Annotated in this window: 115 protein-coding genes (2 of these 115 only partly in view); 46 read left to right on the top strand and 69 right to left on the bottom strand. The window is 34.1% G+C overall.

Annotated features, from left to right (window positions below; genetic code table 11):
• The 8 genes from QY331_01540 to QY331_01505 form a co-directional block, all read right to left on the bottom strand.
• Positions 1-1,641: the 5' portion of a T9SS type A sorting domain-containing protein gene (locus QY331_01540; GenBank protein ID WKZ69935.1), read on the bottom strand. It extends 9 nt beyond the left edge of the window; only the first 1,641 of its 1,650 coding nucleotides appear in the window; it begins with the start codon at positions 1,639-1,641; its stop codon lies beyond the left edge, outside the window.
• Positions 1,642-1,753: 112 nt separating this feature from the next.
• Entirely contained in the window at positions 1,754-2,425 is a 672-nt protein-coding gene (locus QY331_01535) for a Crp/Fnr family transcriptional regulator (protein WKZ69934.1), read from the bottom strand.
• Between the two features lie 136 nt (positions 2,426-2,561).
• A complete protein-coding gene (locus QY331_01530) occupies positions 2,562-3,521 on the bottom strand; it encodes an AEC family transporter (GenBank protein ID WKZ69933.1) in 960 nt (319 codons plus the stop codon).
• Positions 3,522-3,617: 96 nt separating this feature from the next.
• Entirely contained in the window at positions 3,618-4,145 is a 528-nt protein-coding gene (locus tag QY331_01525; GenBank protein WKZ69932.1) for a hypothetical protein, read from the bottom strand.
• A 128-nt stretch (positions 4,146-4,273) separates the two neighbouring features.
• Positions 4,274-5,548, bottom strand: coding sequence for an ankyrin repeat domain-containing protein (locus QY331_01520; protein WKZ69931.1), 1,275 nt, complete (start codon positions 5,546-5,548; stop codon positions 4,274-4,276).
• Between the two features lie 29 nt (positions 5,549-5,577).
• Positions 5,578-6,648 (bottom strand): hypothetical protein, encoded by a 1,071-nt coding sequence (locus QY331_01515; protein WKZ69930.1) that lies wholly within the window; start codon positions 6,646-6,648, stop codon positions 5,578-5,580.
• A 123-nt stretch (positions 6,649-6,771) separates the two neighbouring features.
• Positions 6,772-8,877 carry a CFI-box-CTERM domain-containing protein gene (locus QY331_01510; protein ID WKZ69929.1) on the bottom strand — a complete coding sequence of 702 codons (2,106 nt, stop codon included), beginning with the start codon at positions 8,875-8,877 and terminating at the stop codon, positions 6,772-6,774.
• Between the two features lie 184 nt (positions 8,878-9,061).
• On the bottom strand, positions 9,062-9,466 hold the full coding sequence (locus QY331_01505; GenBank protein WKZ69928.1) for a hypothetical protein: 405 nt from the start codon (positions 9,464-9,466) through the stop codon (positions 9,062-9,064).
• Between the two features lie 298 nt (positions 9,467-9,764).
• Between QY331_01505 and QY331_01500 the strand changes: the two genes are divergently transcribed.
• Positions 9,765-10,538, top strand: coding sequence for an exodeoxyribonuclease III (locus QY331_01500; GenBank protein ID WKZ69927.1), 774 nt, complete (start codon positions 9,765-9,767; stop codon positions 10,536-10,538).
• Between the two features lie 79 nt (positions 10,539-10,617).
• Here QY331_01500 and QY331_01495 read toward each other — a convergent pair whose 3' ends face one another.
• The 5 genes from QY331_01495 to QY331_01475 all read right to left on the bottom strand — a co-directional run bounded on the left by QY331_01495 (position 10,618) and on the right by QY331_01475 (position 17,776).
• Positions 10,618-12,717, bottom strand: a complete 2,100-nt coding sequence (locus QY331_01495; protein ID WKZ69926.1) for a methyl-accepting chemotaxis protein — start codon at positions 12,715-12,717, stop codon at positions 10,618-10,620.
• A 25-nt stretch (positions 12,718-12,742) separates the two neighbouring features.
• On the bottom strand, positions 12,743-13,228 hold the full coding sequence (locus QY331_01490; protein ID WKZ69925.1) for a chemotaxis protein CheW: 486 nt from the start codon (positions 13,226-13,228) through the stop codon (positions 12,743-12,745).
• Between the two features lie 182 nt (positions 13,229-13,410).
• Positions 13,411-14,481, bottom strand: a complete 1,071-nt coding sequence (locus QY331_01485; GenBank protein ID WKZ69924.1) for a response regulator — start codon at positions 14,479-14,481, stop codon at positions 13,411-13,413.
• A 110-nt stretch (positions 14,482-14,591) separates the two neighbouring features.
• Positions 14,592-15,356 (bottom strand): response regulator, encoded by a 765-nt coding sequence (locus QY331_01480; protein ID WKZ69923.1) that lies wholly within the window; start codon positions 15,354-15,356, stop codon positions 14,592-14,594.
• Complete coding sequence (locus tag QY331_01475; GenBank protein WKZ69922.1) at positions 15,356-17,776, bottom strand: PAS domain S-box protein; 2,421 nt, start codon at positions 17,774-17,776, stop codon at positions 15,356-15,358. Before QY331_01475 ends, QY331_01480 begins: the two co-directional genes overlap by 1 nt.
• Positions 17,777-18,054: 278 nt before the next feature.
• On the opposite strand from QY331_01475, the gene QY331_01470 reads away from it, so the two are divergent.
• Positions 18,055-19,176 carry a serine hydrolase domain-containing protein gene (locus tag QY331_01470; protein ID WKZ69921.1) on the top strand — a complete coding sequence of 374 codons (1,122 nt, stop codon included), beginning with the start codon at positions 18,055-18,057 and terminating at the stop codon, positions 19,174-19,176.
• Between the two features lie 11 nt (positions 19,177-19,187).
• On the opposite strand, the gene QY331_01465 is transcribed toward QY331_01470, so the two are convergent.
• Entirely contained in the window at positions 19,188-21,704 is a 2,517-nt protein-coding gene (locus QY331_01465; GenBank protein WKZ69920.1) for a PAS domain S-box protein, read from the bottom strand.
• Positions 21,705-22,561: 857 nt separating this feature from the next.
• Positions 22,562-22,690, bottom strand: coding sequence for a hypothetical protein (locus QY331_01460; GenBank protein ID WKZ69919.1), 129 nt, complete (start codon positions 22,688-22,690; stop codon positions 22,562-22,564).
• Between the two features lie 79 nt (positions 22,691-22,769).
• Here QY331_01460 and QY331_01455 point away from each other — a divergent pair, with 79 nt between their 5' ends.
• The 5 genes from QY331_01455 (at position 22,770) to QY331_01435 (ending at position 27,807) form a co-directional block, all read left to right on the top strand.
• Positions 22,770-23,594 carry a transglutaminase-like domain-containing protein gene (locus QY331_01455; GenBank protein ID WKZ69918.1) on the top strand — a complete coding sequence of 275 codons (825 nt, stop codon included), beginning with the start codon at positions 22,770-22,772 and terminating at the stop codon, positions 23,592-23,594.
• A 7-nt stretch (positions 23,595-23,601) separates the two neighbouring features.
• Positions 23,602-24,408 (top strand): SDR family oxidoreductase, encoded by an 807-nt coding sequence (locus tag QY331_01450; protein WKZ69917.1) that lies wholly within the window; start codon positions 23,602-23,604, stop codon positions 24,406-24,408.
• A gap of 69 nt (positions 24,409-24,477) precedes the next feature.
• Complete coding sequence (locus tag QY331_01445) at positions 24,478-25,320, top strand: hypothetical protein (GenBank protein WKZ69916.1); 843 nt, start codon at positions 24,478-24,480, stop codon at positions 25,318-25,320.
• Between the two features lie 67 nt (positions 25,321-25,387).
• Positions 25,388-25,669: a hypothetical protein gene (locus tag QY331_01440; protein WKZ69915.1), complete on the top strand. Its 282-nt coding sequence runs from the start codon at positions 25,388-25,390 to the stop codon at positions 25,667-25,669.
• 65 nt (positions 25,670-25,734) lie between these two features.
• Positions 25,735-27,807, top strand: coding sequence for a thioredoxin domain-containing protein (locus QY331_01435; protein ID WKZ69914.1), 2,073 nt, complete (start codon positions 25,735-25,737; stop codon positions 27,805-27,807).
• A gap of 46 nt (positions 27,808-27,853) precedes the next feature.
• On the opposite strand, the gene QY331_01430 is transcribed toward QY331_01435, so the two are convergent.
• The gene (locus QY331_01430; GenBank protein ID WKZ69913.1) at positions 27,854-29,926 is read right to left on the bottom strand and encodes a carboxy terminal-processing peptidase; all 2,073 of its coding nucleotides are present in this window, start codon (positions 29,924-29,926) and stop codon (positions 27,854-27,856) included.
• A 130-nt stretch (positions 29,927-30,056) separates the two neighbouring features.
• Between QY331_01430 and QY331_01425 the strand changes: the two genes are divergently transcribed.
• Complete coding sequence (locus QY331_01425; GenBank protein WKZ69912.1) at positions 30,057-30,410, top strand: MmcQ/YjbR family DNA-binding protein; 354 nt, start codon at positions 30,057-30,059, stop codon at positions 30,408-30,410.
• Positions 30,411-30,412: 2 nt separating this feature from the next.
• Here QY331_01425 and QY331_01420 read toward each other — a convergent pair whose 3' ends face one another.
• From QY331_01420 to pepT, 4 genes are all read right to left on the bottom strand, one after another.
• Positions 30,413-31,024, bottom strand: coding sequence for an OmpW family outer membrane protein (locus QY331_01420; GenBank protein ID WKZ69911.1), 612 nt, complete (start codon positions 31,022-31,024; stop codon positions 30,413-30,415).
• Positions 31,024-32,715, bottom strand: coding sequence for an AMP-binding protein (locus QY331_01415; protein WKZ69910.1), 1,692 nt, complete (start codon positions 32,713-32,715; stop codon positions 31,024-31,026). The genes QY331_01420 and QY331_01415 overlap by 1 nt, the downstream gene beginning before the upstream one ends.
• A 12-nt stretch (positions 32,716-32,727) precedes the next feature.
• Positions 32,728-33,579, bottom strand: coding sequence for a cation diffusion facilitator family transporter (locus QY331_01410; GenBank protein ID WKZ69909.1), 852 nt, complete (start codon positions 33,577-33,579; stop codon positions 32,728-32,730).
• Positions 33,580-33,645: 66 nt separating this feature from the next.
• Positions 33,646-34,896, bottom strand: a complete 1,251-nt coding sequence (pepT, locus tag QY331_01405) for a peptidase T (protein ID WKZ69908.1) — start codon at positions 34,894-34,896, stop codon at positions 33,646-33,648.
• Positions 34,897-35,003: 107 nt separating this feature from the next.
• Between pepT and QY331_01400 the strand changes: the two genes are divergently transcribed.
• From QY331_01400 to QY331_01390, 3 genes are read left to right on the top strand one after another with little or no spacing between them, the layout of a single operon-like run.
• Positions 35,004-36,308, top strand: a complete 1,305-nt coding sequence (locus tag QY331_01400) for a thymidine phosphorylase (protein ID WKZ69907.1) — start codon at positions 35,004-35,006, stop codon at positions 36,306-36,308.
• 45 nt (positions 36,309-36,353) lie between these two features.
• Positions 36,354-37,226 carry a prohibitin family protein gene (locus tag QY331_01395; GenBank protein WKZ69906.1) on the top strand — a complete coding sequence of 291 codons (873 nt, stop codon included), beginning with the start codon at positions 36,354-36,356 and terminating at the stop codon, positions 37,224-37,226.
• A 53-nt stretch (positions 37,227-37,279) separates the two neighbouring features.
• The gene (locus tag QY331_01390) at positions 37,280-37,639 is read left to right on the top strand and encodes a DUF971 domain-containing protein (protein ID WKZ69905.1); all 360 of its coding nucleotides are present in this window, start codon (positions 37,280-37,282) and stop codon (positions 37,637-37,639) included.
• Between the two features lie 9 nt (positions 37,640-37,648).
• Here QY331_01390 and QY331_01385 read toward each other — a convergent pair whose 3' ends face one another.
• From QY331_01385 to QY331_01375, 3 genes are read right to left on the bottom strand one after another with little or no spacing between them, the layout of a single operon-like run.
• Positions 37,649-38,530: a GNAT family N-acetyltransferase gene (locus tag QY331_01385; protein ID WKZ69904.1), complete on the bottom strand. Its 882-nt coding sequence runs from the start codon at positions 38,528-38,530 to the stop codon at positions 37,649-37,651.
• Between the two features lie 21 nt (positions 38,531-38,551).
• Positions 38,552-38,980, bottom strand: a complete 429-nt coding sequence (locus QY331_01380) for a hypothetical protein (GenBank protein ID WKZ69903.1) — start codon at positions 38,978-38,980, stop codon at positions 38,552-38,554.
• Positions 38,981-39,001: 21 nt separating this feature from the next.
• The gene (locus tag QY331_01375) at positions 39,002-39,502 is read right to left on the bottom strand and encodes a hypothetical protein (GenBank protein ID WKZ69902.1); all 501 of its coding nucleotides are present in this window, start codon (positions 39,500-39,502) and stop codon (positions 39,002-39,004) included.
• A 101-nt stretch (positions 39,503-39,603) separates the two neighbouring features.
• Here QY331_01375 and QY331_01370 point away from each other — a divergent pair, with 101 nt between their 5' ends.
• The gene (locus QY331_01370; GenBank protein WKZ69901.1) at positions 39,604-40,527 is read left to right on the top strand and encodes a DUF362 domain-containing protein; all 924 of its coding nucleotides are present in this window, start codon (positions 39,604-39,606) and stop codon (positions 40,525-40,527) included.
• Positions 40,528-40,562: 35 nt separating this feature from the next.
• Positions 40,563-42,092, top strand: coding sequence for a 4Fe-4S binding protein (locus QY331_01365; protein ID WKZ69900.1), 1,530 nt, complete (start codon positions 40,563-40,565; stop codon positions 42,090-42,092).
• A 60-nt stretch (positions 42,093-42,152) separates the two neighbouring features.
• On the opposite strand, the gene QY331_01360 is transcribed toward QY331_01365, so the two are convergent.
• Together QY331_01360 and metK are read right to left on the bottom strand one after the other, a co-directional pair.
• A complete protein-coding gene (locus QY331_01360) occupies positions 42,153-43,430 on the bottom strand; it encodes an adenosylhomocysteinase (protein ID WKZ69899.1) in 1,278 nt (425 codons plus the stop codon).
• Between the two features lie 17 nt (positions 43,431-43,447).
• The gene (gene metK / locus QY331_01355; GenBank protein ID WKZ69898.1) at positions 43,448-44,599 is read right to left on the bottom strand and encodes a methionine adenosyltransferase; all 1,152 of its coding nucleotides are present in this window, start codon (positions 44,597-44,599) and stop codon (positions 43,448-43,450) included.
• A 168-nt stretch (positions 44,600-44,767) separates the two neighbouring features.
• On the opposite strand from metK, the gene QY331_01350 reads away from it, so the two are divergent.
• From QY331_01350 to rseP, 5 genes are all read left to right on the top strand, one after another.
• Positions 44,768-45,712, top strand: a complete 945-nt coding sequence (locus QY331_01350; protein WKZ69897.1) for a DUF561 domain-containing protein — start codon at positions 44,768-44,770, stop codon at positions 45,710-45,712.
• 1 nt (position 45,713) lies between these two features.
• Complete coding sequence (locus QY331_01345) at positions 45,714-46,421, top strand: hypothetical protein (GenBank protein ID WKZ69896.1); 708 nt, start codon at positions 45,714-45,716, stop codon at positions 46,419-46,421.
• Positions 46,422-46,505: 84 nt separating this feature from the next.
• Positions 46,506-46,991 (top strand): hypothetical protein, encoded by a 486-nt coding sequence (locus QY331_01340; GenBank protein ID WKZ69895.1) that lies wholly within the window; start codon positions 46,506-46,508, stop codon positions 46,989-46,991.
• Complete coding sequence (locus QY331_01335; GenBank protein WKZ69894.1) at positions 46,991-48,148, top strand: 1-deoxy-D-xylulose-5-phosphate reductoisomerase; 1,158 nt, start codon at positions 46,991-46,993, stop codon at positions 48,146-48,148. Before QY331_01340 ends, QY331_01335 begins: the two co-directional genes overlap by 1 nt.
• An 11-nt stretch (positions 48,149-48,159) precedes the next feature.
• Positions 48,160-49,515: an RIP metalloprotease RseP gene (gene rseP, locus QY331_01330; GenBank protein ID WKZ69893.1), complete on the top strand. Its 1,356-nt coding sequence runs from the start codon at positions 48,160-48,162 to the stop codon at positions 49,513-49,515.
• Positions 49,516-49,577: 62 nt separating this feature from the next.
• Here the strand turns inward: rseP and QY331_01325 are convergent, their stop codons facing one another.
• The 9 genes from QY331_01325 to gpmA all read right to left on the bottom strand — a co-directional run bounded on the left by QY331_01325 (position 49,578) and on the right by gpmA (position 55,286).
• The gene (locus QY331_01325) at positions 49,578-49,865 is read right to left on the bottom strand and encodes a helix-turn-helix transcriptional regulator (protein WKZ69892.1); all 288 of its coding nucleotides are present in this window, start codon (positions 49,863-49,865) and stop codon (positions 49,578-49,580) included.
• Complete coding sequence (locus QY331_01320; GenBank protein ID WKZ69891.1) at positions 49,840-50,187, bottom strand: type II toxin-antitoxin system RelE/ParE family toxin; 348 nt, start codon at positions 50,185-50,187, stop codon at positions 49,840-49,842. The genes QY331_01325 and QY331_01320 overlap by 26 nt, the downstream gene beginning before the upstream one ends.
• A 211-nt stretch (positions 50,188-50,398) precedes the next feature.
• On the bottom strand, positions 50,399-50,788 hold the full coding sequence (locus QY331_01315) for an energy transducer TonB (protein ID WKZ69890.1): 390 nt from the start codon (positions 50,786-50,788) through the stop codon (positions 50,399-50,401).
• Positions 50,789-50,798: 10 nt separating this feature from the next.
• Positions 50,799-51,632, bottom strand: coding sequence for an energy transducer TonB (locus QY331_01310; protein ID WKZ69889.1), 834 nt, complete (start codon positions 51,630-51,632; stop codon positions 50,799-50,801).
• A gap of 7 nt (positions 51,633-51,639) precedes the next feature.
• Positions 51,640-52,110: a hypothetical protein gene (locus QY331_01305; GenBank protein ID WKZ69888.1), complete on the bottom strand. Its 471-nt coding sequence runs from the start codon at positions 52,108-52,110 to the stop codon at positions 51,640-51,642.
• Between the two features lie 9 nt (positions 52,111-52,119).
• Positions 52,120-52,641, bottom strand: coding sequence for a sigma-70 family RNA polymerase sigma factor (locus tag QY331_01300; protein ID WKZ69887.1), 522 nt, complete (start codon positions 52,639-52,641; stop codon positions 52,120-52,122).
• 53 nt (positions 52,642-52,694) lie between these two features.
• Complete coding sequence (locus tag QY331_01295) at positions 52,695-53,252, bottom strand: hypothetical protein (protein WKZ69886.1); 558 nt, start codon at positions 53,250-53,252, stop codon at positions 52,695-52,697.
• A gap of 93 nt (positions 53,253-53,345) precedes the next feature.
• A complete protein-coding gene (locus QY331_01290) occupies positions 53,346-54,380 on the bottom strand; it encodes a PorV/PorQ family protein (protein WKZ69885.1) in 1,035 nt (344 codons plus the stop codon).
• 159 nt (positions 54,381-54,539) lie between these two features.
• The gene (gpmA, locus tag QY331_01285; GenBank protein WKZ69884.1) at positions 54,540-55,286 is read right to left on the bottom strand and encodes a 2,3-diphosphoglycerate-dependent phosphoglycerate mutase; all 747 of its coding nucleotides are present in this window, start codon (positions 55,284-55,286) and stop codon (positions 54,540-54,542) included.
• A 264-nt stretch (positions 55,287-55,550) separates the two neighbouring features.
• Here gpmA and QY331_01280 point away from each other — a divergent pair, with 264 nt between their 5' ends.
• Genes QY331_01280 through QY331_01270 form a run of 3 tightly spaced genes read left to right on the top strand, consistent with a single transcriptional unit; the run spans position 55,551 to position 57,499 of the window.
• On the top strand, positions 55,551-56,003 hold the full coding sequence (locus QY331_01280) for a TPM domain-containing protein (protein ID WKZ69883.1): 453 nt from the start codon (positions 55,551-55,553) through the stop codon (positions 56,001-56,003).
• Positions 56,004-56,046: 43 nt separating this feature from the next.
• The gene (locus tag QY331_01275) at positions 56,047-56,994 is read left to right on the top strand and encodes an MBL fold metallo-hydrolase (GenBank protein WKZ69882.1); all 948 of its coding nucleotides are present in this window, start codon (positions 56,047-56,049) and stop codon (positions 56,992-56,994) included.
• Between the two features lie 25 nt (positions 56,995-57,019).
• The gene (locus QY331_01270) at positions 57,020-57,499 is read left to right on the top strand and encodes a hypothetical protein (GenBank protein WKZ69881.1); all 480 of its coding nucleotides are present in this window, start codon (positions 57,020-57,022) and stop codon (positions 57,497-57,499) included.
• Between the two features lie 30 nt (positions 57,500-57,529).
• On the opposite strand, the gene QY331_01265 is transcribed toward QY331_01270, so the two are convergent.
• Positions 57,530-58,516, bottom strand: a complete 987-nt coding sequence (locus tag QY331_01265) for an aldo/keto reductase (GenBank protein ID WKZ69880.1) — start codon at positions 58,514-58,516, stop codon at positions 57,530-57,532.
• A gap of 11 nt (positions 58,517-58,527) precedes the next feature.
• The gene (locus tag QY331_01260; protein ID WKZ69879.1) at positions 58,528-59,433 is read right to left on the bottom strand and encodes a DMT family transporter; all 906 of its coding nucleotides are present in this window, start codon (positions 59,431-59,433) and stop codon (positions 58,528-58,530) included.
• 52 nt (positions 59,434-59,485) lie between these two features.
• On the opposite strand from QY331_01260, the gene QY331_01255 reads away from it, so the two are divergent.
• The 7 genes from QY331_01255 to QY331_01225 all read left to right on the top strand — a co-directional run bounded on the left by QY331_01255 (position 59,486) and on the right by QY331_01225 (position 64,559).
• Positions 59,486-60,208 carry a tetratricopeptide repeat protein gene (locus tag QY331_01255; GenBank protein ID WKZ69878.1) on the top strand — a complete coding sequence of 241 codons (723 nt, stop codon included), beginning with the start codon at positions 59,486-59,488 and terminating at the stop codon, positions 60,206-60,208.
• Between the two features lie 13 nt (positions 60,209-60,221).
• Positions 60,222-60,713, top strand: a complete 492-nt coding sequence (locus QY331_01250; GenBank protein ID WKZ69877.1) for a DUF2721 domain-containing protein — start codon at positions 60,222-60,224, stop codon at positions 60,711-60,713.
• The gene (gene aat, locus QY331_01245; GenBank protein ID WKZ69876.1) at positions 60,706-61,302 is read left to right on the top strand and encodes a leucyl/phenylalanyl-tRNA--protein transferase; all 597 of its coding nucleotides are present in this window, start codon (positions 60,706-60,708) and stop codon (positions 61,300-61,302) included. The genes QY331_01250 and aat overlap by 8 nt, the downstream gene beginning before the upstream one ends.
• A gap of 100 nt (positions 61,303-61,402) precedes the next feature.
• Positions 61,403-62,095, top strand: coding sequence for a hypothetical protein (locus QY331_01240; protein WKZ69875.1), 693 nt, complete (start codon positions 61,403-61,405; stop codon positions 62,093-62,095).
• Between the two features lie 62 nt (positions 62,096-62,157).
• Entirely contained in the window at positions 62,158-63,204 is a 1,047-nt protein-coding gene (locus QY331_01235; protein ID WKZ69874.1) for a class I fructose-bisphosphate aldolase, read from the top strand.
• Between the two features lie 139 nt (positions 63,205-63,343).
• Positions 63,344-63,874: a hypothetical protein gene (locus tag QY331_01230; GenBank protein WKZ69873.1), complete on the top strand. Its 531-nt coding sequence runs from the start codon at positions 63,344-63,346 to the stop codon at positions 63,872-63,874.
• A gap of 133 nt (positions 63,875-64,007) precedes the next feature.
• The gene (locus QY331_01225) at positions 64,008-64,559 is read left to right on the top strand and encodes a hypothetical protein (protein ID WKZ69872.1); all 552 of its coding nucleotides are present in this window, start codon (positions 64,008-64,010) and stop codon (positions 64,557-64,559) included.
• Positions 64,560-64,631: 72 nt separating this feature from the next.
• On the opposite strand, the gene QY331_01220 is transcribed toward QY331_01225, so the two are convergent.
• The 7 genes from QY331_01220 to QY331_01190 all read right to left on the bottom strand — a co-directional run bounded on the left by QY331_01220 (position 64,632) and on the right by QY331_01190 (position 71,626).
• Complete coding sequence (locus QY331_01220; protein WKZ69871.1) at positions 64,632-66,029, bottom strand: lysine 2,3-aminomutase; 1,398 nt, start codon at positions 66,027-66,029, stop codon at positions 64,632-64,634.
• A 212-nt stretch (positions 66,030-66,241) separates the two neighbouring features.
• Positions 66,242-66,406, bottom strand: coding sequence for a hypothetical protein (locus QY331_01215; GenBank protein ID WKZ69870.1), 165 nt, complete (start codon positions 66,404-66,406; stop codon positions 66,242-66,244).
• Between the two features lie 99 nt (positions 66,407-66,505).
• Positions 66,506-66,973, bottom strand: a complete 468-nt coding sequence (ybaK, locus tag QY331_01210; GenBank protein WKZ69869.1) for a Cys-tRNA(Pro) deacylase — start codon at positions 66,971-66,973, stop codon at positions 66,506-66,508.
• Positions 66,974-67,070: 97 nt separating this feature from the next.
• Positions 67,071-67,808, bottom strand: a complete 738-nt coding sequence (locus QY331_01205; GenBank protein WKZ69868.1) for a C4-type zinc ribbon domain-containing protein — start codon at positions 67,806-67,808, stop codon at positions 67,071-67,073.
• Positions 67,809-67,819: 11 nt separating this feature from the next.
• Entirely contained in the window at positions 67,820-68,935 is a 1,116-nt protein-coding gene (locus tag QY331_01200) for a Nif3-like dinuclear metal center hexameric protein (GenBank protein WKZ69867.1), read from the bottom strand.
• A gap of 167 nt (positions 68,936-69,102) precedes the next feature.
• Positions 69,103-71,073, bottom strand: a complete 1,971-nt coding sequence (gene ispG / locus QY331_01195) for a (E)-4-hydroxy-3-methylbut-2-enyl-diphosphate synthase (GenBank protein WKZ69866.1) — start codon at positions 71,071-71,073, stop codon at positions 69,103-69,105.
• A gap of 40 nt (positions 71,074-71,113) precedes the next feature.
• Entirely contained in the window at positions 71,114-71,626 is a 513-nt protein-coding gene (locus QY331_01190; GenBank protein WKZ69865.1) for a DJ-1/PfpI family protein, read from the bottom strand.
• Between the two features lie 127 nt (positions 71,627-71,753).
• Here QY331_01190 and dnaG point away from each other — a divergent pair, with 127 nt between their 5' ends.
• Both dnaG and QY331_01180 read left to right on the top strand, forming a co-directional pair.
• Positions 71,754-73,607 (top strand): DNA primase, encoded by a 1,854-nt coding sequence (dnaG, locus tag QY331_01185; protein WKZ69864.1) that lies wholly within the window; start codon positions 71,754-71,756, stop codon positions 73,605-73,607.
• Positions 73,600-75,069, top strand: a complete 1,470-nt coding sequence (locus tag QY331_01180) for an alpha-amylase family glycosyl hydrolase (protein WKZ69863.1) — start codon at positions 73,600-73,602, stop codon at positions 75,067-75,069. The genes dnaG and QY331_01180 overlap by 8 nt, the downstream gene beginning before the upstream one ends.
• 32 nt (positions 75,070-75,101) lie before the next feature.
• Here QY331_01180 and QY331_01175 read toward each other — a convergent pair whose 3' ends face one another.
• From QY331_01175 to QY331_01165, 3 genes are all read right to left on the bottom strand, one after another.
• Positions 75,102-76,013, bottom strand: coding sequence for a hypothetical protein (locus tag QY331_01175; protein ID WKZ69862.1), 912 nt, complete (start codon positions 76,011-76,013; stop codon positions 75,102-75,104).
• 54 nt (positions 76,014-76,067) lie between these two features.
• Positions 76,068-76,463: a response regulator gene (locus tag QY331_01170; protein WKZ69861.1), complete on the bottom strand. Its 396-nt coding sequence runs from the start codon at positions 76,461-76,463 to the stop codon at positions 76,068-76,070.
• A gap of 92 nt (positions 76,464-76,555) precedes the next feature.
• The gene (locus QY331_01165) at positions 76,556-77,950 is read right to left on the bottom strand and encodes an AbgT family transporter (protein ID WKZ69860.1); all 1,395 of its coding nucleotides are present in this window, start codon (positions 77,948-77,950) and stop codon (positions 76,556-76,558) included.
• A 134-nt stretch (positions 77,951-78,084) separates the two neighbouring features.
• Here QY331_01165 and QY331_01160 point away from each other — a divergent pair, with 134 nt between their 5' ends.
• Positions 78,085-78,591: a septal ring lytic transglycosylase RlpA family protein gene (locus QY331_01160; protein ID WKZ69859.1), complete on the top strand. Its 507-nt coding sequence runs from the start codon at positions 78,085-78,087 to the stop codon at positions 78,589-78,591.
• 41 nt (positions 78,592-78,632) lie between these two features.
• Here QY331_01160 and QY331_01155 read toward each other — a convergent pair whose 3' ends face one another.
• Positions 78,633-79,424 (bottom strand): hypothetical protein, encoded by a 792-nt coding sequence (locus QY331_01155; GenBank protein WKZ69858.1) that lies wholly within the window; start codon positions 79,422-79,424, stop codon positions 78,633-78,635.
• Positions 79,425-79,571: 147 nt separating this feature from the next.
• Between QY331_01155 and QY331_01150 the strand changes: the two genes are divergently transcribed.
• From QY331_01150 to QY331_01120, 7 genes are all read left to right on the top strand, one after another.
• The gene (locus QY331_01150; protein WKZ69857.1) at positions 79,572-79,793 is read left to right on the top strand and encodes a DUF6132 family protein; all 222 of its coding nucleotides are present in this window, start codon (positions 79,572-79,574) and stop codon (positions 79,791-79,793) included.
• Entirely contained in the window at positions 79,777-79,986 is a 210-nt protein-coding gene (locus QY331_01145; GenBank protein WKZ69856.1) for a DUF1858 domain-containing protein, read from the top strand. The genes QY331_01150 and QY331_01145 overlap by 17 nt, the downstream gene beginning before the upstream one ends.
• A gap of 51 nt (positions 79,987-80,037) precedes the next feature.
• Positions 80,038-80,634, top strand: coding sequence for a TlpA disulfide reductase family protein (locus tag QY331_01140; protein ID WKZ69855.1), 597 nt, complete (start codon positions 80,038-80,040; stop codon positions 80,632-80,634).
• A complete protein-coding gene (locus QY331_01135; GenBank protein WKZ69854.1) occupies positions 80,635-81,171 on the top strand; it encodes a TlpA disulfide reductase family protein in 537 nt (178 codons plus the stop codon).
• A gap of 44 nt (positions 81,172-81,215) precedes the next feature.
• Positions 81,216-81,788 carry a DUF3365 domain-containing protein gene (locus QY331_01130; protein WKZ69853.1) on the top strand — a complete coding sequence of 191 codons (573 nt, stop codon included), beginning with the start codon at positions 81,216-81,218 and terminating at the stop codon, positions 81,786-81,788.
• Between the two features lie 168 nt (positions 81,789-81,956).
• Positions 81,957-82,271, top strand: a complete 315-nt coding sequence (locus tag QY331_01125; protein WKZ69852.1) for a BrnT family toxin — start codon at positions 81,957-81,959, stop codon at positions 82,269-82,271.
• Positions 82,240-82,518, top strand: coding sequence for a BrnA antitoxin family protein (locus QY331_01120; GenBank protein WKZ69851.1), 279 nt, complete (start codon positions 82,240-82,242; stop codon positions 82,516-82,518). The genes QY331_01125 and QY331_01120 overlap by 32 nt, the downstream gene beginning before the upstream one ends.
• Before the next feature lie 112 nt (positions 82,519-82,630).
• Here the strand turns inward: QY331_01120 and radA are convergent, their stop codons facing one another.
• Entirely contained in the window at positions 82,631-83,980 is a 1,350-nt protein-coding gene (radA, locus tag QY331_01115) for a DNA repair protein RadA (GenBank protein WKZ69850.1), read from the bottom strand.
• The gene (locus QY331_01110) at positions 83,980-84,711 is read right to left on the bottom strand and encodes an ABC transporter ATP-binding protein (GenBank protein WKZ69849.1); all 732 of its coding nucleotides are present in this window, start codon (positions 84,709-84,711) and stop codon (positions 83,980-83,982) included. Before QY331_01110 ends, radA begins: the two co-directional genes overlap by 1 nt.
• Positions 84,712-84,874: 163 nt before the next feature.
• Between QY331_01110 and QY331_01105 the strand changes: the two genes are divergently transcribed.
• Positions 84,875-85,195, top strand: coding sequence for a hypothetical protein (locus QY331_01105; GenBank protein WKZ69848.1), 321 nt, complete (start codon positions 84,875-84,877; stop codon positions 85,193-85,195).
• Here QY331_01105 and hisN read toward each other — a convergent pair.
• On the bottom strand, positions 85,192-85,956 hold the full coding sequence (gene hisN, locus QY331_01100; GenBank protein WKZ69847.1) for a histidinol-phosphatase: 765 nt from the start codon (positions 85,954-85,956) through the stop codon (positions 85,192-85,194). The two genes, QY331_01105 and hisN, sit on opposite strands and share 4 nt — an antisense overlap.
• A 94-nt stretch (positions 85,957-86,050) precedes the next feature.
• On the opposite strand from hisN, the gene QY331_01095 reads away from it, so the two are divergent.
• The gene (locus QY331_01095) at positions 86,051-87,019 is read left to right on the top strand and encodes an L-threonylcarbamoyladenylate synthase (GenBank protein WKZ69846.1); all 969 of its coding nucleotides are present in this window, start codon (positions 86,051-86,053) and stop codon (positions 87,017-87,019) included.
• Here QY331_01095 and QY331_01090 read toward each other — a convergent pair.
• Positions 87,016-87,765, bottom strand: a complete 750-nt coding sequence (locus QY331_01090) for a sulfite exporter TauE/SafE family protein (GenBank protein WKZ69845.1) — start codon at positions 87,763-87,765, stop codon at positions 87,016-87,018. The two genes, QY331_01095 and QY331_01090, sit on opposite strands and share 4 nt — an antisense overlap.
• Positions 87,766-87,874: 109 nt before the next feature.
• On the opposite strand from QY331_01090, the gene QY331_01085 reads away from it, so the two are divergent.
• Complete coding sequence (locus QY331_01085) at positions 87,875-89,383, top strand: PAS domain-containing sensor histidine kinase (protein ID WKZ69844.1); 1,509 nt, start codon at positions 87,875-87,877, stop codon at positions 89,381-89,383.
• On the opposite strand, the gene QY331_01080 is transcribed toward QY331_01085, so the two are convergent.
• A complete protein-coding gene (locus QY331_01080; protein WKZ69843.1) occupies positions 89,380-90,213 on the bottom strand; it encodes a hypothetical protein in 834 nt (277 codons plus the stop codon). The two genes, QY331_01085 and QY331_01080, sit on opposite strands and share 4 nt — an antisense overlap.
• A 74-nt stretch (positions 90,214-90,287) precedes the next feature.
• Between QY331_01080 and QY331_01075 the strand changes: the two genes are divergently transcribed.
• Positions 90,288-90,779 carry a hypothetical protein gene (locus QY331_01075; protein ID WKZ69842.1) on the top strand — a complete coding sequence of 164 codons (492 nt, stop codon included), beginning with the start codon at positions 90,288-90,290 and terminating at the stop codon, positions 90,777-90,779.
• Positions 90,780-91,307: a hypothetical protein gene (locus QY331_01070; protein WKZ69841.1), complete on the top strand. Its 528-nt coding sequence runs from the start codon at positions 90,780-90,782 to the stop codon at positions 91,305-91,307.
• Here the strand turns inward: QY331_01070 and QY331_01065 are convergent, their stop codons facing one another.
• From QY331_01065 to QY331_00990, 16 genes are all read right to left on the bottom strand, one after another.
• On the bottom strand, positions 91,308-94,001 hold the full coding sequence (locus tag QY331_01065) for a BamA/TamA family outer membrane protein (GenBank protein WKZ69840.1): 2,694 nt from the start codon (positions 93,999-94,001) through the stop codon (positions 91,308-91,310).
• A gap of 31 nt (positions 94,002-94,032) precedes the next feature.
• Entirely contained in the window at positions 94,033-95,889 is a 1,857-nt protein-coding gene (gene yidC / locus QY331_01060; GenBank protein WKZ69839.1) for a membrane protein insertase YidC, read from the bottom strand.
• 14 nt (positions 95,890-95,903) lie between these two features.
• Positions 95,904-96,113: a membrane protein insertion efficiency factor YidD gene (gene yidD, locus QY331_01055; protein ID WKZ69838.1), complete on the bottom strand. Its 210-nt coding sequence runs from the start codon at positions 96,111-96,113 to the stop codon at positions 95,904-95,906.
• A gap of 6 nt (positions 96,114-96,119) precedes the next feature.
• Positions 96,120-96,515 carry a ribonuclease P protein component gene (gene rnpA / locus QY331_01050; GenBank protein WKZ69837.1) on the bottom strand — a complete coding sequence of 132 codons (396 nt, stop codon included), beginning with the start codon at positions 96,513-96,515 and terminating at the stop codon, positions 96,120-96,122.
• A gap of 4 nt (positions 96,516-96,519) precedes the next feature.
• A complete protein-coding gene (gene rpmH / locus QY331_01045; GenBank protein WKZ69836.1) occupies positions 96,520-96,663 on the bottom strand; it encodes a 50S ribosomal protein L34 in 144 nt (47 codons plus the stop codon).
• A gap of 406 nt (positions 96,664-97,069) precedes the next feature.
• A complete protein-coding gene (locus QY331_01040; GenBank protein ID WKZ69835.1) occupies positions 97,070-97,765 on the bottom strand; it encodes a nucleotidyltransferase family protein in 696 nt (231 codons plus the stop codon).
• Positions 97,762-99,192, bottom strand: a complete 1,431-nt coding sequence (locus tag QY331_01035; GenBank protein WKZ69834.1) for an RNase adapter RapZ — start codon at positions 99,190-99,192, stop codon at positions 97,762-97,764. The genes QY331_01040 and QY331_01035 overlap by 4 nt, the downstream gene beginning before the upstream one ends.
• 111 nt (positions 99,193-99,303) lie before the next feature.
• Entirely contained in the window at positions 99,304-100,575 is a 1,272-nt protein-coding gene (locus tag QY331_01030; GenBank protein ID WKZ69833.1) for a T9SS type A sorting domain-containing protein, read from the bottom strand.
• 284 nt (positions 100,576-100,859) lie between these two features.
• Positions 100,860-101,813 (bottom strand): aldo/keto reductase, encoded by a 954-nt coding sequence (locus QY331_01025; protein WKZ69832.1) that lies wholly within the window; start codon positions 101,811-101,813, stop codon positions 100,860-100,862.
• Positions 101,814-101,836: 23 nt separating this feature from the next.
• Positions 101,837-103,393 carry a histidine ammonia-lyase gene (gene hutH, locus QY331_01020; GenBank protein ID WKZ69831.1) on the bottom strand — a complete coding sequence of 519 codons (1,557 nt, stop codon included), beginning with the start codon at positions 103,391-103,393 and terminating at the stop codon, positions 101,837-101,839.
• A gap of 132 nt (positions 103,394-103,525) precedes the next feature.
• Positions 103,526-104,335 carry an MOSC domain-containing protein gene (locus QY331_01015; GenBank protein WKZ69830.1) on the bottom strand — a complete coding sequence of 270 codons (810 nt, stop codon included), beginning with the start codon at positions 104,333-104,335 and terminating at the stop codon, positions 103,526-103,528.
• A 1-nt stretch (position 104,336) separates the two neighbouring features.
• Positions 104,337-105,605, bottom strand: a complete 1,269-nt coding sequence (gene hflX / locus QY331_01010; GenBank protein WKZ69829.1) for a GTPase HflX — start codon at positions 105,603-105,605, stop codon at positions 104,337-104,339.
• A 119-nt stretch (positions 105,606-105,724) separates the two neighbouring features.
• Positions 105,725-107,818, bottom strand: a complete 2,094-nt coding sequence (locus QY331_01005) for a BatA domain-containing protein (protein WKZ69828.1) — start codon at positions 107,816-107,818, stop codon at positions 105,725-105,727.
• A gap of 39 nt (positions 107,819-107,857) precedes the next feature.
• Positions 107,858-108,964 carry a glycosyltransferase family 4 protein gene (locus tag QY331_01000; protein ID WKZ69827.1) on the bottom strand — a complete coding sequence of 369 codons (1,107 nt, stop codon included), beginning with the start codon at positions 108,962-108,964 and terminating at the stop codon, positions 107,858-107,860.
• Complete coding sequence (locus QY331_00995; protein WKZ69826.1) at positions 108,961-110,301, bottom strand: SpoIID/LytB domain-containing protein; 1,341 nt, start codon at positions 110,299-110,301, stop codon at positions 108,961-108,963. The genes QY331_01000 and QY331_00995 overlap by 4 nt, the downstream gene beginning before the upstream one ends.
• 48 nt (positions 110,302-110,349) lie before the next feature.
• Positions 110,350-110,646, bottom strand: coding sequence for a YciI family protein (locus tag QY331_00990; GenBank protein WKZ69825.1), 297 nt, complete (start codon positions 110,644-110,646; stop codon positions 110,350-110,352).
• 93 nt (positions 110,647-110,739) lie between these two features.
• On the opposite strand from QY331_00990, the gene QY331_00985 reads away from it, so the two are divergent.
• Both QY331_00985 and QY331_00980 read left to right on the top strand, forming a co-directional pair.
• A complete protein-coding gene (locus QY331_00985; protein WKZ69824.1) occupies positions 110,740-111,639 on the top strand; it encodes a rhodanese-related sulfurtransferase in 900 nt (299 codons plus the stop codon).
• Positions 111,640-111,747: 108 nt separating this feature from the next.
• Positions 111,748-112,668 (top strand): DMT family transporter, encoded by a 921-nt coding sequence (locus tag QY331_00980; GenBank protein WKZ69823.1) that lies wholly within the window; start codon positions 111,748-111,750, stop codon positions 112,666-112,668.
• Between the two features lie 20 nt (positions 112,669-112,688).
• Here QY331_00980 and QY331_00975 read toward each other — a convergent pair whose 3' ends face one another.
• Positions 112,689-114,128, bottom strand: coding sequence for an NADP-dependent isocitrate dehydrogenase (locus QY331_00975; GenBank protein ID WKZ69822.1), 1,440 nt, complete (start codon positions 114,126-114,128; stop codon positions 112,689-112,691).
• A 181-nt stretch (positions 114,129-114,309) separates the two neighbouring features.
• Between QY331_00975 and QY331_00970 the strand changes: the two genes are divergently transcribed.
• Positions 114,310-115,343, top strand: the 5' portion of a protein-coding gene (locus tag QY331_00970; protein WKZ69821.1) for a pitrilysin family protein. The gene runs 289 nt beyond the window's last position; 1,034 of the gene's 1,323 nt are visible here — the first part of the coding sequence; it begins with the start codon at positions 114,310-114,312; the stop codon falls past the right edge of the window.

Raw genomic sequence — 115,343 nt, 5'->3', positions numbered from 1 at the left:
CAATATCATTTTCTTGGTTTCGGAAAATTGACCGGCAGTTAGTTTATAAAAATAAATGCCACTACTTAATCCCTCTGCATTAAATTCAACTTCGTACACACCGCTTGCAAGATTGTTGTTTACAAGTGTTTTAATCTGCCTACCCAGAACATCATAAACAATTAATTTGGCTTGTAGGGGACGAATATATTCATCCCCTACGTTTGGAATTGTAAATGTTATTTTTGTACTTGGATTAAATGGATTGGGATAATTTTGAGATAGCACAAAACTATTTGTTATATTTTCATCATCAACCGAAGTTGAAGTAGGCCAATCAATATCGGTAAAATTGGTATTATGAGAAAAATTTTGCACAAAATTTCCGGTTGAGCTGTTAAACGTTAATCTCCATGCATGATCGGTTGGCGGGGCATCATACATTCCGTTCCCGTTATGATCGGCATAAAAATCAACTACGTAATCATGATCAATTTCTATCTGAGGAATTGAGACTGAAATATTTTCTCCCGCAATGGAGGAAACCTTTGTTCGTCCGACCTCTTCATTGTTGTCACTTCTATAAACTCGAAGTTCAAGCGTTTGTCCTAAATGCGGAGTCATACTAAGTAAGTTCAGCGTGTAAAGATACTTCCAGCCGATGTCTGTGAAATTTGTATTATGAGGAATATCAATTTGTGTGTCACCGTTTCCGCTTTCAATTTTCATTTCATACGTATGGTCTGTCGGCGGGCTATCATATACACCGTTTTGATTATGGTCTGCATAAAACTCCAGATTATATTCTCTGTTCGGAAGAATTCCTGGAATATCTATAGTAAATGCAGCGGAAGGAATAAACTCAATTCTCGTTCTGCCAATTTCTTCCGATGTGAGGTCATCTTCAACTCTAAATTCAAAAAGCTGTCCGATATGCGGATTCATATCTATAAAATTTACTGTAAGTAAATATGACCATTCTATATCGGTGAAATCCGTATTATGAGAAAACTCAAGTACATCGTTTCCTTGAGCATCATCCAATTCCATTCTCCAAGCATGGTCAGTTGGAGGAATATCGTAGAATCCATTACCGTTATGATCCGCAAAGAAATCAACAGTATAACTTCTGCCTTGAATAATAACATCAATATCAAGAGAAAAGTTTTCCGATATAGTTGTTGATCTCCTTCCGACTTCTTTACGGTTAAGTTTATCAATTACACGTAAATAAAGAGTTTGTCCAACGTGAGGAGTCATTCCGGAAAAATTTATTGTCAATGTAGACAAAGGATTGCTTGAAGAATTTCCCGGTAAAGTTACTAAAGAAAAACTGCCGGGATTCGGCGAACCTGAAGTCCATATTCCGTAAGGATCTTGTAATTCTTGACCGTTAGTCACACCGTCATTATCGGCATCTAAACTTGCAAGTAAAGGACCCCATTGAACATTTCCTGTTGAACCGGGAGTCGAGAGAAATCTGGATTCAACAAGCTTACCAAAATTATTACGGGCATCCCCGCCGAACTCACTATTATGACAATTGAGACATGTATTTGTACTTCCGTTCGGAATTTGATTAACTCGAAATGATTGAGATATTAGGACTACACCTCCGATAAAGGAAAAAATTAAAAATGATGTTATTATTTTATTTTTCATCTATCCCCCGCTTCTAATTAAAAATTTAATTATACGATATCAAGAAAATAGTTGACGTAAGATTAATTGTCTGTGACTTAATCACACACGAGGTATTATTTTAATTGTCTGGTTATTGCAGAAGTGTCAGTTCTTTTTGAAGTTTAGCAAAATCGAGGATGATAATTTTACCGCGTTGTAAATTAATGAGTTTTTGTTTTTCCAATTGTTTTAGAAATCTGCTTACTACCTCCCTTGCAGTACCAATTTCGAGGGCAATTTTTTGATGTGTAACTTCAATAATATTATTTGATTGCACAGCTGAAGAAGTTAAGTATTCCAGAATACGAAGATCGGTTCTTTTAAATGATATATTCTCCAAAATTTTTAGAACATTGAACAATACTTTGGAGAGATAATCGAAAATATATTCATTCCATTTCTTGTATTTATTCATCCACTCTTTCAAAATTTTCTCTTGGATCAATACTATTTCACAATCTTCTTCAACAACAGCAACAGCCGGAAATTTATGATTTGAGAGCAGGCAAGAGATTGTGAGAATACAACTTTGCCCGGGTTCGATTCTATACAAAGTAACTTCTTGTCCCCGAGGACCGAGTTTAAAAACTCGAATCAGCCCGGATTTTACAATTGGAAAATATTCGCAAGAATCGCCTTCCATTGAAAGATATGTTCCTTTCTTAAAACTTTGTACTACAGCATTTTTTTGGAAATCATCAATTATAATTTTTTCCGCATCCGAAAAAAAAGGAACAAGATGATTTAGTTCGACTTGCTGCATTTATATACCCATTGATTTGAGATACTTGTTTAAGATAATAATTCCAGCGATAAAAGTTCACGAAACAAATCATTTAGAAGCCCAACCCCGATTAATCGGGGTTCGGCTTCTTTAAGCCACTCAGAAAGTAGCAAATTTATATTAACTGCAGCAATCTGAGTATAAATAACCCCAATGTCATCGTAAGTAATGAAGCCAAAGTTGAAATGACAACAATATTACCGGCTAATTTTACATTTCCTTTTAATCCCGCCGCCATTATAAAACTAACAATTGCGGTAGGACACGCGAACACGATAAAAATTATTCCGATATCCTCGCCACGTATTCCGAGAAAATACGCAGCAACCGTTGCAACAACAGGAGCGACAATGTTTTTAATTGAAGCTGATCCGAAAGCAAGTCCCGAAGCTTTTTTTATAGACTGGAGATTCATTGAACCGCCGATACTTATTAAAGCAAGAGGCAATGCAATATCTGCTAAATAACCGCCCGTTGTTTCCAACGAGTCCGGGATTCCAATTTTAAAAGCCGAAAAAGGGATTGCCGCAATTACTGAAAGTATGAGAGGGTTAAGTAAAATTTCCTTTGCGATATACTTATAATCAACTTTAGCGTTTTGATTATGAGGAAGTGTTAAAGCAATGATTCCGTAAAGATTATAAATCGGAAGTGCAAATAATAAAAGGAAACTCGCCTTAGCAACCGCTTCGAGTCCGAACATTCTTAGTATAATTGCCAATCCTACAATTGCGTAATTACTTCTAAACGCACCCTGTACGTAAACTCCTTCATCCTCAGGCTTTAACAACATTTTCTTTGCGATAATTTTTGCGATGTAATATACTGCGATTGTACCAAAAACTATTACAAGCATCATATCAACATTTATAGTTCGTTCTAAATCAACGTCATATAATTTTAAAAATACTAATGCGGGAAGTGAAACTTTGTAAACAAAATTGGAAGTGATTTTTACAAACTCTTCGGTTACAATTTTTAAAAGTCGCAGTATAATTCCGACAAAGACCAGAAGGAACACTGGAAGTACAACATTTACAATAAATAACAAATCTTGGAGTAAGTTTTGATTCATCTGCATAACTAATTGTGTGTTATGCAAAACTACGAATTTTGGTGCAATAAAAACCCAACCCGGAATAATTGTGGTTGGGGTCCTAGCAAAAAGAAATCACTTAAACGTAATTACACGTGGTTCTAAATCATCATATTCAACATTAATTAAAGTTTCGTTTTCTGGAATAACAACCAGAAATTTTTCGACTAATTTTTCTTCCGGTTTAATGATTTCGCTGTAGGCTATTTTCGACTGCAGCGGGAAGTATCCCTCTTTACCTTTTTCCCCGGTTAAATCTTCTGGATAGAAAAAATATGCTTCCAAATTTTCTTTTTGTTGATTTTGGAAATAGAGTTCTGAGAAATGTATTTGCGAATCGGAAGAGCCCGGATTGCTAAATTGCAGCTCAATCAAAGCATAGTTGTAACCTGCTTCAGGTTCGATATCATACAGTATGTTGGTTGTTTTAGCTTTTCCAATATTCCCGCGTGTATCAGTTTCAAAACCGACAACTCTGATATCCAAAAAAGGTTGTGAAGATTTCGTGAGCTCATATTTAACTGTCGTAAAATCAATACTGCTGCATGATGAAAAAATTAACATCATGAATATCAAATACAACTTTAATAGTGATTTTTCCATAACCACCTCTTTTTAAAAGTTATTTACGTTGTTTAAATATATTTCAATTAGATAATGCCGGGTTCATTATTGAAATCACATTAAGCTTTACAGCTAATGAGATCCTTAAATTAATTTTCCCTCTGAGTTCAGTACTCAATTTTTTTGATATTCTTAATGAAATCGATGGCATATGGTATTTCAGCTTTTCCCCAGAAATCGATATCATTTTTAAATTTTGCTTTATGCGGTATTATTAATCTCTGACTGCAGCATTCTTCACAAGCTAATTTATTGCGATAAAGAAAAGTCGTGTCCATCTTATAAACTGATGCATTACAATAATCGCATAAGAAGTTATCGGTGGCTTGATTTTTCCACCATTCTTTTGATCTATATTTCCAATAGAAATATAGTGCCAGTGCAAAGCTTGTGGTTCTATTTGAACTTTTTTGTGCTAAGGTCAATAATGTATTTCCATCACTGTCGATTTGTTCTAATGGTTCTTTTTTGCCCAAAAAGTGAAACAGTATTTCTATCAGCTCCCATTTAAAAGATAAAATTAGTGGGGATACGATACCTAAATGTTTTATTCTAGTCATAACATATTCTAGATAAGATTGATTATATATCCTTCGCTGATAGTAAATAACCTTGAAATAATTATCATAAACTATCTGCAGCCCTCTATAATCTGCCCCTGCTTTAATAAGCCTTTCTGCTATATCAATACTTCCGCTTTCCATTGTAAAAAATAAGGGGGTATTTTTATCATTATCAATTGCGTTGACTCCAGCTCCATTTTCGAGTAAAAGATTTACTGCTTCTAATTTTCCTATTTCAACTGCTCTGTGGAGCGGCGTTTGACCGAACTCTGTCTTTGCGTTAATATCAGCACCGGCTTCAATTAATTTTTTTACTATTTCGAAATTATAACTAGTTGAATACTCTAGTGCAATGTGCAACGGGGATTTACCAGAATCAATATCTAGATTTACATCAGCCCCTTTATTTAATAGTAACATTACCAATTCTATGTCGAGATTTTCTACTGCTGTAATCAACGGTGTGGTTTGCCGACCAAGAAGAGTTTCATATTGAATATTGAGATTGCATCCGATAGAAATTAGTAACTTAAATAAATCTTTTGATCTTATATCCAAGTAATTTCCTGGTACGATTGTATAAATATCTTGATCTATCTGTTTGGATAAGCTCTCTCGACGTAAGTCCGCATAGCCGAATAAATTAGTAGTCTTCTCACTTTTAGGATAGTTCTTTTTCAGTTCCTCAATATTTCTATATTTTGGGAAAAAAAGATCTTTAAGGTGCGGATTCCTTTTTAGGATTTTTTCGATGGCTTTTAAATTTTTCTCAAAACAGTGAATTAGTAATTTTTCCTCTACAGATTTGAAAAATCCCATTACTTCCTCTCTTAATAATTTTTACACTATTATTTAGTTTCAATTTTATTATGGAACCCGCATTTGCAGGTTAAGTTCATAAACGGCTTTACATTTACTTTTTTGATTTTTAATTCCCTTCCACAGTTTTTACAATATCCGACAATTATTTTTTCCAGAGGTAGAATTTGGGGAGGAGAGATTCGGTCAATTGATTTCTTAAGCAAAGAAGCGAAATGAAATGCATCCTCTCCGAACATTGCTCCAACTTGAAACTCTTCGTTTAATTCAATTTCCCGATCTCGTCCGACTAAAAAGGTTTTTCCATTTTTCTTGACAGTTTGCAGAAAAGTAAGCAGATGTGGATGGAAAAATTGATATATAAAATCATTCATTTCCTCGTATAGATCTTCCATTGGTTTAAGAGACGGGTCGCCAATTTTTTCAAGCGCATCCAATGCCATCAAATATTCTTTTTCTTCAACAAGTAAGTTTGTCCGTTTGTAAAATTTATTTCGAAGGAAATCAATGAGATACGGAACAGCAATATCACTTTTCAATTCTGACAGCCTTTTTAATGCTCTATCTCTTTCATTACAGGCAGACTCATAAGGATCATAAGGTTTATCACGCATATAAAGCTGATAGGATAATTTTATATTATATTTTTCTTCCCAATCCATCTGCTTTTCAATTTGCTTGTTTCTGTCTTTATAATATTTATCAAGTTCTGTCTGCGTTTCTTCATCACTTGAAACTTTGGGATCTAATTTTTTAACTAAAACATCAACTGTTTCATAAGTGCTTCTTGGATAAATTATTCCTTCTATCAAGCTGCGCTTGTTTTCCGGTAATTCAGACTGCAACAATTTCTGTCCAATTAATCTTGCCGTTTCGTAATTTTTATTTTTATCTGTCAGTTGATATAAAACATTTGTTATAGCATCAATTGCCGATTTATCGTTTAATCTTATCAATGCCAAGAGCGCTTCATTACCGCATTGATTTTCAGTCGAATCGGATGAATTGATATAATTAAGCAAGCCGGCAAGAGAGCTTATATCCCGTTTTTCTTCTAATTTCTTAGTGTTGGGTAAAAAAATTTTTTTAATTAAGCTCATTAAGAAATTCCTCATAACCTATTCTAAAAGCACCGGATAAGTATGAAATTTGATTTTATCTCCCGAAATATTGCCGCAGCATTAGACTAAATTACTTAACAATATAAATGTTATGAATTCTCCTCATATTTTATTGAACCGATTAGATTTATCGACATATCTTATTATTGGTTTAAGCAATACTCTTGTTGAGTATTTTCTTTTATCCGATTTTTTTATCCACTCGGCAATAGAAGGAGAAATTTTATAGTAACATTTTATAAACAATCTGCCGATGAAGTATTTTTGAAGAACGTTATCACGGAAACTGCGTAAAGTATTTACCTCGGTTGCATTTGCAGAAAATCCTGCGGTAGCGATAAAGCATCCGGCATTCGTCTGCTGCCCCACAAAAGTTGCAGATGAAGATTTGAAGTATTCCCCTGTCGGAAGCAAATAACGAAATTCTAATTTTAGATTTTTTGCCAATGAATTTGAAAGCAAGTAAACAAAGGTTTCCTCAAAACCCTCGCCAGGACTTAGGTGCCACTCCATAAAGGAGTTTTGTGAAGCGAATCCACCGAATATTCTTTGGGTAAGATTGCCATTTTCAGCATTTTGATTTGTAAAAAATGTTGTGATTGATCCGGCTTTTACAACAGAGTTGCCGGCACCGTAAAAATCAGCTTCAATTTTTTCTCCCGATTCGTTAACAAGTGCAAAATTTGAAGTTGATATTCTTACCCACCTATTTGAATTATTAACTAACTTCACTTTTGATGTGATAAATATATATCCGGATGAAGAAGTTAACTCCATATCGGTATCATCTTTTTTGAATAGATAGCGGGATGTGGTTGATAACGGTTCAAAGGTTATTTGTAAAAAATGACTCTCAACAGGATGATCAAAATTCTCGAGTTTAAGTTGTAGGTATTCCTTGTTATCGTCCACTTCAAAAATAAATGAATCTTCATATTTTTGATTAGGCCAAATATGCCATTCAACAAAGGACAGATATTCGCTGAGAACACCCTCAAATTGACATATCTTTTTATTATTCTCACTGTTAATTGTATTTTTAATGAGGTGTGTTATTCCGCTCTCGATTACTGAGTTTCCGGTACCGCAAAATTTGGGATAAACCAATTGGTTTGAATTATCTTCAATATTGAATTGGTTTGAAGAAAAAGTAATATGGTGTGGCGTAGGATTATCAATAGTCACTTTTGCTACAAATAACTTTTTAAATGCTGAAGCCGTAAATATTTTTACTGTAGAATTATACTTGTATTGATATGTCTTTGTAGTTTTAAAGGAGTTTACAATAAAATTAAAACCCTTTTTCGAGACACTCGAAATTTCTTCTACCACTTTTGTTTGGGGGCTCTCATCTGTATTAAAATTTTGAGGAGATGTTTTCAAACTATCATTCTTATTAGCTGTAAGCTCGGCAGATTCAATTCCAGCTTTAAGAGAATCAGCGTTTGATAAATTATTTTGAAAAACCTTTGAGTTATCTTTTTCTTCTTGGATCTCTTGTTTAATAGGAACTCTGCTGTTTAATTTAAAGTTGGTGAAAAAACCATCCAGCGTAGTTTCGCCCCTGTAGTTGGAATCCCAAGTGGAATAAAGATATAATTCTTTATCAAAAATATTTTTGTATGCCCAATCGGTAAATTCATAATGAGATATTCCTGGGGACAACTTGTACACAATTCCTAATACTGCACTTCCGCATAAGTCATCATAACCGGAAATAAATTCTTTTATAAGTTTGCTGTACTTATTGTTGCTGGGGTCTTCATAAATAAATTTCATTCTGATTTCGAGCAAATGCTGAGCATTTTCAATCGTAATTTTTCGCATATCCCACAAAGAAGGTTTTGTTTCCCGGTAGACTACATATTCTTGATCATAATCTAATTCCTCCAATTCTTCGTCTTCAGTTTCTTCAATTGCACCTAAAGATCGTAAGTATGCAATTGTTCCTAAATTAGCTTTGTAAGTCGGTTGCTTGATCCAGTCCAATAAAGTTTTGTCACTGACCTTAACATTGAAATCAGCCCCGTAATCGACTAATGTTCTGGTGATATCCAGTCTTGCATCTCCCATACAAGCTGACATAATAATCATCGGTTCACCGCTCGGTGTTGTATCATTGGCATTTAATGCGCCAGTTGCAAGAAGCATTTCCAATTGGGAAGTATTGCCCCTTGAGATCATCGAATAAATTTGTTCTTTGTCCATGTTAACGTCCTTCAGCTAATTTTTATATCTAATAATCATATAATCATAATGACATATTTATATAATTAGAGAATGAGCATTCTGTTATAATACCACAAAACCACTATTAAACGTTTTGAATCATTCAACCAAACTCAATATTAAACTAGTGGTCTTAAATACCTCAATCTGATAGCTCTGGTTTTTATTCTTTTGCCACAAGTATAAATCGCTTAGCCCCTACTAAACTTTTTTCATAAGTATTCCATGTTATATAAACTTTCGGTTTTTTTTCTCCTGCGTCGTTATATGCTCCGTCTCCCATTAATCTTATACCTTCATTCGGAATTTTTAATATGGCGAGAAGTGAATCCAGATTCTTAAACAACTCCATCCCCCAGCATGCAAAATCTTCTTTAGTTAAACCACCTAGTGTCGTGATCGGATCGTCGGCGGGCATAAAGAGATAAACATTTTTGTCCCACGTATTGACAAATTCAACCGCTTCTTTTGTTGTTTTTACCTCAGGAATCGAGTTGTCGGATTCCTGAGCACATGCGGAGAAAAAGCACACCACTACAAGCAAAAGCAAAAACTTTAATGCTTTCATAAAGGCTCCTTGATTAAACTAATTTATGTTGAGAATTCCGCTTCGGGAGAGAATGTAAAATATGGGGTAAGAAAAATTTCCGTTGAGTAATCTGTATTCTTACTCTCTCGGAGTAGTGATAATTTACGACACTATTATCCGAACATTTTTTTTTATTGTCAATAACCCACTAAAAGATATATTACACTTTGCGAGTTGAATATTATTGTTAATATTGATTTTTGATAATTTTCAAATTTTAAATAAAAACCCCGCTAAGCGAGGATATTTTACTATTTTGTAATAAAAAGGGGAAAAAATGAAATCATATACAATGCTATCGTGGAATGTAAACGGAATAAGAGCAGTTGCAAAGAAAGGTTTTCTTGAGTGGTTTAAAAATGAAAATCCCGATATACTTTGTCTGCAAGAAACTAAAGCCTGGGAAGAACAGCTTGATGAATCCTTAACAAATGTTGATGGTTATCATGCTTATTTTTCCCAAGCTTATAAAAAGGGTTATAGCGGAGTCGTTACTTATACAAAAGAAGAACCAATAAGCATTAGCAAAGGTTTTGGAATTGAGGAATTTGACAGCGAAGGAAGAATTGTAATTACCGAGTTTAAAAAGTTTACTTTATTCAATATCTATTTCCCAAACGGTAAGCGTGATAAGGAACGATTGAAATACAAACTCGATTTCTATGAAGCATTTCAAAAGTATGCTGTTGATTTGCTGAAACAAGGAAAGAAAATTATTGTCTGCGGAGATGTAAACACTGCACATAAAGAAATTGATTTAGCCCGACCCAAAGCAAATGAAACTGTATCCGGATTTTTACCCGAAGAAAGAGCTTGGATGGACAGATTTTTTGCCGAGGGTTTTATCGATACACTAAGAATGTTTAACAATAATCCTGAAGTCTATACTTGGTGGGATGTAATTACTCGTTCTCGAGAAAGAAACGTCGGCTGGAGAATCGATTACTTCTTCATCAGTGAAAACTTGAAAAAGAATATTACCGATGCATTCACAATGCCGGATGTTATGGGCTCGGATCATTGTCCGGTTGGAATAAAGTTGAAATTCTGATTTGATATTGTTAATAAAAAAAGCCGCCAAAACTACGGGCGGCTTCAAGTTATCGCATGTACTATATTTTTGGGGGTGCTTAATGATTCACTAATCTTCCATTACCTGTAACTTTGTAATGTTTTTCTTCTTTTACTGTTACATAATCCTCTTGCTTCATTGAGTGACTTCTAGCATTGATCTTAAATTTGCTTATCAAGTTTTGTAGATTATCAGTTAGTCTGTTTAGATCTTCTGCAGCTCTTGCAATCTGTTGTGTACCAGCTGCCGATTGCTGTGTAACACTGCTGATTGATTCTATGTTCTTACTAATCTGTTCAGCAGCACTTGATTGTTCTTCGCTCGCTGTTGCTACTTGATTGATTTCATTACTTACTGATTTTACTGCCTTATCAATATTTAATAAAACATCTTCTACTTCTGCGTTTAATTCGATTCCTTTGGCAACCACTTTACCCGCTTCTACCATTGATTCATTCGCTTCTTTTGCTTCACCTTGGATCTGCTTAATTGTTTCAGCGATTTCTTTGGTTGCTTTTGTTGTGCGTTCGGCAAGTTTACGAACTTCATCTGCTACAACCGCAAATCCTCTGCCTTGTTCTCCAGCGCGGGCTGCTTCAATAGCTGCGTTTAGTGCAAGCAAGTTTGTTTGATCCGCAATATCATCAATTACTTGTGCTATCTCACCAATCTGATCTGTTTTATTTGCAAGAGAACCGATTACTCTGGCTGTACCTTGTGCCGAGGTTGTAATTTCATTCATTCCTTCTTTTGCTTTTATAATATTTTCGACACCGGTCTTTGTTAGTTTACTTGCGTTTACTGAACTTTCTGATGCTATGTTTGCATTCTTTGTTGTTTGTAGAATGGTCGTTGTCATTTGTTCAACTGCTGAAGCAACTTCTGTTGCTTGTGCTGATTGTTCTTGTGCTCCGGCTGCCATTTCTTCCGATGATGATGAGATTTGACTGCTTGCACTAGCTGTTGCAGAAACTGATTCGGTTACTTCTCTTATTGCTGTTTCTAAAGATTCACCAAGTTGATTAATACTGTCTTTAATAATTTTATGATCATTTTTATAATTTCCTGTTACTCGCGGTGTTAAATCTCCTTTGGCCATTATTTCTAATACTCTTGAACCTTCTTGAACAGGAGCTATAACTTCATCCAAAATTCCGTTAACACCAACAACTAATTGACTCCAAGTTCCTTCAAATTTCTTTGCATCGCCACGACTGCTTAATTTTCCGTCTTTAGCATCATCAATCAAACCTTCCATTTCGTCAGAAAGCATTCCAACTTTTTCGCGAACTACTTCATAAGCATCAATTCCAGCTTGTGCTTTTGAAAGCATTGAATCAAATACTTGAGCCATTTGACCGACTTCGTCATTTGTAGTTATGTTAAGATGTTTCGTTGCTTTTTCTACTTTTATTTTTAGATTGCCTTTCGCCAATCCCACTAAACCATTGCCAAGATTTGTAATACATACCGATTCAAGTGATGTCATTCTTTCTTTTACCATATTAACAGGGCGAACTATACTGTTTGTTAAGAACCATGCAAAACCAATAACAAATACAAGAGCTAAAATGCCAATAACTAATAGTAAAGTGGTGGCTGTACTATACGCATTATCAACATCAATAGATCCTTCCACTACTGATTGATTTTGATAGTTTATAAGTTCTTCTACAGCTTGAATATAGCGCTCCTGAGGTGTTTTGTAATCACCAACCAGAATTGCAATTGCACCATCGATGTTGCCGGCTTCATATTCATTTAACAATGCTTGTCTAACCGGAAAAAATTCATTTCGTCTGATATCGTTAATCTTTGCTATAAGCCCTTTCTCTTTATCTGATTTAACGGTTTCATTAAATTTTTCCATGTTACGGTTAACAATTTCACCTGTTGTTTCAAACAATTTATAGGTCTCTTGTTTGATTCTTGGATCATTAGAAAGCAACATATTGCTTATCGCTACTGCATTTGTATTAATTGCTGATACAATTTCATTAGCTTGAACTGTCTTGGGAAATCTGTCATGTACAATTAAATCTATTTCATCATTAACCGTTGACAAACTATTTAAGCCAGTAAATAAAACCACTCCCAGCATAAAGACTGCTATCCCAAAACCAATACTTAGTCTTACCCCGATTTTTAGATTCTTCATTTTATATCTCCTTTAATTAATTTATTTAGTTAGATATTTCTTCTAATATTTCTTTTTCATTTTTTAATAAGAGGGCATCTAAATCGAGGAGAATTATAATTCTGTCCTCTAGTTTTGCAACCGATGTAATGAAGTCGCTATCAACTTGGGCAACCAACTCAGGTGGATTTTCGAGTATATCTTTCGAGATTCTTAGTACTTCATTTACTTCATCAACAATGAACCCAACTATATTTCCGGCAATATCAACAACCACAATTCTAGTTTTTGCATCGTGAATTTTGTTTTCAATTGATAGTCTTTTCCTTAGATCAATCACCGGAATAATTCTGCCTCTAAGATTGACGACACCCTCCACAAAATCCGGTGAGTTCGGGACTTTTGTTATTTTAAGCATCCGGTTAATTTCTTGAACTTTAAGAATATCAACACCAAATTCTTCTTTCCCAACTTTAAAGCTGACTAGTTGTATTAGTTCTAAATTCTCCTTTTGGGTTGAAGTGACTTCCATTTATTCCTCCTAACTATAAATTTTCCTCTCGTAGTTCATCATCGTGTTTTAAAAGTGCCGTATTAGGGATTTTGTATTAAACGGGCAATTTTTGATATTAGGCGGGCAAACAGCTGTTTGACAAATGAGAATCTTTAAAAAGAGTAAATCAAAATAATTCGAAAAGAAGAATTTGGGGGATCTTAATTTAACGGCAGCAATATTTCACAGATTGTATATTTATTTAACTCACTTTTAATCTTAAACTCGCCTCGAAGAATTTTGATTGTTTTACTTACGATAGCAAGTCCAAGTCCTAATCCTGATTCATAAAAATTCTTTGCTTCAAATCTACCAAAGGCATCAATCGCTTTAATTTGTTCGGCAGTCATACCATGACCATTATCTTTAATTCTTATTAGGTAATTTTTTGTGTCTTTGATTCCTTTAATAGTTACTTCTTTTTCAATATTCGAATACTTCAGCGCATTCTCAACTAATTCTTTAATAACGGTGTTGATAAAAAATTCATCGATGTCGAACGAGACGGATTCAATATCTGCTTTAATTCTTTCAGTTGCTTTAAGGTTACTCTCTAAACCTAATAAACTATAACGCACCGATTCATCTGATAAGGTTGAAGGATTGTTGGCTTTCATTTTATCACGATTACCATCTTTAATAAAGATTAGATCTTTATACAATAAAAACTTCTCAACTTTCTGATGTAAGATTTTTCCGTTCTTGTGAATTAATTGAGCCATCTCTTTAACTTGATCAAGATTTTCTTCACCAAGCAATAGTTCAGAAAAGCCAAGTATCGGAACGAGTGGCGTTCTTAATTCATGCGGTACTTTTGAAGATATTTCATCTTTCAATGCTTTTGTTTTCTGTTTGACGTTTTCAACTTTCTTTAATCGTGCTGCAACCGCAGCTAACAAATCATCTATCTGAAATGGTTTGGTTAAATAATCATCTGCTCCTAAACTCATTCCTCGTCTAATATTCTTTTGTTCGGCTTTTGCGGTTAGTAAAATTATTGGTGTGGAACTCAATTCATCATGTTTCATAATTTCTTCGATGAATTCAAATCCATTCATCTTCGGCATCATTATATCACTCAGGATTAAATCGGGGAAGTATTTTACAGCTTTCTCAATTCCTTCCGAACCATTTTCGGCAGTAATAACTTTGTAGTTTTCGGTCTCTAATATATCAGCAATGTTACTTCGTAGAAAAGGATCATCTTCAACAACGAGGATTTTATATTCCATAAAAATCTACTCCCCTAATATTTGGTCATTACAACTCATTATCGATTTATTCTGCAGAATGTTAAATGCAAATGAATTAACCGGATAACATTCTGTTTTCTAGTAATAGTTTATGTATACCTTTCCCTAATTTTACTACTGTAACGCTTACTTACTACTAGTGGCTCAGGTTCATCTTTCAATTTGATTATGTATGAAGTACCACTAATTTTTTCAATTTTGCTGATGAACTCATTATTTATAATTGTAGATCGGTGAATTCTCGTAAAGTATAATTCCGGTAATTTCTGTTCCCATTCATTTACAGATGACCTATGTAAAACACTCTTCCCGTTTTCGAAGTTCATTTTAACATACGGTGTTTCAGCTTTGATATATTTTAAGTCTCTTATAAAACAAAATTGCGATTTTCCACCGATTGAAACTAAAATCTTATCATTTATGTCGTACTTCTTATTTTCATTGGATTTTGACTGATCTTCAATTTTTGAAAGGCTTGAAAATTTATTCAGGCGTACTTTTATAGAATTGAGCAAATCCCAAATATCGAACGGTTTGAAGATATAATCATCCGCACCTAGCTGCATACCCTTTCTCAAATCTTCTCTTTCTACTTTTGCGGTTAAAAAGATAAATGGAATATTTTTTGTCTTATCGCTTTGAGAAATTTCTTTTAAAACTTCATATCCGTCTTTATTAGGAATTGAAATATCACAAATAATTAAATTCGGTTGTGCTTCTTTTGCTAAATTGATACCATCTTCACCGTCAACGGCAATATGAACTTCATACCCTTCTTCTTCTAAAATATCTTTAAGATTCCGAATTAATATCGGATCATCTTCAATTACCAAAATTCTTTTTTTGTCTTTCATTAGTTTATTGGTATTGTAACCGTAAAAGTTGTTCCTTTATCAATCACACTATTTACTGAAATTGTACCGTTCATAGTTTCAACGGCTCTTTTAACAATATTTAATCCAAGTCCTGAACCTGGCACTCCGATAGAGTTTTTTGTTCTATAAAAGGCATCAAAAATATATTTGATTTCATCTTCCGGAATTCCAATTCCATTATCGCTGACAGTTAATAACAATTTATTATTATGATAAGTTGCATTTAGATTAACTTCACTTTCCTGTGGGCTATATTTTATTCCGTTAGTTATTAGATTTATTACTACATGTCTAAGCAGTTTTTTATCCACTTTCATTTCGGAATCATTTATATCACAGAAAATATTCACTCTGCGTTCCACATCGATATGTGATCTAACTTCGTCCATAAACGAATTAAGCAAGTTGCATATATTTACTAATTCAGGTTCATTTTTTAGTATTTCTCTATCTGCCCTACTGATTGTCAATACATCATCAAGCAGTTGAGTGAGGTATTTTACTGTTGATTCAATTCTTGTATGGTGCTGATTCAATTTTTCTTCACTCCATTTTGAAGAATAACGTTGAATCATTTGCGTTGACGAAAGCAAAGCGGAAAGTGGTGTTCGGAATTCATGAGAAACCGTAGCTATAAATCTGGTTTTTAACTCGTTGATTTCTTTCTCCTTCGAGAGCGATTCTTCAAGCTGTTTTTCCAGAAGTTTACCTTTATCAAGCTGTTGCCTCAACTCAAAGTTGACCTTATCTAATTCTCGTGTTCTTTGTGCAACAAGCTCTTCCAAGTTTTCTCGATACTTTTGTAGTTCCATTTCGCGTTTAACATCATCTGTAATGTCTTCTTTTACAGCAACAAAATGAGTGATTTGGTTTTTATCGTTTTTTATTGGTGAAATTATCGCTGATTCCCAAAAAAGCTTACCGTTTTTCTTTTTATTATGAAGAACCCCTGACCAAGTATTTCCGGAGGTGATAGTATTCCACATATCTTTATAAAATTCATCTGATTGATCACCGGATTTTAGCATCCTAGGATTTTTATTTACTACTTCATCAAAAGAATAACCTGTAATTTTTAAAAAGGTTGGATTGACGTATTCAATATCACCTTTTAGATTTGTTATTACTATGCTTGCTGGATTTTGTTCAACTGCTAGAGATAACTTATACAATTGTAGTTCGGTTTTTTTCTTATCTGTCACATCATGAAGAACAGAGTGCAAATGATCTTCCCCATCGATCTTCATAACAGTACTATAAACTTCAACATCCGCAATTGATCCATCTGCTTTACGGTGCTTAAATTCGAAAAAAACTTTTTCTTGTTTTTTTGCGTCTTCCATAATTTTATATACTTCGTCTTCAGGAAGCAGATTGATCTCGGATATTTTCATTTTCTCAAGAGTTTCAACTGACCAACCATAGAACTTCGCAGCCGCTTTATTGGCATTAACAATTGCTCCGGTTTTAACATTGATAATAAATTTAATCGCAGAATGATTTTCGAATAAATTCCTAAATTTTTCTTCACTTTTGCGTAGCTGATCCTCAGTTAATTTTTGCCCAAGGATATGAGTCTCCAACTGCTTAGTATATTTCTTTAGGTTATCATACAGCTTGGCGTTAGTTATTGCCAGAACCGCTTGGTTTGCTAATCCGTTTGCTAATTCAATTTCTTCCTGAGAAAATTTTACCGGAGCATCATCCTTCCCGGCAATCAGAACTCCCTGAGCTTCACCTTCTAGAATAAGAGGAATGTAAAGAAGTGATCTTAAGTTACGGGTTTCGACTATAACTCTCTCTTCTTCGGTCAGCCTTGTTTTCGAGGTGTCGTGTATAATTACAAGATGCTTTGACCGCAAAGCTTTTTCAATATGTGGGTGGTCTGTTAAATCGGCTTTCCGAAATTCATCAGGGAAATCGGGAGGAATGGGTGGGGATGTTGCTCCTAAGACAATATCGTTCTTTTCGACTAAATAAATCGCGGTGGTTGGAAGTCCTAACAAATTAGCGGCACTGTCAGTGACCAATTGTAGTAAACTCTTTAGTTCAAGATTCTTAGCTAAAATACTGCTTATCTTAAGAAGAATTGCTTGCTGTTTATTTCTTTGCTTTAATTGTTTATCTCTTTCCTGTAGATCAGAATTACTAACTTTAACTTTGTTATAAGATTTTCTAATTAAGAAAAAAATTAATAATGCAGTACCGACTACAAAAAATAATCCTTTAAGTAACTGGAAATGCTCAATGTTTTGAACATCTTGAAATGTACTGAAGAGAATTTTATCCGAATAAATTATCCACAATACAGAGACAACTAAATAGATGATCGCTATTTTAAAATGCGGTTTATGTAGTAAGGATTTTAGATGAGAAATTGGCTTTGCATTATCTCGCATAAATTGGATTCACTTCCGTAATGTATTTAAAAGTATTTTAGCAAATAAAATAATGCATGTAATCTATATTGGCACGAAGGTAATAAAATAAATTTTTGCTCAATTAAGATAATCCGACTTGTGTGTCAAGTTAAGAAATTTGTTCCAATTTGTAAATTGATTCAAAACACAAATCTGAAGTAAACCGAACGCTTTGATTGATAAGCAAGTTTCCAGATTTTCTAAAGTTCTTGAATTAATATTCGATAATAATATATGTTATAGATTCCCGAGTTATGATGAAACTCCGTATAGTACTTTTATTTTTCTTATTACATCTGACTTCTTGTGAACATTCAACAGACTCCACCGATTTCTCTCTTGCAGATCAAAATGAATTGAAAATTAGAGAAGTAGTTCAGCAATCGTTTGTAGATCATAATGTACCCGGAATATTACTTCTTTTAAAATTTGAGGATGGATCAATTTTCAAAGATGCTTTCGGTTATTCAGACTTAAGAGATTCCGCAATAATTAAAACTTCACAACAATTCAGAATCGGAAGCGTTACTAAAACTATGATTGGAACCGCAGTATTAATTTTAGTGGATAGAAATATTATCAAATTCGAAAATACTCTTGAGGAATTATTACCCGGCGTGATTACCCGAGGAAATGAAATAACATTAATGATGTTATTAAATCATAGTTCCGCAATTCCAAACTACACAAATTATGATGCGTTCCTTGATATTTATTCAACAAACCCAACTTACGAATGGACACCAAAAGTGATATGTGATCTTTTTAGAAACGAAGAATTGCTTGATACACCCGGAGAAAAAAGTTATTACAGTAATTCTAATTACTACTTGCTTGGATTGATAATTGAAAAGTTTTCGAATAAACCTTTGACCGACTTTCTGCGTGACGAAATTTTTCATCCGCTAAAAATGTATAGTACTTATCTACCTGAAACCAGCGATCTTGATGGAAATATTGTCAGAGGTTATTTAGATATAAACAATGACGGGATAATTTCTGACAATGAAGATTTCACTTCACAAGATCCTTATTCAATTTGGGCTGCAGGCGGAGTCGTTTCAACAATTGATGATCTGCTTATTTGGACTGAGGAATTGATGGCGGGAACTTTGCTCAGCTCTGCTTTGCAGGCAACAAGAAATGTAATCGATGTTCCTGTTGCCGAGGCACCAATCGGAGTTAATTACGGATTAGGAATTTCAGATATATTCGGCGCAATAGGACATACCGGAGCTGTTGCCGGCTATTCAACTATTATATTTAATTATAAGAAAACAACTTTTATTGCATTCGGGAATAGCTATGAAACAGCAAATGAGAGTGGATTAATAGCAGAAGATCTTTTTGAAAAACTTAAAAATGCTCTGTTCAATTAAGAGTGATTGTTTTATTGAATCTCTTTTAATGCTTCCAACTCAACTTTAAAAGTACTCCCAACATTTATTTCTGATTGAACATCAATCTTAGCTTTGTTTATATCACAAAATTTGTGAACCAAAGTTAATCCCAAACCATTTCCCTCAAACTTTCTGGTGTATCCTTGATGTTCTTGTCTAAACGCTTCAAATAAATAAGGGATAAATTCTTTGCTGATTCCTATACCTGTATCTGTTACTTCCACTATAATTTTATTTCTTTCTTTCCGCATATAAACAGAAATTTTTCCTTCCTTTGTGTATTTTATCGCATTATCAATCAGATTAGCAAAAATTTGTACTAAACTATACCTATCGCCGTAAACAAATGCTTGAGATATCTGAGATGATAATTCCAAAGTTAGGTTTTTTGATTTGGCAATAAAGTTATATTCACCGACTAATTCCTTCAGCACATCCTTGATTAAATCAACTTTAGTAAACTCGGGTTCGTATGATCCGGTTTGAAGTTCCGACATGTTAAGGATTGAATCCACAGTTCTTGTAATCCTTTTACCGGATGAGTTCAGAATTGTAAATATTTCACTTAACTCAGCAAGCTGTTCTTGCTCTAATTCATCTTTAATAAATTGAGTGGAATTTAGGATTATATTCAATGGTGTTCTAATTTCGTGTGACATTTGAGCTAAGAATTCCGACTTCAACCTATTTGCACTTTCCGCACTTTCAATTGCTTTAATTAAGTTATCTTCAAAAAGTTTTCGTGTTGTAATATCTCTGATACTGCCGGCTATTCTTTCTTTTGGTGTATTTTGATCCACTAATCTTGCAGTAACTGCGCAGTAAATAATACTTCCATCTTTATTACGTAATCTTACTTCAAAATCCTCAACTTTGCCTTGCTCCATTATTTTTTCCAAAAAACGATTTCTATCATCAATGTTTGCATAAAACATTGTAATCGGCTTGCCGATAATTTCTTCTCTGCTGAATTGACCTTTGGATAATATTTGAATTGATGGGCTCATTTCTATTATTGTTCCGTCTAATTCGGCTTCATAATATATATCCACAATATTTTCAAAAATCCGTTTATATCTTTCACGACTTTCAACTAAAGCATTTTCTTTTTCAACAAGATCTGTAATATCATTTGCTAAAACTATTCTACATTTTTTATTATCTAAAATAATATTGTGTGAGTGTATTCTTACATAAATGATTTTTCCGGATTTTAATTGGTGACGCCAAATTATATTCGGATCATGTATTCCCTTGTTTTCTTTAATATCCAGAAAGTATTCCTCAAGAATGTGTTGGTCTTCTTCAGGTCTTATATCTTTAATGCTCATGGAAAGAAATTCTTGCTTTGTATAGCCGTATTTGTTAGTTGCCGCTTGGTTTATATCTATAAATTTCAGTGTCTCTTGTTCATAAACCCAAATTGGCTCCGGGTTGTCTTCAAATAATAATCGATATTTTCTTTCGCTTGACTTAAGTGCTTCTTCCATTTTAAATCTATCTGAAATATCTCGCTGAACACTAATTAAAACTTTCTCTCCAAAATATTTCCCGGAAGTGATATTCACTTCTAACGGAAACTGAATCCCATCTTTTGTCTTTCCCCAAATTATGATTTGTTGAGATTCACCGTTAAGCACTTTTTTAATTTTACTTTCGAGAATTATAAAATCATTCAGTATGGAATCGGTAAATATTTTATAAGACTTACCAATCACTTCCAATTTCGAATAGCCAAAAAGTTCCTCTGTATGTTTGTTGACGTCCAGTATTTTTCCTTTAGTGTTTTGAACTATTATGGCCACATTTACACTGTCAATAATTCCCCTAAAAGTTACGCGAGATTCTAGTAATCTAGTTTCGTAATTAATTTTTTCTGTGATGTCCTGCATTACAGCCACAACATTAGTCAGCATTTTAGTTTTCAAATCAAATAGAGGGGAAGCATTAATTGAAAGAAATATTTTCCTCCCGTTAGTAAGTTCTATCGCATGTCGCACATCAAATACGGGTTGATTTGTTTTAACCACTTGAGAAAATGGTAATCGCTCATTTGGGAACTCATTTCCGTCAAGATCACTAATTTTCCATTCCGGTGAGTTAAATTTTCTCGTTTTTAAATTACTCTCGGAAAGCATTAGCAACTGTTTAGCATAGTTATTCGCATACTCAATTGAACCATCCAAGTTAAGGATTGTTATTGCGATCGGCATTAGATCGGCAACTTGGTCACGCAAAGCTTTTTCTTTGTTTAACTGTTCTTCGGTATGTGTTCTTACTTGTTCTTCTGATTTGATTTTTTTTAAGTAGTATGATGTGCTTATGTAAAGGACAATCGTAGTAAGAACAACAAAGATTAATCCTTTTGATAAATTTACTCCAAAAACAAAATCTTCGGAAGGATAAAACAAGTTCAGGGTAAAGTCGGATAGAAGTATCCAGGCACTTCCGGCAAGAAAATATATTAGTGAAATTTTTATGTTTGGGGGAAAAACTTTTTGTTGCATTCTCTCCTTTCCCCAGCAAATTAGAGTTATAAATAACAACTTATTTTATGAGATGCAATAAAAAAGACTGCGTGTATGATTTACAGCAAATACTTAGTCGTGATGAGTATTTTATTTGAATTAATAAGTGGACTCAAACTTATGAGTCCACCAAATTATTTTTAGAGAAGAATTACTATTAAGGTAAGTGTAAAAAAGAATAAGCTCAGACTGATAATAAGGTCCCTTTTAATTTGCCCCTTGTTATCAAACTCTTTTTGAAATAACATTTAAGCCTCCCAGCCACGCCCAATAAAAAGATGAAGTGTAATATTATGCTTATACCTCGTTTGTTTAAATTTTAAATTCGCACATCAAAGTAATACTTCACTCAAATATTGTCAATCCGTATAAATACTTACGAATCTGACACCACCTCTTATTTATAGATTAAAGTTAATTCGGGGAAAATTCTAAAAAAATGACACTTATCACAGAATGTTTCTAGAATCTTATTATTGTTCGCGGGAGTTATTGATTTAGAGTTATAGAGATTTGAACCATCACATAAAATAAAACTACGGTTGCAATAAAAAATATCGAAGCTAGTTTGAGTTCTTTTCGTTTCTCCGTTTTGTAAATATCATGACTGTTCATTGTTCCCTCAAATTGAATTTTTGTTAAGCAATTATATAGAAGCAATATTAATAGACTATTACCTCGCTGTTAAATAATTATTAACAAGCTGAAATTAATTCTGAACCGAATAAGGATTTAATACGTCATAAGAAAAAAACGGAGTTCAACATGTTAACCTTTTTGCTTTGGATTCTATTACTAATTATCTGCTGGCCTCTGGCGTTGATTGCATTATTCCTTTATCCGATCTTTTGGTTGTTATCAATTCCCTTTAGAATCTTTGGATTTGCAGTTGATGGATTGCTTAAATTCATCAAATCATTATTTCTGTTTCCGTCCAGAATTCTTAGCGGCAGATAATTAATCATCTTTACGATTTTTCTCTTCTTGTGTACCTTTTAATTGAGAATATTATTATCTATGTACTGAAATTAATTCTCGATTAAGATGAGCGACATTACCACATTACAATATTTAGTTGATCTTGTAGATGACGAGACTGAAGAGGTACGTAAACAAATAATAAAGGAACTTATTAATTACGGTACTAACTTAGAACAAGATCTACACGAATTTTCAGATGAGTTAACTGAAGCTAAGTTATCAATTCTAGAACCCGTTCTTCAAGAAAATAGAAGACAATGGTTATATGAAAATTGGAATTTATGGCAGCGAATTGATGATGAGTATGAATCTCTCGAAAAAGGAATGGAGCTACTTTCCGCTTTCCAAGACGGGCTAACCGACGAAAGCGAATTATCAATCCTTCTTGATTCCCTTTCGGAAGAATTTATGAATAAATTCCCTTTTGGTGATGAATTTGATCTAGCTAATTTTTTGTTTAGAGAAAAGAATATTACCGGAGCTAAGCAAGATTACTATAATCCCCGTAATAGTAATTTAATTTACACAATAAAGCACAAGCAAGGACTTCCAATCACCTTAACTGTTCTTTATATGCTTATCGGCGCAAGAGCAGGTCTATTTATTGAAGGATGTAATTTCCCGGGTCATTTTTTAGCTAAGATTAAAATGGATGAAGAGGTAATCTTGGTTGATTGTTTTAATCAAGGACGATTAATTTATGAGACTGAACTACAGAAAATGGTTAAAGAATCTTATGAAGCTGTAATGAAGATTATAACTGCTCACACAAATCCTCCCTCAATTATTAGAAGAATGTTGAATAATCTTGCTAATGCCTATAAACAAAAAGGTGATCAGGTGAATAGTGATTTCTTTTCCGGACTGATAAAAGTTACTACTTGGTAATCTAAAAATGGGAAAAAGTTCCATAAGCATAATCGGTTGTGGGTGGCTCGGTCTTCCACTAGCCGAAAAACTTATCGAAGAAGGATATGATGTTAAAGGATCGACTACAACTCCGCAGAAGTTAGAAATCCTTCACGAAAAGAAAATTGAAGCACATCAAATTTTATTAAATCCACATTTACATTGCAGCACTACAGAGAATTTTTTTGATTCAAATATTCTCATAATCAATATTCCACCAAGTAGAAACAGCAATGTACTCGAATTCTTCCCGCAACAGATTAAATCTGTTATGGCAGAAATTAATAAATCAAAGATCGACTATATGTTGTTCATTAGTTCCACTTCGGTTTACGCAGAAAATAATAAATTAGTTACTGAAGATTCAGAATTAGATCCTGTAACTGATTCCGGGAAAGCATTAGTGATTGCTGAAGGTTTAATACGGGCAGATATAAATTTCCAAACAACAATTTTAAGATTTGGCGGATTAGTTGGACCGGGAAGAAATCCAGCAAGATTTTTTGCAGGAAGAAAAGATATACCAGGCGGTAATACTAAAATCAACTTGATTCATTTAGATGATTGCATCGATATAATTCTTACAATTATAAAAAGTAGGTTGTGGGGTGAAGTATTTAATGCTGTTTCAGATTTTCATCCGACAAAAAAAGATTTTTATTTAAAAGCTGCCGAACACTATAATTTAGAAAAACCGGAATTTTCTGAAGTTGATCAAGATTATAAAATAGTATCTTCAGCCAAGATAAAATCTATTATGGGAAATGAGTTTGTGTTCAGAAAATTCTATTAGAAATGCTCCATCATCTTATTAATAATAAATTTATTTTTACAAATCATTTTTTTATACAACGGATAATTTTTGATTTCATTAATTCTTACAATTGCCTGTTCAACAAGTATTGCACTAATATTAAAATTCAGTAGTGTTAATAAAGGCAATCCAATACTTCTAATCTCGAGCAATTATTTTACTGCAAGCATTCTAGGTTTCATTCTATTTATTATTGAATCCAACGCGGAGTATTCGCTTTTTACATTTTTGTTTGGGGCTGTAATTGGTAGTGTTTTTGTCACTAGTTTTTTCTCTTTTGCCAAATCTATCGAAGTTGCCGGAACCGCATTAGCTACTTTAAGTTCAAGAATTTCTTTATTTATTCCGGTTGTTCTTTCAATAATATTTTATAACGAATCTCCAAATACAAATCACATTGCAGGATTTGCACTTACTGGTTTAACAATACTCTTGTTTTCACAATCTCTTCGAAGAGACAAAACAAAAACTCTTTTGCCAAAAGATTATTTCTACTTAACTATATTAATGGTTGGAATTGGATTTTGTGATTTTTCAATGAAAGTATTTCAATACACTCAACCAATTGAAGAAAAACAGTTTTTTATTTTTTCAATTTTCTTTTTTGCGTTTCTCTACAGCTTTACAATAATTCTTATCAAAAAAATTCCTTTCAATAGAAAGACTATAATTAACGGTACAATCCTTGGAGTCCCAAATATTTTTAGCAGCATATTTTTAATCGGTGCTTTGGAAAGCATAGCCGCGATTTTAGTTTACCCTCTTGTTAATGTAGGTATCATTTTACTCACTTCAATCTTAGCATACCTTATTTGGAAAGAAAGTGTTAACCGGATTGGTATTATTTCTTTGATTACAGGGGTAATTTCAATAATTCTACTTACGCTCTAACCAATTTCGTTTTTACTTATCAACCAGATTCAATATATTTAATGTTGATTAAACAGTGGGAGGAGTTATGACATTTTTCGGTTTCTTGCTTTTGTTGGTTATCGCAGGTATCTGCGGTGCAATTGGACAAAGTCTAGCGGGTTATAACCTCGGGGGTTGCATAATTTCAATGGTAGTTGGCTTTATTGGTGCTTGGCTTGGTTTATGGATAGCCGGTGAATTCAGACTTCCGGAATTCTGGACAATATACATCGGTGGGAAATCGTTTCCAATAGTTTGGTCAATTATCGGAGCAACTCTTTTCTCACTTATAATCGGATTTGTTGGAAGAGCAATGAAAGATGAATAATTTTTTAAAATTTTTATACCCCGTAACGGGGTATTTTTTTATAAGAAATTTTTATGAGTGAGCAAATGGCAAATAGACTAATAAACGAAAAAAGTCCTTACCTACTTCAACATGCATATAATCCTGTTGATTGGTATCCGTGGAGCGAAGAAGCTTTTGTTAAAGCAGAAAAAGAAAACAAACCCATATTTTTATCAATCGGATATTCTACTTGTCATTGGTGTCATGTAATGGAACATGAATCCTTTGAAGATGAAGCCGTAGCAAAATTAATGAACGAAGTTTTTGTTTCAATAAAAGTCGATAGAGAAGAACGCCCAGACATAGATAATATTTACATGACCGTATGCCAAATGATGACGGGGCATGGAGGTTGGCCATTATCAATAATAATGATGCCGGATAAACGTCCTTTTTTTTCCGGAACTTATTTTCCAAAAGAAACACGCTACGGAAGAATCGGATTTGTTGAATTGATTAAAAACATTGATCGTGCATGGAAAAATCAAAAAGAAGAAATTGAAAAAAGTGCCGAGCAAATTACAAGCTATTTAAAACAAACATCGATTAATGACGAAGGTACTGATATACCTTCTATAGTATTTCAACAAGCATTTGATTATTACAATAATAGGTTCGATGAAAAACACGGTGGATTTGGATCATCTCCAAAATTTCCTAGTCCGCATAATTTGTTATTTCTTCTTCATTACCACAAGTACCACAGTGAAGATAGAGCATTGGAAATGGTTAAAAAAACTTTAGTTGAAATGCGTAAAGGTGGAATATTTGATCACATTGGTTATGGTTTTCATAGATACTCCACAGATCAAAAATGGCTTCTTCCTCACTTTGAAAAGATGTTGTATGATCAAGCAATGATGATTCATGTTTACACCGATGCTTATCAGATTACAAAAAATGAAAGCTTCAAAAAAACTTCCGAGCAAATTATTGAATATGTATTACGAGATATGACCTCGCCCGAAGGTGGTTTTTATTCTGCCGAAGATGCCGACAGCGAAGGTGAAGAAGGTAAATTTTATGTTTGGTCCATCGAAGAAGTGAAAGCTATTCTCGGTGAAGAGGATGGTGAACTTTTTTGTAATGTTTTTCAATTTACTGAGGACGGAAACTTTGAAGACGAGTCAAGCAAGACAAGAAACGGGACAAACATTCCCCACTTAGCAAAATCAATTGAAGATATTGTTAAAGAAACGAAATTAGATCCTACCGAATTAGTGAACAAGCTTAACAAAGCACGCATCACACTTTTTGCGAATAGAGAAAACAGAGTACATCCGCAGAAAGACGATAAGATTTTAACAGATTGGAACGGATTAATGATTTCAGCTCTTGCGAAAGCGGGAAGAGTGTTTGGTAATATTTCTTATACAAAAGCTGCGTTAAAGGCAAATGGTTTTATTGAAAACCATTTAACTGATCAAGAAGGGAAACTGATGCATAGATATAGAGACGGAGAAGCTAAACTAACGGCAACATTAGATGATTATGCTTTTAATATTTGGGGTTTGCTTGAGCTTTATGAATCTACTTTTGATTTGCAGTGTTTGGCAAAAGCAATTCAACTTAACGAAATATTGATGAAACATTATTGGGATACATTAAACGGAGGTTTTTTCTTTACTCCGGATTTTGGTGAAAACTTACTTGTCCGTTCAAAAGAAATTTATGATGGCGCAATTCCTTCCGGTAATTCTGTGATGATGAATAATCTAATAAAACTTGGTAGAATAACTTCTGAAGATAAATTTGAGAAAACAGCAGATTTATTAAGAAAATCTTATGCTGAAAATATAACTAAAGCTCCGCAAGCGTTTTCTTACTTTTTATGCGGGTTAAGCTTTGCGAAAGAATCTTCATATGAAATTATTCTTTCTGCTAAAAAAATAGATGATCTTAAACCCTTTGTAAATGGATTAAATGATAACTTCATTCCAAACAAAGTAACCATTATTGTTACGGAAGATAATATTGATAAGGTCAAAGAATTAGCACAGTTTACAAAAAATTACGATTTTAATTTTGATAAACAGATGGCATATGTTTGTAGAAATTTTGCATGTGAATTACCGGTGGATACTGTCGAGGAGTTTATCTTAAAGCTAAAAAATTAAGAAAACACTGATGGTTATAATAACAAGCCATCAGTGTTTAAAATTCTTATCCGATATTCATTGCTATCAAATCTGTTAAGATATATCCGGCTTCTTCGAGTTCGGGATCATCTACTCGTAAATTTTTCTTTGTCACTTCACCCTTTTCAATAACAGTTACACTAGATGAGGTTTCTCTTTCTTCTTCACGTTTCTTTCTTTTCTCGGCAGCTAATTCACGTTCTTGTTTTCTGACTTCTTCATTCAATGAAAATTCGGTTTTATTTTTTCTTTCGTTGTATTCATCAATATCTTCAAGCCGGTACTGAAATTCTAAGTTGTTACTGATTCTGCTATCATGTTTCTTTCTTAGTTCAGGTAAGAATCTCCCTAGATCAGAAAATTTTTGAAAATTAGTTGATGGAATCTGATCCCAAGGTAATGCGCTTGGTTTCGAACTTTCACCGAATTCATGTGCATCAATAACACCGGGAAAAACTATATCCGGTATAACACCCATATGTTGAGTACTGCTTCCTGTAACTCGATAATATTTGGCAATAGTCATTTTGACTTTGCCTTCTTTTTCTGCTTTGCTTTTCTTGAACATTCCTAGATCAATTAGATTCTGAACCGTTCCCTTACCGTAAGTTGTTTCACCAATAACCAGTCCACGTCCATAATCTTGAACTGCCCCTGAAAATATTTCCGAAGCGGAAGCACTATATTTATTAACCATAACTGCTAATGGCCCGGAGTAGGCAATATCTTTATCAGGATCTCTACCGACTTCAATTGATCCGTTTGCATTACGAACTTGAACAACGGGTCCTTGTTCAATAAATAGTCCTGTTAACTCAATAGCTTCTTGTAAAGAACCACCACCGTTCTCTCTAAGATCAATTATTACACCGTCAACACTTTCCCTTTTAAGTTCATCCAACAATTTTCTTACATCACGTGTTGTACTTTTATAATCAGGATCACCTTTGCGTTGTGCGTCAAAATCTATATAAAAAGCAGGTATATCAATTACACCAAGCTTATATTCGGTCCCTTCATTTTCGATCAATATTATTTCACTCTTAGCGGCTTGATCTTCCAACTTTACTTTATCTCTCTCAATGATAATTTCTTTACTTGCCATATTCACATCTGCATCCGCCGGTATAACATTTAATCTGACACGTGTACCTTTCTCGCCGCGTATTAATTGAACAACATCATCTAAGCGCCAGCCAAAGACATCAACCATTTCACCGTCTTCGCCTTGCGCTACACCAATAATTCTATCATCCTTTTGAAGCAAACCACTTTTATCTGCCGGACCACCGGGAATAATTCTGCTGACTTTCGTATAATCATCTTCACTCATTAATTGTGCACCGATTCCTTCCAGTGAAAGTGACATATCAATATCAAAATTTTCAGAAGTTATCGGGGAGAAATATGAAGTATGCGGATCAACAGCTTCTGTGTAAGCATTCATATAAAGTTGGAAAACATCTTCTTCATCATATTGTAAAATTATTTTGTGATATCTGTGATATCTATCGCCGAGAGTTTTTGCAATTTCATCCCACTCTCTACCATCAAGTTTTCTATTTAGGGCATCATTCTTTAACCTTTTTCTCCAAATTTCATCCAGTTCTTCGGATGAAGCTGCCCATTCTGCATCTTTTCTATTCGGAGTAAATGATTCATCAATTGAATAATCAAATTCTGTTTTAAGTTCTTTATCAACATATTCAATTCGTTCGGCTAACCTTTGTTTATACCTGTTGAAAATTGAATATCCCGCTTCAAGAGTTCCTGTCAAAAGGAAATCATCAAATTTATTTCTGAAAGTTTCGAATTCATCCAAATCCGACTTAAGGAAATAGACTTTATTGTTATCGAGCATCTTTATATAATTATCAAAGATGATGGACGATAAAGAATCATTTAAATCGAATTTTTTATAATGATAACGAGAGATTAACTGTGTTATCAATCTGTTATCTTGTGAATGTTCAACGTCGGGGAGAATTACTTTTGCGGAATCTATATCAGAATTTTTTGCTATCAATTTCTCAAGTGATTGTGCTTTACAACTTATAAGTGCAACAATCAGCAATAGGACAAACGAGAATTTCTTCATAAACTCTACCAGTTTTTTGTGTTTTTGATTACTATAATACATTAAGATAAGATTTTAGTTTCAGAAAAATAGTTTATTTTTTAAGTAGCAAAGATAGTGATTCTTTAGTCTAATTATTGGAATTTGACGAATGGATATAGAAATAGTTCGGAAATATTGCCTCAATAAGAAAGGTGTTACCGAAGGCTTTCCATTTGATGAATCAACACTTGTTTTTAAGGTGATGGGTAAAATTTTTGCACTGCTCAGCCTGGATTATCCTCACTCGATAAATCTGAAATGTGATCCGATAAAAGCTATTGAACTGAGAGATATTTACGACGAAGTTCAGCCCGGTTACCACATGAATAAAAAACATTGGAATACTTTAGATTTGACCGGGAGTTTAAAGAGTAGTTTTGTCAAAGAGTTAATCGATCATTCGTACGATTTAGTAGTAGATGGTTTACCAAAAAAGGCCAGAGAAAATTTGAATAAATTGTAGGACTATATTTTTAAAATAATACCAGCAGTTATGAATAAATTGGAAAGATCAAATTTTTCTTCAATTGTACTTTTTCTGATTTCATCATTAACAATTTCTTCGGCATTCACAATAATTGTTCTATCCATCAGCAAATACTTTCCCTGTAAATGGAGTTTAATACTTTCATTCAGTGGTATTGTAAAACCGGCTTTAACGTGATACGAAAACTTATTGCTTAACTTCTGGGGAAAATAAATTCCGGTTGCCGTCGATACTTCATTAAACTCTTCGGTTGAGAAAAAATAATATCCAATTCCCGCTCCGAGATATGGTTCAAATATTATTTTGAATGGTGTTAGGATAACCGAACCATCCAACCAATAAAGAGAATAATCGATATCACTTACATAAGGATTTACATCCTCAAATTTTGTAATCACAAAACCGCCATTAGTGCGAAAAGAAAAGATCGATTCGTTTTTATATTCAACAAACACTTCAAATCCGCCGCCAAACTTCACATTATCAGCGGGAAGTGAAATGACAAATCCACTGCCAACTCTATAAAATTGAGCAAGGGATATTGTTGTAGCAGCGATAAAGATGATTAGTATAAATAATACTTTTCTCACTACAAATAGAGATACCGTTTTATTTTTTGTGTTGGTGTTTTCTCAAATGGTTCTACTTGTTCAAGTACCCGGTGTAATTTCGAGAATGTCGAAACGCGATTATTAACTTCATTAAGAATATCTACTAAAATTTTGTCTATTATTTCTCGTGCTTTAGTTTCATTTAATTTTGTTATTTGAAATTCTTGATCAATAGCATCACTATTTAAGAATACTCTTGCAATTAATTTGGTTTCTCTTTCGTGTATCAACGATTCGAGTACGTAAGGACTTTCATTAATTATCGATTCGATTTCTTCCGGATAAATATTTTTCCCGTTCGAACCGATAATTACGTTTTTCGATCTTCCTTTAATAAACAGATAGCCATCTTTATCTAAAACACCAAGATCACCGGTCTTAAACCAACCATCATCAGATAATACTTCTTTTGATTTTTCCGGATCTTTATAATAACCTTTCATCACCATTGGTCCGCGTGCAAAAATCTCACCTTCTCCATTGTTTGGATTTTTATCTCTAATTTCTATTTCCACCTCCGGTATTGGTCTACCGGCTGATCTTAATCTTACTGCCTCGGGTCCGGTTCCGGTTAAAAGCGGAGAGGTCTCGGTAAGTCCATATCCAATTGCGTATGGAAATCCACCTTCTTTCAAGAATCTCTCAACTTCGGCTGAAATTGGCGCCCCGCCAATACAAAACATTCTAAGTTCTCCACCGAATGTATGTAATAACTTTTTACCGGCAATTTTATGAAGTTTTTTCCGAACCGTTGGCAGTTTATAAAGACTCCGTACAATTGCTTTTGAAGTTAATTGCGGAAGAATTTTCAACTTAAAAATCTTTTCAATAATTAACGGTACGGCAACCATCGCAGTCGGTTTAACTTGAGCTAATGCAGGAAGCAAAGCTGCAGCCGTAGGCGGTTTATCTAAATAATATACAGCAGAACCGCATAACATGGGAGTTACTAAACCAAGTGTTGATTCAATTGTGTGGAATAATGGAAGAATTGAAAGCATTCTGTCTGTTTCTGAAAGTGTCACAATACCTAAAGTAGAAATTGCATCCGATACAATATTTTTATGTGTAAGCATCACACCTTTTGAATGACCTGTAGTACCAGATGTATATAATATTGCGGCAATATCATCTTCACGAACTTCGCCATCAGTCAACCCGACAAATTTCATGGCAGCATTTTTAATCTTATCAAATTCTTTTTTCCCGCTGTTTAAAATATCTTTTAACAAATCGCTTTTTGTTTGTGGAGGAATAATTGATAAATCATCAACTAGTATTTTTATTTTCAGAACATCGCTATCAAAATCGTCGAGCTTATTATAAAGTTTTTGTGAAATAAAAATAGCTTTGCTTTCGGAGTGACGTAAAATGTGATGAACTTCCGAGGAATGAAATTCAGTCATTATAGGTACCGCAACAGCTCCCAAAGAAACTGCAGCAAAATAAGCGACACTCCAATTCGGCTGGTTTTCGCTTAAGATTGCGACTTTATCATTTTTATTAACACCTTCATCTTGTAAAAACTTTGCTACAGATAAAACTTGTTCCTTGAACTGTGAATATGTTAATGGTTGTTTACCTGCCCAAGATACAAAGTTTTCATTTGCGTATTTATCGCAAGCGATATTAAGTACTTCAAGTAAAGTTCTCTTGTTGAGATTTATCATTTATTCACCTTTTTATATCGGATCGATATGCACAAATACTTGCTGCACTTCGTCCATTGTTTCAATTGCATATTTAACTTGTTTACCTATATCGTGTGAAATTTTTGTGCTGATGTCTTTTTTCACTTCAATATGAATTTCAATATGGAATTTATCACCAACATAATGAGAACGCAAGTCATTAAATCCTTCAACTCCATCAATACTTAAAGCTTTATTTGCAATTTGAACAATCAGTTTGCTGTCGGCTGATTTACCCATTAGGTAGTCAATGTTTTCTTTTGCGACTTCATAACCGGTTTTGAAGATAAAAAATGCAACAAGAATTCCGGCAACACCATCAACAAAATTTAATCCGAGTGCGACAAAAATTATTCCCGCAAGCGCAATTGCTGATGAAAGAACATCATTTAGACTATCGATTGCGGCTGCATTCATAGCAGGTGAATTAAATTTTTTACCAACTGATTTTTGATAACGACTTAATAATATTTTTATAAAAATTGTAGAACTTAAAACAAGATAAATTGCCCAATGAATTTTGAGTTCTTCAGGAGAAATAATTCTCTTAATTGATTCTTCGACAATATTTATTCCTAAGACAAAAGCCAGAACAGCAACAATGAATGCCGCAATCGGTTGAGCTGCGTTATGTCCGAATTGATGTTTTTCGTCAGGTTGCTGCGTTGAAATTTTTACAGCATACTTTATTCCAGCTGAAGAAATTATATCCGTAAGTGAATTTACGGCTTCTGATATTATTGCAATAGAATTTGAAATAATACCAACAGCAGCTTTTAGAATAAATAAGAATAAATTTACAAGAATGGAATGTGTTGTGGCTCTATGAAGTTTTTCTGCCATAAGCATTTATATAGAAAAGAAAGGCTGAAAAAAGTCAGCCTTCAAAAATAATTTCTTAGAAAATATTTACGCTTTCTCTTCCCAAACTTGAGCAATATTTACGATCATTTTAACTGCCATCTCCATATCTTGGATTGCGACATATTCAGTTATTGCGTGAAAATTATGTCCGCCTGCAAAAAGGTTTGGTGTAGGAAGTCCCATATAACTTAATCGTGACCCATCAGTTCCGCCGCGTATTGCGGATTGAATCGGCTTAATATCCAATCTCTTGAGTGCTTCCAAAGCGTTTGCTTCAATTTCGGGATGTTTGTCTAAAACTTCTTTCATATTTCTGTATTGTTCAATTATTTGGAATTCATATTCGGCACCGGGAAATTTAGCAACAGATTTCTTTAATAAATCTTCAAGAATTCCTTCATAATCTTTTAACTTAGCGGTGATAAAATCTCTGATGATAAATTTCATTGTTGTTAGTTCTTCATTGCCTTCCATCGAAACACAATGAACATAACCTTCTCTTCCTTCTGTTGTTTCAGGCGAAAGATGATCTTTCGGTAAACTTTCCATAAAGTTTGCAGCAACTTTCAATGAGTTAACCATTTTACCTTTTGCATAACCCGGATGAACATTAATGCCCTTGATCTTAATTACTACTGCATCAGCACTAAAAGTTTCAGTTTCAACTTCGCCTCTTGTTGAACCGTCAATAGTATACGCATATTTTGCCCCAAACTTTGGAACATTAAATTTTTCCGCACCTCGTCCGACTTCTTCATCAGGTGTAAAACAAATTTTTATTGTTCCGTGTTTTACTTCACGATGTTTTACTAGATAACTAATCGCATCCATAATTTCAGCAATTCCGGCTTTATCATCCGCGCCGAGTAATGTTGTTCCATCTGTTGTAATAATATCGCAACCTTTCAGATCTTTTAGTTCAGGGTTATTTGCTTCGGCAATCACAACATTATTTTCTTTATTAACAATAATATCTCCGCCTTGATAATTTTTATGAATTTGAGGATTAACATCTTTGCCAGAAACAGCCGGTGAAGTATCAACATGAGCAATAAACCCAATCACATCAACTTCTTTTTCTGTGTTTGAAGGTAAAGTTGCCATTACATAACCATTCTCGTCCATGTGTGAATCATTAAGACCAAGCTCTTTTAATTCTTCAACTAGAATTTTAGAAAGTTCTAACTGTTTTGGATCGCTAGGAAAGGTTGATGAATCTTCCTTTGACTGTGTATCAATTTTTACATATTTCAAAAAACGATCAACTACGGAAAACTTATAATTAGCATCAAACATAATCGCCTCGTATTTAACTATTAACAAATGATTTAGAATTTTAATTATATCGAAATTGGACTCCAAATTCAATATATTGAAGTCTTGTTTAACAATTTGGATTAAATATGAATGTAGTGACTTTGATAAAGAAAAAGCGGGATGGAAAGGCTTTATCAATTGAGGAAATTGGTTATTTGATAAATGGTTATGTTGACGGTATAGTAACGGACTACCAATTTGCGGCATTTTTAATGGCGGCTTTTATACGCGGATTAAATGATTGGGAAACTTCAGCTTTAACAAGTGCAATGCTTTTCAGCGGAAAAGTCATTGATTTATCACACGTTAATGGATTAAAAATCGATAAACATTCGACCGGTGGAGTTGGAGACAAGACATCCTTAATACTCGCGCCTATTGTTGCAGCCGCCGGAGTAAAAGTCCCAATGATTAGCGGAAGAGGTTTGGGTCATACAGGCGGAACTCTTGATAAACTTGAATCTATCCCCGGTTTTAGAACCGATATTGGATTAGAACGGTATGAAGAAATTCTTCAAGAATTCGGAGCTGTTTTAATCGGTCAAACAAAAGATATTGCACCTGCAGATAAATTAATTTATGCATTAAGAGATGTAACGGCTACTGTGGAGTCAATTCCGTTAATAACTGCTTCAATTATGAGCAAAAAGTTAGCTGAAGGAATTGACGGACTGGTTCTCGATGTAAAAACCGGAACCGGTGCCTTTATGAAATCGTTGGATGATTCGATTGAACTTGCCGAATCATTGATGGATACAGCAAAATCATTTGACAAAAAAGTGATGGCATATATTACAGATATGAACCAACCGCTGGGAAATTATATTGGTAATTTTCTTGAAGTTTATGAATCCGTTAAAGTTCTGCAGGGTGATGAAGTTGAGGACTTAAAAACTTTATCTGTTACCCTTTCGGGAGCAATGATTTATCTTGGAGGTAAAGCAAATTCGGTTGAAGAAGGAATTGAAATTTCAAATGAGTTGATAAAAAACGGGAAAGCATTTGATAAGTTTGTCGAAATTGTAAAAGCTCAAGGTGGCGATGAAACAACTCTTCATAAACCGGAAAGTTATCCCAAATCAAAACACCACGAAATAATTTATGCGGAAAATGAAGGATATTTAAAATCGGTTGATACTTACGAAATTGGCATGGCTGCTTTAGAACTTGGCGCCGGAAGATATACATTAACCGACAAACTTGATTATAAAGCCGGAATTATATTCTACCCGAAAGTCGGCGATAAGATAAACAAGGGAGATAAATTAATTGAATTATTCACTGATAAAGAAAACAAACTTGATGAAGTAAAAAAACATGTCAATGAAGCAATTCAATTTTCTGTTAAGCCGGTAGAAAAATTAAAATTGGTTAAAAAAGTTCTGAAATAAAATTTATTGTTAAAAAAATCATATTAATTAAATAGAGGAGAATATATGTTATTTATTATTGCTTTGATTGCTATTGCAGTCGCGTTTGTAGCTTTCAATAATTTACGCAAAAGAGGAAGAAAACAAGAATCACTAATTGCAGCGGGCGGTATGGGCGTTGCAATTGTCATTGTTGTTCTTCAACTTTTTACTGTTGTTCCGGCGGGTACTGTTGGCGTAATTGATTTTCTCGGGAATGTAAGTGACAATACTTTGAAAGCCGGTGTCAACATAGTTAATCCAATGGCTAATATTGTTAAGTTCAGCATCAAGACTCAAGAATTTAAAGAGCAAATGAATGTCCCATCCGAAGAAGGTCTGAGTGTTAATCTGGAAATAAGTCTTTTATACAGATTGAATCCGGATCAAGCTAACCAGATTTACAAAACCGTCGGACCAAACTACGGTGATATAATATTGATGCCTCAATTTCGTTCTGTAGTAAGAGGTGTGACTGCTAAATATCAAGCAAAAGCACTTTATACTGCTTCCCGCGAAAAACTTGCGAATGAAATTATGAATGAGTTAAGTGCGCTTGTTAATCCTCGCGGTATTCAAATTGAAGCGGCTGCATTAAGACAAATTGTACTTCCACCCGGATTAACACAATCAATTGAAGAAAAACTTCAAGCCGAACAAGAAAGTGAAAGAATGCAATTTGTTCTAAGAAGAGAAGAGCAAGAAGCCGAAAGAAAAAGAATTGAAGCCAAAGGTATTTCCGATTTCCAAAATATTGTTTCCGAAGGTATCAATGAACAATTACTAAGATGGAAAGGAATTGAAGCCACAGAAAAATTGGCTCAATCGCAAAATACGAAGATGGTTGTTATCGGTTCAGGAAAAGACGGATTGCCGATTATACTCGGTGGAAATAACTAAAACTAAAAGCCCAACCCCGATCAATCGGGGTTGGGCTTTTTATAAACTAATCAATGACACAACCGATAAAAATAAAATTAGAAAATAAAGACACACTTTTAATTGAATGGAACGATAGTGAAGTTTATCATTATCCCCTTCACTATTTACGTGATGAATCTCCAGATGCCGAGAACAAAGGTGAAACCATTCTTTGGCGAGAATATGCACCATCGCCAAAAGGTCCAGATAAACCCGGTAAATACGAGATTGATAAAATAGAAACAGTTGGAAACTACGGACTTAGTATAAAATGGAAAGATGGTTATGATTATGGAATTTATTCGTATGATCTTTTAAGAACATGGGGAAAGTATTTTGAATCAATAAAAGATCTTTATCAAGATTTTGATAAGCATGATCACTCAGACTAATTAATTAAATCAAGTAACCGCCGTAGTTGGAAATCTAAAGGTCTTTTCTCTCAAATCAACATTACCAAGCATAAATAATTTTGTATCCTCGTCGATAACTTTACTATATTCATACTTTAGTTGATCCGGTGGAAAATAATATTGCACAGTTTTTATAGAATCGGATTCAACAATTTTTGGTAAGGCTGATTGTAAATCAAATTGAATTGTGTGTATAACTTCATAAATATGAAGCGTATCATTCTTTTCTTCTTTAATTATTACGGCATTCTCTTCTTCTAAAAAGTATAAATTATCTCTGTAAATATTTAAGATATGCCACATTGTTACAAAATCATATTTCTCCGCTCCAAATAATTTTGTAATCGGTAAACGGTTATTAATTAAGTTTAACAACAATGAATAATCATCTGAGTTTGTTATATCCAATTTTCTCGCATGCGACTTGTGATTCCTCTTTTCGATTTCAGCAATGAAGATATTTTCTTTTATACTTTTAAATCCAAACTTGGGATAGAAATTTAGGACTGAATCATTTGCATATAAGAAGAAGAAATCAACTTTCTCTTTATACACTTCAATTATATGATTCATTAATTGGCGGGATAAACCTTGTTTACGAAACTCGGGTAGTGTTCCAACGGCACCGATTTGAGCAGCTTTGTGCTGATTACCATTGATCAGAATATCCATTAATGAGACCGAAGCACTTGCAATAATTTTATTAGAATCGATAATTGAGAAAGGGATATAATTTTCAGTCCAAAATCCTTTTTCATACCACTCAACAAAGTTGATACTAGGAAATACTTTTGAAATGAATTGGAAGAAGTAATTTCGATGTAAATCGTTATCGCGGTAATTACAAATTATATGATTCGTATTAGCCACTGATTTGAAAATTCCGGAAGATTATTGTTTCAAAACGTTATCAATTTTTTCAACCAACAACCAATCGTCCATGTTGCCGTAATTACCTTTATCAATTTGGAATGGTTTAATTTCTTTCACGTTCTCCACTTCTACTAAAACAATATATCTTCTACCTGCCCATTTAGTAAATTGCTTATCAGTTAGTAAAAGTTTCTTTTGATTTTTATTTACTAAATTAATTGACTCTTGTTCTGTTAACCTTTCCGAATTTAAGACCGATTTAACTTGTGCAATCGCAAGAACTTCACCTTTACCATTATTATTTATAAAATAAAGATTATCATTTATGTTCACTCTTCCATATGGCAGCTTTCTGCCTGTGGCTCCTCTTATTATCATTTTCTTTTTACCACTCAGCAAACTTTCAAGCTCCTTGGCTTTAGCGTCAAGATAAACAACATGGTCCATCGTGTATCCTTCAGTAAAAATTTAATCCTTCTTCAACATAAACAATGCACTAAAGACAAATACAACACCAAGTTGAAAGATAATTGGAGTTGCTACCAAATCACCGCTAATTAAAGCTAAATTGAGTAACAATATTTTTAAACCATAATAAGCTGCTTTAGAAATTACAATACTAATTGCCATCGCAGAAAATTTATTTTTTAGTTTTTCAACAATTATATAAAATACAAGAACATTCAAAACTAACTCGCCTGACATTATCAATGCTTTGTAAAATATGGGATGACCGGAGACCAACATTGAAAATATCGGCATTGTTGCCGCAATTATAAATGCATTCTTTTTTGATGTGAACATTATTGAAAGAACTAACATCAATCTCATTGGTTCAGCGTAATAAATTGGAATAGCAAATAAATGAGAGAAAACCGGAACTAAGTAAATGACTCCTAATGTCAGAATATCAAAAACAAGTGGTCTTGTAAATTCTTTAGTTGTAACTTTTTTTAAAATCGCTTCCATAATATTTACCATTTTATTTTCTTGAAGTGTATCCAATATATTCATATCTTTTATTAAAATAAACAAGACCCAAATATCTATTTAAGGACAGGGAGTCTTTTATGAAGCGAAGAGAATTTTTTATTAAGTCTGCAGTAGCAGGTCTAGGGACAGCAGCGTACCTAAAATTTGGAAATAACTTTGATCTATTTGCCAATACAAAAACAGCGCCGGATAATATATATGATCTTGTCGCTATAAAAGGCGGCGAAGCTGATGTAATGTTCAATAGAGCAATTAATTCGTTGGGCGGAATGAAAAGATTTGTTAAGCCGAACCAAACTGTTGTTGTGAAACCTAATATCGGATGGGACGTTTCACCGGAAAGAGCCGGTAATACAAATCCCAAATTAGTAAAGCAAATCGTTAAAGAATGTTTTGATGCCGGTGCAAAAGATGTTTATGTGTTTGATAATACCTGTGATAATTGGACGAAGTGTTACAAAAATAGCGGTATAGAGAATGCGGTTAAAGAGGCAAAAGGTAAATTAGTTTCCGGTGCTAATGAAAGTTATTATCAAGAGATAGCAATACCTAATGGCAAGCGACTCAAAGAAGCTAAAGTTCACGAGCTGGTTTTAAATTCAGATGTATTTATTAATGTCCCAATATTAAAAAATCACGGTGGCGCTAAGCTCACTGTAGCTATGAAAAATTTAATGGGTGTTGTATGGGATAGAGGTTACTGGCATAGAAATGATTTACATCAATGCATTGCAGATTATGCTACGTTAAGACAACCTGACTTAAATGTTGTTGATGCATATTATGTTATGAAGCGCAACGGTCCACGCGGGGTTTCGGAAGCAGATGTCGTCACGATGAAATCTCAATTAATTTCTACAGATATGGTAGCGGTTGATGCAGCAGCGGCAAAGTTATTCGGCTTTGATCCAAATGATATTGATCATATTGTTTATGCCAATCAAATGAATGTGGGAACAATGGATTTAACTAAACTTAAAATCGATCGAATTTCTCTTTAATATATATGAACTATTCTTTACTTAAAAAAGTGAGAGTGATTGTAGCTCTCGCTTTTCTTTTATCTATAACAATTCTATTTCTGGATATTACTTTTTCATTACCCGAAAAATTTTCTGATTATCCATTATATCTTCAGTTTATTCCCTCACTATTAAAATATTTATCACTAGGAACATTAGCCGCTGCAGGATTTCTCGTTGTCATTGTTTTTACTCTATTATTTGGAAGAGTTTATTGCTCTACCGCTTGTCCCCTTGGAGTTTTGCAAGATATAATTTCTTTCATTTCGAAAAAGATTAAGAAGAGAAAATATGTTTACAAAAAACCATTAACTAAAACTCGTTATTCTATTCTGATTGTAACGATACTCGTTTTCTTGAGCGGTTCGGTCATCACATTTAATTTACTTGATCCTTACAGCAACTTCGGAAGAATTCTTTCAAATATTTTTCAACCAATTGTAGTTGGAATTAATAACACAATTGCATTCTTTTTAGAGAGTTTTAATCTATATTGGATTTATCCCGTTGAGTTTAGAGGAATAGAAATATTTTCACTCTTATTCAGTATTGGTGTTTTTGGTATAGTCGGGTGGATGAGTTATAAACATGGCAGACTTTACTGTAATACAATTTGTCCGGTTGGAACCTTCTTAGGATTCATTTCAAAATTTTCACTCTTTAAAATTGGTATAACGGAATCAAATTGTATTAGTTGTGGTGTATGCGAAAGAGTATGTAAAGCTAATTGCATTGATACAGATAATTCTTCAATCGATTTTGAAAGATGTATAGCATGTTTTAATTGTTTCACTTCTTGTTCAACTGAAGCAATTGAATATCAATTTAGATATTTGCCTCAAAAAAAAGATGGACCGATTGTAAATATTTCTAAAAGAGATTTTGTAATTAAATCGGCAGTTTATTTTGTTGGTGCAAGTGCAGTATTGAAAGCACAAAAGAAAATAGAAGTCTATAAAGAAAATGAAATCCCGGTTATTAGAGAATATGCAGTTTCTCCTCCGGGTTCTGTTTCAATAAATAATTTTACCGATAATTGTACGGCTTGCCATTTATGCGTTGCAGCTTGCCCAACTCATGTTCTTCAACCATCATTTTTAGAATATGGTCTGTTAGGGATTATGCAGCCAAGAATGGATTATATAAAAGGTTTTTGTAATTACGATTGTGTTATATGCAGTCAAGTTTGTCCGAGTGGTGCAATATTGCCCATAAAGCAAGAATCGAAAAAATTGATCCAACTAGGCATAGCAAAATTTGAAAAGGATAACTGTATTGTTTACACACAGAAGACAGATTGTGGTGCGTGTGCAGAACATTGTCCGACCAAAGCTGTAAGAATGGTACTTGATCCTGAAGTAAATAAAAACGCGCCTAAAATTGATGAAGAAATTTGTGTCGGCTGCGGTGCTTGTGAGTATGCATGTCCGACAATACCTTACAAAGCCATCTACGTTAAAAGCAATCCTTCACACTTGACAGCAAAACTACCGGTTCAAGAAGAATTAGAGCAACCGGATTTGGAAGAGGACTTTCCGTTTTAAAATAACAAAGCCCAATTATCTATGATTGGGCTTTAAATTGAATTCATTTCTTAAATAGACTTACGTTCCTGCGCTATAATCGTCCATGTAAAGTATTTGCTCTTTTGTAAGCTTATCAATTTTATAACCCATTGTTTTCAATTTAATAGCAGCAATTTCTTGATCTTGTTCAACCGGAATATCAATAACTTCAGGATCTAGGAGAACCCCTTCTTTATCTAATGCAGCTAATTTAATTTGAGACATAAACTGATTTGCAAAAGACATATCCATAACTTCCGATGGATGTCCTTCGGCTGCGGCTAAGTTTACTAATCTACCTTGAGCTAAAACGTAAACTCTATTACCATTTTTTAGAGTATATTCTTCGTTATTTGCTCTTACAACTCTCTTTGATTTTTTAATTTTTTCTAGATCGTCTAGATTTAATTCACAATCATAATGGCCGGTATTACAAACAATCGCACCGTCTTTCATTTTCTCGAAGTGTTTTTTAATAACGATATCTTTAACACCTGTCGCGGTAATAAAAATGTCACCAATTTTGGCTGCTTCATCCATTGTCATAACAGTGTGACCTTCAAGAGTAGCTTTTAATGCGGCAGTTGGTTTTACTTCTGTAACAATTACATTTGCGCCCATACCGGCAGCACGCATTGCAACACCGCGACCGCAATGTCCGTATCCGGCAACAACAAAGTTTTTACCGGCTAAAAGAACAGAAGTTGCTCTTAAAATACCGTCTATAGAAGATTGACCGGTTCCGTAAACATTATCGAAATCCCATTTTGTTTCTGCATCATTAACGGCGATTACCGGATACAACAATTTACCATCGGCAGCCATTGCTCTCAATCTATGAACACCGGTTGTAGTTTCTTCCGTTCCACCAATAATATTTTCTGCAAGTTTTTTGTATTTGTTATGAACAGTAAAAATAAGATCGGCACCGTCATCAAGAGTCAAGTTTGGTTTCATATCGAGAGTTCTATCAATTGACCAATAGAAATCCTTAACATTTTGTCCGTGCCATGCATAAATTTCTGTTCCACCCTTAGCTAATGCGGCAGCAATATCATCTTGTGTTGAAAGTGGATTACATCCGCTCCAACTAACTTTTGCTCCTGCAGCTTGAAGTGTTTCAACAAGCACTGCTGTTTCTTTGGTTACGTGAAGACAGCCGGCAATTTTATAACCTTTCAATGGTTTCGTTTTGCTGTATTTCTCTCTCAAAGCCATCATCACGGGCATACGTGACTCAGCCCATTCGATTCTTTTTCTTCCTTCAGCCGCTAATTTTAAATCGCGTACTTTATACTTTCCTTGTTTATAATCCATTACGTATTAATGCTCCTTTATTTTTTAGGTAAATATTTCTTGAATGTTGGTACCAAATCCAATTGTTCCCAAGTGAAAGATTTTTCATTGCGACCAAAGTGTCCGTATGATGAAGTCTTAAGATAAATTGGATTTCTTAATTTCAGTTTATTAATAATTCCTTTTGGAGTAAGATCAACTTCTTTCTTTATCATTTTTGAAATTTCCGCATCGGAGATTTTACCGGTTCCTTTTGTATCAACATAAATTGAAACGGGTTCGGCAACACCAATTGCATATGAAAGTTGAACTAAACATTCCTTTGCAAGTTTTGCCGCGACAATATTTTTAGCAACATATCGGGCTGCATATGTTGCACTTCGATCAACTTTAGAAGGATCTTTTCCTGAGAAAGCCCCGCCGCCATGAGGAGCCCATCCACCATATGTATCAACAATAATTTTTCTGCCTGTTAAACCGCTATCACCGTGAGGCCCACCGATTTCAAATCTACCGGTTGGGTTTACATAGTACTTAGTTTTCTTATCAAGATACTTCGAAGGAATTATATTCTTTACTACATGTTCAATTACATCTTTCTTAATTGTGGATTGACGAACATTTGCGTCATGCTGTGTTGAAATTACTACTGCATCTACTCTAACAGGTTTATGATTATCATCATATTCAATTGTTACTTGGGATTTGGAATCGGGTCTTAAGTACGGCATTAAATCAGGTTTACGTTTTCTTATATATGCTAATCTTTGAACTAGTTTATGCGCGAAAACTATCGGCATCGGCATGTATTCTTTTGTTTGATCACAAGCATAACCAAACATAATACCTTGATCACCGGCTCCGCCTTTATCTACACCCATTGCGATATCAGGTGATTGAGAATGAATTGCGTTTAAGACCGAACAAGATTCAGAATCAAATTTATACTCTGCTTCTGTATATCCAATATTTTCTACAATTTTACGAACAACATCTTGAACATCAACATATGCTTTAGTTGTAATTTCTCCTCCAACCAAAACTAAGCCGGTTGTTACAAAAGTTTCGCAGGCAACTCTTGCATTTGCATCTTGCTTTAATATTGCATCAAGTATTCCATCGGATATAGCATCACAAACTTTATCCGGATGACCTTCCGAAACCGATTCGGATGTAAATAGGTAGGACATTTATACCTCTGTGTTATCTTTAGTGAAAATTTTTGTAAGTGATATAAATAAAATCACTTATAGTTAAAAACAATAACGTCAAAATTACCCAATACCCTAACTATTAGCAAATATGTTTCGTAATAAAATTATAATTGATAAGTTTGTTATAATAGTATGTGAGAGGACATGAATATCAACAACCGTGTAACAAAATTTTTCAACATCAAATTCCCTATTATTCAAGCAGGAATGGTTTGGGTATCGGGTTGGAAACTTGCTTCGGCAGTTTCTAATAACGGCGGACTCGGATTAATTGGTGCAGGATCAATGAAGCCGGACTTACTTCGTGAGCATATTCAAAAATGTAAAGCAGCTACGGATAAACCTTTCGGTGTTAATATTCCATTATTACGCGGAGATGTAGAAGATTTGGTGAATGTGGTTATTGAAGAAAATGTAAAGATCGTTTTTTCTTCGGCTGGTCATCCGGGTAAATTTATAGATATTCTTAAGAAAAATAATATAACCGTTTGCCATGTTGTTCCATCAATTAAATTTGCTTTGAAAGCTGAAAGTGTGGGATGCGATGCAATTATCGGCGAAGGTGTTGAAGCCGGAGGACACAACGGGGTGGATGAATTAACAACATTTGCTTTGATTCCTCAATTGGTTGATTCAGTTAAAATTCCAGTTATAGCTGCCGGTGGTATTGCTGATGGTAGAGGGATTTTAGCTGCTTTTGCATTAGGTGCAGAAGGAGTTCAAATCGGAACTCGTTTTGCCGTGACAGTTGAATCTTCAGCTCATCAGAATTATAAGGACAAAGTAGTTGAAGCGAAGGATAACGATACTGTGTTAATTTTTAAAAAGATCGGAATGGCTAGATTGTTAAAGAATAAATTCAGCGAAGATGTAATTACCGCAGAGTATTCAGGTGCTGATGCTCACATGCTAAAAGAACTACTTGGACAAAAGCGCGAAAGATTAGGTATATTCGAGGGAGATTCCGAACAGGGTATGATGGAAGCAGGACAAGGTTCCGGGTTGATAAAAGATATCCCGACAGTTAATGAATTGATGCAAAGATTAATAAAAGAATATTCTGATGCATGCAAAATGTTAAGTTGCTGAAATGCAAAAAGATAGAAGAAAATATAGTTATAGATTTGAGTTCAAAAACGGATCTGAAAAAACATTCGATGTTTGTTTAGATAATGTTACGCTTAAAATTTTGAGAAAATCAAAAATTCAGCCCGGTGATTGGACAAAAATGGAGAATTTTCAATGTGAACATTGTCCATTGAATAAATCAGAACATAAACACTGTCCCACCGCAATTGAAATAGAAGAGTTAATAAAATTCTTCTCAGATAAATCTTCCCACGAAAAAGTAAAAGTAACAGTTTCCACACCTGAACGATCATATTTCTCTGAAACCGATTTACAATCCGCGGTTGGAAGTTTAATGGGTGTGTTGATGTCCGCAAGCGGGTGTCCTATTCTATCTAAACTTAGACCTATGCTTAGATTTCATCTTCCGTTTTCAGATCTTGAAGAAACAGAGTTCCGCGTTTTATCAATGTTTGCTTTAGCGCAATTATTAAGACTTAAAACCGGCAAGGAAGCTGATTGGAATATGAAATCTTTGGTTTCACTTTATGAAGACATTCAAAAAATAAACGAGAACTTCGTAAAAAAATTAGCCGAAGTAGTTAAAAAAGATGCAAGTCTCAATTCGGTAGTTTTACTTAACAATTTAGCCACGTTTGTCACATTTAATATTGGAAGCGAAGATTTTTCAAATCTCCTAAAGCTTTTCCATGCCTGGGTTGACGATTAATTGAACTTTCTTTCCTCAATTTGACTTATTAATAAGTCCTCAATTTCATATATTTGAAAATACATAAAACTGAAAGGGCTAATTATGTACTTATTACTTACATGGCTTCACGTAACTTTTGCCGGAATATGGCTTGTAGTTTTTATCGCAGATCCATTATTTAAGAGATATATATCTAAAGCAAAAAACTCTAAGGGAGAAATAGAATTAATTTCACTTTACCTAAAATTTGTTAATCTCTTGGGTATGATCGGAGCTGTCGGAATTTTAGTAACCGGAATCTGGATGATATTGATGGACGTAGGTTACGGCTTTTTTGATTTCTCAGGTAATCATTGGCTGGCGTCAAAGCAAATTATTATGGTTGTAATTTTGATATTACTTGGCTGGAAGCTAATTCCTACAGCTAAAAAAGTTCGTCTGTTAATCAGTGAGGAAGTTAAATCACCCGTAGATGATAAATCAAATGTTCGCGAAAATTTGAAGAAACTTTATTCGGTTAGTTTTCAAATCAACCTGTTAGTGATTATTAACTTTTTAATGGCTGTAACAAGAATCCTTTATATCTAGTGAGTGAACAAAAGGAAATATTAATTCTCGGATCAACGGGATCAATTGGTGTTAATACTCTTAATGTGATAAGAGAATTCCCGGAAAAGTTTAAAGTCACTGGTTTGACCGTTAACACAAATATTGCTGATCTCGAAAAACAAATTGAGGAGTTTAATCCATCTTATGTTGTTGTGACGGATAAGTCCAAAGCTGATGAGTTGAAAAAGCGGATTAATATTAAATGCGAAGTACTTTCCGGTAAAGATGGTTTGATTGAAATCGCAAAAAATCTTAACTATGACATAATAGTTACAGCTCTGGTTGGTTTTGCGGGATTATCACCTACAATAGAAGGAATTAAAAGAAAAAAACGAATTGCATTAGCAAACAAGGAAACTCTTGTTGTTGCCGGTGAATTAATAACTGATATGATTTATCAATTCGGTTCCGAATTGATTCCGGTTGATTCCGAACATAGCGCAATTTTTCAATGCCTAATAGGTGAAGAAAAAGAATACATCGATAAATTAATTTTAACTGCTTCGGGCGGACCTTTCCTTAATCTCGACAAAGAAAGTTTATCCAAAGTTACGGTTGAACAAGCTCTTGCTCATCCGAATTGGAAAATGGGAAGTAAAATCACAATTGATTCCGCAACAATGATGAACAAAGGCTTGGAAGTAATCGAAGCTCATTGGTTGTTCGGTTTACCGAAAGAAAGGATTGAAGTTGTTGTTCATCCTCAATCAATTATTCATTCAATGGTTGAGTTTATTGACGGATCGATCAAAGCGCAATTAAGTTTGCCGGATATGAAACTTCCGATTCAATATGCGTTATCTTTCCCGGAAAGATTCGGATGTGATTTTGTTGAAACGAAACTTCCCAGAATAAGAGAACTAACTTTCTTTGAACCGGATTTCGAGAAATTCGAATGCTTAAAATTAGCTTATGAAGTAATGACGGCCGGCGGAACTTCGCCATGCATTTTAAATGCTGCAAATGAAATCGCTGTTGATAAATTCCTTAAAGGAAAAATACATTTTACTGATATTCCCTTGATAATAAAATCATCACTTGATAAAATTGAAAATCACCGTACACCTGATTTGGAAACAATTTTTGAATGTGATCGTCAAACGAGGGAATATGCAGAACACTTTTTTGACAATTAATTGATGGAAATATGGACTATATAATTTATTTCGCTATAACAATCGGTATTTTGGTTTTTGTTCATGAACTTGGACACTTCCTTGCAGCAAAAATGTCCGGAATGAGAGCCGAGGTATTTGCAATCGGATACGGAAGAAGAATCCTAGGTTACAACAAAATTACCGGTTTTACATTCGGACCTTTACCAAAAGATTTTGACGGAGAAGGGAATACCGATTATAGAATTTCACTTCTACCACTTGGCGGATATGTAAAAATATCAGGCATGATCGATGAAAGTTTTGATACGGAATTTGCCAAATCAGAACCGAAGGACTATGAATTCAGAGCTAAGCCAACTTATAAAAAACTCTTTGTAATCTCTGCCGGTGTTATGATGAACCTTACATTGACAATTCTCATTTTATGGGGAATTAATTTCTTTCAAGGTAAACAAATAATCGACACAACCGATCTTGGTTATGTTGAAGAAAATACACCTGCCGCACAAGCCGGTTTCGAAACAAACGATAAAATATTATCTATTAATGGAAAAACAACCGAGAATTGGGATGATATCGTTAACAATCTCTTAATAGATAATATTGGTAAAGATGTCAACGTAACTGTATTAAGAGGCGGAGAAGAAGTTTCATTCAAAATACAGAAAGAATTAATAGCCGAAAATGCTCAGAAAAGTTTTATGATTCCTTTCGGTCACACTCAGCCTTACATATCGGAAATTATGAAAAATTCTCCGGCAGAAGCCGCCGGTATTCAAGCCGGCGATATTTTCCTCGAAATGAACGGAATGAAACTGAACAACAGCCATGAAGCAATACGCATTATTTCTTCTAATCCGGAAAAAGAAATATCACTTGTTCTTTTGCGAGATGAAGATACTGTAACTACAACAGTAAAATCTGGTTATGACGGTAAGATAGGAATCTATATTACAGACGTTTATACAGGCCCAATAAAGTTCGAGAATTATGGCTTCTTCGGTTCATTGTTTCAAAGCTTCGAGAATATTACTCAAATAACTGCATTAACTTTTTCGATGTTCAAGAATGTAATAGTCGGTGATGTCCAATTCGATCAAGTATTTGGCGGACCGGTTAAGATTGCACAATTTGCTGCAAGAAGTGCGGATACCGGAATTATTTCCTTCTTATACTTTTTAGCAATGTTGAGCTTGAGTTTGGCAATATTAAATTTCCTTCCCTTCCCGGTTCTTGACGGAGGTCATTTTGTTATAATTATTATCGAAGGAATAATGAGAAAAGAACTACCGGTTAAAATTAAAATCGCAATTCAAAATTTTGGATTTATTGTTTTACTTATGTTGATGGCATTTATTATTTACAGCGATATAATGAGTTTGTGAAATGTTTTGTAGAGACTTGATTAACCTGTCCGCCTCCGGCGTGATCAAGTCTCTACTGAATTTTAGTTTTGTGTAATTTTAATTTCCAAACGACAATCTAATGCTTCTAAATATTTTTTGATTGTTGCCAGTGACGGAGAATGTTTTCCGGAGCTTAGAGATGATTCTAGCCTTGTTATTGCAGTAGATTTCGTCCCCATTTTTTGAGCTACTTGTGCTTGACTAAGACCGGCTCTATTCCTTGCTCGAAGCATTTCTCTCAACAAAGTAAATTCCGGCTCAAGTTTATCATATTCTTTTTTTACCGAAGCTTTTTTAAGTGCTTTATTTTTTAGTTCTTCGTGCGTCATTTTTTATCACCTCTTTCATTCTTCCTCTGGCTATTTGTATTTCTTTCTTTGGTGTTTTATTTGATTTTTTAATAAATGAATGCAACATTATAATTCGCTTTTCAATTAATGTACAGTAGAATATCCGCGCAATTCCCTCTTTACCTTTTACCCTAAGTTCTATTAAACCATCCTCCAAAAACTTTGTATGAGGCATCCCCAAATGAGAGCCAAATTCCAGCATTATGTCTGTTAATCTTAAGTACCGTGCTAATAACCCCGAAGGCAAAGAAAGAATTTTTTTTTGAATATCTTCACTATAATATTCAATGCTCCACTTCACAATCGGAATATAACAAATATGTTACATACAACAAAATCACTTTGACACAAAATTCGTTCAAAAAAACTCCTTTAATATTCTGTCAAAAGTTGTAATCCATTACAATTAAATTCAATTCGGAATTTTGGTTGAACGTGGTTATTATGGGTGTGATATACTGAGTTTGTGAAATGTTTTGTAGAGACTTGATTAATCAAGTCTCTACATTCATTTAACTTAGCTTAAACATGATTGGAATTATAATCTTTGATTTAACTGCTTTTCCTTTCACTTTTGCCGGAGTAAATTTAGTTTTCTTCACTGCAGTTTGAGCAGCATTATTTAATGCTTCAACTCCTTCTTTGATTTTTACTTCAACAACATTCCCGCTTGCATCAATAAAAGCTTCTACCAAAACTTTACCTTGAATATTATTTACCTTTGCTTCTTTCGGATAGACAACATTCTTCATGATAGCTTCCAATCCCCCGATTGGTTGAGGCATTTCTTCCGCATCTGTCACATATTCATTCGCTTGTGCAAAACTTTGAGTTTGTGTTCCTATGAGAATGAATGATAAAATAATTATAAATCTGAAACTGTTCGCAACAACATTTTTCATAACTACCCCCTTATTGTAATTTAAATACGATGGGAATTGCAACCTGCACTTTAACAGGTTCTCCCCTTTGTTTTGGTGATGTAAATTTTGTCTGCTTAATTGCATTCATTGCAACAGAATCACATTCGGGATCAAATCCTTTTAGAAGTTCTACTTTATCAACAATACCTTCTTCGTTTATGAATGCTTTTACAAAAACTCTGCCTTGAATACCGGCTTCCTTTGCTTTTTTCGGATAAACTATTTTTCCTTGAATTGCCATTAACCCGCCAATAGGTTCAGGCTGTTCTTCTACAACAACAAAGTAAATATCATCATCTGTGAATTTCAGTTTCGATAACACATTGCCCAATGACTTAAGTGATGGAATTTCTTCTTTAATAGTTCCGGTTTCATCTACCGTTAAGATTAATTCAAGATCACCACGAAATTTTACTGGATTGTTTTCCTTTGTTGCGGCAGTAAACTTCCAACTCTTGGCTGCGTCTGCAAACTCTTTTAATAATAATTCCTTAGCAATTAATTTATAACTGCCGTCTTCTGTTGAATATTTTTCCGAGATCGGCAATTGTTTAATGCCATCAACTCTTCCTTCCTCATTAATGTAAAGTCTATAATTAAAAACAGCTTTGATCGGTGAGTTTAGTTTAGAATATTCATCGTGGACTATTTGTTTGATATCTTCCATTACTAACTTGAGTTCTTCTTCGGTTCCCGCTTCGTTATCAACTTGTTTTTCCGTTAAATATTCTTCGTCATAATTATCGATTATTTTCACACCGTCACTTTTTTCAGTACAACCAAAAACAAAAACCGCGATAAATATTAGTAACATTTTTTTCATAACTACCTCACATTCTAGCTTCTATTATAATTTCATTTTCATATTCGGGCTTAACAGTAATTGGTGCGAGTTGATTTGTAAAAATCACTTTCAACAAATTATCTTGCTGCTCAATTCTGGTCTTAGCAAGTTCAAGCTGCTGCTTAGAAATATTCGCGTCTTCATAAATGTAGTAACCGGTTAAAAGTGCAATCAGCAATAATGCATAACTTATATATGAGACTGCACCACTTTTAATTTTTGAAATGAATGGTACCGATTGAACGGATTGCATTTTAGTCAGAATCTTCTTGTCCAACTCATTCGGGAAAGTTTCCGTTTGATTCATTGTAACTATTTTAAGTGAGTTAATTTTTTTGAAATATTCACGCGCGATTTCATTTATGCCAAGCTCAGTAAACAAAACGTTTTCTTTTTCTTTGGGGAGTTCACCGTCAATGAACTCATTTATCAATACTATTACCTTGTCGGTTGTCATTATTCACCTTTACTTTAAAACTTTGGATAATCTTTTTATAAGTTTTTGTCGTGTTTTATATAAACGACTTTTAACCAAGTCTTCTTCAATGCCAAGAGTTTCCGCGATTTCTTTATAACTTAATCCGCCGTATTCTTTTAAGACATAAATTTCTTTTTGTTCTTCGGGTAAATCATCAAGTTCTATTTGAAGAAGTTCTTTTATTTCTTTCATTTCAATTTCTTCCGAAAAATTATCTTCGTTACTGCTTAATTCTTCTTCATCTTCAAACGTGAAAACATTCTTTCGTACTTTCTTCTTTCTATAAATTGAAAAAACTTCATTTCTTGCGGTTGTAAACAACCATGATTTTGTACTTTCTTTATTCTTTATCAGATGAAAATTTTCAAAGAATTTAAGGAACACAGATTGAACAACATCAAAACACATTTCTTTATCGTTCAGCATTTTGGATATGTAATTGTAGATATATCCCTTGAACTGATTGTATGTAATAGTAAACTCTAATATTTCAGCCGGCGAATGCTTCAATTTTTCTTTTCTATTAAAGATGTGTTTGTTTAAGAAAAGTTGCCTAAAAATAATTATTTAATTGATGCCAGCACGGAATTTTGGATAGAATATATATTTATTAAATCTGCTTCAGTTAAACCAGGTTTTATTGCCGAAACACACTCGTAGTAATTTCCTTTATAACCGAAAACCACAACACGGTAACGGTAATTTGATCCGGCAAATTGATAAGCATTAAATTCTCTACCGTTAAGTTCAAAAGTTTCGGTTTTCAGTAAATCGATAAAATTATTTCTGTGTGCCAATTTGTTATTAAGTAAAGAAAATTCTTTCACTCTGTTTAGTGAATTTTCTGTTCTACTTTTCTTCATTTCTTGATCAATGTGAATTCGGATGAATGAAATGGAGGCAGAATAATTTTCCTCAATTAACCACAGATCAATTTTGCTGTCTTTGTTATCCTCCGCGGTAAACCAACCTTTAGGAATATTTACTTTAAGTTCAGTAGTTTGAGAAAAAGTTAACTCATTTGAGAGGGGTGTATCAAAGTTATAAAACGATGCCGGTCCCGAGCAGGAAAACCAAAATGCAGTTAATAATATTGCTGATATTAATTTAATCTTGTTCAAATCAACACCAATAAAAAAAGGGAGAATAACTCTCCCTTAATTTAATAATTTTTATTTATTGTAGAGACTTGATTAATCAAGTCTCTACGTAAATTAATTTATGTCTCTCATAAACTTCGGCTCTTCGAGAGATAACATTAACGAGATTCTATGTGTGTCGGGCAATCTCTCATTTTCGGATTGACTCATTCTTGCGAATGAATAGTCGATATAAAGTTTAGGCAGTTTTATTCCCGCACCTATTGTAAATTGTTTAACGTCGTTATAACCGGCTCTAACCGAGAACAGATTATCGTAGGTATATTCAACACCAAAGTGCGAATCAAAACTTACCGGACCAATGTTAAAATATGACGCGTAATCTCTTCCTTCAAAACGAATATCAAGATCGAGAACCGGCATTACTCTTCCGCCTAAAATATGGAATGCATAAGCGGCACCAACTTTTGCGGTCGGTGAAATCAATTCATTTCGCCCAGTACTCCATGCAACTAATGTTGTTGTTACATCTTGAATTGTTGCACCGAGATAAAGATCTTCCATCGGCATATAAACTGCGCCGACATCAAAGCCAACACCTGTAGCACTGAATTCCGCTAAATCTCTGCGAATAACTTTAACGTTCGCACCCCAATAGAAATTTTCTGAATGGCGCTTTGCAAATGAAAGATAAAATGCCCAATCGGTATTGTTGAATTCTGTTATTTTCGAATAATCAAGTCGATCGGTATTTATATCCAGAATTCCATCACCGTTTGCGTCATAAAGTGCATCGCGTGTATCGGGAATTCCGTCAACACCAAGACGAATAACACTCAATCCGAATGTCATATCCGTTCCGTATGGAATTGCAACCGCACCGTAATTATAATTTACAAGATCACCAAAATGTTCTTCATGCATAAGTGCAATTTGCGGATAATCAATTCTGGCAAGTCCGGCGGGATTCCAATAACCAGCGGTAACATCATTAACAATTGCGGTATGCGCGCCGCCCATTCCGAGTGCTCGTCCGCCGACACCTATTGCCAAAAATTCACCTGCATATTTACCGATTACAGTTTGAGCGTTTAATGAAGTAAAAAGTGAAATGCAAAAAGTGAGAAGGATGAAGATTCTCTTAATCATAGATTTCCTTAAAAATCATTTAATTTGAATCGAAATTTGGGAAAACGAGACTTAAAATCAAGGGAAAAACTCAAACCCCGGGATTAGTCGGCAACTATTTGACAATCAGAATTTATCATTCCCATTCTATACTTGAAAAATCCCGGGGTTTTTTCTTAGCTACTTCTTTTCAGTTTGCTTTGCTACAGAGTTTATCGCAGCTTGAATTTTTTCTTGATCACCTAAATAATAACTTTTAATCGGTTTTAAGTTTTTATCTAGTTCGTAAACTAATGGAACTCCAGTCGGAATATTAAGACCAACAATTTCCTCTTCCGAAATGTTGTCAAGATATTTTACGAGTGCTCTCAAACTATTACCGTGGGCGACAACAACAACTTTCTTACCGGATTTAATTGTCGGTGCGATTGTTTCATGCCAGTAAGGTAAAAATCTGTCGATAGTCAATTTCAAGCTTTCCGTTAAAGGGAGTTCATCTTTAGAAAGATCGGCATATCGAGGATCTTTGCCTGGATAACGATCGTCACTTTCTTCTAATGCCGGCGGAGGAGTATCGAAACTTCTTCGCCATTCTAAAACTTGTTCCATACCGTATTTTTCGGCGGTTTCTGCCTTGTTCAAACCTTGTAAAGCACCGTAATGTCTTTCGTTCAATCTCCAATTTTTCACAACAGGAATCCAATCCAAATCCATTTGATCTAATACAATATTCAATGTTTTTACTGCTCTTTTCAATACGGAAGTGTAAGCAATATCAAAAGTGTAACCTTCTTCCTTTAACACTTTGCCGCCTTGAAGTGCTTCTTGAATTCCCTTTTCGGAAAGATCAACATCAGTCCAGCCGGTAAAAAGATTCAGCTTATTCCAAACGCTCTCGCCGTGTCTAATTAAAACTACTTTGTACATTTTATCTCCGTTTATACTTAATGAATTCTGCAACTATCCGTACAAAAATAAACCTGTGCCGAGCGGAAATCAAATTTGAGCTGACAAATTAATTATTATTAATTTTCTCTGTTGTCATTCCCGTGTACTTCTAACGGGAATCTACCAGGTTTGGTTTCAGATTCCCGCTTTCGCGGGAATGACATTATTTTAATTTGTGTAACTGCCACTTATTTTTTTAACTTTGTTTACTTCCATCAAACAAATTGATATTTTTCCCATCAAATGAATGAGAACTTAATATATCATTTTTTCACCGATGATGATTTCCTTAGAATTTCTGAGGCAATTTCACTTAATGAAAAAACAACCGCCGGTGAAATCCGTGTAGCTATAAAAGATGATCTTCCGCTATTGAACAAAAAGGATATTAGAAAACTCGCAGAAGAAGAATTCTTTCGTCTTGGGATGAATTATACACGCGATAAAACCGGGATTCTTATTTATGTAAATCTTTTATTAAGACAGTTCTACATCCTAGCCGATTCCGGAATTAATGAAAAGGTTGACCAAGCAACATGGGATAAAATTCGTGATGAAATCCAAAATGAATTTAAGCTCGGACACTATACCGAAGGAATCATATTCGGTATTAATGAAGTAGGCAAAATTCTCTCGAGTAACTTCCCTATTAAACCAGATGACGTCAACGAACTAACCAATAAGGTAGAGTTCTAAATCCAAATTGAATCTTTTCATTAACTGCTTTGTTTAATAATTCATGAAATCAACCCGAAGAAAATTTATAAAAAAAGGATTCTTGGCATCGATTGGAAGTTATTTAATTCCGAGTTTCCTATTAACAAGCGATACCGAAGCCTCCGGTATTTTCCCGCTGAATTTTAAACCGGATCCCAGTCAATGGTCAGATACCGAAGTAACAGTAACTTGGATTGGTCATTCAACTATGCTGATCAATTTTTTCGGAAAATGGATTTTAACCGATCCAGTATTAAAGGAAAGGGTCGGTGTATATTTTTTTGGAACCAGTATCGGTCCATCAAGAATGACTCCGCCTGCATTAACGATCGATGAAATTCCTAAACCAGATTTAATTTTACTATCTCACGCTCATATGGATCACATGGATTACCCCACGTTATCAGATTTTGCTTACAAATATCCAAACCAAATTGATGTAGTTACCGCATACTTAACACAGGATGTAATTGATAATCTTCCTTGGAAATCGCTGCATGTTATGGATTGGAATGATAAACTAAAATCGAATGAAATTGATATTACTGCTCTTGAAGTTGAACATTTCGGCTGGCGTTTCCCATGGGAAAAAGATCGTTCACGCGGATTTATAAAAGACGGAAGAAGCTATAATGCGTATCTGCTTAAACGAAACGGAAAATCGATTTTGTTTGGTGGTGATATGCGCATGCACAATAAGTTAGAAATAATAAAAAATGAAAATGTTGATATCGCATTTATGCCGATCGGTGCTTACGATCCTTGGCTGCAAAGTCACTGCACACCGGAACAAGCTTTAGAAATGACTGATTCAATTAATGCAAAGTATTTTATTCCGATGCACACTAAAACATTTCAACAAGGACAAGAACCTTTTAATGAACCGATTGATAGAATGTTAGCCGCCGCACCAAAATTTAGACCGCAAATTGGTATTGAGGAAATTGGGCAGACTTTTAGGTTGAATTAATAGCCAATAATAAGTAATTATAATAGTGAGAAATTATTTTTTAATTTTTATAATCATTTCATTTTTTATCGGCTGCTCTCAATCCGCTAATAATTTTAGAGCACGGCGAGGAACACCACCTAAAAAATATCCAATAGCAGAAAAAATAGATTCCACTAATTTAAAAGCTGCCGTTAAGCCATACGGGTATCGGTGGAATGAAGAGGGAAATCTTGCTGATATCCCAAGAAAGAAATATAAACCTCTTAAAATTGATCGTAAATACCCAAATCCAATTTCTCCACCAACATTTATAAATTTTACTATTGAAAAATCTGACACAATAAAATTTTTTATATGTAATGAGAATGAAAGTTCCTGCTATAAATTTGAAGAAGATTATTTTACTAAAGGAAGTTATTCACTAGGTTTTCAAAAGTTAGATTTTGATACGACTCTATTCATCTTTAAAGCGGAAGCAGCAAATGATGTTTTTTTTAAGATGAAGTATTTATACATACCTTGAAAAATATCACTTAAGAATAAAGTTCTGCTATCAATTCAAAATTGCTCCAATAGTATTATACTCATCTTCAGAAAACCCTAATTGATCTTGAACTTTAATAAGATCCAAAACATGATCGACTTTACTAGCACCGATTAAAGCGGAAGTTACAACGGGATGACGAAGCACCCACGCTATTGCCATTTGAGCAAGTGATTGTCCGCGTTGAGCTGCGACTTCATTCAGCTTTTTTACTTTATCAATTTTTTGTCGGACTTCTTCTCGTTTTAGAAACCCCCATTCCTTCGCAGCTCTCGAATCGTTTGGAATTTCGTTAAGATATTTATTCGTTAATAATCCTTGGGCAAGGGGTGAAAAAACAATCGCTCCTATTCCTTCGTGATTCAATGTATTTATTAAATCCCACTCAATCCATCTTTCAAACATGCTGTACTTTGGTTGATGAATTAATAACGGAGTTCCGAGTTCTCTCATAATTCTTGCGGCTTCCGTTGTCCGGTCAGCCGGATAATTTGATATCCCGGCATAAAGTGCCTTACCACTTTTCACAATTTGATCCAGTGCCATCATTGATTCTTCAAGTGGTGTGTCGTAATCGGGACGATGATGATAAAATATATCAACATATTCTAAACCCATTCTTTTAAGCGATTGATCACAGCTCGCAATTAAATATTTGCGTGAACCAAAATTCCCGTAGGGACCCGGCCACATATCATAACCCGCTTTACTGGAAATTATCAATTCGTCTCGGTAAGGTTTTAAATCATTTGCTAAAACTTTACCAAAATTTTTCTCGGCTGTTCCGTAGGGCGGACCGTAATTATTTGCTAAATCGAAATGAGTGATTCCGTTATCGAATGCAGTTAAAATTATTTTTCTGCCGTTTTCAAAATCATCGACATCGCCAAAGTTATGCCACAAACCAAGCGAGATTAAAGGAAGTTTAATTCCGCTTCTTCCGCATCTTCTGTACTGAATTTTTTCGTATCGATTTTCATCTGCAATGTAGTTCATAATTACTCCGATTATTTTTCGAATCTTCTAATTTTGAAATTCTCTAACTGCTGATACAATATCCCGCTAATAATTAAAATTAACCCAAGAATTGAAGAGAACAGAATTGTTTCTCCAAGTATTAAAGCAATAAATAATAATGAAATGAATGGCGATAAATAAGCAAGCGTCGATGTCTTTGCTTGATCTGTACTTAATTGCATTCCTTTCATCCACAAAAAGAATGTAATCCCCATTTCGAACAAACCGATATAAATTGCTCCGAATAAGTAACCGATAGATTCAATGTGAAATGACTCGAATACAAGCACGAAAACGAATGTAAAAATTGAACCGAAAAGAAATGAGGCAAATAATTTGACGGAGTTTTTTCTTTTATCAATCAAACTCATTGTCCAAAAAGTTGCCCAAATTACAGAACTTCCAACTGCTAAAATTACTCCAAATAAATTGTGGAATGACAAACCAAATATATCTCCACGAGTTGCAATCACAACAACACCGAGAAATGCCAAAACTAATCCGATAATTGTACGAATTGTAATTCTCTGACCGAGAAAGATCACTGAAAAAATCGAAATCATAATCGGCCATGTATAGTTTAAAGGTTGTGCTTCTTGTGCTGGAAGTAATGAGTACGCTTGAAATAAAACTAAGTAATATAAAAACGGGTTAAACAATCCTAAAAGTAAGTTTTTACCTATTGATTCACCTTTAAAGACATTAAGAACATCTCTTGGTGATTCGTAATAAGCAAACACAAGCAAAACCATCATGCTGGCTAAAGACGAATAAAATAAAAGCTGGGCATAATTTAATCCGGCTAAAGTAAGTTTAAAAGCCGTTGCAACAGTTGACCAAAGTAATACTGCACTAAGTGCGTAAATAATAGAAAGTGTTTCTGTTTTTAGTTTCACTAATAAGAATCTCTGTTTTAAGTAAACCGAATTATAAGTATTTTAGTCCAAAATGCGAATTGACTTATTTAAAATATTATTAAGTTCTTTGATTCTGGCTGGAATAATATCATGCCAGCAAGCAATTGATCTTTCTCCAGTTTATTATAAACAAGGTAATGAACTTTATGATAAAGGAAAATTTCAAGAAGCAATTGATAAATATACAGAAGCAATAGAAGCAAATTCATCAAATCAAAATTATTATTTTAATAGAGGAAGTGCTTACTTTGCAATCGGTAATTACGAATTTGCTATAAAAGATTACACTCATGTTCTACAACTATTTCCTCAAAACTCGGTTGCTTTGAAAAGTCGTGGGTCATCTTATTTTAATATCGGCTTAAATGACAGAGCTATTGATGATTTTTCGCAAGCATTACAAATAAATCCCCGCGATACCGAAGCACTAAATAACCGCGCATATGTAAAAACCTCAATAAAGGATTTTACATCAGCATTCGAAGATTATTCAAGAGCAATTGAACTCGATACAACAAATTCAATTCTTTACTTTAATCGCGGTTCTGTATTGGACAGTTTAAAACAATTCGAAGGTGCAATCGAAAATTATACTCAAGCATTGCATATTTCTGCGGATAATCCGCAAAATTTTATATCGCGAGGATTGTCGTTAATTCAATTGGGTAAAAATGAAGAAGCGTGTGAAGATTTCAACTCAGCATTTAAAATAGATTCGACTGCGATAGTTTTTCTTAATAAATTTTGTAAATGATTTTTGAGGAAATATGGAAATCTTTGGTGGAAAAGAATTAACGCTAATTCAACTAATTCAATTTATGCTCGCTCCCGCGGTAATGATTAATGCGTGTGGACTTCTTTTACTCGGAATAAACAATAAATATTCCATTGTAGTTAATCGAATTAGACTTTTAAATGAAGAAAGAAGAAAATACAAATTAAAAATCGGTGGCGAGATTTATGAAACCGAAGACAATGTTAGATTAGAAAGTATATCCAAACAGTTAGTTCTTCTTGTGTATAGAGTCAAACTCGTTCGCAATTGTGTTCTCTCTTACACCGTTGCTATTGCATTTTTTATCCTATCGTCACTTTTAATCGGCATTGCATTCTTTACTAAAAACATTGAGTTGGATATTATTATTCTCGGTTCATTTTTACTAGGAATGCTGGCGGTATTTGTCGGGATTCTTTTTGCGATGACTGAAACCGCACGCGGATATTCAATCGTCAGATTCGAAGTTCAAGCTGATGAGTAACAAGCAAACTAATATCGATTATCTTGACCCGAAGAATATGATTCTTCTCTATGCCCGCGGTGCATTTCCTATGGCAGAAAAAAACGGAAGAATTAATTGGTATATGCCGGAAATTAGAACAATCATTCCACTCGATAGTTTTAATATTCCACGCTCACTTTCAAAATTTATGAAGAAGACCAACTTCACATTTTCATACGATCAATCAACAATGGATGTTGTAAAAAACTGCTCTTCCCGCAATGAAACTTGGATAAATGACAGATTAATAAAAGCATATGAAGGAATAATGCAACTCGGTCATTTACATTCTGTTGAAGTTTATGAGAAACAAAATTTAGTCGGCGGACTTTATGGGGTTACTTTCCGCGGTGCATTTTTTGGAGAATCTATGTTTTCAAAGAAATCACAAGCATCAAAAGCCGCTTTAGTAAAATTAATTGAGCGGCTCCACGCGAAGGGATTCAAAGTTCTGGATGTTCAATATTACACCGATCACTTAGGTATGTTCGGAGCAAGGGAAATTCCTTTCGAAGAATATGCTGCTTTGCTGAAACAAGCTTATCAATGGGAAATATCTTTTAATTAAAAATATTACCTCATCTTAGAAGAACTTTAACTACTCATCAACGTCAAACTTACCGTAAAAAACTTTTTATATTTACTAAACAAAATTTAGAGGGATTGTAATGAAATTTCGCTTCTTAGTTTCAATAATTGTTCTTATTTCAATGATATCGATTGTAAAGGCTCAAAGTGCCGGAATTCATTTAATGCTGGGTTATCCGCAAGGGGAATTCAAAGAAAATGTCGATAGATTGGGTTATGGATTTAATATTCATGGAACGCTCTGGTCACCCAGCAAAGAAAGACCCTTTACCATTGGATTAAATGTCGGATACCTTGTGTATGGAGAAGAATCCGAAAGACGAAGATTTAGTAACCCAATTCCTGATGTGTGGGTGGATGTAAACAGAACAAACAGTATTTTGAATTTTCATTTGTTGTTCCAGATTTCACCGTTTACCGGAACTTGGAGACCTTATGTTGAAGGATTATTCGGCGGTGCTTATATCTTCACCTCAACAAATATTGAAAGTGAATGGGATAATGAAGAAATAGCTCGCTCAACCAATTTTGACGACTATACTTGGAGTTATGGCGGCGGAGCCGGATTGTTGATTAAGTTATCTGAAAATCTTGGTGATGTATCAACCCTTTATCTTGATCTGAAAGCTCGATATATGTTCGGAACCAATGCCGAATATCTTGCAGAAGGTTCAATTACAGTCGACCAGAAAAACGGTAACGTTTACTATGATGTTCTGGAATCAAAAACAGATTTACTTTCTGTGCACATTGGTGTAACTGCATATTTTTAATTTGATTTTGTAGCTAAGATATTTTAACTATAAGCATAACTTAAATCAAATTTGAGGGTGATATGATAGATAAAATTAAAGAATATCTCGGTTCCGAAGCTGATCAATTGCTTAGTTACAAAGCAATATTCCCTAAAGAAAAACTACATCTTCCCGGTCCGGATTTTATTGACAGAATTTTTATTCAATCTGACAGATCACCGAACGTTTTAAAAAATCTAAATTGGATTTTTAGTAGTGGACGATTAGCCGGAACCGGATACGTTTCAATTCTTCCGGTTGATCAAGGAATTGAACATTCCGCCGGTGCATCATTTGCTCCGAACCCGGAATATTTTGATCCCGAAAATATTGTTAAACTTGCTGTTGAAGGAGGATGCAATGCAGTCGCTTCAACGCTTGGTGTTCTTGGAATGACATCAAGAAAATATGCTCACAAAATTCCTTTCATCGTTAAGCTGAATCATAACGAGCTTCTAACTTATCCGAATAAATATGATCAAATAATGTTTGCGGGAGTCGATCAAGCATTTGATATGGGTGCTGCCGCAGTAGGTGCTACAATTTATTTCGGCTCGGATGAAAGTACCAGACAAATTATTGAAGTTAGCGAAGCTTTTCAATATGCTCATGAACTTGGTATGGCAACAATACTTTGGTGTTATCTTCGTAATTCTGATTTTAAAGCGGATAAAGATTATCACACGGCAGCTGATTTGACAGGACAGGCAAATCATCTCGGTGTTACTATCGAAGCCGATATTATCAAACAAAAATTACCGGATTGCAATGGCGGGTTTAACGCAATTAAGTTCGGAAAAACTCATAAAAAAGTTTATTCTGATCTGACTAGTGATAACCCAATTGACTTGACCCGCTATCAGGTTATTAACAACTATATGGGAAGAGCTGGATTAATAAACAGCGGCGGTGCTTCAGGAGAAAACGATTTTGCCGAAGCGGCTAAAACTGCGGTAATTAATAAACGTGCTGGCGGTATGGGTTTGATTTCCGGTCGCAAAGCATTTCAGAGACCAATGGAAGAAGGTGTAAAATTATTAAACACAATTCAAGACGTATATCTTTGCAAGGATGTTACGATAGCATAATTTTTCGGATTCCCGCAATTTCCCATATTGCGGGAATCTCACATCATTTAATATTTTTTGAAACATTTTCCGATTGATATGTTTTAAATAGCTGTAGATTATTAGGTTACACAAATTTTTTGACAATCAAGGAGTTATTGTGAAGTTATTCGAAACTGCGGCACGTGTATTACTTATATTATCATTTGCTTTCTTAACCATAAATACTTCCGGACAATTAAAAAAAGTATCAAAAGAACATGCAAAGATAATGAGAGAATATTCCGACTTGTATAAGAAATATCAAGAAATTCAGAAGCAAGCATCATCTGATAAAGAACTTGTTGCCGAAGGTGAAAAATTAAAAAATGATGTTGAAGCACTTATGATTAAGAAAGATCCCTCTCTTAAACAAGTACTGGATGATCGAAAAGAAATAGAGGAAAAAGTGGATGCTAATCCCAATATGGATAAAGAAGAATTAGCAAAGTTGCACGAACAGTATCAAGAAACTTCAAAAATTCTTCATGAAAAACAACATGATATTATGGAACAGAAAAAATTTAAGGATAGAGCAGAAGCAATAAGTAAAAAATTAAGAGAAAGAATGATTGCAATTGACCCAAATACACCAAAGATAGAAGAAAAATTAGCCGAGCTGAGAGAAAAGTTAAATCAAACTACAAAATAATTTGTCATGCATATATTCTTAATACTACATATCATTACTGCCGCAAAAAAACTTCACTTTTTTTGATTTCCGAAATAATTATAATAAGTTTTGCCATCAATAAATTAATATTAGCCATAAAGAAAGGAAAAGTATGTTTTTAAAAAAGAGAAATATTATTTCAATGATAATGATTTTGTGCTTAAGTACAATTTTTGCTCAAGGTCAAATGCAACAGGATCAATCATCTGAAGCTCAGCTTTTATTTCAAGAGTACAATCAGTTGAATCAACAAATTCAACAATTACAACAGCAAGCTATGAATGATGAAAATATTGCACAAAAAGGCGAAGCACTTGATAAAGAAATTACTGACGCAATGGTGAAGAATAATCCCGAGATAAAAAAATCATTGGATAAACGAGATAATATAATTTCACAGTATCAAGCGGCTGAGCAATCAGGTGATCAACAAAAGATGCAATCGTTAGGACAAGAGTTTCAATCAGTTTCACAGATAATTCAAACTGAGCAGCAAAAGGTGATTCAACAACCAGAAATCGGTTCGCATCTTCAAGAATTTGAGACACTTGTCATGCAAAAAATGGAAGCAATAAATCCCGAAACCCCTCAGTTATTATCTAAGTTAGAACAACTCAGAAATAAATTGATGACAATGCAACAACAGCAACCGAATCAAAATTAATAAAAAAGGCGAATCATCTGATTCGCCTTCTTTATATTCTGAGTTCAGAATTCTGAATTCTTAGTTCTGCTGTTAAGCTGCACCTGTTGCCAAGTGTTCATCTTCCATTTCTTCTTTTTCATTGAATTTATGATGATCTTTGGCAGCTCTTTCAAGCAATATTTGTTTTAACTCATCTTTGTAGAAAAATTTCTTTTTACCAAAAGCAGGTTTAAGATGATTCAACCAGTATGCATTTTCATCATACTTGGCGAAAAATGGTCTTCTTACCCAATCCGGATTTCGAGCTTGTAAAAAGTTTAATACAAAAACTTTTTCGTCGTTAATTTCCGCAATACCTTCGATTACAACTTTACCAGGTAATGCCGACATTGATGGACCGCGGACTGTTCTTCCAAGTCCCGATACATTCTTATAAGCATCTCGGAAAATTTGGAAAGCTCTATAGAGAGGAATTTCAAAATAATTTTTTGCACCGGTATCTCGTTCAACAAACATGTAATAAGGAATAATTCCCTGACTAACCTGATCTTTCCACATTCTCCGCCAAATTGTGGGATCATCATTTACATGTTTTACAATCGGTGATTGTGCTCTTATTACTGCTCCAGTGCTTTGTATTCTTTTAACAGCTTCGCGTGCAACAGGAGTAGAAAGCTCCACCCAATGATTGTAATGTCCCATAATAGCAACATGTTTTCCGGCATCTACTAATTTTTCAAAAAGTTTTAATACTCCGTCAGCTTCTTTATCGGTAACAAATTTGTAAGGCCAATATGCAACTGATTTTGTACCAATTCTAATATTTCGTATATGCTCAAATTCCGGTTTGAGAAATGGTTTTAAGAATATTTCCAACTTTTTTAATGTCATAACCATCGGATCGCCGCCGGTGAAAAGAACATTTGAAATTTCTTTATGCTGTTTTAAATACTTTTGGAATCTATTGGATTCATCCGTTGTAAACTTTAAGTCCGTCATCCCAACAAACTGTGCCCAACGGAAACAGAAAGTACAATAAGCATGACACGTTTGACCGGCAGATGGAAAAACTAATGCAGTCTCTCTGTACTTATGTTGAACTCCTCTTACCGGTTCGTCATCATCCTCCATATAGGGCACGTTTGCTGTCATCTGTCCGGCCGGGTGAGGATTTAATGAGAATCTAATTTCGTTAGCAGCTTTTTGAATTTCCTCTTTGGTTGCTTTCTTTTTTAACAAATCTGCGATTCTATTAAAGTCGTTATCTTCAATCATTCCCCTTTGAGGAAAAGTTAATTGGAAGATTGGATCATTCGGAATATTATCCCAATCAATCAGTTCTTCAACAAGGTAATTATTTGTTCTGAATGGAAGTACATGAGAAACAACTTTTACTGCAAATAGATCATCTTTGGGAATTTTTTGAAACTGTGGGATTTTTGTTAAATCACGTAACCCGTAAAATCTCATTTGTTTTGGTTTAATCATATCGTCACCTCTTTCTTCTTTAAGCGAAAAACCGGAACTGCCCCCGGCAAAAAATCCATAATAGAAGTAAAATGGTTCGCTATATTTTATGTGAGTAATTCGGATTGTCCGAAACCGACCGGACAAATACAATATAAAAATTATTTAGTGGATATCAAGGTTTGAATTTAAACAGCCAACAATGAAGACAAAAAAAGCGGTATTTAGCCGCTTTAATTGAGTTCTGTAACTTTACTGATATCCGGAAGCTTTACAAATTTTTCTTGAAATTTATAATTGCCGGCTTCAGTTTTTACTGTTTTTATATACTTAACAGTAACAAAACCTGATTTTGCTTTTGCTTTAGATTTATCGGCAAACGATTGTTGTTTAGCCATTATTAACTCCTTTTAATTTTAGCTTACAAATTTAGGTAATTTTTTCTTTAAAAAAAATGAAAACGGATGTACAAATCTTATCCTCATTGTAAGGCGAGATTAAATTAAATCCTCAAATTTAGCATTTATGATTTCGGCAAGGTTTTCCGGATTGATAAAAATTTGCATCCCCCTTTGTCCGGCACTTATATAAATATTCTCGAACAATAATGCAGATTCATCAATAAATGTGGGAAATAATTTTTTCATCCCGATTGGCGAGCAACCTCCCCTAATATATCCTGTTACTTCGAGGAGATCTTTCATTTTAATCATTTCAATTTTCTTTATGCCAGAAGCAGATGCTGCTTTCTTAAGATTTAGTTCATAGTTTCCGGGTATTACAAATACGTAATGATTATTATCAGTACCTATAGCAACTAATGTTTTAAAAACCTGTTCCGGCTCTGCATTTATTTTCTTTGCAACAGAAACTGCATCCAGTTCTTCTTCATTAAATTCGTAAGGGTGAAAAGTGAAATTGATTTTTTGTGCTTCAAGAATTCTTATCGCGTTGGTTTTCTTCATTAATGTAATAAACTAAAGTAGATTTTGTGAGATGGTTTTAGTAAAACTAAAAGAGATTGTCCTAGTCTAAATTACAAAGACAATCTCTTTCTAAAAATTACAGTTTGAATTTTTTAGTTACTTCATCAGAAATTTCTGAAGAAACTAAAATTCTTCCGCATGATTCACATGAGTAAATTCTTTTACTTTGTCTAATTTCCAATTGTCTTTGCGGCGGGACCACATTATGACATCCGGTACAAGCAGCTCTGTTAATTGTTGCAATTGCTTTACCGCCAAGAGCTTTTCTAATTCGCATGTAGGTATTGTAATCGGGTTTTTTTACATTTGCGACTGATTTTTCTCTTCTATCTAAAAGGCGAGCTTCTTCTTTTTCGTTTGCTTTAATTATTTGTTTAAGTTCATCTTCTTTTTCAGCAAGTTCTTCTTGAAGTTTCTCAAGTTCGGGTTTTACTTCATCAATCTGCATCTTCAATTGTTCAACAAGATCTTCTAAAGCTAAGTTCTCAGTTTCTAATCTTTCAATTTCTTCTTCGGTATGATCTATTTCCTTTGTGAGAGCATCATATTCTTTGTTGTTTCTGACTTGATAAAGTTGGGCTTTGAATTTTTTTAGACTCTCTTTTAAGTCAGCGACTTCATTGTCATTATGTTTTCGTTTTTTAAGAGATTCTTCTTTCTGTCTCTCTTTTTCATCCGATTGATCTTTAAGAGTTTGCATTTGTCCCTTAAGATCATTAACTGCTGCCGGAAGATCGCCGCGTAGTTCCTCCAGTTCATCCAATTGATCATCAATCAATTGTAGTTCGAATAAAGCTGATAACCTGTTTACCAATTTGTTACTCCTTATGTTTTATAAAAACTTATCGGGTTGGTAGTCCCGGAATACTTATAAACTTTTAAACCACTTTTATTTTCTTTAATAAACTTTTGTAATCTTTTTTGGACAATATTTAGTGAATGAATTTCTGTTTCGTAATGCCCGGCATCAATTAGAAGGATTTTATTTTCGGCATCTTGAAAAGTATGGTATTTAACATCAGCCGTGATAAATGCATCAGCTCCGCTACTGATAGCAGCATTAAGCAATTCAGATCCACTTCCGCCGCAGACCGCGACTTTATTTATTGAACTAGATTTGCCTTTTGTAAACCTTAGATTTTTGGCTTTCAATTTTTTGATAACATGGTCAAGAAAATCATTTTGTTTCATTCCATTTTCAAGCTTGCCGATTGCACCCATTCCATAATTTACATTCTTGTTATTAAGCGGATAAACATCGTAGGCAACTTCTTCATATGGATGAACTTTTATCATTTCAGAAATTATATGTTTTATTTTCCATTGTTCCGCCAATACTTCTAATCTTATTTCTTCAACAGTTTCTGGTTTCCCTTTTTTCCCTATGGTTGGATTCGACTCATCAGAACCTTTGAATGTACCTTCACCCTTTACTCTATAACTACAATTTGAATACTCACCGATAATTCCACCACCGGCATTAAAAATTGCTAATGCAACTTTCTCAATATCGTTACCCGGAACAAATACAACAATCTTAACTTGATTATTTTCTTGATTCAGTAGAAAGGAAATATTCTTTAACGCAAGTGTTTTCGCAAGTTCAAAACTTACACCGTCTTTTGTGAAATCTAAATTTGTATGGGCGGAAAAAATTATTAATTCTTTTTGAACTGCGATCTTAATAATTTCTGCTTTCGGGTCTTTTGTGAAGTCTAACTTTTTAATTGGGTTAAAAATGAAGGGGTGATGAGTGAAAATAAAATTGCAGTTTTTCTTTAGCGCGTCTTTTATAACTTCTTTATTGAGGTCTAGGGCAAGAAGAACATTCGTAACTCTCTTTCTCCTATCCCCCACTTGAAGTCCGACGTTGTCTCTTTCCCAAGCGGCACCGGGGGGCGCCCAATATTCAACATATTTTATAAGATCTTCTGCAATCATATAATAAAAAAAATGCACTCCTAAAATCGAGAGTGCATTTTTTGTTAATTCTTTCTTTCTATATAGTAATTTGGGTTTTTTATAATCACCCTTGTCGTATTAATTATCCTTGCAATCATAAGCTGAAAACGAAATATAATACAATATGATCAATTTTTCAATTTCATTTATTCTTCCAAAACTTTAGGTTCAATCCAATTACCATCTTCTCGAATAATATTTATCAATTCATCAACTGCTTTTTCGGAAGGAACATTCTTTTTTACGATATTCTGACCTTTATACAAAGTGATTTTCCCAACTCCGGAACCAACATAACCGTAATCGGCATCAGCCATTTCACCCGGACCGTTAACTATGCAACCCATAATTCCAATCTTTACTCCCTTTAAGTGTTCGGTTCTTTTACGAATCATGTTTGTCACAATTACAAGATCAAACAATGTTCTGCCGCATGAAGGACAAGCTATATATTCTGTTTTGGATATTCTTGCTCTTGCCGCTTGTAAAATACCGAATGAAATTCTATTGATTGCTTCGTATGTAGCTACTGAAAATTTTACATTCTCAGCTTCCAACCAAACTCCGTCACCGAATCCATCAATTAATAATCCACCGACATCTGTTGCGCTATAAAGTCTATATTGATCTTCGTTTAGATTGGAATACTTTCTCTTTACTATAACCGGGTTTTCAATCCCCCGATTTAAGAGTTCGAAAAAGAATCTTCTTTGTTCAGCCATCCCGTGTTCATTGTTTGTAGTCAACACGTAGACAACCGAGTTTTTATTTGCTGTTAGCTCAAAGTTTTGAGAATTTATATCATCTATCGAGACTTGCACAAAATTTAATACCGGAGATATACCATTTGTATTTGCAAACTCATTTAAAGTGAAAACCGGGAACGCTCGTTTATCAGATGAAATTTCTTTCCAGCTTTCGAAATTATAAAGTGTCTTCAAATTATTTGGTTGTTCAAATGGCAATTTGTTATCACCAAGAAATAGTAAATCACTCGCAATGTCTGACGTATTCCATTTATCAAGCTTTGGTGAATAAGTATAACCGATTAATTTTAGGTCGGTATAATCATTAACAACTTTATTAGAATAATCCGATAATACAACCGGAGGGTTATCTCCTCCAATTCCGTTTACCTCAAAAGTTTTTCTTCTTAAAAATACAGTAGGACTTTTAGGAATTTCAACAACAGGAATAATTGGCTTATGTCCAGCCCGAGATTTATATCGATCGGCTAAATCTTTTGCGACGGGCGCTTCGGCTTCGGGTTCTTCAGTTAAAGATACCCTAATTGTATCGCCAAGTCCATCTTCAAGTAATGTCCCTATTCCTACGGCCGATTTAATTCTTGCGTCTTCACCATCACCGGCTTCTGTTACACCAAGATGAAGCGGATATTTCATTCCTTCTTCGTTCATCATCTGTACAAGTAATCTATATGCTTGCACCATCACTTGAGTATTGCTGGCTTTCATTGAAAGAACAATATTGTGGTAATCCAAATCTTCACAAATTCTGACAAACTCTAATGCAGATTCCACCATTCCAAGCGGTGTGTCACCATATCTTCCCATAATTCTATCGGATAATGACCCGTGATTAGTCCCAATCCGCATAGCAGTGCCATATTCTTTACAAATTTTAACAAGCGGAGTAAACTTCTTTCTAATTCTTTCAAGTTCAGCTTCATAAGAAGCGTCAGTATATTCAATGTTCTCGAATTTCTTTTTATCGGCATAGTTACCGGGATTAACACGCACTTTCTCGACCAGCCTTGCGGCAAGTTCGGCTGCATTCGGTGTGAAGTGAATATCCGCAATTAGAGGAACGTTATATCCACGTGTTCTTAACTCTTTCCGAATATTTTCTAAATTTTGAGCGTCCTTTAAACTTGGTGCCGTAATACGTACATATTCGCATCCGGCCTCAACCATTCGAATTGTCTGTTCAACTGTAGCAATTGTATCCATCGTATTTGTAGTAGTCATTGATTGAATACGAATTGGATTATCGCCACCGAGAGGAATTTCCCCGATGAAAACTTCTCGTGTTTTATATCGAGAATATTGAGTTAAACTATTACAATAGTTTCTTAATTTTTCGATTTTATCAGTCATATTAGGTCTTAAACAAATAGCGGATTAAAAAGGTTCGCAATTATTTTAGCCTTTCTGCGATTCTTTGCGCAAAATCTTGTGCCGAAGATGCATCTTGTGCAGTAATTATGTTTTTCTTAAAAACTACCGGGTTATCGATGTAAATTGCCCCATTATTTTCGAGGTCTTGTTTATCCTTGTGATAACATGTTGCCTCTTTTCCTTCCAACAAGCCGGCTTTTGCAAGAACTACAGGTGCACTACAAATTGCAGCAATAACTTTATTTGACTTGGCAAAGGCATTTATCAAATTGTGTAAGTGAAGATTATTCCAATAAGATTTAATTCCATTTCCGCCAATAATTATAATTGCACTAAAATTACTTTCGCGCATATTAAAAAATGAGACATCGGCACGGACTTTTATTCCACGGTTACCGACACAAAGTGTGTGTGCGTCTGAAGCTATAAAAACTTTAAAATTTTCCTTTTCTAAAGTTTTCTTGACTATTAAATATTCGTCCTCATTAAAGTCTTTAGAAGCTAAGATTAAAAGTATACTTTTGCTTATCAATTATTTGCTCGTTTTCGTGATGTTCAAAATACAAATATAACATTTGGCGGGCAATGAATGAAAAGAGTTAGTTTTCTAAATAAAGGATGAAATCTTTTCTTATTTTTCATTTTTTAATCAAAGGCTTATGCGAATACCGGAATCCAAAATAGAAGAAATCTTAAATGCTTCTGACATAGTTGATGTTGTCTCGGCATATGTTCAGCTAAAGAAACGAGGAAAAAATTTCTTTGGCATTTGTCCATTCCATCAAGAGAAAACACCATCTTTTGCTGTTAATGATGAGAAACAAATTTATCATTGTTTCGGATGCGGAAACGGCGGTAATGTTTTCAAATTTTTAATGGAATATAAAAGTATTTCCTTTGTTGAAGCCGTTCAAGAAATGGCTGAACAGCTCGGAATCAAAATTGAATACGACCAAAATATTTCTGCCAAAGCACAAAACGAGCAGGAAGCTTATTACGATATAAATTTAAAAGCCGCTAAATATTTTTCCGATAATTTACTTAAAGGTCTCGCCGGTGAGTATGCCAGAGATTATCTAACAGGAAGAAAGTTAACCGAAAAAACTATGCGAATTTTCGGTCTCGGTTTTGCTTTACCCGGCTGGGATAATTTTTTAAAGTTCGCAAAAGAGAACCAAATAGATTTACAAAATGCCACAACTCTCGGTTTGATCGACAAAAAAGATAATGGTGATTACTACGATAAGTATAGAAATAGAATCATGTTTCCAATCTTTTCAACCAATGGACGAATTATTGCCTTTGGCGGCAGAATATTAGACGATTCTGAGAATGCTGCAAAATATTTGAACTCGCCCGAATCGATTGTCTATCATAAAAAAAGATCACTCTACGGTTTGTTTCACGCAAAGGAAGAAATCAGAAAGCTTGACAGGGTAATTCTCGTTGAAGGATACATGGATGTAATTGCTCTATTCCAAGGAGGAGTTAAAAATGTTGTAGCTTCATCCGGAACATCGTTAACCGAAGAACAAGTTCAGCTTATTTCAAGGTTTTCAAAAAATGTTGTCTTACTTTTTGATGCAGATGCTGCCGGTATGAAAGCATCTTTAAGAAGCATCGAACTTTTACTTAAACAAGATTTCGAAGTTAAGATAGCAACTTTACCCAAAGGAGAAGATCCGGATTCATTCATTAATAAGTTCGGAAAAGACGAATTCGAGAAGCAAATTAATAACGCACAAAACTTTCTTGAATATCAAACTGCTCAATTTAAGGAAGCTGGTTTGTTTGATGATCCTTCCAAACATGCCGAAGCTATTCGTGAAATGGTTAAATCCGCGGCACTTGTTATAGATGAACTTAAACGTAACTTGTTAATTAAATCAATTGCAAAGAAATTCGGTTTGCGTGAAAAGTTAATTGAGACCGAGCTTAATAAATATCTTGATCTACAAAACAGACAACAGAAAAAGATTGAAGTTAGACAGGAATCAAAATCAACTTCACCTGAGCTGACCAAAACAAAAGAAAACAGACAAGAACGAGATTTAATTAAATTGCTTTTTTCCGGTAATCCTAATGTGATGGAAAAGATTATTAATTTTATTTTGCCCGATGAGTTTATTAATCCTATTTATAAAAGATTAGCCGAAATAATCTACGATTGTTATGATCATGGAATTAAGTCTCCTGCATCTATAATTGAAAAAATTGAAGATGATAATCTTCGACAATTCACACTTGCATTCGCAATTTCAGAAGAATCTATCAGCAAGAAATGGGATAATGCCAATTTCAACATTTCGATTTCGTCAAACATGGATCGATATGTTGATGATCTCTTACGAAAATATAAACTTCAAAAAATTGATGACCAGATTAAAGCCACAAATAAGCGGATTGCGGAAACTTCCGATGAATCCGATGTGATTGAGTTGATGAAAGAGATAAAGGAACTGCAAGCAGAAAAGAAAATCCTCATAACAGAAACTCAAATTAATAATGAGTAGCAACTCACTTCTTTACGAAATTAACACACGTGTATGGATTAAAAGATTCGGGCAAAATAAACTGCTTCATGAAATTCCTATTGCATATTGGAAAGAATTACGCGCCAAAGGTTTTGAGTTTATTTGGCTAATGGGGGTATGGCAAATCAATCCTAACACAATTGAAAAGTATTGTTTTGAAGAAGGATTATTACAAGAGTACACCAATGCATTACCCGATTGGAAAAAGGAAGATGTTATCGGGTCTCCTTATTCAATTGAAGATTATGTTGTTTCACAAAGCCTAGGCGATAATGAGAGTTTATTACAACTTAAAGAACAGTTAAATTCAATCGGGTTAAAACTGATTTTAGATTTTATTCCTAATCATTTCAGCGCAGAGTCAAATTTAATCGAGTCTAATCCGGAATTATTTTTACAAGGAACCGAAAAAGAATTAAACATCGATTTAAAAACTTATTTCAAGAAGAATGACAAAATTTTTGCTCATGGTAAAGATCCTAACTTTGATGCATGGCAAGACACTATTCAAATAAATTATTTCAACAGTTCTGCAAGAAGAACTATGTTGGATAAACTTGAGCGAATTTCCGAATTATGTGATGGGGTTCGTTGTGATATGGCCATGCTGATTAATAACTCTATCTTTTCTAATACGTGGAAGAATAATTCTACTTTGCAAAAAAGTAAATTTCCCAAAAATGAATTTTGGTTTGATGCTATTCAAAAGATTAAAAGAAAAAAGGATTTCATTTTTATTGCGGAAGCTTATTGGAATACCGAGTGGATATTGCAGCAATTTGGATTCGATTATACTTATGACAAAAGATTATTAGATAGATTAAAATCAGAGAATGTGAATGAAATAAGATCGCATCTCTTTGCGGATTATAGTTTCCAGCAAAAGTCCATTCGATTTATTGAAAATCACGATGAACAACGTGCTGCTAAAATTTTTAACTTACGAAAAAATAAAGCAGCGGCAATTATTGCTTATACTTTACCGGGATTAAAGTTAATTTACGATGGACAATTTGCAGGCAAACAAGTTCGACTTCCGGTTCAACTTGGCAGAGAACCGAAAGAAGAAATTAATAATGACATTTACTCTTTCTACAATAGATTATTAGAAATTATTCGAAATGAAACTTTCAAAAATGGTAATTGGAAATTGCTTGATGCCGTACAAGCATGGGAAGGAAATTATTCTAACAATTATTTTTTAGTATGGGCTTGGGAATATAAGTCTAACAAAAGAATAGTAATTGTGAATTACTCCGACCAAACATCTCAATGCAGAATTAAATTTGATGTGCCTCTTGAGAACAATGAAATTAAGTTAGTCGATTTACTTAATGAAGTGACTTACATCAGAAACGTAAGTGAAATTCAAGCCGATGGATTATACGTTGAACTAAGAGCATTCCAAGCGCATATTTTCTCTATAGAAAAAGATTCTTAATTCATCCATCAAGTATCTAGTAAAACACAATATCAAAAAGTAAAAGTTACACCAAGTTTAAAAGTTTCATATGTCAGCGGTGTCTCAGTATCAAATGGCCAGTTCATGTCTTTCTGTTTTAACAAATGAAAAGCGTAAGCATAACCGTTTTGTAATATAAAGCTGACAATTGGTCCGGCAATCGGAGATGAATCAAGAATTTCATTTACAAAATATGTCAATGCTCCCTGTCCCGCTTTTTGAATTATATAACTTCCGGCTTGTTTCCAAAATAAATGTCGAGGAAAAATTACAGAAGCTTCATAACCGGCATTTAGAGAAACCGTATTCATAATTTCAAATCTAATTCCGCCTTCGTTAATTGTCCCGAATCTAAATGTATCGCGATATCGTTCAACAATTTTATAATCATTAGCTGCTTCCGGTGTAAGTAAACCTAAAAGTGTTTCATGAAGAACGGGATATTTTGTTTCATCTAATTCCAACATTGACCAAACAAATCCGTCCTGGTGATAAGGAAGTACGGAAAAATTTTCACTGTAATAGCCTAGTGTATGTCGAGTTGCTAAACCAAATCTCCAAAGAGTGCTTTCAAATTCGGTTGGTTTTTGATCCGAGTTGCTAAGATCAGTCGATAGTTTTGAACCGAATAAGAAAGTTTCTTTTCGATCATCAATATTATCATAGAAGAGATCACTTTCTTTTAGATAACCGAGCTTAATTTCCATGAGACCGATATTAGAAAAATCAGAGTTAAATTTATCATGTTTCGGTTGTCCGAAGCCATAATTTACTTCAATGAAAGGTCTGTCAAATTCTACTTGTACATTCCAATCATCCCAGTCATCCCAATCTCCGCCATAACTATAATATTGTTGTGCATTTATTTGGATTGATATAGTGATTATTGCAAATAATAAAAAGAGTTTGGTACGCTTAAACATAGTTATCCCCAGGTTTTAACTCTTTAGACGGATTTCGAGGTGAAAATGTTACATCTATTTATTTTTTTCTTTGTAGAGGTTTACCAAAGTTTCAAGAAGAACTTCATTCTGAACAGGTTTAGTTAAGAACATATCAACACCTGCTTGATAAGCATTTTCTTTATCCTTTTGAAAAGCATGTGCGGAAAGAGCAACGATTGGAATATCTTTATATTTAGGCATTTCTCTTATTTCGCGAGTTAACTGCAAACCGTCTTTTTTTCCGCGAAGAGAAATGTCCATTAAAATTATCTGAAAATCATGTTCATTTATTAATTTATAAAATGAATCGGCGGAATCACAAATCATTAATTCAAATTTTCTTTTTAAAAAGATTTCAAGAAATTTTTGATTTTCATAGTCATCTTCTACAACAAGAAGATGTGGTTTTCTATTCTCGGTTTCGCTCATAATTATCGTCTCTAATTTTTATTCTATTGAATATAAAATTAACTTATGATTATGACAAGTAAAAGAAAAATATCCAACCAAAAAGATTAATTTTACCAAAAGAAATACGGCGGAATCAATAAAATTAACCCGAGAACAATAAAAATAATTTGAAGCTTGATCATCCATCTTGCCCATTTATCCCAAGGAATTTCAGCAAGGGTTAAAACCCCCATTGTTATTGCCGAAGTCGGAATTATCATATTAGAAAAACCATCACCAAACTGATAGGCAAGAACTGCTGTCTGTCTGGAAACACCAACCAAATCGCCCAGCGGTGCCATAATGGGCATAGTTAATGCAGCTTGACCACTTCCTGAAGGAACAAAAAAGTTTATCATTGATTGAATAATAAACATAGCTTGACTCGATACAATTGGATGAAGTGACTCAATAGGATCGGATAATGCGTAAAGAATAGTCCCGATTATTTTTCCGTCCGTTGCTATTATTAGAATTCCCCTGGCCAACGCGATAATCATAGCAGTTGCCATCAAATCTTTAGCCCCTTGCAAAAATGAATCGGTTATTTCGTTGACCGATAATTTACCTGCAATCCCAACCGCGATTCCCGTTGCAAAGAAGACCGCACTAATTTCGGCTATATACCATCCATAAACAATAACACCGAATACAAGAACAATCAGACCAAGTAAAAATATTAATAGGACGCGTTTGTGTTTAGGATCGATTCCTTCAAATTTATCTAACTCAGTTGTATGAAGATTCTCTCTCTTTTTTTGATCCATTTCATATGTCAAACTCAACTTGGGATTAACTTTAATTTTATTTGCGTATCTCATTACGAAATAAATCGCAGTCGCAGTTAAGATGATCCAAACTACAATTCTGTATTCAATTCCCGATAAAGGCGGGAGATCAGCGATTCCCTGAGCAATTCCAATTGTAAAGGGATTAATAAAAGCACCGGCAAAGCCTGCTCCCACGCCTACAAATGGAATTGCAACTCCCGTTATTGAATCGTAACCAAGCATTAATGCCATCGGGACAAAGATTAAAATGAACGGAATTACTTCTTCGCCCATTCCGAAAACTGAGCCGCCGAGAGAAAATAGTATCATGAAAATCGGGATTAATAATTTTCTTACCAATGCAGATTTTGAGTGAGCTTTTGCTATGGATTTTATACCAGCATCAACTGCTTCGGTTTTTGTAAATATTCCAAACGCACCGCCGACGATTAAAACAAATCCAATTATTAATGCAGCGTCCACAAAGCCATCAATCGGAGATGTGAGTACATCAAAAACATCCTGCGGATTTGATTCCACTTCGTGATAAGAACCACTGACAACAATTTCTCTTCCGTTTTTAATCGTAGTTTCAAATTCACCGGCAGGTATAAACCAGGTTGAAACAGCAGCTAATATTACCAGTGAAAAAATTATTAAGAATGTGTTAGGAGTTTTTAATTTTTGTAGATTCATATCCTTTTCTGATTTGATGAAAGGTAAAATTAGAGACACTAAGTTTAATTAGCAAACCAAACAGTGCACATAGCTTGTACTTTTTTTAACTAGAATAAAAACTTATTTTATAATAGTACAATTTCACAAGCAAGGTGAAAACAAAACTTAACCACATATTAATTCTTTTAATTACTTTCTTATTTTGGTCATGCGGTTCATCGCCAAGATTTACAAGTAATGATCCGCATACTTCAAAAAAGAATACCAAAACTCCAACTAAAGAATTTTCAAAGAATACCGAAAAGGAAAATGATTATACTGAATTTCATAATGTAAGCATTCTCGAAGTTCAAACGGGCATTGCTTCTTTCTATGCAGATGATTTTCACGGCAATCTTACAGCAAACGGTGAAATTTTTGACATGTACGGAATATCCGCAGCACATCCGACTTATCCTTCCGGAACAGTTGTGCGTGTAACTAATTTGGCAAACAACAAATCTGAAATTCTTAGAATAAACGATCACATGCCGCAGCATCCCGAAAGAATTATTGATTTATCTTACGGCGCAGCGCAAAAACTTGATATGATTGATGATGGTATAGCAGAAGTAAAAGTTGAAGTTTTAAAATGGGGTGATGGGGAGTATAAAAAATAATAGCGGTAGGGACAACTCATGAGTTGTCCCTACAATTAAACCTATCTCACAAACTTCCACCAGTAGAAGTATTTATTTTCGAGATCAGCTTCTGACGGCATAGGGAAGAATTTAATTTCTTCGCCTTTTACAAACCAAATTCCGTGACGTAAAAATTTATATGATATCTCTCTTAGTAAACTTCCCAGACTTATAGTCTTTGTAAATTTATCCGGATTGTTTTTCAAATCCATAATACAATCATAAAATCTATAAGGATTTACACCGGGCAAATCAATTTGAAGAATATCTTTATTTTTATTTTTTTCAAAAAATTGCTCAATATTAAAATCAATTTGAGTAAAGCACATTGAAGGTGCGCCTTTTGAAATGGTTTCAGTTGTAATAAATCTACCAAACTCTCGTTGATCTTTGTTTGACGCAACTAGATTCTCAAGCGGGCAGACTTCTTGATAAACTCTAATTAACCCCGGTTGATTAACCGCTGTATATTCTGCCGGTTCAATAGGGAGAACCGTTCCGTTATTCGTACAAAGAAATAATTTCTTTATAGCCGAAAGATCAACATGTTCTAAAACACCGTAAGATTTTATAAACTTTGTTTTCTTTGGGGAACCATCTTCGTGCGGAACTGTTAAATCCAAATATTTATCAATTTCAAAGTAAAGGTGACGGTAGTTTATGTCAATTTCGGTGAAAATAACCTTGCCGCTGTAATGTTTAGCGCTTCCGGTTGTGTAATGTTTTCCAAATTGATCAGGTTCTAATTGTGATGCAACTAATGCGTTTATCGGGAAAACTATCATGTACAAATGTTTCTGGTATTCGGGCATTATGATTCTCCATGTATTAATTTTCGAGCAGTTAAAACTATTAAATAGTGGTTTCAAGAGCAAGAAATTAGCAGTTAATAAACTGAATCTTTGTCGCTTTTACGACATCTTATAAAGACACTTTATTCTATATTTGAAAGAAAAATAATGAAAATAGATCTCAAAAAAATATTGAAGTTCGGCTTGCCTGTTTTTATCGGGTCTGTGTTGGGATATGCTTATTATTATTTTATTGGATGTAATACTGGAAGTTGTCCCATTACAAGCAATCCATATACGACAACAATTTATGGCGCACTAATCGGAGCAATCTGGTCATTTCCTACATCAAAAAAAGATAAAAAAGAAGTAAATGAATCAAATAACTAAAGATATTGAAATTGAAGATTTAGTCAGAATTCTGCCAAAAGCTGTTTCATATTTAAGCGATAAAGGAATAAGATGCTTACGATGTGGTGAACCGATTTGGGGTTCTCTTGAAGAAGCCGCAAAAGAAAAAGGTTTCGATGATGAAAAAATCGAAATTTTTGTAAAAGAGTTAAATGAATTACATCATAATTGATTGTGAATCGAACTCTGCATTTGCTATTTTTGACCTAAAAATAGAGAGATTATGAGCACGGAAAAAGAAGAAAAGAAAATTTTAGGGTTAACAAAAAAACAAAGAAGTCATGTTTACACGGGACTTTTTGTAATAGCATTCTTGATATTCTTTTTTGTTAACAACAGTTTTAACGAACCAGAACCGGGTCCGTACCCGCCAAACTATAAAGCCAAAGTTGATCCGTCAAGCAGAGAAATCGCACCCGAATTTCAACTTGAATCTGTTTCCGGCGAATCAATAAGTTTATCGGATTATAAAGGCAAAATTGTAATTTTGGATTTTTGGGCAACTTGGTGCGCACCTTGCAGAAAAGCCATTCCGGATTTAATTGAACTGAAAAGTGAATATCCTTCCGATCAGTTTGAAATTATAGGTATCTCACTTGATTCGGATACTAAAGATGATGTACCCTACTTCGTGGAACAATTCAAAATAAATTACCCGATTGTTTACGGCGATATGAATATTACAAATCGGTATGGTGGAATTCAATCAATTCCAACTTCTTTTGTGCTGGATAAAGAAGGAAGAATTTTCAGTACTTATATCGGGTACATGGATAAATCAATTTACGTAAAAGACATTGAAAAACTATTAGAGGAATAAATGAAGAAATCAATAAAAGTAGTAGCGTTCTTTCTTTTCTTCGCAGTATTTACTTTGGGATGTAATAACAAAGATGCGGAAGCAAGCACTTACGGAGAAAATATATCTTTATCCGAGTTTCAAGGTAAAGTTGTTATTGTAGATTTTTGGGCAACCTGGTGTCCACCTTGTCGCAAAGGTGTACCGGACTTAATTCAATTACAAAATGAAAATGATCAAGTCGTGGTTATAGGAATATCTCTTGATGCAGTTTCACGTGGCGGCGCAACTGAAAATGATGTAGTTCCGTTTATGAAAGAATATGGAATTAACTATCCCATCGTTAAGGGTGATATGAATGTTATTCAGCAATACGGTGGCATTCAATCAATTCCAACTTCTTTTGTTATTGACAGACGCGGATTTGTAGTTGCAAGACATGTTGGTTTAGCATCAATTGAAACTTATAGAAGCGATATTGAAAAAGCTCTTGCCGGAAATTATAATAGAGAAGATTATATCAAAGCTCCCGATTTTTCATTACCGACAATTAAATAAATTTAGGTATAGGGACAACTCATGAGTTGTCCCTACCAGTTAAAATGAAAAGAATATATTTCACATTAATAACTATAATATTTGTTTTTTTATTCACCGCACAAACTCAACCCGATCAAGATATAAGAGTAGAGTTCCGAGAAATTTCCAAATTGTTTATGGGTGATTTAAAATCTGTATTAATGAAGAATATTAAAGAAGGCGGACCACTTCAAGCGATTAATGTTTGTTCAGATACGGCAATGGCGCTAACAGATGAAATTGGAAAGCAAACCGGTGTGTTAATTAAGCGAACAACGTTTAAACCAAGAAATAGAAACAATACTCCGGATAAGTTTGAAGAAAAAGTTTTGCTCGATTTCCAAAAGAAGTTTGAAGAAGGCACGCTCGATGATAATTATGAATATTTAGAAATTATCAAGATCGATTCTACTGAATATGCTCGTTTTATGAAACCAATTTTTGTTCAAGGTCCTTGCTTACTTTGTCATGGAAGTGAGAATACGATGAGTAAAGATGTTCGTGCTTTAATAAAACATAAGTACAAAGATGATACTGCGGTGGACTATAAGAACGGTGATCTTCGAGGTGCAATTTCGATTAACAAAAAGTTGTAATTCTCAGTTAATCATCTATTCACCCTTCTCTGACTCAAATACAATTTTCCGCCAAGCCCCTAACAAAAAGTATTAATTGTAATTCTTCAACCCCCGAAAAATTTCTTCTATCCTGAGTACTAAAATTGACTTGATTATTTGTGTATATTAACATAATATACAATCATTATGAAGAAAATTTTTGATAAATGTGAAAGTTTTCAATGGGATGAAGGAAATTCAACAAAAAACTGGATTAAACATAATGTTACTGTAAGTGAGTGTGAACAAGTTTTTTTTAACAAACCAATTATAATTGATTCCATACAGAAAGAAACAAATGAGAAAAGATGGTATTTGCTTGGCCGAACCGACGATAATAAAGAATTATTTGTTGTTTTTACAATAAGAAGAAAACAAATCCGAATAATATCGGCAAGAAATATGAGTAAAAAAGAAAGAGTGATATATCATGAAGAAGTTAAAAAACATTCCAAAATTTAAAAGTGAAGTCGAAGAAAGAGATTTCTGGTTAAAGAACGAATCCTCAGAATTTATTAATTGGCAAAAGGCTAAACCAGTAACTTTTCCTAATCTCAAGCCGTCTACAAAAACCATATCGCTAAGATTACCGGAATCAATGTTAGATGACTTAAAATCTCTTGCTAATAAAAGAGATGTGCCATATCAATCATTTATAAAGGTAATTCTAAAAGAACGAATAGATAGAGAAAGTAGTCTAAATTCTTGAAAGGTATAAAATTATTAGTCACCCCCGCAGTAAATCTCCAAGATTTGTTGATTTAAAAAATTTTTCGGTGACATTTGTTACGGATTCTATTCTGAGAAATCCCGGGGATTAACTAATTCAATATCTCAGCCAATGCAGATTGAATATCCTCAACCGGAATAATTTTTATTTTTGATTTCTTCTTAACCGATTTCATATTTGCTTTTGGAATGACGATAGAATTAAATCCGAGCTTTTCAGCTTCGGCAATTCTTTTTTCGATATTGCTAACACCTCTTACTTCACCGCCTAAACCAACTTCTCCGACAACGACCAAACTTTCTTTTGCAATTTCTTCTTTAAGATTAGATGCAATCGCAGCGCAGACTGCTAGATCAATTGCGGGTTCTTCAATTCTTAAACCGCCCGCCATATTTAAAAATACATTTGATGATGAAAGACGAAGCTGTGCACGCTTTTCTAATACAGCTAGTAAAATTGATAATCTTCTGTAATCAAATCCGGTTGCAACTCTTTGCGGATTGCCGTAATTAGATGGAGTAACTAATGCTTGAACTTCGAGCAGAACGGGACGAGTTCCTTCCATACTTGCAGTGACTACAGATCCGCTTACAATTTTATCACGTTCACTTAAAAATATTTCACTTGGATTTGTAACCTCCGATAATCCAGCTCCGTGCATTTCAAAAATTCCGATTTCATTTGTGCTACCGAATCTGTTTTTCTGAGCGCGCAAAATTCTATATGAATGATTCCGTTCACCTTCAAATTGTAATACCGTATCGACTATGTGTTCCAGAACTTTTGGTCCGGCTATAAATCCTTCCTTTGTAACATGACCCACCACAATAACCGCGCAACCCTTAGCTTTTGCAAGCTGCATCAATGATGCAGTGCATTCTCTAATTTGCGTAACCGTTCCGGGTGCGCTATCAAAATCGGGGTTGTAGATTGTCTGTATAGAATCAATTATAACAACGGCGGGATTTTCATTCTTTATTTGATCTGTTATGAATTCCAAATTTGTTTCGGGATAAACTAAAATATTTTCGTTATTAACTTTTAATCGTTTTGCACGAAGATTAATTTGGCGGAATGATTCTTCTCCGGTTACATATAATACTTTATCTGAAATTTTTCCGGCTGCTTGCATAACTAATGTTGATTTACCCACTCCCGGATCACCACCTAATAATACGACGGAACCGGGCATTATTCCTTCTCCTAAAACTCTGTCAAATTCATTTATTCCGGTTTTAATTCGTTCTTCACTAAGCGGAACATCTTCAGTTAATTTAATTGGTTTCGATTCACTTTTGCTTTTTGTACTGCCGCTTTTTTTCGTTTCAAAAATTTCTTCTACAAATGAATTCCAACTTTCACAATTCGGACATCTTCCAACCCATCTTAATGATTCATAACCGCATTCGTTACAAACGTATTTTGTTTTCATCTTGCTCATTAAAAACCTGTCCTTTGTATAAATCCTTTTATGACCGGATCCGTGCTTTGTAAAACTTCGTTTGGTGTTCCGTTAAAATAAATTTTACCTTCATGCATCATAGCAATTCTTGCAGCTACATTTTTTACACTAAACATATCATGTGTAACTACAATTGAAGTTACATTTAACTTTTCTGCTAGTTCTTTAATTAGTTCATCAATTGAATCGGACATAACCGGATCGAGTCCCGTTGTAGGTTCATCATACAAAATATATTGAGGATCGTGAATAAGCGCGCGAGCAAGTCCAACTCTTTTTCTCATTCCGCCGGAAAGTTCAGATGGTTTTATTTTTTGAATTCCCGGTAAACCGACAAGTGACAATTTTTCTTCAACTTTTTTATCAATTTCTTCTTTTGTAAAACCATAATCATTTTCAACCAATGAAAGTGAAATGTTTTCTTCTACATTAAGCGAATCAAAAAGTGCGGCACCTTGAAATAAGAATCCGAATTTCTTTCGAATTTCTGTCAACTCGCTTTCATCAAGTGTCGAAATATTTTGACCTTCAATTTTAACCGTACCAGAATCCGGTTCTAATAATCCGACAATGTGCTTGAGTAAAACACTTTTCCCGCACCCGCTTCGACCAATAATCGCAAAAGTTTCGCCAGGTTCGATATTTAGATCAACACCGCGTAGGACGCTATTTTCACCGAAAGACTTATATAATCCACTGATTTCAATCATAAAATCAAATATATGAAAGTGTGAGTTGTTTAGCGATGAGAATATTTCATCAACAAAAAACAAAAAATATAATACGATTAATCTTGAATTAAACTTTTATTAATACTATTTTCATTTAATATTGAATCGACATCATAAATTATTAATTAATAAAGGTGCAATTATGAAACTAAAATTTATAATTCCCTTTCTGTTTATAGTTATTCTTTCCGCTCAAGAAGAAACTACATTTGAAGATGATATAGATCGCGCATTCATTCATGCAAAAAAGGGGCTTTATTTTGCATTGGGAAATATCCCCATCACAAAAAATTCTCTGTCACAAGATCTAATTGATAATGATGTTCTTATTGCCTCGGTAAAATTATCTAAGGAGACAAACGGTGTTAAAGTTACATCAACCGGAATTTATAAAACTTACTCTGTTGATCTCACGGTTTATAGATCATATGATTCATTGGAAAAGGAAGGCTACCGGCGTTAGTTGTTTAATTCTTTTATTACTCGGCTATGAATTCCTTTTGATGCCGCGATAATACTGTTGCCGGTTATTGCATCATTTCCATGATAATCGGTTATGGTTCCGCCGGCACCTTTTATAACTGGAATCAAAGCCATTGAATCCCAAACGGACATAATCGGATCAATCATTATATCTGCATATCCTGTTGCTACAAGATAGTAACCATAACAATCACCCCATTGTCTATATAATTTTACTTTTCTTATTAAAGACTCGAACGCAGAAATATTTTGAAATTTTTCAATGTTCAGATGATCAGTTGTCAATAATGTAGCATTCTCTAAACTTTCGCCTTCTCTAATTTTTACTCGAATCCCGTTTAATTCAGCAGATTCATTATCACCGATTAAAAATTCATTAAGAATTGGTTGATTGATAACACCTAAGATTGGATAATCATTTTTTGTAAGACCAATTAGTGTCCCAAATGTAACTGTTCCGGTAATAAAACTTTTTGTGCCGTCGATTGGATCAAGAATCCATTTATATTCGGAGTTCTCATTGGTAATTCCGAATTCTTCGCCAATTATTCCATGCTCGGGAAATTCCTTTTCGATCATTTTACGCAGACATTCTTCTGCTTTCTTATCAGCAATTGTAACAGGTGACTCGTCACTTTTTGTTTCGATTGCTATATCATTTCTAAAGTAATTACGAATTATTTTACCGCTTTCATCTGCTAGCACTTTAGAGAACTTTTTTAACTCGTTTAATTCTTTCATTTAATACTCACGGTTTATTTAAATAAAATATCAACCCGACTTAATTCACAATTCCCTTTTATCTCGTTATCTTTGTTGGATAAATAATAAAATAATGAAACCAGTACAACCAACATCTGCTAATATAAAAAAAGCCGCCGATATAATTCGTTCAGGCGGAACAGTTGCATTTCCGACCGAGACCGTATATGGACTTGGTGCCGATGGGTTAAATCCGGTTGCAGTTGCTAAAATATTCGATATCAAAAATCGTCCTACATTCAATCCGCTTATTCTTCATATCGGGAGTATAGACCAACTTCATTCAGTTTGCAGAACTAATAATGATTGGGTAAACAAATTAATTGAAAAATTTTGGCCGGGTCCTCTTACATTAGTTCTGCCTAAAAAAGAAATTGTACCCGAGATAGTTACCGCTGATAATCCGACGGTTGCTGTAAGAATGCCGGATAATAAAATTGCTTTGGAGTTAATTAAGCATTCTCAAAGACCGATTGCCGCACCAAGTGCAAACTTATTTAATAGACTTAGTCCAACAACAGCCGAACATGTTTACACTCAGATCGGGAATAAAGTAGATATGATAATTGATGGGGGTGCTACAGAAGTCGGAGTTGAATCCACAATTGTGGAAATAGAAAACGAAAATGTTTACTTATTGCGACCGGGTGGAATTACTAAAGAGGAAATTGAAAAGTTGCTTGATCGTAAAGTTATAGTAAAACAAAAATCAGCAGACCCAAATTCACCGGGTCAATTACCTTTTCATTATTCTCCGAGAACCCCTTTATATTTCTTAAACAAGGTTGATTTAAAACAATTGAAGGGGAATAAAGTGGGAGCCATATTTTTATTTGAGCAGAATGTCGAATTCAATTTTAGTGAAGTAAATATTTTGTCAGAAGATAACAATTTACGCGAAGCCGCTGCAAATTTATTTTCCGCTCTTCACCATTTAGATGAACAAAACTTAGATTTAATATTAGTTGAGCCAATTCCCGAAGAAGGACTAGGTTTAGCAATGATGGATAGATTGAATAAGGCAGCAGCAAATTTTTCTTAAAAGACTTCCATTAATTTTAACGCCATAATAATAATTGAAACGATAAGTATCGGTTTAATGATTTTCTCGCCTTTTTTAACGGAAATTTTAGCAGACCACCAAGCACCCAATCCGTTTCCAGCAGCCAAACTAATTGCATAAAACCAAACTATATTATCAGTTAAGATAAATATTACAATTGCGGGAATAGTAAACAAGAATGTTATAAATACTTTATGAACATTAACTAGAACCAAACTCTCTTTTAACAGATAACTCAGAGCAGCCATAAGTAAAAATCCAACTCCTACTTGAATGAACCCCCCGTAAAAACCAATTCCAAACATTGCTAGATAAACAAGTACAGGAACATTCTGAATATTTTCAATGCTCAACACCTTCTTCTTTGGAATGAGAAGTGTTGCAACGACACCTATCATTACCACACCAAGAATTTTTTCAAACAACACTCCTTCGATTCTGCTTGCAACAATCGCACCTAAAATTGCTCCTGGTAATGTGAACAGACCCATTTTTAAACTTAGTTGAAAACGTGAATATTTCTCAGAGCGGAATGTATAAATAGCAACTATGCTTTGTACAAGCACCGCAATTCTATTAGTTCCGTTTGCGACTGTTCCGTCTAATCCCAAAAATATTAAAGCAGGTAGAGTTAAAGTGGAGCCACCGCCTGCCATTACATTAATAATTCCCGAAATAACTCCGGCTGCAAATAAAATTCCGACACTTTCAAAATCATTCAACATTCGGCACCCTAAACAATTCTTAAAAGAATTCGATAATTAACTTAAATGGAAGACTTGTAAGTCTTGATCACTCTTGTTATTTTATTTCCCGAACAAATCCGACAAACAAATGACAAATCAAAATAATAATTCCGAAAAAACAATTAACCTAAATTCATTCTTAGAATTTTGCAATCATCTTAATGAAATAATAATTATCACGGATAACAAAGATTTAATAGTCTTTACAAATGAAGCATTTAAAAAACATTTCGGATTTTCCGAACAACAAATTAAGGATAAAAACATTGATAATCTTTTCCTTAATAAGCAGAAAGATATTTCGGACGGTAAAATATCCACAGCTACTATGGTTGATAAGAACGGTGTGGAGTTTAAATGTGAACTAAAATCAGTGACTCATACCTCTAATGAAAACCTAGAGTATAAGTTTTTTTTCGTAAATGACTTGCGTGAAAAAATAGAACAAAAACGTGAGCTAAAAGAATATGAAGATAGATTTCAAACCTTGTTTTTAGAGATTAAAGATGCAATTTATGAAAGCACTCCCGATGGAACATTGGTCGATATGAATCCTTCCGGTGTTGAACTTTTTGGCTATAGTTCAAAAGAAGAAATGCTTAAAGCTAATATTGCCGAAGAATTGTATCTAAATCCATATGATAGAACTAAGTTCAAAAATCAACTTGAACGAGAAGGATATGTAAAAGATTATGAAATAGGTGTTCGTCGAAAGGATGGAACAATTGCGACAGTTTTAGAAACAGCATTCACAGTTAAAGATGCCGAAGGCAAAATTAAATCCTACCGTGGTATTTTGCGTGATATAACTGCCGCAAAAAATTATGAGGCAAAACTTCGCAAATATATAAATGAGCTTGGCCAAGTAAATAAACAGCTTATTAAATCTGAAGAGGAATTAAAGAATCTTAATGCCGCAAAGGATAAATTCTTTTCAATCCTTGCACATGATTTGAGAAGTCCCTTCACTTCGCTGATAGGTTATTCGGAATTTTTAATTGATGATATAGAAGAACTTTCTAAAGAAGAGATTAAATCATTTGCGGGAAACATTAATGAATCGGCACAAGTAGTTTTTAATCTGCTCGAAAACTTATTACAATGGTCTCGTGTACAAACAGGAAGGATTAAGATAGATCCGGAAATATATGATATTTCACAATTAGCTGATTCTACTATAAACTTACTAAAGAATAATGCGCTCAAAAAAAGTATTAAAGTCATCAATAATATCCCTCAAAGAACTTTGGTTTACTCGGATGTTCAAACTATCAGTTCGGTAATGCAGAACTTACTTTCCAACGCAATTAAATTTACTCCTAAAGAAGGCAAAATTGAGCTCGGCTGTATCACTGCTCATGAAAAAATTGATCTCTTTGTGGCAGATACAGGTGTTGGCATAAAAGAGGAAGATAAAGCAAAACTTTTTAGGATGGATCAACATCTAACAACTGCCGGGACTGAAAAGGAAGAAGGCTCAGGTTTGGGTTTAATTCTTTGTAAAGAATTAGTCGAGAAAAATAAAGGATCAATCTGGGTCGAATCCGAACTTGGAAAAGGAAGTACATTCTACTTTAGACTTCCCACACAAGGTTAATTCAATTTTACATGTGCTAATTTTTTAGCAATGGCGTTATCCAAAAAGGTTGGTATTACAGCGTTTCTTGTTTTCAACAATGCGTTTGGGTCTTCCGCTAAACTTAACATCGATAAATATTTTGCCTCGCCAAATTTGCTCACAACTTGTTCTTTTCTTTCAGGTTTATGCAAATGATGAAGCATGCTCGGCGGATCGGCTTCGGGATGAAACTGTAACCCGACTATCTCTTCCGAGATTCTTACTCCCATCAATGCACGTTCATAATCAACATGCGGACGTTCTTTTTCTATTGCGATAATCCTGGCACCGAGATTTTTTAATACATCTTGATTCGGTTGAATAACTTGGTATTCTCTAAAATCAGCGCCGTAAAATACAACTCCAAGTTTATTGAAAATCTTCTCATTTAAACCAGCTTCGGTTTTATGAATAGGCATGATACCGAATGATGTAGAATTTCTCTTTTTCACTTCAGCAAATCCATAATGTCTTGCCATTAGCTGGAATGAATGACAAATGAATAGAACATGTTTCTTTCTTTCTTCGGACTTATTAAACGAATCAATGCTTGATAATAAATTGAAATAAGACTTTTCCCAAACACTTCCCTCACCTTCGAACGGGCTTCCGGGACCACCTGATGAAATGTAGATATCATAATCTAATTCGGCGATTTCATTTTTTGATCTCACATCAAACAAATCATAATTAATTTTTAGATTAGCATTTCTTTCATCAGCTTCTTTAATCAAATCCTTAAGGCATCTAATTCCTTGATTTTCTTCACCGTTGTAAAGATCTAATATCGCAATTTTTAATTCTATCATTATCTCGAAATATTTTAAAATTGAAAGCGAAAATATACTCAATATCTGAGTTATTTTTATTAATTTCTCGTGTTATGAAGAAGTTAGATTTCAAACCTCACAAATCAAAGGATGATTTCAGAAAAAATTATAAACTGCATGACTTAGCGGAAAATCATGGAAAAAATTTATTAATCCAGTGGGGCATAGACTTTGAGGAATTTGGGAAGGATAAACGATTCGAAAAACTTTGGGAAAAAGGAGAAGACAAACCCGATTTGATAATTAACATTGGTGAACAGAAATTTTTATTGGATTGGAAAAGCAAACATAAATCAAAGTGGATATTAAACAAAAGAGCTTATGATTCATACATTAATTGGTCAAATAAATTTTCTACAAACGTGATAATCGCATTTTTTGTGTTTGATGAAAATAACAAATTAAGTGAAAGAAAATTTGCGGTTATAAATAAACACCCGGTTAAAGAGAATACCGAAAAGCAATGGGATAAAAATTCAACTATTGAGTTTTCAGATGAACTTCCGGATTTTACGAAATCAAATCTTGTAAATCAATTATTGTAAATGGAAAGAACAGAGATAGAAGATATTTTTCGTAATTCAAATGATAATGACGAATTGTTTGATGCTTTTCAATTCGCATTAAAATCTAATATTAATGAAATCGAGTTATATAAAATTTTACTTGCAAATCCGGCATTATCAGAAGATGAAATCTGCATGTACACCGATAAAATTGCAAAAGAATTTAAACAGCATTCATATCCAGTTTTTATGTGGACTGCAAAATTATTTGAACCGCTAACATATAAAATAGAATCACTCGAAAAATCTTTTTATTATTTTAGAAAAGCCGCGCAAAATAATCCCACAAATTATATTCCGTATATCGAAGCTATGAATCTATTCAACTACGAAATTGAAATGGAATTAAACGCTCATATAATTAAGTTTGTTGAAGATTCCGTACGTCATGTAAACAGGAAAAGCAAGGTATATTTAAAATTGGCAGAGCATTACAAACTTGTGGAAAACTTTGAACTTCAGAAGAAATATGAATTGTTAGCTCAAAAATCCAAAGAGCGTGAGTGATTAGTAGTAATAACCAATCGTAAAATAGAAATGTGTTTCTCCCCAGCTTAATACATTTTTAGGAAGAGCATTTTTAATTAGAAAACTTCTTCCAACTGAAAACTCCGCCGGTCCAATCGGAGTATCAATAGCAATTGTGCCGCCAATTCCATGGCGTAAATCTTTAAACCGTATATTTTCTTGTTGCGCCCATATTGACCCAAGATCATACCTTGCTTTAAAGTATGTATCGAAGAAAAATTTAACCGGAAGCTTATAACGGTATTCCAGCGATGAAATTAATATTTGTCTGCCTCGATATTCATATTCACGATAACCAAAAAATGAATTTTGTCCGCCGAAGGAAAATTGCTGGCTTAGCGGAAGTGTTTCGTCCCCATAACCAAATTTCAATCTGAGGTTTAAATTGTGGTCGTCGGTGAAAGCAAAATAACTGTTATAATCCAAGTAAAGTTTTGAATAGCCTATATCACCGCCAAAAGCTGTTTGTGCTGTTTCATAAAATCCGTTAAAATAAATTCCCTCTGTTGGGAAAGGATATCTGTTTTGTGAATCAATTGACAGCTCAAATTTTAATGCTGCTATATTGGTTGTGTATTCATCGCTCGATGCAAATTGTTCAATCGCTTTTATATTATCTTGTTGATATCTTGCTTCGACAATTATATTGCCGAATTTTTGGAATTGAGTTCCTATACCGATTGAGCCGCCAAAATATGACTGCGAATACTCACCAAGTTTTGTTCTTACAAATCTCTTTTCAGTGCTTGTTGAGTCGTCCATATATGTGTTTATATCAATAGAATTATAAAATGCTTGAATTTTATAAGTAAAGTACGTATTAAAAATTCTATTGGCACGAAGTTCAAGAGCGGCAAATTGATTTCTTATTCCACCTGTAAAAATTGCTCCAAGTTCAGTTCCGGTTCCTAGTAAATTTTCCTCCCTTATGTCGAAGGATGGTTGTGTAAAATATTCATTATCCAATCTTAGTCCGAATCGGAATAATAGTGATGGCTTTTCTTTTACTTCTACCGTCAAAATATTTTGATTTTCTTTTTGTTCAATCCTTAGTTCAATATTTTCGAATAGCCCGGTACTTCTTAAATTAGTTAATCCTTGTTCTACTTCTCCCCTCACAAAGATATCGCCTTCACTAAAGGGTAATTCTCTTAATATAATTTCGTCATTGGTCTTTTCATTACCGTGAACAATAAGTCTATCGATTGTCTGTTCATCAACATTTATGCGAAGAACGTTATCCTCAAATAAATAATCTGCTATTCTAACAAGTGAGTATCCTTCCGTTCTATAATGTCTAAGGATATTTAGAAAAGTTTCGAGAATTTTTTTACTGTTGAACGGTTTACCACGTAAATTCATAGACTTTGCAACAACCGAATCTGCATCTATTAATTTGGCTCCGGAAATAATAATATTCTCAACAACCGGATTCACTTCAAAACTTATTATGAGCTTAGATGATAACGAATCAATTTCTGCCGAGAGTGATTTGAAGTCATCAAGAGCAGGATAGCTTATAATAATTTTAATTAATTCCTTTTCGGAAATGTTTTGTCCATCAATTATTTGTTCATCTAAGTAATTTTTTAAATCGACATTTTCACAAACAATCTCCAAATTAGAGTAAAGCACTTCATCAATATCGATTTTTGAGAGAGTGAGTGATTCTATATTTTCTTTTAATATATTTGTCGATTCTCTGGATGATTGATAACCGGAATCTATCAACTTTCTTAATTCGGTAAAATCATTGTTCTTCCGATGATTAATATCAGGACGAATTATAACATCAGCATTTTTTAGATGTTCATCATTAATTAATCTCATCGGAATACTGACCAATTGATCGGCAATTTCCCAAGGATACTTAAGTTCTTCCGAAGTTCTTAATGGACTTGTTACATCAACAGCGACTATATAATCGGCATTAGTTTGTGAAGCAATTTCGACCGGTACATTTGCCACTAAACCACCATCAACCAAAATTAAACTATCAACCCGGACCGGTTCCAATACTAAAGATACACTTGAACTCGCTCTCATCGCAGCGCCGAGTGTTCCCTTACTCAACACATGTGGTTCCCCTGTTATAAGATTTGTACTAACTGCTTTAAATGGATATAAAAACTCATCAAAGTTGTAAACTGTATTCAACGGAGCATTTAGACTTAATAAATTAAGATAATTTGAAACACGTTGACCTGTATTAATTGCGGTGGGAATAACCGGTTCAAAACCATCCAATCTGATTGCAAAAATAGCTTTATCTTCAGTTACTTTTTGATCCAAGAAAAGTTCTCTTCTATTAGTTTCTTCTAACGAGAAAAAATCTATCCATGGGGCAGTTATAACAAGCGAATCGAGTTCATCGAGTGAATAACCTGCTGCATATAATCCACCCACAATACTGCCCATACTCGTTCCTATAATTTGGTCGAATTCAATACCGGATTCAGTAAGAGCTTTTAACACACCAAGTTGAGCAATTCCACGCGCACCGCCGCCACTTAAAGCCAATGCAACACGAGGATTATATTCAGAACGAAACGATGATAATTCGAAGGGGAGAGTTTGTTTAATTAGTTTTAGATCGAGTTCTTTTGATGTTTGAGCAAAAAATAAAGAAGGCAGTATTAAACATAAAACCAGAAATGTCGTCTTCTTAAACATTTGTTAACCCGATCTAAAACCAACATACAATTTAGAATTTTTTAGTCTTCTTTTTTGATTGTCTTGTAGCTTCCTTTTGTAACTTCTGTTGTTTCTCGGCAGCTTCCATCATCCTCGCCATAAATCCACCGCCTTTTTTCTTAGGATCTTTTACCGGAACTAATTCTTCATCTGTCTTATGATTATTGATATAGTACTGTTGAGCAATTGAGAATAAGTTGAACATGAAGTAGTAAAGATTAAGTCCCGAAGGAAAACTCATAAACAATACAGTAAACATAACCGGCATAATATAAACTAAGGCTTTTTGGCTCGGATCCTTAATTGACATTTTCTGCTGGAGAAACATTGTTATACCAAGAAGAAGAGCAAGTCCACTGATCTTGTCTACTCCAAACAAAGGAATCGTAAACGGAAGTGTGGCAATTATATCCGGTGATGACAGATTTGTTATCCACAAAATAAAAGGTTCTTCTCTAATTTCAATCGTAACATTAAAGAAAGTAAACAATGCAAATAAAATCGGCATTTGAAGCAGCATCGGTAAACAACCTCCGGCGGGATTAATGCCATAGGTTGAATACAACTTCATCGTTTCCTTCTGCACTTTTTGCTGATCATCGGGATATTTTTCTTTCAACTCTTTGATCTTTGGTTGAAGCATCGACATTCGCTTCATCGATTTATAACTTTGTTTGGTAAGCGGGTACAATGCTATTTTGATAATAATTGTAAACACAATTATTACAAACCCATAATTCGGTATAAAGTTATGCAAGAATAAAAACAGAGGAAGAATAATATATTCAGAAATTGGTCTTAGTAATTGTAACCCGAAAATACTTCCGAAGTCATACATCGCATCGAAGTTACGATTATATGAATGCAATAAACTATAATCCATGGGACCAATGTAAAGTAAGAATGAATCCTTTTGATGTTTCTGATTTTTGAATGGGATTTTTAAAGTGGCGCTATAATACTCTCTTGCACCATACTTTGTGTTGACATGAGTTCCTTCAAAATAAGCACCGCCATCAGAATTAGGTTTTTCAGGGGCAATTATAATACCGAAGTACTTATTTTTAACACCAATCCAATCAACAGAACCGGAGATATCTTTTGTTAATTTTTCTCCTTCACTGGTAGCATCAACAATTACTTGTTCACCGCCTGAAAATGCAGAGGCATTGCTATAATTTGCTTCATCTACAGAATTTTGTTCAACGAAATTAATTCCATTTTCCCACATCAAATCACAAGTGTAACTGCTGACTATGTCATCTAGATTTATTAATTCAATATCAACAGCCGCAGAATATTTATCTCCGTAAAAAGTAAAAGATTTTATAATTTCTCTTCCTTCACCCAAGGAGTATGTGTACTTTAGAGTTAATGAATCATTTTCGGAAATTTCATATTGATTTCCGCTAAGGGAGGCAGTAAACGGTAAATTCTTTGTATTAATAAGCTGTCCGCTTTTAGTAACAAACAATAAATTAAAATCGCCGCCTTCTGTTTGATTTACAAGCTGAACATGTTTATCGTAAAAATTGTCTTCAGGTATATCTCTATGATACCAAGTAGCATAATTTTTTAAGTAGAATTTTCTAATTCGTCCGCCGCTGCTAGTTAATTCAGCTTTAAAAAGATTGTTATCAATTGTTATTACTTGTTCCGGGATTATAACTTCGGGAGTAAGTATTTCATTATTTACTTCTTGTTCAGATTCATCGGATAGAACTGATTCGCTTTGCTGTTTATTAATTATGCTTGTAGTATCCGGTGTAGTAGCGGTTTGGGGTTGAGGTTCGGGTGCATTAAAATATAACCATACGACTAAAATGATACCTATTAAAACAAAAGCAGCTGTTGTTTGTTTATCCATTATATTTCCAAATTTTATTCAATGGGATCATAGCCCCCTTTATTAAAGGGATTACATCTTAAAATTCTCCAAACAGATTTTGCGCCTCCCTTAATAACACCATATTTTCTAAATGCTTGAACCGAATATTCCGAACATGTCGGGTAAAATCTGCATGAAGGCGGGAATAAAGGAGAAATAAATTTTTGGTAAAGCTTAATCAGATATATAAAAATATTACGCATCTATATTCAAACGACCTTAATTCTGCCAACCAACTCGATAAACGAAGGCATAATATCTTTTAGATGAATCGTTTTTTCAGTTCTTTCATTAAAATTATTTGGAGAAAAAACAATCAGTAAATTACCTTGATCCAAATTCAATGCCTGGTACAACAAATTTTTATTCAATCTGAAAGATTCTCTTAAAAGTCTTTTTACTCTATTACGCCAGACGGCTTTTCCCGCCCTCTTATGAACAGCAAACGCAGCCTTAATTAAGCCGCGTTCGTTTGTTTTATCGAAAAAGTATGTTGCTTTTAATTTTTTATCGGAAGAGTAAACAGTAGTACCAAAGCTATAAACCTTTTCAAAATCATTTTTTCGTTTGATGCGTTCTGATTTTGAAAACCCTTGATTCTTCACATTTTTATTCGTCGCTAACTGTTAATTTTTTTCTTCCTTTTGCTCTTCTTCTCGAAAGAACTTTTCTACCGTTTTTGGTAGCCATTCTTTCACGAAATCCGTGTTTATTTTTACGCTTTCTGTTGCTTGGTTGAAATGTTCTTTTCATTACAATATACCTTTATTAAAATATAACTTTTCAAAAGAACCGAAAAATATGGAAATATTAAATTATTTACAAGGAAGGAGTTAGGCAAAAATAGTAGGGCGAAAGTTTACCGGCTGCCACCAGCCAAGAGACAACCGATGCTCCCGCCCTCTCAGTAACGAACCAGACGTTTGTTCGAATTTTTTGTTTTTACGTCTTAAAAATGAGGGTGCATTTTCTCTATACTGTTCAACCGATGTGCCATCTTAAAATGTCTAAAAATGGGGAATTTTCTAACTTTTTAATGAATTATTAATGTCTCATTTTGAGGATTTTGGGCTACTGTTTCAAAATTTGACACAAATTTAAACTTGTGGGTCTAGTACAGTGAGATTAAGATGAGGTAGGTGGTAACTTCATAGAAAAATTATAACCCATTAAGATCTTCAATTTTGCCAACATCCTGCCAAAATGAATAATTGTGCAGATATCCTTTTATTAGCTCATGCTTCGAGGCGGTTAAATAGACATCTATAATTGAGAAAACATCTTTATTAGGAAAGAAATCGAATATTTTGGGGCTCATAATTTGAATTCCGCTAAACGCAAATTGATTTAGATTATTTCGTCTTCGTGAGATTATCTTCTCATTTTTATTAACATTTTCCCATCCGCATAAAATCATATCGTTATCAAATAAAAAATACCTCGAGCTTTTTCTATTTCTAACTGCTACGGTTGCAAGAGAGTTATTTTTTATGTGGATATTATAAAGTTCTCTTAGATCTATGTCAGAGACAATATCAACGTTATGCACAAGGAAAGGTTGATCATCGAAAAACCACTTTGCTTTTTTAAGCCCGCCACCGGTATCCAATAACTTATCACGTTCATCAGAAATAACAATTTTTGCTTTGAATTTTTTCTCATTTACAAACTGAATTACTTGATCAGCAAAATGATGCGCGTTAATTATTATTTTATCAATTTCATTTTCGATTAAGCGGTTGATTGTAATTTCAAGTAGAGATTTCCCTTTTACTTCAACTAATGCTTTTGGTTTATCATTAGTTAGCGGGCGAAGGCGAGTTCCTAAACCGGCAGCAAAAATCATTGCTTTCATAACTCATCTCGTTTTTTTAACTCTGTATGTTTAACATCAACTTGAAGATTTGGTTTGGTGAAAAAGTATTTTGCAGTTTTTTCGGCACAATAAACCGAACGATGTTGTCCACCGGTACAGCCGAAATTTATCATAAGATTTTTAAACCCGCGTTCTTGATATTCTTTTACGGTTGGTAAAATTAATTTCCATACATTTTTTAAATACTTATCAACATCAGATTTTTCTTCTAAAAATTTTATAACCGCATCATCCTTACCGGTTAATATTTTATACTCGTCATATCGTCCCGGATTATTTAATCCACGACAATCGAAAACAAATCCTCCTCCATTACCAGAAGTATCTTGAGGTATACCCTGCTTATACGAAAAACTTGTTATTGTTATTTTGAGCCTATCGTTTTTTTCTTCTCTAAATTTCTTTCGGATTTCCGAGTTAATTATTCCGGCGATTGCAAAAAATAATTCATCACAGTTAATTGTCACTTTTTGATTTTCGATAAGCCATTCAAGATTATCTATTGCGTGAGGAATACTTTTTAGGAAATGATCTTTCCTTTCATAGAAACCTCGAAAACCATAAGCGCCGAGTGTCTGAAGTATGCGAACTAAAACAAATCCATAATAATATTTTATAAACTCGTCTGTGTTTACTTGAATGTCCTTTTGCAATTCATTTAAATAATAGTTTAGAAGTTCTTCTCTTTGATCAAATGTGAGATTTGCTCGCGCACTCCAAAGCAATGAGGCGACATCGTATTGAAGAGCACCTTTTCTTCCGCCTTGAAAATCTATAAAATAAAGTTGATTGTCCTTTATCATAATGTTGCGTGATTGAAAATCTCTGTACATAAAATAGTCTGCATTAACTCCGCTTAAATATTTTGCTAGTACTTTAAAATCATTTTCTAATTTTTGTTCATCGAACTGAATGTCTGCCAATTTCAGAAAATAATACTTGAAGTAGTTCAAATCCCACAAAATTGACTGCTCATCAAATTTATCTCGCGGAGAACAAACCGAATAGTCTAAATCTTTTCCGGCTTCTATTTGAAAATTTAAAAGTGTACGCAACGCTTGTTGATAATATTCTTTAACAGTATTTGTAAATCCTTCTTGATTTAACAAATCAAACAAAGTTTGATTCCCCAAATCTTCAATTAGATATAAATTCTCGTTTAAGTCTTCCGCTAAAACTTGCGGAACTGGTAAGTTTTTTGTGAAAAAGTGTTTAGCAAAGGTTATAAATGCTCTGTTTTCGGCTTTATCTTTGTTTAAAGCTGCTATTGCAGATGCTGTTTTCCCGGTTATTCTAAAATATTTCCGGTTTGAACCTGATTGTGGAAGCGGAACTATCGTAATAGCATTTTCGATTGACCATGATTTGAAAAGTCGATTTATATTTTCTTTTAAAATTGGATTCATAAGGATGTCTATTGTTCCGGTTAATTTATACAATAATTTTGAAAAATGAATTGATAGATATTACCCCGCAAGCATTTAATTTGCTAACAGGGCTTAGAAGAATTTTTCGGATTATCTTATTAACAGCATTTTCTTTGTGTCGGTAATGTTACCAATTTCTAATTTATAAAAGTAAATTCCGCTCGAAAAATCTCCAGCAGCAAATTGAATTTCATGAGTTCCTGACTGTAGCTTTTGGTTTACCAATACTGTCACCTTTTTACCGAGAACATCATAAACTACAAGTTTTGTGTTTAACGTTTCACCTTTAATGTCCATTGGTATTGAGAACTTTATTGTTGTCGTTGGATTAAATGGATTAGGATAATTTTGATACAATTGAAAATTTATAGTGAGAATTTCATCGTTATCTTCCACACTTGTGAGAGGTTCACTTTTGAAAATTCCCTCACCGGTAACTGCAAAAATATTGTTAGATGAATTTGCGACTAAAGAATAAACTCCAAGGTGAGTCAACCCTTCATTCATATCCTTAAACCAAGTTCCGTTTGGGAAGCCGGATACGAATACACCGCTTTGGCCTGTCCCAATAATTAAATTGTCCTGGTAATCTGTTGTCATCGAATGAACCCAGCCATTACCACCACCATCATGAACCTGGCTCCAATTTAATCCATAGTCGGTTGACATATAAAGTCCATCTCCGGTTCCAGCAAAATATTTTTCATTAGAAGTTTCTAACAATGCAAGAATTGGAGCACTAGTTGTTTGCGGAAGTCCCAAACTTGATTTCGTCCAACCATCACCATAATTATTAGAGAAATATATTTCACCAAGATTATTACCTAGCATTATTTGTCCGTGTAAATCAGCAGCTATAGTATTTGGAATTCCTGATAGACCATTATTTACACCAACCCAATTTACTCCATTATCAACCGATCTTATGACGCCGTAATTTGGAGCGACTGCAAAAATATATCCATTCGACGCGACTGTAATTTCTCTAATTTGATTAAATGTAAGACCGGTTTCAAGTTTAACCCAGTTCTCCGCATTATCTGTTGATTTAAATATTCCATCCCAAGTACCTACGAATATTTCGTCTGCTGAATTTATGGCAACCGTCCAAGCTTCCAAATTAGTAAGACCATTATTTTTTTGAACCCACAATCCACCGGCGTTTGTAGAAACAAAGATTCCGTCACCGCGTGTTGCGAGACAAAGAACATCATTAGAATTAACTGCAAGATCGCTAGGATTAAAACTTGTCATCCCATTATTAACAGGCACCCAGAAATCTGTTTGTGCTAAAATATTGGTTGTGAATAAAACGATAAGGATGACAAAAAGACATTGTTTGAGGTTGAGATGGATATTCATTTGATGCCTCCTGTATGGAGATTGAATTTTACTAATTGTTAATAGGTTAGTTTGTTGTGATTCCTTTAAGGCAAAGTTTATATAGAAACACTCTTATACAAAGAGTGATAAATTCAACGTTGAGATTTTGGAAAGAATCCTAAGGAATTATAAGTAAATTAATTTTTATTTTCTATGCGTTAAATTGCTTTTGATTAGAGAGCAAATTAGATATGTGGATAATATATCTTTTCTAAATTTTCAATTTGCTGTAGGGACAACTCATGAATTGTCCCTACAAAAAATTACAAGACTGATTCAAGTCTTCTTACTTCTTCTGTACTTAAAACAAAATCATGTGCGGACATAACTTCTTCTGCTTGTCTTGCATTTCTTGCCCCGACAATTGCCGCGGTTACTGCTTCATGCTTCAACGTCCATGCAATTGCAACTTCTCCTACATGACGATTATGGTCTGACGCAATTTGTTTCATTTCTTCAACAAGTTTCAAATTTTTGCTGAGACTAGGTTCTGTAAAATCGCGTGAATTTTTTCTCCAATCATCATCCGGTAATTGTTCGATTTTATCACGATTATATTTTCCGGTTAAAATCCCTGATCCCATCGGGGAATAAATAATGGTTCCGATATTTTGTTTTTTAACATATGGAAGAATTTCTTCCTCAATATCTCGGCTTATTAAACTATACTTTGGTTGAAGTGAAGTAATTGGTGCAATAGATTCTGCAATTTTCATTTGCTCAACATTAAAATTAGAAACACCAATGTGTTTTACTTTCCCTTCTTCCTTTAATCTTGCCATCATTTCCCAAGCCGGTTTAATTTTTTCAGTATCGTCTTCGGGCGGCCAATGAATTTGATACAAATCAATTGTATCGGTTTGTAACCTTCTCAAACTATCTTCGCATTCTTTTCTAATAGAATCCGGATCGTGATTCTTTCTGACATGTCCATTATTATCCCAGATTAAAGAACATTTTGTAAATACATACGGTCTATTGCCATCATATTCTTTAAGTGCCTTGGTTACAATTTCTTCAGAATGTCCGACTCCATAAACAGCGGCTGTATCAATCCAATTAATTCCCATATCTAATGCTTTATGAATTGCTTCAATGGATTCTTTATCATCTTGACCTCCCCAACCAAAATCCCAACCTGCACCGCCGATTGCCCATGCACCGAACCCTATTAGAGTAATTTCTAAATTGGAATTGCCTAATTTTCTTTTTTCCATTTTATCTCCGTATTAGTTCAACATTACTTTAGTGTAACAACTTTTTCAACCGATTTCAATAGTTCACCGCCCCTAACAAGTTGAATAACTTTTTGAATATCGTCATAGAGTATTCTATCTTTTTTCAACGGTTTAACCTGTGTTCTGATTTTTTTATAAAGCACTTGTGTACCTTTACCGGGTTTTAACGGTTTCAAAAATTCAATCCCCTGTGCAGCAGTTAGATACTCAATTGCAATAACGGTTTCAACATTTTTTAATATTTCGTAACACTTTCTTGCGGCAATTGATCCCATCGAGTTATGATCTTCTTGATTTGCCGAGGTTGGAATAGAATCAACACTTGCGGGATGTGCTAATGTTTTATTTTCCGAAACGAGTGCGGCTGCAGTATATTGTGCAATCATTAACCCGGAATTTAATCCGCCATGTTCGGTTAAGAATCTCGGTAATTGACTGAGTGAACCGTTTACTAATCTTTCAATTCTTCTTTCGGAAACACTTGCTAATTCAGCTAAAGCAATTGACATGAAATCCATTGCAAGCGCCATCGGTTGTCCATGAAAATTTCCTCCTTCACGATGATCTCCTTGTTCAGGGAAAATTAACGGATTATCGTTAACCGAGTTTAATTCAATCTCAACTTTTGAACAGACGTAATCAATTGCATCACGTGATGCACCATGAATTTGTGGAATGCATCTTATCGAATATGAATCCTGCACGCGTGGATCATTTTTTAAATGTGATTTTCTTATCTCGCTTCCTTTAATTAATTCCAGCATATTTTTTGCAGTGGTAATTTGTCCGGGGAAAGGGCGAAGTTTATGTAGTCGTGGATCGTATGCTTTGTCCGTTGCTCTTAATGCTTCATGACTTAATGCAGCGCTTCCGTCGGTAAGCTTGTTAAGTTTTCTTGCACGATTACAAATCACCGAAGCAAATGCAGTCATCATTTGTGTCCCGTTGATTAGCGCTAGACCTTCTTTTGCCTTTAGTTTAACCGGCATTAATCCATGTTTTTTCAGAGCCGATTTTGATGATATTGTGTTTGTAAATTTATCTGTTTCTTCATCAACGTTTTTGAAGACTTGAACTTTACCTTTTCCAATCATGCCTAAGACAAGATGAGCAAGAGGAGCTAAATCACCGCTTGAACCGACCGAACCTTGAGATGGAATTACAGGAATTATATTCTTATTCATCATATCAATCAAAAGCTGTAAAGTTTCCAGACGAATGCCCGAATGTCCGGAAGCAAGCGCGTTTGCTCTAAGCAGCATCATTATTTTCACGATGAACGGAGGAAGGTTTTCACCAACTCCGGTTGCATGACTAACTATTAAATTTTCTTGAAGCTGATCATTCTCATCTTTTGAAATTTTTACATTGGCGAATTCACCGAATCCGGTAGTAACGCCGTAAACAACTTTATCCTCGGCAACCCAATTTTCAACTAGGGCGCGAGCTTTATTTACTTTTTTCTTCGCATCGTTTGTTAATTCTACGGTTGGATTTTCTTTTAAGAAGAAATCAATTTTTTCAAGTGTAAGTGATTTGCCGTCGATTTTGAGTTTCATATATAAATCCTTATAAAACAGTGGAGTTATTTAAGGTATGCAATTTAATGATAATTGAGAAGAACATCTCGCGCAACAAAATTGTCAAACTATCCTCCAGAAGCCCAACCCCGATTTATCGGGGTTGGGATTCTAGTTATTGGATATTTTTAATACATCACCAATTTTAATAATGCCGTTTCCTTCATGCAGTAAATTCATTCCGAACATTACTTTATTTTCAACGGATCTATAAGTTGCCAGAGTTTTAAGGGGTTCAATTCCTTGATTAGCATTGCTCTGATCAATTGTTGTGATTACACAACGGGCACAAGGTTTAACCGGTTTAAATACTATTTCGTTTATTAGAAATTTTTTCCAAGTGTCTTCGTCGTGAGGTAAACCACCGGCAAAAACTAAATTGGGTCTAAATCTATTTATCGGCAGAGGTTCATCTAATTTTGAATTAAGCAAGTTAAGTGATTCTTGTCCAATTATTAAAAACGGATATCCGTCGGATAAGTTTGTAATCTCATTATTATTTGCAAATCTTTGATCCACTTTTCTTAGCGAGTCATCCGGCATGTGTACAAGTTTACACTCTATGTTTAAGTAATTAGAGAACCACTCATTTATTTCTTCATTTGATTCGATGACGTTAACTTCATCATCCCATACTATTGCTTTACTGGTTTTCTTTATCTCTTGTTCAATCGGGATTTCTACTTTATCGTTTGGATAATTTTTTGCGAATACTTTCAGCTTACTACCACTTAGTTCTGTCTGAAGCAATGACATCTGTTTATGTTTGCGTTGAGATAAAAACGAATTGTTATTATCAACAAGCATCCACCTTCTATCGTGCTTAAATCCGCGATCGGTCACTTCGGTCGATTCAACTGAAAATCCACCCAATGATTTAATGGGATAGATATATATTTCACTTACATGATAATTGCTCAATTTACTTAACCTCATTAATAAGGTTACTAATTTTATTAACTGTCGGTTTGTTAGCACGGAATTTCATTATTATAACGTCATCTTCATACTTTACATCAACAACTTCTGCAAGCGAATGGATTTGCGACACTAATTTTGAATGATGATTCTTAAGCTCGACAACATGTTCAATAAAATTTTCCTCATAAATTTTCAGTAGTTTGTCTCTAAGCTTTGTGATATTGATTCCCTTTTGTGCTGAAATTAAAATTGCATTGTCAAACTTATTAAGCACATAATCCATTTTTGTTTTATCAGTGATCAAATCAACTTTATTGAATATTCTGATTTGAGTTTTCTTATCCGTACCAAGCTCTTTCATTGTATCATCAACCACATCAATATGATCTTCGAATGAGGGATGCGACACATCAATTACATGTAGAATTAAATCTGCATCGCGAACAACATTTAATGTTGATTTAAATGAAGCCACAAGATGATGAGGAAGTTTGCGAATAAACCCGACCGTATCACTTATTAGTATTTTTTTATCCTGCTCAATTTCAAACGAACGTGTAGTTGAATCAAGTGTAGCAAAAAGTTTATTCTCCGCTAAAACTCCAGCACCGGTTAACAAATTTATCAATGTAGATTTACCGGCATTAGTATAACCTACCATCGATGCTTTTATAAAATCTTCACGCCCGCTGCTTTTTGTTCTTTGCTGCGATTCAATTTTATCGAGTTTGTCTTTAAGCTTTGCAATTCTATCGCGTATAATTCTTCTATCTGTTTCAATCTGAGTTTCACCGGGACCTTTCGTTCCGATACCACCGTATTGCTTGGAAAGGTGAGTCCATGCTCGTGTTAAGCGAGGTAAAGTATACTGTAATTGTGCAAGTTCAACTTGAACCTTTGCTTCTCTGGTTCTTGCGTGAGAGGCAAAAATATCAAGTATCAATCCGCTTCTATCAATAATCTTTTTTTCAAACATCTTTTCAAGATTTCTAACCTGTGTTGCGGTTAAGTCGTCATCAAAAATTATAAGATTGATTTTATTCAACTCTGCAAGTTCGGCAATTTCTTCGGCTTTACCTTTGCCTATGTAAAATGCCGAATCAGGTTTGCTTTTATCCTGCATAATTTTAAATATTGTATTGGCTCCCGCAGTATCGGCAAGCATTTCAAGTTCATCAAGATGTTCTTGTACTTTTTCTTTTGATACTTCACGAGTTGCTAATCCAACCAGTATCGCATCTTCTCTTTCAATTTTTGGTAGTTCTATCATATTTTTTTTATCCAATATTTACTTTAGATTCCCGCTAAAAGCATACCGGAATTACAGGATGTTAAGCTAATTTTCGGATTAACGTTTTCATGGTTTGCAACTTACCATAACTTAATACATTACGTCTTTAACTCGGCAAAATCTTTTCTGGAATTTTTAGAGACAAACATTTCAATCAATGCAATAAATAAAGCGGCAATTAGAAAATATTTCCAGAGTTCGGTTCCAAACCTAGCTTGCTTAATTGATTCTTTATAATTCGTTGATGGTTCAATAAACGTATAATTATCTTCAACCGATAATTGATTTAAAACTTTTTCGATTTCTTCATTACTAGCGTAACTTGTAACAGATTCCGCCGGATCAAAATTTACCACAACAAAATCTATAAGTTCTTCACCAGAATAAATTTTATAGACTCCGAGCTGATCGGTTTTGTCATACGAGATAAAATTTTGATCACTAAATTCATCTAGATTAATAAACTCCTCGGTTTTATCCGGCTTTACAATTTTTAACTGCGGAAGGTTTAATTTACTAATTCTGATTTCAAAACTCTCTCCGGCGATAATATGTTTACCCGCATCGGATTTTGATGTTTGATACAGCATAGACTTATTTATTAAAGGAGCAAACAGAGATTTAACCGGAAAATTATTCCAACTGAGTAACGGCGAACTATTAAATAATAATAGGCGACCTTTACCTTGTTTAATTTCACTTAGGAATAATGAATTATCGTTTAGACTTATTATGGGGAACAATTGCTCGCTTGGAAGAATTTTGAAGTATGTATAAACTTCAGGAGACTCAACTTTTGTATCTTTTTCATTTTCAAATAAATCACTGAAGATGGGATGTTCATATTCAACTTTGTTGAAATATGCAATTGATTCAGTTGAATTTGCTGACCCAACTTGAGTTATGTTTTGGCGAATTCCAAGTTCGGATAATAACTTCCGGATATTATTCGAATCACTTAACGAGCCCGGGAAGAGAATAACTCTTCCTCCATCTTCAATATATTTTTGAATTGCTTCAGCATTACTGATATTATTTGAACCGATAATTACTACAACATCGTAAGTTGAGTTCAAGTTAAAAGTTAATTCTGAATTGCTGATTTCTTTTATAATCGTTGTTCGTTTATCGGATGAAGTTTCTAAAGCTAGTTTTACAAATCTTGCGTCAGTTAGGCCATCAGCGGCTAACAAAACACTTATTTCCTCAGGGACTAAAAATGCAGTATATCGAACATTATCATGAGTAATATCATCTTGTTCAATCTCTAAAAATGATTCTATCAAACCGCTTTTATCTAATACTGTTTGAAGGTAAATCGACTTAGTACTTTCATTTTCAAAAGAAAAACTCTGCTGAGCCGAACGAGTATTATTCATAAATAAAGATGCTACACTACCTGAATTACCATTCGAATTAAACTTTTGTATCTGTGCCGAAAAAGAAATTTCTTTCCCCGGTTCCAGCAGTTGATTCTCCAAGTCGAACTCTGTAATTCCACTATTATAAATTTCTTCATTCGCAAAATTCATTAGATAGATTTTCAAATTGGCATCAAGTTTAAAATCATAACTTGAGATATTATCGACAAAGTCCTTTTGACTAAAATCCGATAGTATGAACAACTCTTTATTGAAGTTGTTTGATGATTTTAGTAAATCATTTGCAAGTAATATTGCATCATGCATTTCGTACTTTTGAACAGAAATATCAGCAGTGTTAATATTTTTTTCTAAATCCGTTATACTGGTTGTAAACTTACCTTCATTTAATGATGATGAAAAAATAATCGCGGCTTCATCACCTTGTTGAAAATCTTGCATAATAGTTTTTACTATTTCTTTCGCTTTATTAAAATGAGAACCATTTCCTTTAACTACTGACATGCTGAATGAATTATCGATTATAAAAACGGTTGAAGTTTTTGCTGCAGAAGTACCAGCAATCGTAAACGTCTCGAAAGTTGGTCTAGCAAAAGCTGATACCAACAATAGAATTAAAAGTATTCTTAATGCAAGAAGCAGCCACTGTTTAAATCTAAGTTTACGAATTTTTGTTTTCTGTAATTCCTTCAAAAATGCGAGCGTACTAAATTCAATTTTCTTCAATTTTTGCAAGTTGAGAAAATGAAGCAGTACCGGAATTGCTGCCGCGAGAAGTCCTATTAAGAAAGCGGGATTAAGAAATACCATTTACTATTTTCTATTTACGATTGATTATTTACTATTTATTTACAGTGTGTTGTAAAGTTGTGTAAAATCATCTGTTATTTTTTGTAATTCAAATTTTTGTATAACTGTCTTTCTTGCTTCTTTACCAAGCTGTTCTCTTTCACTAGTTAAGTTGATAAGTTGTTCCAATTTTTCTTTCAGTGAAAAATGATTTTTGTTTTCAAAAAACAAACCGTTTTTACCATCCTCAATAATATCAAGTATTCCGTCTGCATTTGAAGCGACACAAGGTTTTTCCATTGACATTGCTTCGGTTAAAGCAATTCCAAATGCTTCGGCATGTGATGGGAAAGCAAATATATCCATAGCTGAATACATTTCAGGCATATCGGTTCTAAATCCGGTGAAAATTACTTTTTTCTTTAAACCCAGTTTTTCTACCAAATCATATATTTTTTTACCGTAAGTATTTTCACCTCTACTTGGTTCGCCGACTATCAGAAACTTAAGGTTATCGTATTTTTCAACAAGGATTTTGGCAGCATTTAAAAACTCTTCATGACCTTTGCCTTCAGTAAATCTAGCACTCATTCCGATAACAATTTCCTTTTCAGATAAGTTAAATTCTTTTCTAACTTTTTCCCGATCAATTTTCGTGGGATCAAATTTTGTTGTATCAACGGCATTAAAAATTATTTTTACTCTACTTTCATCAATTGGACATGTTTCTATAAGATTATTTTTAATGATTGTAGAAATTGCGGTTACCTTACTAACTCTATCATAAAGTTTCTTGTGTAGAAAATCTTTCTTTACAATATACGATCCCATTTGCTTTGTTAAGATTAAAGGTGTCTTATTATTTGATAAGTTCAGCGCGGGAACAAGCGTCCATAAATCCTTTGAGTAATGTGTGTGAATTACATCAAATTTAGTAGATTTTAGAAATGATGAAAGTTTGTAAGTCTCCAAAGGATGAAAATAACTCTTAGCACTTATTTTTTCGATTTTTATTTTTAGTTTTTTCGCTTCCGTATGAATTTTAGAATTTGGATAACAGACCAACGAGCATTCATAATCTCTTTTGATAAGCTGATCCGTTAAAGTGAGGACAAACATTTCCATTCCGCCCCAACTCTGTGAGAGGCAGGACATCAGTATTTTCATTTGTAAATCCTCTCAATGCGGGCACCTTTAAAATAATGAAGAAGAATTTCATCAAACATGTAACCTTTCTCACCCATAACAGCAGCACCAATTTGGCAAAGCCCGACACCATGTCCCCATCCGGCACCGTGCAAAATAAATGTACCGGGGATACCTTCGTGCAAATCTTTTGCTTCAACAAAAAATGCGGAACTATACAAATGTGTTTCCGATAATGTTCTTCTAATTTCTAGTTCTTTTCCGATGACTAATTCTTTATTTGAACCAACAATTTTTAGTTTTATAATTCTTCCCGAATAACCTCGCTGAATTGGAATTAATTCGATGATTTTACCAAAATCAATTCCCGATTTTTTATGAATTAACTTCGCCAATTCCTCTTGTGAATATTGAACTTTCCATCTGAAAAAATTTTGAGTTTCTCTATCGTAATCGACTAAAATCTGTGAGAGTATTTTTTCATCTTTTGTATTACAGAAAGCAGAAGGATTTCCTTTGATCCATTTTACCGCAGCATGTTCTTGGGTTAAATCTGTATCAAGATTTTCCGGTTCGAACTTGTAGTCAATTATAGATGAAAGATATTTTTTTGGTTGATCTTCCCAAACATTTTCAAAAGATTCTGAAATACCACCGCAACATTTTGAATATCGAGTATCACAGATATCATTATTATAAACAATTGCAACACCGCGTGTATCTTCAACAGCAGAAAAAGCTCTATCATTATATTTTTTTGTTATACCTTGATAACGCTGACAGTGATCATCCGAACAAAACTCATAAAGTTCGTGATCATTTCTGTCATACCATCTTATAATTTCATCGTCGGTAATAATTTCGGTAGAAGATTTTTCTTTCTTTTGTTTTCTTGCTTTCAATTGTGCAATAACCCAGCTCCGTGAAATAATTGCATGTGCTTTTAACAATTCGATCGGACTTGAGGCAGACATTTCCGAACTAATAACACTTGTTAAATATTGTTCAAGCGGAACTAAATTAATTCCAAGAATATCTCTTTCTTGGACAATTAGTTTAAGCGCTCCGTGAAATCGAAAATTCTTCTGTCGCTGCCAATGAAAATTTATACCAATTGTTACATCTTTTAATAAAAATGTTTCTGAAGAAGGATCGCGTGGCTCTAAAATTAATCCATCGAACGATTGAGAATAATCCGCGCCGGTTAAAGTAATTTTTCCCGATTCCCAATAGGCAGAATATTTTCCGCTGAAGTTATGAGTTACACTTCTAATCCGGAAATCTCCGTATAGTTCAAGATTGACGCTCGGACTCTTGATCAGCCCAACGCTTAATGTAGGTTCTCTCATTGATATCATAATTGAATTGTAAATATATTAATACGAAGATTAACAAAACAGATCAGATTATACGCCAATCCAATCCTCTAAAATTTTCTGATAATTACGCGGATCAAATTGGATGTATATATATTCAGCCGCATTATTTAATTGGTATGGATCATTTTTCAAAACTTCAGAAAGTTCTTCCATCGATTCGGCACGTGCTATAATTATTCCCCCGATTTGCGGAGTTTGCGGACCTGACATTAATACAATTCCTTTTGTGTATAATGTATCTAAAAACTCTCTGTGAGCGGGACGAAGTTTCGCAATTTCATCAATATGTGCGTTATATCTTATTTCAACTACAAAATGATGCATAAAATCTCCTCAGCAATTCTTCATTTTCTAATTTAATTAAAAAATCGGATTTGTTATCTTTGTTTCCTCAAATAAATAGGAATACCAAAATTGATGAATCAACAAGAAAATAAATATAAAGTTTTACTTTTTTACAAATACGTAAATTTTGCCGAGCCTGAAAAATTTAAAGAAGACCATTTACAATTTTGTCTTGATAATGATATAAAAGGAAGAGTTTTTATCGCTTATGAAGGAATTAACGGAACTGTCTCGGGTCTTGTTGAAAACATTGAAAAATATAAATTGCATATAACTTCATATCCGGAGTTTTCCGATATCTGGTTTAAGGAAGATCCAGCCGACCAACATGCTTTCTACAAATCTCATGTAAGAGTGAAAAAAGAAATCGTGCATGCAGATTTTGGAAAAGTTGATTTAAGCAAAACCGGCAAAAGACTTAAACCGGAAGAATTAAACAAATTTTATGAAGAAAATAAAGACTTTGTGATTATAGATACTCGTAATACTTATGAAAGTGAAATCGGCAGATTCAAAAATGCAATCACACCCCATATGACTACATTTCGCGATTGGCCTAAAGTTGTTGAAGAATTAAAAGAATATAAAGATAAAACTGTTGTTACTTATTGCACCGGTGGAATTAGATGCGAAAAAGCTTCTGCTTATTTGGTAGAACAGGGTTTTAAAGATGTGTATCAAATGAATGGCGGAATTGTAACTTACACTAAAGACAATCCAAATAAATTTTGGGAAGGCAGCGTATTTGTCTTTGATGAAAGAAGAATAGTTGAACCAAATACAAATCCGGAATTGAAACATACCGGTAAATGTTATTATTGCGGTGAACCTGCTTCATGGTATATCAATTGTCATAATCAAAATTGTGATAAGTTGCTTGTAACTTGTCCGGAGTGCAAAGAAGAAAATGAGTACTGCTGCTCGGATGAATGTCGCGCTTCCGAAAATAAACGAAAGAGAATACATGGATGAAATGATTGATTATTTCCAATTGACTATTGATCTTATAAAATCATAAATATCTTCGTTCCACGAAATTTTTATATCTTTGAGTTCCAAAACGGAGAAGACTGCTAATAAATGAGTAACAAAAACCTTTCACAACTCTCTGCAATTGCGATAGCACTTCTCGTAACATTTCTTTGGTCAACATCTTTCGTAATAATAAAAATTGGTTTAGCGGAAATTCCGCCATTAACTTTTGCCGGATTGAGATATACAATCGCTTTTTTCGCTTTACTGCCATTAGCATTCAGAAAAAATATTCGAGAGGAAGTCTCTCGGTTAAATAAAAAAAATTGGATAAAGCTAACTTTGCTTGGATTCACATTTTATACATTCACGCAAGGAGCGCAATTCCTCGGTTTGTCTTTACTTCCGGCAGTTACTGTTAGTCTTCTTCTTAACTTTACCCCTATAGTTGTTGCTGTAATGGGAATTTTTATTCTTTCGGAAAAACCAAGTTTATTACAATGGTTAGGTGCACTTTTATTTCTTGCCGGAGTACTTGTTTACTTTTATCCTGTTTTATTGAATGAAAGTTTAACTCTTGGTCTGATAGTGATGGGATTTGGAATTTTGGCAAATGCGGGTTCTGCAATTATTGGAAGAGATGTAAATCGTTCTTCATCATTAAGTCCAATTACAATAACTATTATCAGCATGGGAATTGGTGGGATTGTTTTGTTAATCGGTGGAATAACATATCAAGGTTTACCGGCAATCAGCACAGAAAATTTTCTTTATTTACTTTGGCTTGCAATTATAAATACCGCTTTTGCATTTACACTTTGGAATCTTTCTCTCAGAACTTTGACTGCAATGGAATCAAGTATTATTAATGGAACAATGCTGATTCAGATCGCAATTTTAGCATGGATTTTTTTAGGGGAAGAAATCACAACAAAAGAAGCAGTGGGAATGTTGATAGCAGCATTGGGTGCATTATTTGTTCAACTAAAATTAAAACGGAAGAACAAGCCGCTTCCTCAACAAAAATAGAAACGGCTTATTTATAATCATCATCCGTGAACTTCCGAAAATCCTAGTTTTCCATTAAACGTATAAAGATTCTCGGTTTTTATATAATCAAACCCGGCTTCATGAACTCGTTTAATTAGTTCGATTACTTTCTCTTTATCCAGTTCTTTCCACTCACCTTGCCAAAATCTGCACCGCCAGTGATCTGTACAAAATGTTTCGGGTAAACCTTCGGGATAAACTTTTATTCCTCGATTTGTTATCACTTTCAGCCGAAGATTATCGACAGAAATTTTCTTTAATGCATCTCCGATTTCATTAGGTGATCCCTTATCCCAATCTAAAAATATATCAACACCAACAAGTTTTTTATCATCCTTAATAATAGCTTTGTGAGTTCCTTCAATTTTCTTTGGAAGATAATAGTGTGCTTCTTTTAATATGTGCGGCTTTTCACCTATTCTTTCAATTACTGCGTTTGCAAATTCTTTTGTGCCGACTAATTCTTTGCTTGTACCTTCCGCAAAAATATCCCCGGTATGAATACCATCTTCGATAGTTCTAAGCCACGCATTATGAACTCTTTCAGCTGCTTCAATTTGATGAATATGAACGAGCATCATAACTGCGGCTAACAGTAAGCCCGATGGATTAGCTTTATTTTGTCCGGCAATATCGGGTGCCGAACCATGAATTGCTTCAAACATTGCAAGATGTTCACCGATGTTGGATGAACCGGCTAAGCCAATTGATCCGGCAATTTGAGCAGCGACATCGGATAGAATATCACCGTATAGATTTGGCATTACAATCACATCAAAATTTTGCGGCGTGTCTGCCAATCTTGCAGCACCGATATCAACAATCCAAGTATCTGTCTCAATTTTTGGATATTCTTTTGATATCTCATCAAAGATTTGATGAAATAATCCATCTGTTATTTTCATAATGTTATCTTTTACAAAGCAAGAAACTTTTTTTCGATCGTATTCAATTGCATATTCAAAAGCGTAACGAATAATTTTTTCGATTCCCGGTCTGCTATATAGTTTAAGACATTGAACAACTTGATCTGTTTGACGGTGCTCAATTCCCGAATATAAATCCTCTTCATTTTCTCTTATTATTACTACGTCCATATCGGGATGCTTTGTTCTCACAAATGGTCTATAAGAAATACATGGTCTTACATTAGCATATAGACCAAAGGCTTTACGTGTAGTTACGTTCAAACTTTTATATCCGCCTCCTTGAGGTGTGGTGATCGGAGCTTTCAGAAAAATTTTTGTTTTTCGTAAAGAATCCCATGAACCTTCACCTAAACCACTTTCAATTCCTCGCAAATATACTTTTTCACCAATTTTAATTTCTTCAATATCTAGATTGGCTTCCCCGGCTTCCAAAATTCTTAAAGTTGCGTCCATAATTTCCGGACCAATTCCATCTCCCTTGGCGACGGTTATTTTCGTTTTAACTGACATATATATCCTCTCGACTAATTCTCATTTTTTGGAGCCACAATAATATAAAAATTTATTCTTTTCCTTTAAGAATACTTTGGATTATTCTGTGATTCTAATAACAATCTATCTATTAAAGAAAAAGAAGTTTATTTTTGAAAATAATATTTGATCAATCAGTCATTAACTTTAAAGGTGTTTTATGAACAGGAAATTGATCATCATTTTAATGATGATACTCTCTCTTTTTGTATTAGCGGATTCAAAAGAAATTGAATTTGTAGAATACACACTTAATAACGGGTTGCATGTGATTCTTCATCAAGATAACTCAACCCCGATTGTTGCTGTCTCTGTTATGTATCACGTTGGTTCAAAAAATGAACATCCGGAACGAACAGGATTTGCTCATTTTTTCGAACATCTAATGTTTGAAGGTTCCGAAAATATTCCACGCGGTGAGTATTTTAAGATTGTTCAAGGAAACGGCGGGACACTTAACGCAAACACTTCATTCGATCGAACTTTTTACTACCAAATACTTCCATCAAATCAATTAAAGCTTGGTCTTTGGTTGGAATCTGAAAGACTTCTTCATTCGAAAATTGATTCAATAGGTGTAGAAACACAACGCAAAGTAGTTAAAGAAGAAAGAAGTCAAAGATATGATAACCAGCCTTATGGTTCACTTTTGGAAGAGTTGTTTAAACGAGCTTATAAAGTTTATCCTTATAGCTGGACACCAATCGGTTCAACTCAATATATCGACTTGGCTACTATTGATGAATTTATTGAATTCTATGAGACATATTATGTTCCGCAAAACGCAACTTTATCGATCGCCGGGGATATCGATATTGATCAAGCTAAAGAGTGGATTGAAGACTACTTTTCTGAAATACCTAAGGGTACTCGTGAAATTGTTCGACCAAACGTTGTTGAACCTGAAATGACTGAAGAAGTTAGAGATACTGTTTACGATAACATACAACTTCCGGCTGTAATTCAATCTTACAGAATACCTGCACAAGGAACAGATGATTATTACGCAATTAATATGTTAACAACTTTACTTTCAGGCGGACAAAGTTCAAGAATGTATAAAGCACTAGTTGACGAAAAACAAATTGCACTTCAAGCTGCATCTATCCCGCTAGCATTGGAAGGAGAAGGACAATTTATAACTTTTGGTCTTCCGACAGTTGGAAATGATGCTAAAGAAGTTGAAGATGCGAT

This window comes from Melioribacteraceae bacterium (genome assembly GCA_030584085.1).
Lineage (GTDB): Bacteria > Bacteroidota > Ignavibacteria > Ignavibacteriales > Melioribacteraceae > SURF-28.
The sequence above is the reverse complement of the archived record's forward strand: the minus strand, read 5'-3'. Positions and strand labels throughout refer to the sequence as shown.

What these genes read in the sequence shown, in the direction of transcription:
- QY331_01535 (WKZ69934.1), bottom strand. Translation starts at nt 2,425, where the DNA reads ATGCAGCAAGTCGAACTAAATCATCTTGTTCCTTTTTTTTCGGATGCG.
- QY331_01530 (WKZ69933.1), bottom strand. Translation starts at nt 3,521, where the DNA reads ATGAATCAAAACTTACTCCAAGATTTGTTATTTATTGTAAATGTTGTA.
- QY331_01525 (WKZ69932.1), bottom strand. Translation starts at nt 4,145, where the DNA reads ATGGAAAAATCACTATTAAAGTTGTATTTGATATTCATGATGTTAATT.
- QY331_01520 (WKZ69931.1), bottom strand. Translation starts at nt 5,548, where the DNA reads ATGGGATTTTTCAAATCTGTAGAGGAAAAATTACTAATTCACTGTTTT.
- QY331_01515 (WKZ69930.1), bottom strand. Translation starts at nt 6,648, where the DNA reads ATGAGCTTAATTAAAAAAATTTTTTTACCCAACACTAAGAAATTAGAA.
- QY331_01510 (WKZ69929.1), bottom strand. Translation starts at nt 8,877, where the DNA reads ATGGACAAAGAACAAATTTATTCGATGATCTCAAGGGGCAATACTTCC.
- QY331_01505 (WKZ69928.1), bottom strand. Translation starts at nt 9,466, where the DNA reads ATGAAAGCATTAAAGTTTTTGCTTTTGCTTGTAGTGGTGTGCTTTTTC.
- QY331_01500 (WKZ69927.1), top strand. Translation starts at nt 9,765, where the DNA reads ATGAAATCATATACAATGCTATCGTGGAATGTAAACGGAATAAGAGCA.
- QY331_01495 (WKZ69926.1), bottom strand. Translation starts at nt 12,717, where the DNA reads ATGAAGAATCTAAAAATCGGGGTAAGACTAAGTATTGGTTTTGGGATA.
- QY331_01490 (WKZ69925.1), bottom strand. Translation starts at nt 13,228, where the DNA reads ATGGAAGTCACTTCAACCCAAAAGGAGAATTTAGAACTAATACAACTA.
- QY331_01485 (WKZ69924.1), bottom strand. Translation starts at nt 14,481, where the DNA reads ATGGAATATAAAATCCTCGTTGTTGAAGATGATCCTTTTCTACGAAGT.
- QY331_01480 (WKZ69923.1), bottom strand. Translation starts at nt 15,356, where the DNA reads ATGAAAGACAAAAAAAGAATTTTGGTAATTGAAGATGATCCGATATTA.
- QY331_01475 (WKZ69922.1), bottom strand. Translation starts at nt 17,776, where the DNA reads ATGCGAGATAATGCAAAGCCAATTTCTCATCTAAAATCCTTACTACAT.
- QY331_01470 (WKZ69921.1), top strand. Translation starts at nt 18,055, where the DNA reads ATGAAACTCCGTATAGTACTTTTATTTTTCTTATTACATCTGACTTCT.
- QY331_01465 (WKZ69920.1), bottom strand. Translation starts at nt 21,704, where the DNA reads ATGCAACAAAAAGTTTTTCCCCCAAACATAAAAATTTCACTAATATAT.
- QY331_01460 (WKZ69919.1), bottom strand. Translation starts at nt 22,690, where the DNA reads ATGATTAATTATCTGCCGCTAAGAATTCTGGACGGAAACAGAAATAAT.
- QY331_01455 (WKZ69918.1), top strand. Translation starts at nt 22,770, where the DNA reads ATGAGCGACATTACCACATTACAATATTTAGTTGATCTTGTAGATGAC.
- QY331_01450 (WKZ69917.1), top strand. Translation starts at nt 23,602, where the DNA reads ATGGGAAAAAGTTCCATAAGCATAATCGGTTGTGGGTGGCTCGGTCTT.
- QY331_01440 (WKZ69915.1), top strand. Translation starts at nt 25,388, where the DNA reads ATGACATTTTTCGGTTTCTTGCTTTTGTTGGTTATCGCAGGTATCTGC.
- QY331_01435 (WKZ69914.1), top strand. Translation starts at nt 25,735, where the DNA reads ATGGCAAATAGACTAATAAACGAAAAAAGTCCTTACCTACTTCAACAT.
- QY331_01430 (WKZ69913.1), bottom strand. Translation starts at nt 29,926, where the DNA reads ATGAAGAAATTCTCGTTTGTCCTATTGCTGATTGTTGCACTTATAAGT.
- QY331_01425 (WKZ69912.1), top strand. Translation starts at nt 30,057, where the DNA reads ATGGATATAGAAATAGTTCGGAAATATTGCCTCAATAAGAAAGGTGTT.
- QY331_01415 (WKZ69910.1), bottom strand. Translation starts at nt 32,715, where the DNA reads ATGATAAATCTCAACAAGAGAACTTTACTTGAAGTACTTAATATCGCT.
- QY331_01410 (WKZ69909.1), bottom strand. Translation starts at nt 33,579, where the DNA reads ATGGCAGAAAAACTTCATAGAGCCACAACACATTCCATTCTTGTAAAT.
- pepT (WKZ69908.1), bottom strand. Translation starts at nt 34,896, where the DNA reads ATGTTTGATGCTAATTATAAGTTTTCCGTAGTTGATCGTTTTTTGAAA.
- QY331_01400 (WKZ69907.1), top strand. Translation starts at nt 35,004, where the DNA reads ATGAATGTAGTGACTTTGATAAAGAAAAAGCGGGATGGAAAGGCTTTA.
- QY331_01395 (WKZ69906.1), top strand. Translation starts at nt 36,354, where the DNA reads ATGTTATTTATTATTGCTTTGATTGCTATTGCAGTCGCGTTTGTAGCT.
- QY331_01390 (WKZ69905.1), top strand. Translation starts at nt 37,280, where the DNA reads ATGACACAACCGATAAAAATAAAATTAGAAAATAAAGACACACTTTTA.
- QY331_01380 (WKZ69903.1), bottom strand. Translation starts at nt 38,980, where the DNA reads ATGGACCATGTTGTTTATCTTGACGCTAAAGCCAAGGAGCTTGAAAGT.
- QY331_01375 (WKZ69902.1), bottom strand. Translation starts at nt 39,502, where the DNA reads ATGGAAGCGATTTTAAAAAAAGTTACAACTAAAGAATTTACAAGACCA.
- QY331_01370 (WKZ69901.1), top strand. Translation starts at nt 39,604, where the DNA reads ATGAAGCGAAGAGAATTTTTTATTAAGTCTGCAGTAGCAGGTCTAGGG.
- QY331_01360 (WKZ69899.1), bottom strand. Translation starts at nt 43,430, where the DNA reads ATGGATTATAAACAAGGAAAGTATAAAGTACGCGATTTAAAATTAGCG.
- metK (WKZ69898.1), bottom strand. Translation starts at nt 44,599, where the DNA reads ATGTCCTACCTATTTACATCCGAATCGGTTTCGGAAGGTCATCCGGAT.
- QY331_01350 (WKZ69897.1), top strand. Translation starts at nt 44,768, where the DNA reads ATGAATATCAACAACCGTGTAACAAAATTTTTCAACATCAAATTCCCT.
- QY331_01345 (WKZ69896.1), top strand. Translation starts at nt 45,714, where the DNA reads ATGCAAAAAGATAGAAGAAAATATAGTTATAGATTTGAGTTCAAAAAC.
- QY331_01340 (WKZ69895.1), top strand. Translation starts at nt 46,506, where the DNA reads ATGTACTTATTACTTACATGGCTTCACGTAACTTTTGCCGGAATATGG.
- rseP (WKZ69893.1), top strand. Translation starts at nt 48,160, where the DNA reads ATGGACTATATAATTTATTTCGCTATAACAATCGGTATTTTGGTTTTT.
- QY331_01325 (WKZ69892.1), bottom strand. Translation starts at nt 49,865, where the DNA reads ATGACGCACGAAGAACTAAAAAATAAAGCACTTAAAAAAGCTTCGGTA.
- QY331_01315 (WKZ69890.1), bottom strand. Translation starts at nt 50,788, where the DNA reads ATGAAAAATGTTGTTGCGAACAGTTTCAGATTTATAATTATTTTATCA.
- QY331_01310 (WKZ69889.1), bottom strand. Translation starts at nt 51,632, where the DNA reads ATGAAAAAAATGTTACTAATATTTATCGCGGTTTTTGTTTTTGGTTGT.
- QY331_01305 (WKZ69888.1), bottom strand. Translation starts at nt 52,110, where the DNA reads ATGACAACCGACAAGGTAATAGTATTGATAAATGAGTTCATTGACGGT.
- QY331_01290 (WKZ69885.1), bottom strand. Translation starts at nt 54,380, where the DNA reads ATGATTAAGAGAATCTTCATCCTTCTCACTTTTTGCATTTCACTTTTT.
- gpmA (WKZ69884.1), bottom strand. Translation starts at nt 55,286, where the DNA reads ATGTACAAAGTAGTTTTAATTAGACACGGCGAGAGCGTTTGGAATAAG.
- QY331_01280 (WKZ69883.1), top strand. Translation starts at nt 55,551, where the DNA reads ATGAATGAGAACTTAATATATCATTTTTTCACCGATGATGATTTCCTT.
- QY331_01275 (WKZ69882.1), top strand. Translation starts at nt 56,047, where the DNA reads ATGAAATCAACCCGAAGAAAATTTATAAAAAAAGGATTCTTGGCATCG.
- QY331_01265 (WKZ69880.1), bottom strand. Translation starts at nt 58,516, where the DNA reads ATGAACTACATTGCAGATGAAAATCGATACGAAAAAATTCAGTACAGA.
- QY331_01255 (WKZ69878.1), top strand. Translation starts at nt 59,486, where the DNA reads ATGCGAATTGACTTATTTAAAATATTATTAAGTTCTTTGATTCTGGCT.
- QY331_01250 (WKZ69877.1), top strand. Translation starts at nt 60,222, where the DNA reads ATGGAAATCTTTGGTGGAAAAGAATTAACGCTAATTCAACTAATTCAA.
- aat (WKZ69876.1), top strand. Translation starts at nt 60,706, where the DNA reads ATGAGTAACAAGCAAACTAATATCGATTATCTTGACCCGAAGAATATG.
- QY331_01240 (WKZ69875.1), top strand. Translation starts at nt 61,403, where the DNA reads ATGAAATTTCGCTTCTTAGTTTCAATAATTGTTCTTATTTCAATGATA.
- QY331_01235 (WKZ69874.1), top strand. Translation starts at nt 62,158, where the DNA reads ATGATAGATAAAATTAAAGAATATCTCGGTTCCGAAGCTGATCAATTG.
- QY331_01225 (WKZ69872.1), top strand. Translation starts at nt 64,008, where the DNA reads ATGTTTTTAAAAAAGAGAAATATTATTTCAATGATAATGATTTTGTGC.
- QY331_01220 (WKZ69871.1), bottom strand. Translation starts at nt 66,029, where the DNA reads ATGATTAAACCAAAACAAATGAGATTTTACGGGTTACGTGATTTAACA.
- QY331_01215 (WKZ69870.1), bottom strand. Translation starts at nt 66,406, where the DNA reads ATGGCTAAACAACAATCGTTTGCCGATAAATCTAAAGCAAAAGCAAAA.
- ybaK (WKZ69869.1), bottom strand. Translation starts at nt 66,973, where the DNA reads ATGAAGAAAACCAACGCGATAAGAATTCTTGAAGCACAAAAAATCAAT.
- QY331_01200 (WKZ69867.1), bottom strand. Translation starts at nt 68,935, where the DNA reads ATGATTGCAGAAGATCTTATAAAATATGTTGAATATTGGGCGCCCCCC.
- ispG (WKZ69866.1), bottom strand. Translation starts at nt 71,073, where the DNA reads ATGACTGATAAAATCGAAAAATTAAGAAACTATTGTAATAGTTTAACT.
- dnaG (WKZ69864.1), top strand. Translation starts at nt 71,754, where the DNA reads ATGCGAATACCGGAATCCAAAATAGAAGAAATCTTAAATGCTTCTGAC.
- QY331_01180 (WKZ69863.1), top strand. Translation starts at nt 73,600, where the DNA reads ATGAGTAGCAACTCACTTCTTTACGAAATTAACACACGTGTATGGATT.
- QY331_01175 (WKZ69862.1), bottom strand. Translation starts at nt 76,013, where the DNA reads ATGTTTAAGCGTACCAAACTCTTTTTATTATTTGCAATAATCACTATA.
- QY331_01170 (WKZ69861.1), bottom strand. Translation starts at nt 76,463, where the DNA reads ATGAGCGAAACCGAGAATAGAAAACCACATCTTCTTGTTGTAGAAGAT.
- QY331_01165 (WKZ69860.1), bottom strand. Translation starts at nt 77,950, where the DNA reads ATGAATCTACAAAAATTAAAAACTCCTAACACATTCTTAATAATTTTT.
- QY331_01155 (WKZ69858.1), bottom strand. Translation starts at nt 79,424, where the DNA reads ATGCCCGAATACCAGAAACATTTGTACATGATAGTTTTCCCGATAAAC.
- QY331_01150 (WKZ69857.1), top strand. Translation starts at nt 79,572, where the DNA reads ATGAAAATAGATCTCAAAAAAATATTGAAGTTCGGCTTGCCTGTTTTT.
- QY331_01145 (WKZ69856.1), top strand. Translation starts at nt 79,777, where the DNA reads ATGAATCAAATAACTAAAGATATTGAAATTGAAGATTTAGTCAGAATT.
- QY331_01140 (WKZ69855.1), top strand. Translation starts at nt 80,038, where the DNA reads ATGAGCACGGAAAAAGAAGAAAAGAAAATTTTAGGGTTAACAAAAAAA.
- QY331_01135 (WKZ69854.1), top strand. Translation starts at nt 80,635, where the DNA reads ATGAAGAAATCAATAAAAGTAGTAGCGTTCTTTCTTTTCTTCGCAGTA.
- QY331_01130 (WKZ69853.1), top strand. Translation starts at nt 81,216, where the DNA reads ATGAAAAGAATATATTTCACATTAATAACTATAATATTTGTTTTTTTA.
- QY331_01125 (WKZ69852.1), top strand. Translation starts at nt 81,957, where the DNA reads ATGAAGAAAATTTTTGATAAATGTGAAAGTTTTCAATGGGATGAAGGA.
- QY331_01120 (WKZ69851.1), top strand. Translation starts at nt 82,240, where the DNA reads ATGAAGAAGTTAAAAAACATTCCAAAATTTAAAAGTGAAGTCGAAGAA.
- radA (WKZ69850.1), bottom strand. Translation starts at nt 83,980, where the DNA reads ATGAGCAAGATGAAAACAAAATACGTTTGTAACGAATGCGGTTATGAA.
- QY331_01110 (WKZ69849.1), bottom strand. Translation starts at nt 84,711, where the DNA reads ATGATTGAAATCAGTGGATTATATAAGTCTTTCGGTGAAAATAGCGTC.
- QY331_01105 (WKZ69848.1), top strand. Translation starts at nt 84,875, where the DNA reads ATGAAACTAAAATTTATAATTCCCTTTCTGTTTATAGTTATTCTTTCC.
- hisN (WKZ69847.1), bottom strand. Translation starts at nt 85,956, where the DNA reads ATGAAAGAATTAAACGAGTTAAAAAAGTTCTCTAAAGTGCTAGCAGAT.
- QY331_01095 (WKZ69846.1), top strand. Translation starts at nt 86,051, where the DNA reads ATGAAACCAGTACAACCAACATCTGCTAATATAAAAAAAGCCGCCGAT.
- QY331_01090 (WKZ69845.1), bottom strand. Translation starts at nt 87,765, where the DNA reads ATGTTGAATGATTTTGAAAGTGTCGGAATTTTATTTGCAGCCGGAGTT.
- QY331_01085 (WKZ69844.1), top strand. Translation starts at nt 87,875, where the DNA reads ATGACAAATCAAAATAATAATTCCGAAAAAACAATTAACCTAAATTCA.
- QY331_01080 (WKZ69843.1), bottom strand. Translation starts at nt 90,213, where the DNA reads ATGATAGAATTAAAAATTGCGATATTAGATCTTTACAACGGTGAAGAA.
- QY331_01075 (WKZ69842.1), top strand. Translation starts at nt 90,288, where the DNA reads ATGAAGAAGTTAGATTTCAAACCTCACAAATCAAAGGATGATTTCAGA.
- QY331_01070 (WKZ69841.1), top strand. Translation starts at nt 90,780, where the DNA reads ATGGAAAGAACAGAGATAGAAGATATTTTTCGTAATTCAAATGATAAT.
- QY331_01065 (WKZ69840.1), bottom strand. Translation starts at nt 94,001, where the DNA reads ATGTTTAAGAAGACGACATTTCTGGTTTTATGTTTAATACTGCCTTCT.
- yidC (WKZ69839.1), bottom strand. Translation starts at nt 95,889, where the DNA reads ATGGATAAACAAACAACAGCTGCTTTTGTTTTAATAGGTATCATTTTA.
- yidD (WKZ69838.1), bottom strand. Translation starts at nt 96,113, where the DNA reads ATGCGTAATATTTTTATATATCTGATTAAGCTTTACCAAAAATTTATT.
- rpmH (WKZ69836.1), bottom strand. Translation starts at nt 96,663, where the DNA reads ATGAAAAGAACATTTCAACCAAGCAACAGAAAGCGTAAAAATAAACAC.
- QY331_01040 (WKZ69835.1), bottom strand. Translation starts at nt 97,765, where the DNA reads ATGAAAGCAATGATTTTTGCTGCCGGTTTAGGAACTCGCCTTCGCCCG.
- QY331_01035 (WKZ69834.1), bottom strand. Translation starts at nt 99,192, where the DNA reads ATGAATCCAATTTTAAAAGAAAATATAAATCGACTTTTCAAATCATGG.
- QY331_01030 (WKZ69833.1), bottom strand. Translation starts at nt 100,575, where the DNA reads ATGAATATCCATCTCAACCTCAAACAATGTCTTTTTGTCATCCTTATC.
- QY331_01025 (WKZ69832.1), bottom strand. Translation starts at nt 101,813, where the DNA reads ATGGAAAAAAGAAAATTAGGCAATTCCAATTTAGAAATTACTCTAATA.
- hutH (WKZ69831.1), bottom strand. Translation starts at nt 103,393, where the DNA reads ATGAAACTCAAAATCGACGGCAAATCACTTACACTTGAAAAAATTGAT.
- hflX (WKZ69829.1), bottom strand. Translation starts at nt 105,605, where the DNA reads ATGATAGAACTACCAAAAATTGAAAGAGAAGATGCGATACTGGTTGGA.
- QY331_01005 (WKZ69828.1), bottom strand. Translation starts at nt 107,818, where the DNA reads ATGGTATTTCTTAATCCCGCTTTCTTAATAGGACTTCTCGCGGCAGCA.
- QY331_01000 (WKZ69827.1), bottom strand. Translation starts at nt 108,964, where the DNA reads ATGAAAATACTGATGTCCTGCCTCTCACAGAGTTGGGGCGGAATGGAA.
- QY331_00995 (WKZ69826.1), bottom strand. Translation starts at nt 110,301, where the DNA reads ATGATATCAATGAGAGAACCTACATTAAGCGTTGGGCTGATCAAGAGT.
- QY331_00990 (WKZ69825.1), bottom strand. Translation starts at nt 110,646, where the DNA reads ATGCATCATTTTGTAGTTGAAATAAGATATAACGCACATATTGATGAA.
- QY331_00985 (WKZ69824.1), top strand. Translation starts at nt 110,740, where the DNA reads ATGAATCAACAAGAAAATAAATATAAAGTTTTACTTTTTTACAAATAC.
- QY331_00980 (WKZ69823.1), top strand. Translation starts at nt 111,748, where the DNA reads ATGAGTAACAAAAACCTTTCACAACTCTCTGCAATTGCGATAGCACTT.
- QY331_00975 (WKZ69822.1), bottom strand. Translation starts at nt 114,128, where the DNA reads ATGTCAGTTAAAACGAAAATAACCGTCGCCAAGGGAGATGGAATTGGT.